The sequence below is a fragment of the Bacillus cereus group sp. BfR-BA-01441 genome, from assembly GCF_022663075.1.
GTDB lineage: Bacteria > Bacillota > Bacilli > Bacillales > Bacillaceae_G > Bacillus_A > Bacillus_A cereus.
This window is the reverse complement of the sequence record NZ_JAKUEU010000007.1, coordinates 1-115,343: the sequence shown is the minus strand read 5'-3', so window position 1 is coordinate 115,343 and position 115,343 is coordinate 1. Positions and strand designations below refer to the sequence as shown.

Below are 115,343 nucleotides of genomic sequence, written 5' to 3'. Positions count from 1 at the left end.
AAAAGTAAAAGGATTTCACCTTGGGACAGATGATTATCTTGTAAAACCATTTGACCCTATAGAATTAGTAGTGAGAGTAAAGGCATTATTGAAACGTTACCAAATTACAGTTTCCCAATCGATTCAAGTTGGAAATGTATTATTAAATCGTAAAACATTCGAAGTTACATCTGGAGAACAAACGGTTACGTTACCGTTAAAAGAATTTGAGCTGCTCTTTACTTTAGGGGCTAAATCGGGAAGAACTTGTTCGAGAGAGCAATTAATTGAAGAAATATGGGGATATGATTTTGAAGGGAATGAACGTACACTAGACGTTCATATTAATCGGTTACGTGAGAAGTTTCAAGAAGAGCAGTCGAAATTTAGTATTAAAACAATAAGAGGATTAGGGTATCGCTTAGAGGTAAGTAAATGAGAAAAAGAAAACGAATGAGTAAGTTGAAGATGCTGAAAGTATTTGGAGCGGTATTAGCGCTCTTTTCTTTTCTTACTATAATTTGGTCTATCGCATTTTATGTAGCAACTAGTATATTGAATGCTTTTGACGTAAACGTATCGCCGTTTGTTGCTTTTCTAATTAGTGATATGGTCGGTTTTGTCTTTATTATTCTTATTTGGACATTGATTGGAATATTAATGAGACCAAAACGAGAGGCGATGATTTGGACTATTATTGAACCGATACAAAAAATTGCAAAAGGAGACTTCTCCGTAAAAATAAGAAATGAAGAAAAGTATGATGGTGAAATTGGCGTGCTCGTAAAAAGTATAAATGATATGACAGATGAACTGAATACGATGGAGAAAATGAGACAAGAGTTTGTATCGAATGTTTCTCATGAAATACAGTCACCGTTAACTTCTATAAAAGGATTTGCTAGAGCACTACAAGACGATAATCTTTCTGAGGAAAAAAGAAAGCATTATCTTACCATTATTGAAACTGAAACAACGAGATTATCTAAACTAAGTCAAAATTTACTAAAGCTAACTCTTTTAGAATCAGAAGAGTATACACCAGAAAGAGTGAGCTATCGATTAGATCAACAATTAAAGCAAATTGTGTTAAATAGTGAACCACTCTGGGCTGAAAAAGAAATTGAGTTAGAACTAGATTTAGAAAAAGTATATGTTATTGCTGACCAAGAAAGTATGAGTCAAGTGTGGATTAATTTAATTCATAATAGTATTAAATTTACTCCAAGCGGTGGTACGATTACTATTCAGTTAAAGGAACATGAGACAGTAGTGGAAGTGCGTATCCGTGATTCAGGAATTGGTATATCAGAAGAACAGAAACAACATATTTTTGAGCGTTTTTATAAAGCGGATTCTTCACGAAATCGTGCCTATGGAGGAAGTGGCTTAGGTTTAGCTATTGTAAAGAAAGTACTCGACCTTCATCAAGGAGAGATAAAAGTGGAGAGTGAGGAAGGAAAAGGTACTGAATTTATTGTGCGTATGCCGAATCATGAAGAGAAATAGTGTTAGAAGGAGAACCTTCTAACACTATTTCTCTTTAAAAATGCATTTACCGTTACTGCAATTATATTGAAAAGCTTTTCCTTCGCTTTTCATACTCATACACTCCCCTATGCTGGATTTGTTTTTATTTTACATGAATAATGGTAAAAAAATGAAACTTATAAATAAAAACTTTCTATAGTTACCTACAAGTAACCTACGCACATGAAAGTGCATCATTGCCTTTTTACATAAACATAGATACAATTTTAATATAATACATAACTGAGATGATTAAGGAGTGTTATACTTGGCAGAATTATTACAAGGTAAAAATGCTTTAATTACAGGAGCAGGTAGAGGGATTGGTCGCGCTGTAGCAATCGCATTAGCGAAAGAAGGCGTAAATGTAGGCTTATTAGCTCGTTCAGAAGAAAACTTAAAAGCTGTAGCAAAAGAAGTAGAAGCAGAAGGTGTAAAAGCTGTTATTGCAACTGCTGATGTTTCTTCATATGAAGAAGTAACAACTGCGATTGAAACGTTAAAAAATGGTTTAGGATCTATCGATATTTTAATTAATAACGCTGGTATTTCTAAATTCGGTAAGTTTTTAGAACTAGACGTTGCTGATTGGGAAAAAATCATTCAAGTAAACTTAATGGGTGTATACTATGCAACTCGTGCAGCTTTACCGAGCATGATTGAACAACAATCTGGTGATATCATTAACATTTCATCTACAGCAGGACAAAAAGGTGCACCTGTAACAAGTGCATATAGTGCTTCTAAATTTGGTGTCCTTGGCTTAACAGAATCGTTAGCGATGGAAGTTCGCAAACATAACATTCGTGTAACAGCTTTAACTCCAAGTACAGTAGCAACTGATATGGCTGTAGATTTAGGATTAACTGATGGAAACCCTGATAAAGTAATGCAAGCAGAAGATATTGCAGAATTTATCGTAGCGCAGCTGAAATTAAATAAACGTACATTTATTAAATCTGCTGGGCTTTGGTCTACTAATCCATAGGAATTAAATTTAACTTTAAAAGAAGGGATATCTATTCTGTAAGGGGTAGATGTCCTTTCTTTATTTTTTGTATTCGAGACAGAATTTTCGGTATAATTAAAAGTGAATGGTAGAAAGCATTGGGAAATTGAAAGGGATGGCAGTTGTAAAAGAGTGATGTAAGGAGGAACAAGGGATGAAAAAGAAGTTTCAAAAATTATAACATGTATCGTGTATAAAGAGATTAGCTCGTGGACCTCCAATATACATAACACTATATTATATATTAAAAAATTGGAGGATATAAATAGATGAGAACTGAAAAAGAAATGTTAGACGTAATTATAAATATAGCAAAAGAGGATGAAAGAATTCGAGCAGTTATCATGAATGGATCGCGTGTAAATCCAAATGTGAAAAGAGATTGTTTTCAAGACTATGATATTATGTATGTTGTAAATGATATACAATCTTTTACGTCTAATCATAATTGGGTTCATAGATTTGGAGAAATAATGATAGTACAAATGCCAGAAGAAATGTCGTTAGTTCAACCAGATGAAGATGGGAAGTTTCCATATTTAATGCAGTTCATGGATGGGAATCGGATTGATTTAACGCTAGTTCCAGTTGAGTTAATAAAAAAGTTCGTTGGACAAGATAGTTTAAGTAAACTGCTTCTTGATAAAGATAATTGTATGGAAGGATTCCCGCCAGCAAGCGATAAGGATTACTTAATAAAAAAGCCTACAGAAAAAGAGTTTTTGGATTGCTGTAATGAATTTTGGTGGTGTAGTACAAATGTGGCAAAAGGGTTATGGAGAGAGGAACTTTCTTATGCAAAAGGAATGCTTGAAGGACCAGTGCGAGATATGTTCATCGTAATGCTAGAATGGCATATTGGTATGAAAACAGACTTTACAGTTAATACAGGGAAGTTTGGAAAGCATTTCGAGCAATATATTGAAGAAGATATGTGGGAGCAATTTAAAAGGACATTTTCTAATGCTGAATATGAAAACATATGGGAGTCATTCTTTGTCATGAGTGATTTATTTAGGGAAGTGGCGAACGAAATCGCTAACACGTATGAATATCAATATCCGCAAGAAGATGATGATAAAGTGACGAACTATTTAAAACATGTGAAAGCTTTGCCAAAAGATAGTACATCAATTTATTAATAATATAAAGTAGTAAGGCTGTCCTAATTAAGGACAGTCTTATTTTTGTTTATGAATAACAATTTCTCTAACAAAGTGCAGATGAATCACATATGAAAATTTAGGGAGGTTTTTTATCATGTATTATTTTTATTCGCCAGAAATGTTTGCTCCATATCAATGGGGACTAGAACGAGATGTTTCGTATGCTTATATGCCATATAACTCATTTTATTATGGAGATTATATAAGCGCATTGCCATACGCATATATCCCTCAAAGCTATGAAGTACAAATGAAAGCAGATGATCGTGGATCGTGGACACCATTTACATGGGTTGAAAAATATGCGTACGCATTTTCAGGACCGTATAATAAAGCGGAAGTAGCTCTTACATTTGATGATGGACCAGATTCAGAATTCACGCCAAAAATATTAGATAAGTTAAAACAACATAATGTAAAAGCTACTTTTTTCTTACTTGGTGAAAACGCAGAAAAATTTCCGAATGTAGTAAAGCGTATTGCAAATGAAGGGCATGTAATTGGTAATCATACGTACAGTCATCCGAATTTAGCGAAAGTAAATGACGCTGAGTACCGTAATCAAATTATAAAAACGGAAGAAATATTAAAACGTTTAGCCGGCTATGCCCCTAAATTTATACGTCCACCGTATGGTGAAATACTTGAAAATCAATTGAATTGGGCAACTGAGCAAAATTTTATGATTGTACAGTGGAGTGTTGATACAGTTGATTGGAAAGGTGTAAGTGCCGATACGATTACAAATAATGTGTTAGGGAATTCATTTCCAGGTAGTGTCATACTGCAGCATTCTACTCCAGGTGGGCATTTACAAGGATCTGTTGATGCACTAGACAAAATCATTCCGCAGTTAAAAACGAAAGGGGCACGTTTTGTAACACTTCCAAGTATGTTCCAGACATCAAAAGAAAGAAAGTGAATGTGTTATAAATTGGAAAAATAAGGGTTGTGTCGTATAATGAAAGTGTAAGTTAGGGGGGGATATAATTGATTGATGCACTAGTAAACATAGGAATAAGCATATTGATTGGTATTATTTTTATACTTGCGGCAATTATTCTTCAAAAAAATCCACCGACCGATATTAATGCGGCATATGGTTATCGTACGAAACGATCTATGAAAAATAAGGAATTATGGGATGCGGGTAACAGGTATAGTGCAGAAGTGATGAAGCAAAACGGATTTATCATGATGTTAATTGGAAGTGTTATTAGTATACTGTTTAGATATCCACATACAATAATAGTGATTATAGTGGTTATGCTGTTATTAATGATTCGTTTATTTATACAAGTAGAGAGTAGATTAAAAATCCTTGAACAATAATAAAAAATAGGACTCTACGCAATATTATGCTAGGAGTCCTATTTTATTTATAAACTATTATTTTTTAATAATTCTTTTCCTTGCTCTATAACAAATTCATAGTATGCAAGATCATACGGATAAATATCTTCAAATGTTATCGTAATCGGTGTATTGTTTAAGACTGAAATAGTCGTTAAAGATGAAATCTCTCCTTTTAATAGTTGTAGAAAAGAAGTTGCATGTACTTTCATCACATCGTCTACTTCTTCACCTGGTGCGAATGGAAGTGGATTGATGACGTTGTGAAAATACATATGACAAAACTCGCGATCAGTAAGATTTGAAATTTCATAATCTATTTTAAAGATTCCCTTGTATGTTAAATCATTAGTTTGAAAGGAAAGCCCTAATTCTTCCTCAATTTCACGAAGACCACCAATTTGTACATCTTCATCATGCATAATATGTCCAGCTGAAGTAATATCCCATATACATGGAGCTTCTTTTTTATTTTTAGAGCGTAATTGGAAATATAAAAACATATCTTCATTATCTTTTTCTACAAACCAGCAATGAAATGTTTCGTGCCAATCGCCGTCACGATGCACTTCATCACGTAATTTCTTCCCAAGTGTATTTCTTTCAGGATCAAATATTGTTAACCACTCTGTCATTTTAATTCCCCTTTCCTCAAATTTTATTATACAATATTTGTATTGAATTTTGGGAAAATAAAGAAAAAGGAGTGGTTATAAGTGGGGATAGAGCGTACGGAAATAAAATCGATTATTTCAACAGAGGAAGAGTTACGGAAAATATTGGGGCAACCAAGTGAGCGAGCGTTGAAAAAAGTCATTTCATCATTAGACCACCATTGCGTAGATTTTCTTTCTAAATCTCCTTTTCTAGTATTATCCACTGGAAATAAGTTGGGGGAGTGTGACGCCTCGCCGCGAGGAGATGCACCTGGATTTGTATACGTACTCAATAATAATAAAATTATCATTCCAGAAAGACCAGGAAATCGTCGTATAGACTCCATTTTGAATATTATTTCAAATCCACGTGTAGGACTAATCTTTTTTATTCCAGGTCTTGGGGAGACACTCAGAATAAATGGCCGAGCGTATATTACAAACGACGAAGAAATTTTGAAAGAAATGCAGGCGAATGGACGCAATCCGTTGCTTGGAATTGTTGTTGAAATAGAAGAGTGTTATATTCATTGTGCAAAAGCGTTTATTCGTTCTAAGATGTGGGATCCAGAATCTTGGTTAAATAAAAAAGAGTTACCATCAGCAGCAAAAATGTTGCTGGAGCATGCGAAAGTGAATACTTCAGAAGAAGATGTTGCACGTTCTTTAGAAGAAAGTTATACAAAAAGATTGTATTAAAAATTTTATTAATATAGTTTTGTAGAGCGGATATGTACGGTTTTTAGAATGGGGAATTTATATATGAACCGTTGATTTATAAACTGGAGAAATAACAAAATAGGTAAATTGAGTGGCGGTTGCATAATGATATTGTGAAATATAATAAAAAAAATTCTTGAAAATAGTTAGTAAAAATAGGCTTGCTTTTTAAAAAGTTGATAACTATAATGAATTAACAAATAGACATGAACGAAAAAGTAACGATAAGGACAAGAAATCATTTTTACGGTTTACAGAGAGGGAAGCCAAGGGTGTGAGCTTCCTAACACGAGAAATGATTTTACCACCTTTGAACTTCAATAGTGAACGAGTAATCTAGTAATTATTGACGGTATCAGCCGTTATCTGAACTTGAGCAATCTAGGGAGAAATACGTCTAGATTGGAACAAGGGTGGAACCACGAAAACACATTCGTCCCTTTCCTAGGGATGAGTGTGTTTTTTTACGGATTTAGAGATTGAAAATTTAAAATAATTTAAAAATAGTATTGATTTTGTTTTTTATGCGAGTATAATGAGTTAACAAATAAACATGAACGAAAAAGTAACGATAAGGACAAGAAATCATTTTTACGGTTTACAGAGAGGGAAGCCAAGGGTGTGAGCTTCCTAACACGAGAAATGATTTTACCACCTTTGAACTTCAATAGTGAACGAGTAATCTAGTAATTATTGACGGTATCAGCCGTTATCTGAACTTGAGCAATCTAGGGAGAAATACGTCTAGATTGGAACAAGGGTGGAACCACGAAAACACATTCGTCCCTTTCCTAGGGATGGGTGTGTTTTTTTATTACTTTGAAGGGAGGTGCGGTAACATGAAACGATTTATAAGTACGGAAATAACCACCACCTGCATGACAAAAAAGCAGAATAAGGTGATTTATAGGTGTAACAATTAAACTTTTAGGAGGAGATTAGAAGATGAATAACGTTATAAATGTTGGAGTATTAGGTTTAGGTACGGTCGGAAGTGGTGTTGTTCATATTTTGAAAGAACATTATAAAAAAATCGCTCTTGATACAGGATACGAAGTGAAAGTGAAAACAGTCGTTGTACGTGATTTGGAAAAAGAACGCGATGTTTGTATTGACGGGATTGCAGTAACAAGTCATGCAGATGAAGTTCTAAATGATTCGAATATTGATATTGTAGTAGAGGTAATGGGCGGAATTGAAGAAGCGAAGCAGCATATTGTTAAGGCTTTACGAAATAAGAAACATGTCGTGACAGCAAATAAAGATTTAATGGCTGTATACGGTGCAGAGCTTCTTCAACTGGCGAACGATAATGATTGTGATTTATGTTATGAAGCGAGCGTAGCAGGCGGTATTCCAGTGTTAAGAGGACTAACTGACGGGCTAGCATCAGATCAAATTGAAAAAATAATGGGAATTGTAAATGGTACAACAAATTATATGTTAACAAAAATGAGTCAAAATGGGTGGTCTTATGAAGAGGCTTTACAGGAAGCGCAAAAATTAGGTTTTGCAGAATCGGATCCGACAGCAGATGTAGATGGACTAGATGCGGCGAGAAAGGTAGCAATTCTTGCAAACTTAGGTTTTTCGATGAATGTTTCATTAGATGATGTGCAAGTAAGAGGGATTCGAAAGGTCGAAAAAGAAGATTTACAAATGGCTGAAAAGTTAGGATTTACTATGAAGTTAATTGGTAAAGCTGAAAAACAAGGACCAGCCATTCATTTAAGTGTAGAACCGACGCTTTTACCGAGCCAGCATCCATTATCAAATGTGAATAATGAATTTAATGCGGTGTATGTCCATGGCCAAGCGGTAGGAGAAGTGATGTTTTATGGACCCGGAGCTGGGAAGTTACCGACTGGTTCTGCTGTAGTAAGTGATATTATTTCAATCGTTAAAAATATGAATCAAGTTCCGAAAAATAAAAGTGCGTTAAAAGAACCAGTTCCTTATGAATTACAAGGTGATGAAGAAGTAGTTTCGAAATATTTCTTACGCATTTCATTACAAGATGAGCCTGGGATGTTACAAAAAATAACAGAATGTTTCGTTAATTATTCTGTAAGTTTAAAAGAGGTTATTCAATTACCTTTAAACCGTGAACTGGCAGAAGTCGTTGTTGTGACACATCGAACTTCCAAGTATCAATTTGAACGAGTTTTAGAAGCGATAGAAGCTGTCGCAAGTGAAATAAACAGTTACTACATTATTGAGGAGGAAAAACAATATGTATAAAGGACTATTAAAACAATATGCGTCTTATTTACCGGTGAATGAAAATACACCTGATGTCAGCTTAATGGAAGGAAACACACCACTTATTCCATTATTAAATATATCAAAACAATTAGGGATTCAGCTATATGGTAAGTACGAAGGAGCGAATCCGACAGGTTCTTTTAAAGATCGTGGTATGGTCATGGCAGTTGCTAAGGCGAAAGAAGAAGGTTCAGAAGCAATCATTTGTGCATCAACAGGTAATACATCAGCATCAGCTGCAGCATATGCGGCACGTCTTGGGATGAAATGCATTATCGTAATACCAGAAGGAAAGATTGCACATGGAAAATTAGCGCAAGCGGTCGCTTATGGAGCTGAAATTATTTCAATAGAAGGGAATTTCGATGATGCACTTAAGGCTGTAAGAAATATTGCTGCAGAAGAGCCGATTACGTTAGTAAATTCAGTGAATCCTTATCGAATTGAAGGGCAAAAAACGGCAGCATTTGAAATTTGTGACCAATTGCAAAATGCACCAGATGTTCTAGCTATCCCTGTTGGGAACGCAGGAAATATTACAGCATATTGGAAAGGTTTCTGTGAATATGAGAAAGAAAAAGGTTATAAGAAGCCAAGAATCCATGGTTTTGAAGCGGAAGGAGCAGCGGCAATTGTAAAAGGGCATGTAATTGAAGAACCTGAAACAATTGCAACAGCGATTCGCATCGGTAACCCAGCAAGTTGGTCATATGCAGTAGAGGCTGCCGAGCAGTCTCGTGGTGAAATAGATATGGTATCAGATGAAGAAATTTTACATGCGTATAGGTTATTAGCAAAAACTGAAGGAGTTTTCGCTGAACCAGGATCAAATGCTTCATTAGCCGGCGTAATTAAACATGTTGAATCTGGAAAAATCAAAAAGGGAGAAACAGTTGTTGCAGTATTAACTGGAAATGGTTTGAAGGATCCTGATATCGCTATTTCTTCAAATCAACTAGACATCGCAAGTGTGTCAAATGATATAGAACAAATTAAAGATCATATTAAAGGGGTGATTATGTCGTGATACCATTTAGCGTTCGTGTCCCTGCTAGTACGGCGAATGTTGGTCCTGGATTTGATTCAGTTGGAATAGCTTTGTCATTGTATTTAGATGTGGTGGTTAAAGAAAAAGCTGATAAATGGCAAGTAATCCATTCCTTTGAAGAATCAATTCCAGCAGACGATAAAAATTTAATCGTTAGCACGGCATGTAATGTATGTCCTTCTATATCACCCCATATAATAGAAGTTACTAGTAATATCCCATTAACGAGAGGGCTAGGAAGTAGTGCATCAGCGATTGTAGCTGGGATAGAGCTTGCGAATCAACTAGGCAATTTGAACTTAACTGCTGATCAAAAAGTTCAAATTGCTACAAATTTTGAAGGACATCCTGATAATGTTGCTGCTTCTATATTAGGTGGAACTGTAATTGGAGCACTTGATGGAAAGGATGTTTCCGTCGTAAGAATTGAGAGCAAGGAATTGGGTGTAATTTCTCTCATTCCGAATGCAGAATTAAATACAGATGAAAGTCGATCTGTATTACCAAAGATGTTTCCGTTTCATGAGGCAGTTAAAGCTAGTGCGATAAGTAACGTATTAGTAGCTGCATTATGTCAAAAGCGGTGGGAAGTTGTAGGTGAAATGATGGAGAGAGACCATTTTCACGAACCATATCGTTTAGAACTCGTACCGTTATTACCATCTATTCGTAAATGCGCAAAAGAATTTGGTGCGTACGGTACAGCACTTAGCGGTGCGGGACCATCTATTTTTATATTAACGCCATATGAGAAACGTCAAGAAATCGCTGAGCAATTAGCGAGAGTATTTACAGATATGAAAGTATGTGAGCTTGAAATCGACCATAAAGGTATTATTGTAAATAAGGAAGAGCATATTGGATCGTAAAGAAAGCTGGCATGGCTAGCTTTCTTTACGTTGCAAACCTATTTTAAATTAGGTTTTTTTCGGAAAAAAATATAAAACAAATGTTGATTTTGAATAATGTAAGTAAAGAGTGCATTCATTTTGGAGGTGATTAAATGAATAAAGAGTCACCAGAAGAAAAAAGAGAGCGTATGAGACAAAGTGAATTAAAAAGTAATCCTACGGGTTCTTTACATGACGGACTCAATAGAGCGGAAACAGGTAGTCCAGTTGATATAGCAGGCGGTATGAATTGGAAAGGCACAGGAATAATCATTTTAGTACTATTTTTAGGATACATTGTATACACTTATTTTTTCAGTTGAAGAATGCTTGTTAAAATTTTGATTTGTTTAGTTTCATAATTATTGAGAAAAAAACGCAGTTACTGTATTACATATCTTCTAAGCAAGTTATAGTTGTTCATATCAACTTTTAATACTCCAAATAGAGCTAGCAAAATGCTAGCTCTATTATTTTTTGCCACATTCCTGTAACAAACCACCTGTATATTCATTGGTGGAGGTGCAGAGGATGAAAAAAATGATAGCGATATGTCTTCTAACAACTATGCCATTTTCGACTTTAGTCGGTTGTGACGTAAAAGGTAGTAATGCTGTACAAGAGTCTAAAATAAAGAAATCGACGTATAAAGATTTTACTTATGATGTAAATCCAGAAACATTCACATTAACTGTAGAACATGAGGGGGTAAAGGAACAGGCATCACGACCCCTACCGAAAATGAAGGTATCGAATGTAAAAAAAGAAAAGGATCGTACATCGTGGGAATATCCAGATCAAAAAGTAAAAATAAAATTAGAAAAGAAAAAAGACCACTTAAACATTGAAGTGGAATCGACTGGTGCAGAAAGCTTTACATGGCCGAAAGTAGAAGCTGAAAATTATACACTTCCGTTATGGGAGGGTAAGCAAATTCCGAGCAATGATGAGAATTGGAAGAAGTTTTTAAAGGATGATGCATATTCATTTGCTGAATCATTTTCTATGAAGTTTTTCGCATTAAATGGTTCGAAATATTCAATTGTATATATTGCAAACAATATGTTTAATAATGAATTGAAGTTTCATTCGGATCCGAAAATAGGATTTGATTTTACACATGAATTTCCGAGCATAAATAAAAATAAAACATATGGATTTCAATTATATGTGACAAATAATGATGCGGTAAGCATTGCTAAACTGTATAAGGATGATATTGTTCGAAAAGGTGAATTTAAAACATTACAAGAAAAGGCTAGAAAAAATAAAGAAATCGAAAAGTTATATGGAGCGGCGCATTTTTATTTTTGGAATCAAAATGGTCTATCAGAAAATAATATAAATTGGCCAAAACTAAGGGAGCAAATAAATAGCCCGCTGTTTAGTCATATAAAAGAACTTATTCAAAAGAATAGTTCAGAGCCTGGGGAACTGAATGTATTAGATCAAGTAAGTAAACAAGATTTCATTGATAAGTATCAAAAAAATGTTATTTTACGTTATATAAACGAAGTATTATCCATGAAGGAATTTTATAAAGAGGATATTTTTCAAAACGTTGATCAGGAAGCTAGTGTGCTATTAAAGAAAGGTGTAGGTCACTTAACGAACACAGAATTGTATAGCTTAAATAAGCATTTATTAAAGTCGCTACTTGGTGATGCGGTTGAAGAGGTAAGTAAATGGGGTAATGCAGATGGAACGGACATACTAAAGGAAATGAAAGAGGTAGGAATAGAAAAAGCGTGGATTGGTCTGCCGAACTGGGAACAAGGATTTATGCAACCTAATTTCGTGACAAAAGCGAAGGAAATGGGGTATTTAGTTGGTCCGTATGATTCATATCATTCCATTCACGAAAAAAGTGATAAAAATTGGAACACAGCATCCTTTAATGACCCATCATTATATGAAGAGGCTACTGTAACGAAGAAAAACGGAGAAAAGGTGCAAGGCTTTTTAGGCAGAGGTCGCAAGTTAAACCCGACTTTATCGCTGCCTAGTGTAAAGGAACGCATGAATGATATATTACAAAATGGTCCTAAATATAATTCATGGTTTATTGATTGTGATGCGACAGGTGAAATTTACGATGACTATTCAGCGAAACATATAACGACACAAGAGCAAGATTTAAAAGCACGTTTAAAACGAATGGACTACATTGCGCAAGAAAAGGGTATGGTCGTTGGTTCTGAAGGTGGAAATGATTTTGCTAGTAGTACGATTGCATTTGCACACGGAATTGAAACACCTGTTATTAAATGGGACGATGAAGATATGCGGAAAAATAAAACAAGTCCGTATTATGTCGGTGGATATTGGTCACCAAATCAAAATGTTCCCGAAAAATATGCAAAACAAGTACCATTGAAAGAAGAATATAAACAAGTGTATTTAAACCCAGTATATTCGGTACCATTATATAAATTAGTATACAATGATTCCGTTATTACAACGCACCATTGGGAATGGGGAAGTTTAAAGGTAAAAGATGAAGTTGGAAATCGAATGCTGTCTGAATTATTGTATAATGTTCCTCCGTTGTACCATTTAGATGAAGTAGAGTGGAATAAGCATAAAAAAGAAATTACAGAGCATCTAAAAGTTTGGAATGAAGTTCATGAAAAAGCAGTAAAAGAAGAGATGACGAATTTTGCGTATTTGTCAGAAGATAAGCTAGTACAATCTGTTTCTTATGGAAAAAATATTAAAATCATTGTGAACTTCTCAAATGAAGACATGGAAGTAGAAAAAACGAAAATAAAAGCAAAGTCGGCTTTTATTGATAATCAGGGGAAGAAAAGCATGTATACGCCGTTTGAGAAATAATAACGTCAAATATACTGTATTCATAGAGATTTTATAATTAGCTGGATTCTTTATTCATATCGTTTGTTAGGAAAAAGACATTCTAATTTAAAAAGAAAGAGTTAATAAATTTGTAAATCCGCATGTTGCGAAGTGCTAAATTTTTGAAATTGGTAAATAGTGACTTGCCAAAAATAAGTACGAGAGTATAATGTGAAATGGAATACGTATTGGGTTTAAGTAGTAACCTTACAAAATTGTAAGGTTAGTGAAAGGAAATTCAATATGAAGATAAATAGACTTACATTATACTTGGTAAAGAGAAAGAGAGGCGAATGGGTATGAGCTCTGAATTAGAACAAAATACGAGAAGTAATAAAAAGCGTTCTAAAAGAAAGTCAATAAAATGGTTCATATTAATTCCATTTTTCCTACTTATTTTTGGAGGAGTAGGATATGGTTCGTTTATATATAATAAAGCAAAAGCTGTTGTAAATGATGCGTATGCAAAAATTGATAAGTCATCAAAGCGTGATAAAGAAGTCGAACCTTTAAAGGATAATATTTCAATATTAATCATGGGTGTAGATGGAAGTGAAATGAGAAAAAGCCAATATGGCGAAGCAGTTCGAACAGATGCACTTTTATTAGCAACAATTAATAAAGATGATAAGTCTGTTAAGCTAGTAAGTATTCCACGTGATTCACGTGTTTACATTCCAACTAGAAAAAAATTAGATAAAATTACTCATGCTCACGTATTTGGTGGCGTAGAAAGCACACGCGATACAGTGGAAAGATTCTTAAATGTCCCTGTTGATTATTATGTGAAGTTTAACTTTGAATCATTCGTACAAATTGTCGATTCAATTGGTGGTATTGATATTGATGTACCAGTTACTTTCACTGAACAAGATAGTAAAGACCAAGCTGGTATGATTCATTTAGAAAAAGGTTACCAACATTTAAATGGAGAACAAGCACTTGCACTTGCAAGAACGCGTAAAATTGATAGTGACGCAATGCGTGGACAGAGACAGCAACTTGTAATAGAAGCAATTGCCAAAAAAGCGATGTCTGTTCAATCAATTAGCAAAATGGGCTCTTTACTAGATGCGGTTGATAAAAATATGAAAACGAACTTAACATTTGACGATATGCTTGCCATTACAAAAAATATGGCAGGATCTAGTTTGGAAATGGAAAAATTGCAAATAGAAGGTACAGATAAACGTATCGGTGGTATTTATTATTACATTCCAAATGAAAAAAATGTAAAAGATATTTCAAAAAAATTAAATGATCATTTAGGTGTAACGCCAAAATCAGTCCGAAACGAATAATAAAAAAAGATTGGCTTTTGCCAATCTTTTTTTTTGGAATGTATTTGTAACTTTTCTGTAACGATTTTTTAGTTTAGAAAAATTATACTCATATGTATGAGTATAATGGATAGGTAAAAAAGTAAAAGGACATATTCAAAATTTGTGGTAAGGAAAGATATCATATGCAGAAATGGTTAAGCATGATGGGAATTATCTTTATATTGACTGGATGTAAAATGTCTGAAGCTCCAACAAGTCTAATGGAAGCTCCTACAAATGAAAAATGGATTAATGAATTAAAGGAACAAATTGATAAAGATTTACCTGTTAATTATCGCTTACTTACTCCAATGTCTAACAAAGATAAACAGATGATTTGGTCAATGAATTTTAAACAAGATAATAAGAAAGAAGCCATCTTATTTTATAAATTGCCGAATGAAGATCATAGCGTATATTTAGCCGTATATGAAGAAATCGGAAATGGCTGGAGAATAAAGTCCACACATAAATTTGATGGTGGAGATGTAGATATCGTTGAAGTCGGTGATTTTACAGGGAACGGGAAGAGAGAGTTGTTAATCGGAATCTCTGTAAATCGTGAATCGTTAGAACATGTTATGTATGTTTTTTCGGAAGAAAATGAAGAGATGAAGGAAATATATAATCGAAGTTATACGAAGTTATTCATAGAGGATCTAAATGAAAATGGACTGAAAGATATAAGCCTTGTTACATTTGAAAAAGATGAGAAGCTGACAGTTGAGTTCATGGAACAATTTAAGACTTTATCTGAAGTGTCATACGATCCATTTATAAATAGTATTCAAAGAATACAAATGGGTCGTATATCTAAATCACTAAAGGCGGTAGTAATTGATGCAGGAGTTGGCGCTCATTCAGGTATAACTTATGTAGCAAAATTTGATCAGGATCATTATGAAGTATTACCTATAGGTGGGAAAGAAGATTTATTTAATGAATATGTTGTAGAAAGTAAAGATGTTAATGAAGACGGCATTATTGAATTTGTTCGTACTGTACGTCCAAAAGGTTGGGAGGATAAATCACATGGTGATAGCCCGCTTTTTGAACGTTACATACAGTGGAGTGAATCTGGAATTAAACCAATTGAAGAACGATATATAGATATAGAAAAAGGGTATTATGTGAAAATTCCTAAAGAGTTAATAGGGAAAATTACAATACCAGATCAGCAAAAAGAATCAAATTCTCAAAAGTTTTTGGATACAAGAACAAATAAAATATGGCTTGAAGTTCATATTTTTAAGCGGAAAGAATGGTTCAATATAAAAGGCTACAGCGCAGCAATTAAAACGGCTTCTCACGTATATGCAGTACCGAAGCAATCGGAATTTGAAAAAGTGAAAGCATATATAAAACCGCTAGCGGATTATCAACAAGAGTAGGAGGTGGGAATTATGTCAAAAATTTTAGTTTTAGAAGATGAATTAACGATCCGTAGCTTTATTGTTTTAAATTTAAAACGTGCTGGATTTTATGTAATAGAAGCTACTACTGGAGAAGAAGCGTTACAGATTTTGAGTGAACAAACTGTTGATATAGCACTGCTGGATGTAATGTTACCGGGGATTGATGGTTTAGAAGTTTGTAAGGCTATCAGGAAAGAAAATAAAAAAATGGGTATTATTATGTTAACCGCACGTGTACAAGATGAAGATAAGGTGCAAGGACTAGGAATAGGTGCAGATGATTATATTGCAAAACCGTTTAGTCCAGTAGTATTAACTGCACGTATACAGTCTTTATTAAGAAGAATAGAAGTACATGAAGAAAAAACGAATATTGTTACGTCAGGTCCATTTTCGTTAAATATTATAGAAGAAAGATTGTATAAAGATGGACAATTAGTCGATTTAACACCTACAGAGTATATGATATTACAGTATTTAATGAATCAGGCTTCAAAGCCAGTTTCGCGTGATGAAATTTTAAATATGATTTGGGGAACCAATTACGTAGGTGAGACGAAAGTAGTAGATGTAAATATGAGACGGTTACGTCAAAAGATAGAATGTAATCCATCAGAACCTGAATTTATTCTTACGGTGTGGGGAAAAGGATATGTGTGGAAGGAAAGTATGAGATGAAACGGAAAGTGACTTTATATTTTATGACGGTCATTACACTTATGCTTGTATTATTTGAAGTTGTATTTTCAGTCTCAATTTATCGATACTATTATAATGGTATTGTGCAATATATAGAGTCTCATGCGAAAACGAGTACACGTTTTTTTTCAGAATACAATTCACTATACTTTATTCGATTACAAGAATATAGTGGTGACATAATTAGTAGCTTTCAATTAGAAGGAACAGAATTACAGTTAATTGATCGTCACGGCTCGGTTATACAATCTTCAAGTGGTGAAAAGGTAAAAGGTAAAGTGAATATTCCACAATCATTATTAGAAGGTGAAATGTATAATCAAGTTACTACGAAAGGTAATAAAAAACAACTAGAGGTGCTAAGCCCACTTATACATCAAGGACAAACTATTGGTGTTTTAAAATATACGACTGTTTTAACAAATGTAAATAAAAAGATTATTGAAATTATTACGTTTACTATTTCTGTAGGTATTGTTATTTCGGGAGTCGCCTTCTTAATTAGTAGACGTTTGGCAAATTCATTTGTTGAGCCAATTGAATCCATTATTCAAGCCTCTTCACAAATTGCAGAAGGCACATTAAAGCAAAAAATTAAAGAAGATTATCCTGGAGAATTAGGTGAATTGGCACATAGTTTAAATTATATGGCTTATAAAATAGATAAGGCTGAGCAGATGAAAAATGAATTCATTGCTTCTATTTCGCACGAAATACGAACGCCTTTAACAGGAATTAAAGGTTGGAGTGAGACGTTAAAAACAGTAGATCATTTAACAGAAGAAGAAATAAAGCAAGGTATGGGCATTATTTCAGGTGAGACAGATAGATTGATTCATTTAGTAGAAGAATTGCTAGATTTTTCAAGATTACAATCAAATCATTTTAATTTATATAAACAAAAGGTGCAGTTGTACGATATACTAGAGGAGACGATTTGGCAATTAACTCCTAAATCGGAAGAGAAGGAAATTCAATTTATTACTACTATAGACCGAATTGAATTGATGGGAGATCGAAATAGGTTAAAGCAAGTTTTCTTGAATATTGTTCAAAATGCAATTAAGTATTCACATAAAAAAAGCACAATACACATTGAAGCGACTAAAATAGAAGGACAAGCAGTGATTAAGGTAAGAGACGAAGGGATTGGAATTGCTAAAGAACATTTACCATATATTGAGCAATCATTTTACCAAATTAATAATCATGCTGCAGGTGCAGGTATTGGTTTAGCTATCGTTAAAAAAATGGTAGAGCTTCATGGCGGTGTGCTTAGTGTTACAAGCAAAGAAGGAATAGGAACAACAATTTTGATAAAACTCCCATTATAATACAAATAAAATCTATTTATATGGTGAAATAAAAATAAATAGATGTATAATTATATTGGGCGATTTATATATAAGATTAATAGGGAGAGGAATTCGATAGAATGGAAAAAGCTTTAAAAATTAAACAAATAGTAGTCGTTTTAATAGCGATTGCCGCAGTAGCTATTGGGTATTACATGTTTCAATCAATTACTTCACCAGCAAAAGCTGTTGCGAAACAAGAAAATGTAGTGCAGCTTGCAAGTGAACAGCCGAAAGTTGAAATGAATAAAACGGCACCAAGTCGTTTTAATGGAAAAGAAAGAAAAGTTGCTTATCTTACATTTGACGATGGGCCAGGGAAATATACGGCTGAATTATTAAATACGCTAAAACAACATGATGCGAAGGCGACGTTCTTTTTAATTGGAGCGAATGTAAAAGAATTTCCTGATTTAGTGAAACGTGAAAATGCTGAGGGTCATTATGTAGGCATGCATAGTATGACACATAATTTCGCAAAGTTATATAAAAATGGCGAGTATGTAAATGAGATGAAAGAAGATCAAGGTTTAATCGCTAATATTATTGGGAAATCACCTAAATTAACACGTCCTCCATATGGTTCGATGCCTGGATTGAATGAAGGTCTTCGAAATAAAGTGGTAGAAGGCGGATTTAAAGTATGGGATTGGACAATTGATTCATTAGATTGGAGATACAATAAAATGCCAGTTGATGCAGCTGCAGCACAAATTGCTCAAAACGTATTAACAAACGCAACAAAACCACAAGAAGTAATTTTAATGCATGATATTCACCCGCAATCAGTTGCTGCTGTGCCAGCAATTTTAAAGGGGCTAAAAGAAAAAGGTTATGAGTTTGAAGCTTATCATGAAGAGAGTCACTTCCCAGTGAACTTCTGGCATGATAACCGTATGTAATGGAGGAATGAACGTTGAAGTATGGAAAAGTAGCAGTAGTTGGAGCATTATCAGTAGGACTTTTAACAGGTTGTTTCGGTGAAAAGCCAGAAGAAAATCTATATACAGCTTTTGAAACAGCAGCAACACAAGAAAAATCTTTAGTGGATGAAGCAAAAAAATTAGAGCAGTTAGAGAAACAAGGGCAAGAATTATATGCTCAAATTTTGCAAGAAGGTAAAGATCATAATGAAGCAGTTGTGAAGAAAATAGAGCAAGCTACTGCAAATGTAGACGATCGTGAAAAAGTATTGAAAAGTGAGAAAGAAATGCTAGAAAAAGCACAGAAGGAAACGAAGTCTGTTCAAAGTAATATAGAGAAGATTGAAGATAAGAAGTTACAAAAACAAGCAAAAGCAGTAGAAGAGTCGTATAAGAATCGTTATGATGCATTCCAAAAGATGAATGAAAATTACACGAAAGTGTTAGCGACTGAAAAAGAACTGTATGAAAAATTAAAAGTAAAAGAAACGAAATTAAAAGAAATCGGTGAAAAAGTTAAAACTGTTAATGAATTAAATGTGGAAGCACAAAAGTCGAAAGAGCAGTTTAACAAATTTACAAAAGAGTATAATGACAGTAAATTAGCATTCTACAAAGATGCAGAAATTAAGATTAAAGATCAGAAATAAAGAAGAATCTAAAGTGTAATAAAAAGCCGGAGAAACATCGTTATAAATGTTTTTTCGGTTTTTTACGTTAAATGAATAGAAAAGACTGGAATTGATATCATAAAAGAGTTATAGTGAGTTATTCTAAGGGAAACATTGTAAAGTAAGGAGAATGGGAATATGTCATATGAATTTTTACTCAAATTAGGTTTAGCACTCTTTTTAGGATTATTCATCGGGATAGATAGGCAGCTAAAGAATAAACCACTTGGTGTGAAAACAAGTATGGTTATTTCTGTAGCAAGTTGTTTAATTACGATGGTTTCAATTGAATCTGTACATGTATATTCTGTTCCAGGACATACAAATATGGATCCGATGCGACTGGCCGCTCAAATTGTTAGTGGAATTGGTTTTCTTGGCGCGGGTGTCATTTTACGAAGAAGTAATGACGTTATTTCTGGATTAACAACAGCTTCTATGGTGTGGGCTGCTTCAGCTTTAGGGATCGCAATTGGTGCGGGATTTTATTTACAAGCGACAGTTGCGATGGTTTTAATTATTTTAGCGATTAATGTACTTCCGCAACTTGTGAAAATTGCAGGACCGTATTCATTAAGACAAAAGGATTTATCTATAAAAATTACTGTTAAAGAGCATCATGAGTTAGATGGTATATTTAAGCAAATTAAAAATTTAGGCATGCATGTGAAACGCGTGAAAATTAAAGATATAGATAGTGGAGCATTTCAGCAACTAGAGATGGTTATTTTAGCTCCAGAAGATTTATATACAACAGAGTTATATAGTTCCCTGAAAGAGATAGATCGAGTAGTTTCAGTTGAAGTGGAAAGTAGATAATTGTGATAAAAAAGAGTGAAGTGAATTCACTCTTTTTTATTTGGATTCTTAAGGAATGAAATTGATATAATGATGAGTAACAAGGAGGGAGAAATGATGGGAATACATATTAGAAGAGCAATAAAGGATGATATACAAGGTATAGCAAAGGTGCATGTTGATAGTTGGAAAACAACGTATAAAGGGATATTTGCTGACGAAATTCTAGATAATATAGCATATGAGAAACGAGAAAAACAATGGGAAGATATTTTTCAAAAAGAGGGTAATCATCAATTTAGATTTGTAGCAGAGAATTTAAATGGAGAAATAGTTGGATTCATCGATGGGGGAGTAGAAAGAACTGGTACATATAATTGTGATGGAGAATTATATGCAATCTACCTTTTACAAGAGTATCAAGGAATGAAAATAGGACAAAAGTTATTTCAAGCTTTATTATCGGATTGTATAAATAATGATATGCAATCACTTTTAGTTTGGGTTGTTACGAATAATCCTTCTAAAAAGTTTTATGAAAAATTCAACCCTGAAAAAATTGATACGAAATTTTTAGAGAGAGTAAGGGTAGAAGAAACAGCGTATTGTTGGAGAGATTTGAATTTGTTACAAAAACAAACAGCTATATAGATTGATGCATATAATAATATTATGTAAACATATCGTATAGAAAGGTATACCTCATTTGGTGTACCTTTTTATTAATCCATCAAAAGGTGGATTAATAAAAAATAGTAGGTAATTAGTTTGAAAGCAAGAATTTTTCTAGTGTACTTTTAACTAGATTAAAGAAAAGAAAGAAAAAAAGAAAAATTTAATTTGATAAAAAAATTCTGAAATATACTATTGAATTGAATATCATTATCAATTAGAATCATAGTTGATAACGATATTCAATTATCAATTGTAATATGAAATTCTCATAGCGTTAATATAAAGAGGAGGACCAACATGCAGCATGCGAAACAAATCGCAGAACATGCAACATTACAAAGCTTTTTAAACTGTTATTTAAGAGAAACAGGGAGTGGAGAATGGATTACAGAGGATGAAAGAATGAAGAGTATCTTCAGTAATACGTTGAATAGAGATACAGTCCCCACATATTTATGTTGTCGGCTATCGGCACAGAACGTTACTTTGTATGGAGAAGTTATATATAAATCATCAACAGATCGCCATTTGTTTGGAGAACAATTTTATTATCAAATTGGAGATAGTCATTCTGTTATTACAGCAGATTATGTTACAGTTATTACATTTTTAATAAAAGAGATGTCTATCAACTACGGAGAAGGAACGAATCCTGCGGAACTTATGCTTCGAGTCATCCGTAGTTGTCAAAATATTGAGGAATTTACAAAAGAGAGAATAGAAGATACATCCGCATTATACGGTTTTCATACAACTTTTATAGAAGCGGAGCAGTCTTTATTATTTGGGCATTTAACTCATCCTACACCAAAGAGTAGACAGGGGATATTGGATTGGAAAAGTGCAATGTATTCTCCAGAATTAAAAGGAGAATGTCAGCTTCATTATTTTCGGGCACATAAAAGTATAGTAAATGAAAAATCATTATTATCAGATTCTACAACAATGATTATAAAAGAAGAATTAAGTAATGATGAGATGGTTAGTAAGGAATTTATAGCGAAGTACTGTAAGGAAGATCAATATGCATTAATTCCAATTCATCCGCTTCAGGCAGAATGGCTCTTGCATCAAGCTTACGTACAAGATTGGATAGTTCAAGAATTGCTTGAGTATATTGGTCCTGTAGGTAAGTATTATATGGCAACATCATCACTAAGGACGCTATATCATCCCAATTCGAAGTATATGCTTAAGTTTTCATTTCCGGTGAAAGTAACGAATTCAATGCGTATTAATAAACTGAAAGAACTTGAGAGTGGTCTTGAAGGGAAGGAAATGTTAAATACGGCTATTGGTGAAGTACGAGAAAGATTTCCAGGATTTGATTTTATTTGTGATCCAGCCTTTATTACATTAAATTATGGAACACAAGAATCTGGATTTGAAGTGATTATTCGTGAGAATCCTTTTTATAGTGAACATGCAAACGACGCAACATTAATTGCTGGGCTAGTTCAAGACGCTATACCTGGGGAGCGTACGCGGTTATCGAATATTATTCATCGCCTAGCAGATTTAGAAAGTAAAAGCTGTGAAGAAGTAAGCTTAGAGTGGTTTAGACGATATATGAATATTTCTTTAAAGCCAATGGTATGGATGTATTTACAGTATGGTGTTGCATTAGAAGCTCATCAGCAAAATAGCGTTGTTCAGCTAAAAGATGGTTATCCGATCAAATATTATTTCCGTGATAATCAAGGATTTTATTTCTGTAACTCAATGAAAGAGATGCTTAATAATGAATTAGCTGGTATTGGAGAACGTACTGGAAATTTATATGACGACTATATTGTGGATGAGAGATTTCGTTACTACTTAATTTTCAATCATATGTTTGGCCTCATTAATGGTTTTGGCACAGCAGGATTAATTAAGGAGGAAATTCTTCTCTCGGAATTAAGGTCTGTACTTGAATCATTTCTTCCATATAACCGGGAACCTTCTACATTTTTAAGAGAATTATTGGACGAAGATAAGTTAGCGTGTAAAGCAAATTTACTAACGAGATTTTTCGATGTCGATGAGTTAAGTAATCCATTGGAGCAAGCTATTTATGTGCAAGTACATAATCCACTCGTTAGAGAAGTGGCTGTTCGTTCATAAATAACGTTAAAATTTCACGTAATACAAATAATGGTATTTTGTCATAAGGTGGAGGGTTTTATGAGAGTGGACATGTATCATACGAAAGTATTGAAGGCGCTCGAATCAGAAGATTACATTTCAGTACGAAGAAGAGTGCTACGTCAATTAGTAGAATCGTTAATTTATGAGGGGATTATTACACCGGTTCGCATAGAAAAAGAAGAACAACTTCTTTTTCTAATACAAGGACTTGATGAAGAAGACAAAAGTGTCACGTACAAATGCTATGGCAGGGAACGGATGACATTTGGACGTATTTCGTTAGACTCATTAATAGTAAGAGTTCAAGATGAACAGCAAGAAATACAGTCTGTCTCGCAATTTCTAGAAGAAGTTTTTCGGGTTACTAGTGTAGAACAAGCTAAATTAGATTCTTTTATGCACGAATTAGAACAAACAATATTTAAAGACACGATTGCACAATATGAAAGAAATAATAAGAGAGAATATACTCAAAAATCTTACGATGAGTTTGAAAGCCAATTAATAGATGGCCATCCATACCATCCTAGTTATAAAGCACGTGTTGGATTTCAATATCGTGACAATTTTCAATATGGTTATGAATTTATGCAGCCAATAAAACTCATATGGATTGCAGCACATAAGAATTATGCGACTGTAGGTTATGAGAATGAAGTGATGTATAACAATCTTTTAAAAGAGGAGATTGGCGATCGTAAATTAGAAGAGTTTATGGAACGAATTCGTAATAAGGGATGTAATCCAAAACAGTACGTGTTTATACCTGTTCACCCATGGCAGTGGGAGAATTTCATCATTTCAAATTATGCGGATCATATACAGGGTAAATTTATTATTTATTTAGGAACATCAGAGGACGATTATTGCGCGCAACAGTCAATGAGAACGTTAAGAAATATTACGAGTCCAAAGAAACCGTACGTTAAATTATCGATGAATTTACTCAACACTTCAACACTTCGTACGCTGAAACCATACTCTGTTGTGAGTGCACCAGTAATATCAAATTGGTTAAATGATGTTGTAAGTAATGACGCCTATTTAATGGATGAAGCACGTTTAATCTTGTTAAGTGAGTTTTCAAGTGTAACGTATGACACGAATAAGAAAGCTATATATGGTTCATTAGGATGTATTTGGCGCGAAAGCGTTCATAAGTATTTAGATGCACAAGAGGATGCAATTCCTTTTAATGGTTTATACGCTAAAGAGAAAGATGGTACACCAATTATTGATGTGTGGTTGAATAAATATGGAATGAAGGATTGGCTACAATTACTTATTCAAAAAGCGATAATACCAGTTATACATCTTGTTGTAGAGCATGGCATCGCACTGGAATCACATGGACAAAATATGATTCTAGTCCATAAAGAAGGGGTGCCTGTTCGTATTGCGTTAAAGGATTTTCATGAAGGGCTTGAGTTTTATCGTCCATATTTGAAAGAAGTTGACAAATGTCCCGACTTTACTAAAATGCATAAAACATATGCGAATGGAAAAATGAATGATTTCTTTGAAATGGATGGCATTGAATGTTTGCAAGAGATGGTGTTAGATGCACTATTCCTGTTTAATTTAGGAGAATTAGCATTCGTACTTGCGGATGAATATGGATTGAAAGAAGAACATTTTTGGATGATGGTTGTTGAAGAAATTGAAGATCATTTAAGAATATATCCACATTTGAAAGGTAGATTTGAAAATATTCAATTATATGCACCTACATTCTATGCTGAACAATTAACGAAACGTCGATTATATATGGATGTGGAATCGCTTGTTCATGAAGTTCCAAATCCATTGTATAGAGTAAGAAAACTTATGAAACAAAAATCAATTGTTACAGGGGGAAATTATGCTAATCGTTAATAAACAAGAGTATAGCAAAAGTAATTTTAATTTGAGATTACAAGTTTATGAGGAAATGGAACAATTTCAAGAAGCAGAAGGAAATAGATTTGCACTTTGTCTGAAAGATCCATTCGATATTATTACGCTTGTGTTTTTCTTAAAAGAAAAGAAATCATCAGTATTACTTATACATGAAGATACGCCAAAAGAAACGGCTATTGAAATGGCAAAGCGTGCAAATTGTGTAGGAGTTTTATATGGAGAATATGGCGATTTTACAAAATTAGAAGTAGGGAACTTTTTACTAGAAGAGCCTTCTTTATTGCAATATAGTTCGGGAACTACGGGAGAACCGAAACTGATTCGTAGAGCATGGACGGAAGTTGATACAGAAATTACTGCCTATAATGAAGCTTTAAACTGTGAAGTAGATGAAGTGCCAATCGTTATGGCTCCTGTTTCACATTCATACGGACTAATATGTGGTACGTTATCAGCAATTACGAGGGGGAGCAAACCTGTAATCATTACGAACAAAAATCCTAAATTCGCATTAAATATAGTTCGCAATACAGAAAAACATATCATATATGCAGTACCACTTATGTTACACATTATGGGGAGTTTTCCATTAGGAACGTTCCAGTTTCATAAAATTATGACATCAGGATCGCCTTTGCCAGAAGCACTATTTTATAAACTAAAAGAAATGACAACATATATGATGCAGCAATACGGTTGTTCTGAAGCAGGTTGTATTAGTATATGTCATGATATGAAGAGCCATTTAGATTTAGGAAACCCTCTACCTCATGCGAGTATAAGCATAGGTTCAGATGAAAATGCACCGGAAGAAATCGTCGTGAAAATGAATGATAAGGAAATTTTCACGAAAGATTTAGGTTATAAATCTGAGCGTGGCATTCATTTTATGGGGCGTATGGACGATGTAATTAATGTTTCAGGATTAAAAGTCTTTCCTATAGAGGTAGAAGAAACGATGCTTCGATTGGAAGGTGTGCAAGAGGCAATTGTATATCGAGGGAAACATCCTGTGATGGGCGAAATAGTTAAAGCGAAAGTGATCTCTCATGTTGATCCAGTGAAAATAAGAGAATGGTGTATTCAGCACTTACCTTCTTATAAAGTTCCGTATGAAATTGAAAGTGTAAATGAAATTCCTAAAAATAAAACCGGAAAAGTAAGTAGAAAGTTACTAGAGATGGGAGAGGTTACAACATGAGACGGGAAGCGTTAAAGAATGCCGTGTTAAAAATTATGATAGAAAAAATGGAAATGAAAAATGTAACGCATTTAGAAGAAACGATGCGCTTAAATCAAGATTTATATATAGATTCGGTAATGATGTTACAGCTTATTGTATACATAGAAATGGATGTAAAGCTATGCGTTCCAGAGGATGAGGTAGATCCAAAGGCATTTCTTACTGTAGGATCTTTGCTTGATTTTATGGAGGAGTTAGAGCCGTTACAGGAAGTAAATGTGAATAACTAACCTTTAGGAAAGTGGATGAGAGTATGACTTCAATTAAAGTGCACTGTTTAGTGAGTTGTTTTTGTGAAATTATAAAAAGGCGTAGCGACATTGATTTTCGTCCATTTTATTTTGGACTATGGGATGGAGATTTTGATATAACAGAAGGCGGAATTATTTCATATCACTCTGAAAACATTAACCATGATCATTATTTACTTTGGTTTGAAAAATTGTACGGTATTAAAGTAAACGAATGGTATGATCATGCAAAAGATAAAGATAGCAATGTAGAAACGTTTTTAGAATTAGTAGAAAACAAGCCGGAAAATCGTTATGTCATTGTAATGGTTGATATGTCTCTATTACCAGAGAGGGAAAATAAATTTCATCAAAAACCGTTTCCACATTATTTAATGATATCAAAAACAGAGAAAGAAGAAGAGTGGTTCATGCTAGATCCTGATTTTCGTTGGGAAGGAAATATGGAAAGAGAAAAAGTACTTCACTCTATTCAAGATAACCCATTTGGTGGAGGTTATTTCATTGATATAGAAGGAATTGGGGAGCCAACGCAAGAAACAGTAGCTAGTTATTTCACAGAAACATTCAAAAAGAACGACAATGAACTGACTATGGAACTGAAAAATTTAATTGTAAAAATGGCAAATGAGGAAGAAGGATATGCGCTTTCTGGACTTGTAGCAGCAGTAAAACAAATACCAGTACTTGCAATTCGTAAATATAGTTATGAGCATGCCTTTGCATACTTCCGTGAAACGTTGCAATATTCGGAGCAAGAATTTGATTATTGGTGTGATCGGGTAGAGGATATTGTACAAGGATTTACAAATGTACAGTATCGTGCAATTAAAATGGCAATGACGAATAATAAAGGTATGCTAGTATCGATTATTGAAAAACTGGATGAAATGAATGCAATTGAACTGCAAATTAAGAAGGAATTAGAGAGACAGTTTCTATCATGGAAAGGTATGAAAACAAATCAATCTGTCGCAACTCTTTAATAAGCTAACTGAATTTAAGATAGGGGAGTTTAATGCTATGAAATATTCGCTATGTACCATTTCATTTCGTCATCAATTAATTTCATTTACTGATATTGTTCAATTTGCATATGAAAACGGTTTTGAAGGAATTGAATTATGGGGGACGCATGCACAAAATTTGTACATGCAAGAACGTGAAACGACAGAACGAGAATTGAATTTTCTAAAGGATAAAAACTTAGAAATTACGATGATAAGTGATTACTTAGATATATCATTATCAGCAGATTTTGAAAAAACGATAGAGAAAAGTGAACAACTTGTAGTACTAGCTAATTGGTTTAATACGAATAAAATTCGCACGTTTGCTGGGCAAAAAGGGAGCAAGGACTTCTCGGAACAAGAGAGAAAAGAGTATGTAAAGCGAATACGTAAGATTTGTGATGTATTTGCTCAGCACAATATGTATGTGCTGTTAGAAACACATCCCAATACACTAACGGACACATTGCCTTCTACTATAGAACTATTAGAAGAAGTAAACCATCCGAATTTAAAAATAAATCTTGATTTTCTTCATATATGGGAGTCTGGCGCAGATCCAATAGACAGTTTCCATCGATTAAAGCCGTGGACACTACATTACCATTTTAAGAATATATCTTCAGCGGATTATTTGCATGTGTTTGAACCTAATAATGTATATGCTGCAGCAGGAAGTCGTATTGGTATGGTTCCGTTATTTGAAGGTATTGTAAATTATGATGAGATTATTCAGGAAGTGAGAGGCACGGATCTTTTTGCTTCCTTAGAATGGTTTGGACATAATTCAAAAGAGATATTAAAAGAAGAAATGAAAGTATTAATAAATAGAAAATTAGAAGTAGTAAGTTCGTAATGTGAAATGATGTGAGAGTCTCGTTTTAGAGGCTCTTTTTTTATGGTAAAAAATAACCAAAAATTTCCATGTATTTTAATTTGAATTTAACACAATTTATATATAAATAAGGAGGTGATTGGTAATGGCTAGAAATCGTAATTCTAATCAATTAGCATCACATGGAGCACAAGCAGCTTTAGATCAAATGAAGTATGAAATTGCACAAGAGTTCGGTGTACAACTTGGAGCTGATACTTCTTCACGTGCAAACGGTTCTGTAGGCGGTGAAATCACAAAACGCCTAGTAGCGATGGCAGAACAACAGCTTGGTGGCGGATATACTCGCTAAATGTAGAAGGTTATAGGAGAAAGGAAGGATTCTTCCTTTCTTTTTTTTTTCAATTAATTGGTATGAATATATTGCGAACAGAATTCAAAGAATAAAAGTAATACTATATTTTACCCAATTTCTTTTGTTGTGAATGGGAAGTATTAAAGATGTAATAGCCCTGGTGGAATGAAAATTATGTTCCAGCAGGGCTATTATATGGTAAGAAATATATGATGAAAGGTTCCGAAATCAACATGTTAAAAAAAGAAAACTGTTGTTTAATTGCGCTTGCATCAGTTCCACTTGTCATGACATTAGGGAATTCAATGCTCATTCCAATCTTGCCGACAATTGAAAAGAAATTACATATTTCATCGTTTCAAGTATCCATGATTATTACAATTTACTCTATCGTAGCCATTTTACTTATACCGATTGCTGGTTATTTATCAGATAGATGGGGACGAAAGATGGTAATGGTTCCGAGTTTGCTGATTGCGGCTATAGGAGGAGCTATAACTGGTTGGGTATCTTGGAAAGTTGATAATCCCTACACTTGGATATTAATCGGTAGAGCGATTCAAGGTATTGGTGCTGCTGGGGCAATGCCGGTTGTTATACCGTGTGTTGGTGATTTATACAAAGACGAAAAACAAGTTAGTACAGGCCTGGGAATTATTGAGACATCCAATACATTTGGAAAAGTGCTGAGCCCTATTTTAGGATCTGCTCTTGCTGCCATTGTATGGTTCTTACCATTTTGGGCGATTCCAGTTTTATGTGTCATATCAATTGTTTTGTTGCTTGTTCTAGTAAAGGCAAAGAAACAAGAAGGAGAAGTACCACCACTTAAAGAGTTTATAAAATCTATTCTGTCTACGTTTCGAGAAAAAGGAAGATGGTTAATTGCCATTTTTGCATTAGGTGCAATTATTATGCTTATTTTATTCGGAATTCTCTTTTATTTGTCGACTATACTGGAATCAAAGTATGACATTCATGGTATATGGAAAGGGTGTGTGCTTGCTATCCCGTTACTTGTACTGTCACTTAGTTCATATATGGCCGGTAAAAAAATTGGAGATAATCAAAATGTTATGAAGAAGTGTATTTATATTGGTTTTTTAATGGCAGCTGCATCAGTCATCATTCCTTTATTTATAAAAGGGATTTATTTACTACTTCTTTGTCTCGTTATTATGGGGATAGGGATTGGTATGGCACTCCCATGTTTAGATGCCCTCATTACACAAGGAATTGAAAAGGAGCAAAGGGGAACGGTTACGTCATTTTATAGTTCAATGCGATTTATCGGTGTAGCAGCTGGACCACCTTTATATTCTTTTTTCATGAAAGGGGCGGACCATGAAGTGTTTTATTTGACAAGTATTTTCGCTGCCATTGGTGCTATCATAGCAATCATTTGGATTAAACCAGCAAAGGATGCAAAGACGGTAAAACAGAAACCAGAGCCTACTTCATAATTTGTAAGAGAATTGCATGATGTTTTGAGTAACATGCAATTCTCTTTCGTTCATTAAGAATAAATAACTTGTTTTAACATATAAAGCGCGACACCCCATATGATGAGACCAGAAAATTTATTTAATAATAAAATTGTCTTTCCGGTTGAGTCTAGTCTTTTTAGAAATTTCCCCGCTAACGCTAAGCTTATAAACCAAATCCAAGAAACGATAATAGTTGCAAGTGTGAAAGCCCATTTTTCACTTCCTATGTATTGAATAGAATTTGTTCCAATTACACCGATTGTGTCTAAAATAGCATGTGGATTTAATAACGAAACGGATGCTGCGAAAAGGATTTGCTTTTTTAAGGGCATACTTTTTTCTTGTTTTACATCGTTGGAAGGGTTACTTCTCCAAATAACAAAGCCCATGTATAGGAGAAAGAAAAATCCAATTATATATAACGAGTTAGTTAGCCAAGAAAAAGTAAGGAGTACAAGGGAGACACCTTGCACTGCAATCAATATGAGTAACGTATCACATATAGAGGCAGTTAATACTACAGGGGCTGCCCTCCAAATGTTTGGTTGGCTCGCACCTTGGTTAAAGACAAAAACATTTTGTACACCTAATGGAATGATAAGTCCAAATGCAAGAATGATACCATGAATAATTGCTTCACTCATCATATTACCTCCTATTTTAATTCATTATGATAGTGTATATTGTATAGAAGAAATGAAAATTTGTATCCATCCATATGGTTGGGGAGGTTACCAACCAAAAAGAATATAAGGTGATATAATGGAAAGATTCGTTTGGAAACCGAATATGTCTCTAGCGACTCCTCTGTATAAACAAATAGAAACGTATATAAAAGAAAGGATCGTTAATGGAGAATGGACCGTTGGAACGAAATTACCTTCACAAAGAGATTTGGCACATACATTTGGTGTGAATCGAAGCACAATTGTAATGGCTTTCGGTGAACTAGTTGCAAAGGGATACATAGAAGGGAATGGCAGGAAAGGAACAATTGTTGTAAATAATAATGAGAATGCTTCAACTTACGCACCCCCGCCTAATTGGCAGTCTTATGTAGAAACAGGACTTCATTATCCGAATCTCCCAGCTATTCAGGAGATTAATCAAGCTGAATTTTATCCACATGTAATTCGATTAGGAACAGGTGAGCTCGCGCCGAGTCTCTTACCTGAGAAAAAGATGAAAGAAATTATGAATAAGCTTTTAAAGTCAAATGTGACGCTTGGGTATGAAGAGCCGAAAGGAAATTTTTATTTAAGGGAAAAGATTTCCGAATACTTAAAGGGGCATGGTATATGTGTATCTCCTGACTCTATATTAATTGTTTCAGGAGCAATTCAAGCGCTGCAACTTATCTCTATGGGGCTTCTTCCAAAAGGGGCATCCATCTTATTAGAAAAACCATCCTATTTATATTCGCTTAATGTTTTTCAATCCGCAGGAATGCGTTTCATTGGAATACCAATGGATGAGAACGGTTTAAATACATCATATATTACAAAATATAAGAAGCAATTTAATGCATCTATTTTATATACAATCCCGTCTTTTCATAATCCAACGAACTTTAGTATGAATGCGAAGAGACGAATAGAAGTGATGGAAATATGTAATGAAATTGGATTACCTATTATAGAGGACGCAGTGTATCAAGACTTATGGTTTGATGCACCTTGTTCGAAACCTTTAAAAGCCTATGATAAAAATGGAATCGTACTACATATTGGAAGCATGTCCAAAGTAATTAGTCCAGGGTTAAGAATTGGATGGATTGTTGGACCTGAGCCAGTAATTCAAAGATTGTCAGACATAAAAATGCAAACAGATTATGGTTCAAGCACTATATCCCAGCAAATTGCAGCAGAGTGGTTTACAAATGGTCTATATGATGAGCATTTGCGCTTTGTAAGAAGTGAATTGAAAAAACGAAGAGATTTTATGTTACTAATGTTAGATAAATATCTTCGTGAAATAGCAACTTGGCATGAACCAACAGGGGGATTTTATATATGGGTACATATAAAAGTAACCATTTCATATCGCAGTTTATTTGATAAAGCTCTGCAAGAAAAGGTTTTATTAAACCCAGGTACTTTATATGATAGAAGTGCAAATCAATTTTTGCGCCTATCGTATTCATACGCAACGTTAGAAGAAATTGAAATAGGTATAAAAAAACTTGCACAACTAATGAAAAAGTAAGAGGAGAAAGTAATGAAACAATATGTAATTTGCCAAATGATCAATGGAGAAAAATATTTAGCTGCTTATGCGGAGACGAAGCAAGAAGCGATTGAAAAAGCAGAACTGTTAGGATTAAGAACGGGAAATCGTTACATAGTTATTACTGCAGAGGAAGCCGAAGGGTTAACGTATCCTTAAACAATGTACGAGATTATATAATAATAAATAAGTCTAGTAATATAAGAAATTACTAGACTTATTTATTATTAAGTTGTTAAACGTTCTCGTATTTATACGCAAAGTAATAATATTATGAGTCAAGTTGACGAAAAAATCGATTTGTCTTTCGGTCTTGCTTTCCTTTTCTATATTCATCGATATATTGCCTAAAGTTCCAAGCTTGTAAAAATTTATTAGCAGAGTTATAACCAGAATTGTAAAGCCATTCTTTTTCTTCCTTTGTCAGTTCAAAATTAGTACTTGTAATCGTTCCTGTTGGAATTGTAATCGTTCTTGCTTTTGATTCCTTATCTAAATGACGTAAATCATGAGCTTGCATCATTGTTTTAAATAGTCCTTTGAACATGGAAATAGGCTCGTTATAGTGAGCAGGATCAGCTTGAATCTCATCTTTTACAAAATGAAATCCGAAAGTCGGCCAGCGAGGAGTGGTAGGTGAATCGAAGATCCAAATTGGATAATTACTTAGAATTCCTCCATCAACCATATAACAAGGCTGCTTCCATTTTGGAGTTCTCCATTTTACGGGTTCAAAGAAGAAGGGGATTGTACTACTCATTCTTACCGCTTTAGCGATAGAGAAGCGATAATTTAAAAATCCGTAGTTTGGTAAGTCGTCAGGAAAGACAACCATTTTACCATTACTAATATCAGAAGCGATGATTTTGAGTTTGTTTAGATCCGGTAAATCAGTAAATAAATGAACACCTTTTTTTCGAAGTAATTTTTCAATCCATTCTTCTATAAATACATTAGAGTATATACCTAGAGTAGTCCATGCACTTAGTCCTTTTCCGATAAAGGGGATTTTGTCAATAAAGGTTTTCTTCGTAAATTTGTTATAATCGATATCAGTTATAATCGTTTTTAGCTCTGAACAAGAATATCCTGCCGCTACAAGTGCCGCGATAATTGCACCAGCTGATGTTCCAGCTACACGTTCCCATTCATAACCTTTTTCGGCTAATGCGCAAATTGCTCCAACATGTGCAATACCGCGTACACCGCCTCCTTCAAAAACACCATCGATCTTCATTAAACATACTTCCTTTCAAATGAAAGATTTGGAAATGGCAAAAAAGCACGTATTGTACGTGCTTTTTTACAATGGTTTTTAAGTTTACTAGCAGCCTACAAAGCCGCCCCAACAGCTAGCTCCGATGATGATTAGAAGGATGAATAAAACGATTAATAAAGCGAAACCTCCGTAACCACAACCACCACAGCTACCGCCGTAACCGTAACCGCCGCAACTATATCCGTAACCCATGTGGAATTCCTCCTTATATTAAAAATAAAAATGAACGAGGGGAAAATGTACTGGAAGAACTAAAGAACTATCGTGTTTGTAGGAACAATGTATAGTATGCTTTTTTAAACTTGTTCGCGTACGAAGGATAAGCCCGTTTTTGGGAGGCTTGTTGATTTTGTAAAGAATGAAGTATAATCTTTGTACTATGATATAAATAAGTATGTAAATGTAAGGAGAATTTATGAATAAAAAAATTGAAGTATTAATTGATAAATATGAACTAACACACTTGAAAGAAGAACTTATTAATACTGTATTTCCTTGTATAAAAGTTGTGCCAAAGCAGCAGGGAACTGTTGCGATAGGTAGTTCGAAAATGGGAGGAGTTCCTGATCTACCAGCTTTATTTGAATATCCAAAGCATAAAGGAAATCCACTACAATTTATCGCGCAATTTAACTTAAGTGATTTACAAAACGTTGGTATGAATCACAATCTTCCTAAGACGGGGATGCTGTATTTCTTTTGCATTGAAAATTATTTTGAAGAAAATGTGAATCTAACAGAAGCTGGGCGTGTACTTTATTATGATGTTCCTGTAGAGCAATTACGAAGAGAAAATGAAATACAAGCGAAATATAACCAGTGTGCAATTACTTTTGAACTGACATACAAATTACCAGAACTTTTTATTGAAGATGAGGCTGATTCAGATCGTTTCTTGCAATTACTTGAAGAGCTAATTCCAGATAACTACGATAACCATCAAATGTTTGGTGAGCCATTCTCTGTACAAGAAGAAGTGTTATATGAGACAGGAGAATATATGGGAGTAGACCCGCAGCAAATGACTCTTTTATTCCAAATTGATTCAGATCATAAAAATTGTAATATGGTTTGGGGAGAACTAGGGATGCTATATTTCTGTATTAGTAATGAAGATTTGAAAAATCAACGTTTTGAAAATACATGCTGTGTATTACAAACATGCTAATGAAAAAAGGTTGTTCTTTTAAAAAGAACAACCTTTTTATGTGAATTAGTTAATATGCATAATCTCATATGACCTATACGAAAAAGTATTGTATACTCTGAAACTATACGATACTTTTTCGTATAGTTATAGAATATAAGGAGTGACAAGATGGGAAAGACAAGTAAGTATGTGACAGCTGCCGCACTTTGTTCAACTATAGTAATGGGAGGCTTGCAAGCGTCATCTGTATCTTATGCAGCTACAAATCCGACTACAGTGACAGCACAATCAGATGTAAAGTTATTAGATGATTTCAGAAAAGAATTAAAAAAACAGATTGATAATCGAGAAGAAAATATTACAATCACATATAAAACAAAAGATAGAAATGCTAGAAATATTATGGATCAATTGTATGGTGAGTTTAATAAAATTGTAGATGCTGATGAGTATGTAAAATATAATGTAGCGTCTACTAGATATTCTATTAAAGGAATGCCAGGGGACTATACGTTTACACTGCAAGTAAAATACCGTGAATCAAAAGAACAAACTCAATATGTAAAAGCTCAGGCGAAATCAATTGTTGGATCAATTGTAAAACCAGGGATGGATGAGCATGAGAAAGTAAAAGCTATTCACGATTACGTTGTTAAGCATGTGTCTTATGATACGTCTTATCAAGCGTATACAGCATATGAAGCATTAGCGAATCGTTCTGCCGTTTGCCAAGGATATACATTATTAACGTATGAGTTGTTAAAAGAGGCAGGTATTCAAAACCATATTGTAACAGGCACAGGAAACGGACAAGCTCACGCGTGGAATTTAGTGAACATTGAAAACAAATGGTATCACCTAGATACTACATTTGATGATCCAGTACCAGATAAAGCAGGGCGTGTAACTTACTCATATTTTAACATGTCTGACGAACAGTTAAGTAAAGATCACGACTGGGATCGTAGTAAATATCCAGCAGCAACTACAAGTTATTTTGGTGAATTAACAAACAAAATAAAAGCTGGTAGCTCAAAAACTGTCGTATATGAGCAGATGTTAAAAGAAACAAATTTACAATACTTATCTGCAGAATACGGAGCAGAAAATTATAATGAATTTAAGCAAAAGTTGCAGCAACAGTTTGCAGCCAAACCAGAAAAAGTAGAAGTGCGATATAAGCAGTCCATGGATGGGACGATGCAAGATATAAAGAAAGTATTAAATGAAATAAATTGGCCAAAAGGTGCAAAGCGTGTGTCTTATCAAGTAGCGCCTTATAGTGCATTGGCGGGTTATTCATTAGCGACAATTACATTTACGTATTAAGCAATGGGAAAAAGCACCTGTAAAAGGTGCTTTTTTTATTTATTGATTGATTACTTTTGAATATTAAGAATTATGTGATAAAATAAAGTGATAAGGATGTGAATGTGGAATGAACTTGTTCGAAAGCGATATTTTTACATTGATATATACTTGTTTAGTAATCGGACTTATCGTTTTGTTTTTCATATCATTTACTTTGTTTATTAGAAGAGTATTACAAAGCAGTGCTGCAAAGAAACACCACGTGATTAATATGAACCAGAAGCTAGATCGAATCATTGAATTGCTTGAAAAAGATAAGAAATAGCGATAGAAGAGGTATGAAAAGGGGAATGAGAATGGCGAATTATATAAAAGAATTACGTGAAAAAGTAGGACATGATTATGTTTTCTTAAACTTTGCCGGTGGTTGTGTATTTAATAAAGAAGGAGAAGTATTACTGCAAAAAAGAGGAGACTTTAACGCTTGGGGCTTTCCAGGTGGTGCAATGGAGATAGGAGAATCAGCTGCGGAAACTGCAATCCGGGAAATAAAAGAAGAAACCGGGTATGATGTAGAAATAAATGAGCTTATTGGAGTGTATACAAAATATTTTCAATCATATCCAAATGGAGACAAGGCCCAGTCAATTGTGATGTTCTTTTCATTCTCAATAGTTGGAGGTGACAAAAAAGTAGATGGTGATGAAACGTTGGATTTGAAGTTTTTCCCGTTAGACGACATGCCACCGTTATTTTGTAAACAACATGAAGATTGCCTGCAAGATTTATTGGAGAAAAGAGTAGGGGTATATCGTTAACATATAAAAAAGAAGCTAAATGAAGATTAGCTTCTTTTTTATGTTTAATTTATTTCCACCAATCATCAAACATTGACGCTGGTACTTGTCTTTTATGCTCACTCACTGTGTAACGTTTTTCAATTTTCTCTGCAACGTCAGCTGGAACTGCTTTACCTTCTAAATAATCATCTAATTGATCATAAGTAATACCTAACTCTGTTTCATCAGCTTGACCTGGTTTTTCATCTAATAAATCAGCTGTTGGCATTTTTAAGTACAGTCGCTCGTCTGCGCCTAACTCTTGTAATAATGCACGTCCTTGGCGCTTCGTTAATCCCGTTAATGGTAATAAATCTGCACCACCATCTCCGAATTTTGTAAAGAACCCTGTTACAGCTTCTGCAGCGTGATCTGTTCCGATAACAAGTAGCCCTTTTTGTCCACCAATTGCATATTGAGTAACCATACGGATACGTGCTTTCACGTTACCTTTATTGAAATCTGTTAGTGATTCACCCAATAAGTTTTCATATTGATTTGAAAAAGCATCAACAGTTGAAGCAATATCAAATGCAACAGATTGATCTGCTTGAATGAATTGTAATGCTAATTGTGCATCATCTTCATCTTTTTGTACTTTATAAGGAAGACGCACGGCGATAAACGTTGCATTACCACCTTCGTTACGAATTTCTTCAACTGCAAGTTGTGCTAAGCGTCCTGCTAATGTAGAGTCTTGTCCGCCGCTAATACCAAGTACAAATCCTTTTGCACCTGTTTTTTTTACATAATCCTTTAAGAAATCAACTCGTTTACGAATTTCAACTTTTGGATCAATTACAGGCTGAACATGTAATGCTTTCATAATCTGTTCTTGTAATGTCATTATGTTTTCCTCCTATTCATATTAAAGCGGTAAATAAGTTTATATGTATAATGGTACATACTTCTATCCTTTATTATTTCGCAAAACTAACGAATATACAATAGGATGTGTGTATGAATATGAATGTAGTCATTATAAATAAAGTACTACGTATAAGCAATTTTTTTAAACCTTTCAAAAATGTAAGGTTTTTGTCATTTGAATCGATGGAAGGTATTTCCGCACTTTACTAATATAAAAACATAGATAGTAGAAGGGCGGAGAAGTAATATGAACATTAGAGAACTAGCATATCGGAATGTAACCCGAAATAGACGGACATACTCAGCCTATTTTTTGAGTAGTGCATTTGCAATTATGGCCTTTTTTGTGTATTCATTTTTTGCGTTTCATCCGGCATTAAGTGCAGGAGAATTAGGTCAGTACGTATTCGTAAGTATGTCTTTTGCACAGTCTATTATTTACTTATTTACATTCTTCTTTATTTTATATTCGATGGGAATGTTTTTAAAAACGAGAAAGCGTGAACTAGGAATTTTAATGATGCTAGGTATGACGAAATATCAATTAAAGCGTCTGATCTTTTTTGAAAATATTATGATTGGAATAGGGGCAATTATTTTTGGTATTCTTTCAGGTATGTTATTTTCAGGGGTATTACTATTTGTCGCTCCGATGATATTGAAACTAGATATCTCCTTATCCTATTACATACCGATGAAAGCAATTGTTGTAACGGGTATTATGTTTTTTATTTTATTTATGATCATATCATTGTTTAGTGCAGGAATGATTCGTAAAAATAAGATTATGAAGTTGTTTAGAGGATCAGCAGAGGCGAAACCGGAACCGAAAGCATCAATCATTTCTTCAATATTAGCAGTAGTATTGCTTAGTGCTGGCTATGTAGGAGCTCTTCTATCACATGGAGCAATGGTATTTATTATGATGATTCCTGTTACAACGGTAGTTATTATCGGGACGTATTTGTTGTACAAGCAGCTGAGTGTCTTTATTATTCGATTATGTAAAAAAAGTAAACGTTTCTATTGGACACAGACTAATATTATTACGTTATCAGATTTAGCGTATCGTATGAGAGATAACGCAAGAATGTTCTTTATTGTAACCATTATTTCTACTGTAGCATTTTCCGCAATAGGGACATTAGTAGGCTTCGCATCCATGACGAAAGGTATAATGGAGAGACCAATTGCGTTTCATTACCATTCTAAGCAAGGGAATAGTAACGAATCACAACATATACAAATGATTGACAAAGGATTAAAGAAACATAATATAGCAGCTTCAAAAACTAATATTTCGACAAAGAAAACGGAGGAACAGTCGTTAAGAAGCGCCACTTTTATAAAAGAATCAGACTATAAGGAATATGCAAAGTTAACGGGAGAACCATTTAATACTGTAGCAAATAAAGAGGTTGTATTTTTGTCAGCTGATATACCAGGGCCAGCGATGAAAGAAAGAAAAGAAATTACTTTACCTAATATGAATGAAAGTTTAAAGGTGAAAAAAGTTACTTCATCTTCATTGGGGAAAATATTAAGAGGAAATGTTTATGTAATCTCTAATGATCAATATGATTCATTACAAGATGGATTTATAGAGACAAAAGATTATATGTATAAAACTGAAAGAACGAAAGATGAGATTGAAATTGGTAAAGAGCTTACGCATCAAATTAAACCGTATCAAGAATATTCAACGTTTAGTGCGGAAGAGTACGAGCAAAACCAAAGTTTACAAATTGCAGGACCGATTTTATTTGTAGGTTTCTTTATTGGTATAGTATTTTTCGTTTGCGCAGGAAGTTTCCTTTACTTCCGTTTATTCTCCGATTTGGAGGATGATGTTCGCTTGTTCGAAATGATTCGAAAAGTTGGATTGACAAGCAGGGAATTATCGAAGGTAGTTACAATTCGATTGGCGCTTTTATTCTTCGTTCCAATTGGTGTTGCAACATTACATGGGGCAGTAGCCTTAACGGCGTTAGGGCAAATGTTTGAGTACTCATTGTTTAAAGAAAATACAGTTGTATTAAGTATTTTCATAGGTATTCAAGTTGTATACTTCTTACTTATAAGATCCCGTTATGTAAAACAATTGAAAGAGAGATTACGTATGCATTAAATGTGTTTTTTTAACTCGAGTACAAAATTTTCTAAAAAGAGGCAAGTATTGCCAAAAAGTGATAAAATGGAAAAAGCGAGGTGAAAAAAATTAATAGAGAGAAAGGGGGGAGAAATATGAAAGCAACAGGAGTTATTCGAAAAGTAGACGAATTAGGACGAATTGTTATCCCTAAAGAATTACGCGATGTATTGGGAATACAAATCAAATCACCGCTTGAAATTTTTGTAGAAGCAGATAAAATCATTTTACAAAAATATCAACCTTACAATGCTTGCCAAATCACAGGTGATGTTTCAGAACAGAACATATCATTAGCAAATGGAAATATTACTGTTGGGATAGAGGGAGCGGAATATTTAGTAAAAGAAATAGAAAAGTTTTTAAACAAGAGTGAGGTTTAGTCTTAATTTATATTATTTTTCAAATTACATATCATTCTTTTAAAAGACTGTAAGAGGACCATTAATTGGTCCTTTTATTTTGGTTATTAGTTGAATGACCCAGGCTGTTATTTCCTATAAATCATAGGGGAAATACAAAAGTAGTATAGAGTTAGTAAATGATGTTGAGAAATATTTGAAAAGAAGGAAAACAAAAAGAATAAAACGAATGTTACATTTACACGTATTCAAAAGTGGTCTGAAATGAAAATAATACATTTTCAGGAGGGATTACGATGAGTAGTACAGTGAATAAACAAAAAGGTATACAATTGATTCCATTTACCGTAAATAAGGTTGTAGAACAAGTAAATGAAATTCCACCAGGTGTACAACTGATTCACGCTCCGCAAGTATGGGGAAAGAGTGTGAAGGGGCAAGATGTAGTCGTTGCCGTATTAGATACAGGGTGTGATACTAATCATATAGATTTAAAAGATCGTATTATCGGCGGAAGAAATTTCACAAAAGATTATGAAGCTGATCCAAATGTGTATCTTGATAATAACGGACATGGTACTCATGTCGCGGGGACGATTGCAGCAACTGAAAATGGTGTCGGTGTATTAGGAGTTGCACCGCTTGCTAAAATGTTAGTATTAAAAGTTTTAGCGGGAGATGGTTCTGGAAGTTACGAGCAAATTATTGAGGCAATTCATTATGCTGTAAATTGGAGAGGGCCGAATCAAGAGAAAGTGAGAATTATTTCAATGTCACTTGGTGGTCCGCAAGATGTTCCAGAATTACATGAAGCAATTCAAAAGGCGGTAAAGCAGGATGTTCTCGTCGTATGTGCTGCTGGGAATAATGGAGATTGTAATGATAATACAGAGGAACTAGATTACCCAGGTGCTTACTCGGAAGTAATTGAAGTCGGCGCTGTCAATTTAGAACGGAAAATCACATGTTTTAGTAATTCAAATCAAGAAATTGATCTAGTAGCGCCAGGTGATGAAATATTATCTACGTATCCAGATGGGAAATATGCAGTGTTAAGTGGAACTTCCATGGCGACGCCGCATGTTGCTGGAGCGCTTGCCTTGCTCATTAAACAGTGTGAGAAAGAATACGGTCGAAAGTTATCAGAGCCGGAAATATATGCACAACTTATTAAAAGAACTGTACCTTTAGGGTATGAACGTACATCCGAAGGTAATGGATTATTAGATTTATTAAAAGAATAGCCATATTAAAAAAACATCTCATATGAATATGAGATGTTTTTTTAATATGGCTCTGTCGCATGTAATACAACTTGTAATAAACCTGGGAATCTAGCATTTAAATCTTCTTCACGAATTGAAATGAAACGTTGTGTTCCTTCAAGGCGCGTGTACATAACACCTGACTCACGTAAAACTTTGAAATGGTGAGATAAAGTTGATTTTGCAACAGGGATGTTTAAAGCACCACAAGATTGTTCATTTTTCTCTAGTAACATATTTACAATTTGTAAACGAATTTGATCGCTAAGTGCATATAAGACAGAAGAAAATTGAATTTCTTCTCGATTTGGATGATAGAGTGTACGCATATTTCACCTACTTGTATAAGTTAAGATATTTGCACTATAACATATAAAGTGGTATATTTCTATTGTTCGAATATGTTCGAACAATAGAAATATAGGGGGAGAAAAAATGAAGTATACAAAATTGCAAAAGGCAGGATTAAATATTTCAAAGTTGGGTTTAGGTACAAATGCAGTAGGGGGACATAATTTATATGCTGATGTGAATGAAGAAGAAGGAAAGCGATTAGTAGAAGAAGCTATTCAGCAAGGGATTACATTTTTTGATACAGCAGATTCATATGGTTTCGGTAGATCAGAGGAATTAGTAGGAGAAGTATTAAAGGGAAAACGTCATGAGTTTATACTTGCTACAAAAGGTGGAATTCAACCGTTGTTAAATGGAGAAACTTATATTAACAATGAACCAAGTTATTTAAGGAATGCTGTGGAAAATAGCTTAAGAAGATTACAGACTGAATATATTGATTTATATTATTTACACTTTACAAATCCTGAAACAAGTTACATAGATTCAATCGGAGAGCTTACTCATTTAAAAGAAGAAGGGAAAATTCGTTCAATTGGAATATCGAACGTAAACATAGAACAATTAAAAGAGGCGAATCAACATGGTCATATAGATGTTGTACAATCTCCATACAATATGTTAGAACGTACAGCTGAGGAAGAACTGTTGCCGTATTGTATAGAAGCGGGTATTTCATTTATTCCATATGGGCCTCTTGCTTTTGGAATATTAGGTGGAAAATATACAGAAGATTTTAAATTAAATGAAGTCGATTGGCGTCAAAATGTAAATCTATTTGAAGAAAATACATATAAGAGTAATTTTAAGAAAGTGAATAAGTTAAAAGGGCTAGCTAAAGAAAATGATATTGAAGTGTCTCATTTAGCGTTAGCATGGTTATTAAATAAAGAAGGAATTGATACTGTTATACCTGGTGGAAAGCGGGCAGAGCAGGTAAGAGAAAGTGTGAAAGCGGTAGACGTTGCATTGAATGAAAGAGTCATGAAAGAAATCCAATCTATTTTAGAAGATTAGTTAAACAGAGGGAGAGTACCCTCTGTTTATATAAGGAGAAGGTCTAAATGAACAGAGTACTAGCTGTATTTTTTATGATAATGTTTATGATCGGTACAGATACTTTCTTAATTTCACCACTGTTGCCGACATTGCAACAGGTGTATCATGTTTCAACTGAGTTGTCAGGATGGATGGTGAGTTCGTATGCTTTAGGGTATGCTGGATTTGCGCTTATTGCTGGTCCTATATCAGATGGATTAAACAGAAAAAAAGTGATGGTACTAGGTATGAGTTTTTTTGCAATAAGTACGTTTTTGTGTGGAATTGCACCGAGTTTTTTATGGATGCTAACATTTAGATTATTAGCAGGTGTAAGTGCAGCTTTTGTATCTCCACAAGTGTGGGCATCTATTCCGCTCCTTATAGAGAAGAAGCAAATTGTGAAAGCAATTGGGGTTGCAACAGCAGGGTTATCAATCTCTCAAATTTTAGGGCTGCCACTGGGAGCTTATTTAGCAACGATACATTATACAATCCCATTCTATTTCATTGGTATATTATCAGCACTACTTGTCATTCTTATTTATGTTGTATTACCAGAAATACAGTCGGTTCATATAGGTGGAAATAAAAAAGCGATTTTACAGCGTTATAAACAATTACTTACAGATTCAAAGGTTTCACTTTCTTATTTTGCATACTTTGTTTTTCAAACCGGAAATTTTGCTGCATTTTCATTTTTTGGTGTATGGCTTTCCATTCAATTTGGCTTACAAGTTCATGAAGTAGGTACAGCTATGCTCGTATTAGGGTTAGGAAATTTAACTGGTAATATTTTTGGTCCTAGAATCGTAAATAAAATTGGTTATAACCTTTCTTTCTATGGTGGAATTATATTTACAGCAGTGCTATATGTATTACTTCCACATGTAAAGAACATTGTATTGGTGGAGTTATCGTTCTTTGCTTTGTTTTTTTGGACAGGAATTTTGTTTGTATTAATGATGAGGCACTTACAAAACATATCTAGTGCAGCAAGAGGAACAGGAGCCGCGCTTGCAAATACTTCTATGTATATTGGTCAAATGATTGGTGCGGCAATAGCAGGAATGTTATTTGCAGTATCTCACAATTTTATACTTATAGGTAGTTTTACTGCTTTACTATATATAGGAGCTTTATTTTTGTTTAGAAAAAGTGAAAAACTTACTGAAAGTAGTGAAACAGGAATTGCATCATAAAGCTTGTATAAATATTTCGCAAATCAGAATTAATAAGAGTGTGAATACATGAATGTGCTTTTAATTAAAGTAGTTACTAAAAGTATAGAAATAGTAGAAGAAATGTATTGTAACAAAGTTATGAGGAATCAAAAAATAAAAATCCCTATAAAGATAGGGATTTATATATCGGCATATAGTTCCTTGGAAAAGGATATACTTAGTTTAGCATATCGGACTACTTATATTTGTGAAATAGATGTGAAAGTAATGTGAAAAATGCCGAAGGAAAAAACTATTTAAATAGAGGGCAATTTAGATGGGGATATGGATTTTACATAAATGTTGTATTATATTTCTACTTATCTGTTAATAATTACATATTTTAATTTTATTGGGGATAAAAGGGAGAGGTTTAAATGCAATGGTATTTGAAAGCTCTAAAGAATTATGGGAATTTTAGTGGTAGAGCTACGCGAAAAGAGTACTGGATTTTTAGTTTATCCAATATCGTAATTTTTTGGCTACTGTTATTTTTATCATCATTTTCAGAGGTGTTAGTTGCTATTATTGCGTTGCTATTTATGTTAGTAATGATTATACCAAGTTTTTCGGTTGGTGCACGACGATTACATGATATTGGGAAAACGGGATGGTGGCAACTATTAAATTTTGTACCGTTTGGTAGCGTTGTTTTACTTGTATTTTTTATCATTGAAAGTGAAGAAAATGACAATCAATACGGACCAAATCCGCATTCAGATTTAAAAGAAGCGATTTAATAAACTTATTTAGTTTGTAGCATTACTAGTTCAATTATTTTATCTATTATTAAAATGGTTTGCGTGGGCTAATATTATTAGGTTGATCTTTAGGTCTAGATGACTTTTGAAACTGTAAAAATGGAAAGATAAAGGCGGAGAGAATATAGCATGGAAAGAAAAAAATTCTAAATAAAAAGCACTGTTTTAGCTAATGTAGCTAAAACAGTGCTTTTCTCTTTGATTGAACAGTTGCAGCATTTTCATCATGTATACCTGCATCTTTAATAATTCGTTGTTTTGCTTTATTTAATAGATGGTTTACTGCTTCACCAAAATAGTTAGCTTCGCTTTTTGTGCGGGCTTCTCGTAAACATTTATAGTTTTCTAGCAGTTCCTCTTTTTCGGAGTTTGTTAAGAAATCTTCTATTTTCTTTTTTGTCATACGAAACACCCTTTCTCCTGACAAACGACGCAATAGAAAATATTTATTTCTCATTATAACAATAATTTTAAAAGAAAGTATACACTAACGTCGCAATAATTTGTCAATTTCTTGAATCTTCTCATCAGCTTTCCCAATTTGCGTATTTTTAGCCTGTTCGCCACCAAGAGCTTGATGTAGTAAGAAAGTTTGGCCAGAAATAGCAGTTACAATGGATACTTTTATAATTTCTTTTATCGCGGTGACATCGAATAAAACGAGCCCAAGAAGTGCGGCTAGGCTACCAGTAAAAATATCAGTTAAAAATCCAAAATGAAAAAATGTTTTCAAACGGCGTGGAAGCAATAACTTACCTTGGTTATTGATTAGATGGGAAACGAAGCCGGTAATGCCACCAACGAGAACAGCGGTTAGCCATTGATACATTTCCATCGAATCCACTCCTTTTAGTGAATAAGATTCGATTATTTTATATTGATTCCTTTTAATATTTCATATAAGCATATTGAGAAAGTTTGTTTGGGTATATTTTGTATTCAATTTAATTATAACAGAAAATTTCGAAAGGTTTCAGTCTATTATATGAATCATTTTTACAATAATATGAATGCAGAAAGGGGTGCGTGATATGAAGATAGATTATCGAATAAGAAGTGTAGATGGTTATACAAAAAATATAGGGGAATTAGTAAGCATGCTGGAGCATACGAGGGCTGTAACATTAGGCGAAGTAAAAAATTTATCAGTTGAGCAATTAGATTTAATTATGCAGAGCAGCGGAAATTCAATTGGCGCCTTATTAAAGCATATAGCAGCTATTGAAAAAGTTCATCAGCTTATTTCATTTCAAAATCGTGACTTTACAAAAGAAGAATTAGAAATATGGGAAGATGCACTGTATTTAGGGGAAGCAGGTAGAGCGATCCGTGGTCATGAAATACAGTATTATGTACAACTTCTACAAAGTGTTCGAGAAGAATCTCTGAAGTATTTAAGTGAACAAAGTGATGAGTGGCTCATGTCAGAAAGAAAGTGGCCTAACGGTGTAATATATAACCAGCACTATCTTTGGTATCATGTGCTAGAAGATGAAATTAGTCACCGAGGACAAATTAGAATGCTCAAAAGAAAGTTGTTTGAAAATTACGTTAAATAATGTGGCTTTTTATAGGAGAATTCCATATAATGAGAGTAATTAAAAGAAGAACGGGGTGATGTATTATGGCGAAAATAACTTATATGAATAATAAACCAAATACAAAGGTGGATGGAAAGGGCGAGACTATATAAGTGAGCGCACGATCCTTCCGCTTAGCTTACACTAGGGAGGATATCAATTTGAATCAAAATATTTTAGAATCGTTCGGCTGGGATTCTTTTTTTGAGGAACAAGCTGTTGAGAACTTTGAAGTAGGACGAATTTTACTCGAGCATAAGCATATATATCGAATTATTTGTAATGATGGTGAGTATATGGCAGAACTGTCTGGGAAGTTTCGGCATGAAGCAGTTACGAAAGGCGATTATCCAGCAGTTGGTGATTGGGTGTATATAAAGAAAATAGAAGATGAAAAGAAAGCGATTATTCATCGTATTTTCCAGCGAAGAAGCTCTTTCTCAAGACAAGAGGCTGGAACAAGAACAGAAGAACAGATTATAGCAGCAAATGTAGATTATTTATTTTTAGTGAATGCACTTAATCATGATTTTAATGTTAGAAGGATGGAACGTTATTTATTATTAGCGTATGAAAGTGGCGCTATGCCAGTTATTGTTTTAACAAAGAGTAGTATATGTAATGATATAGAACAAAAAATTGTAGAAACGGAAGCTATAGCAATTGGTGTTCCTATTTTTGTTGTTGATAGTTTAGAGCATACAGGTATTGATTCGTTGAAACAATTCGTTTCTTCAGGGAGAACAATTGCTTTAGTTGGGTCATCAGGGGTAGGAAAGTCAACTTTGTTAAATGCGCTAATAGGAATTGAGGTAGCAAAAACGGGAGATATACGTGAGGAGGATAGTAGGGGAAGGCATACGACAACGCATCGAGAGTTATTCCAATTGCCAAGTGGCGCTCTCGTAATTGATACTCCCGGTATGAGGGAATTGCAACTTTGGGAAGGAAGCGAAGCGATTCAAACAACATTCTCTGATATTGAAGAACTTGCGACAACATGCCGTTTCCGTGATTGTAAGCATGAGAATGAACCAGGGTGCGCGGTGTATAGTGCAATTGAAAACGGACTTATTACGATAGATCGTTTGAAAAGTTATAAAAAATTACAAAGAGAACTGGCGTATTTTATAAGAAAACAAGATGCAATCCTTGCCAGAGCAGAGCGTGATAAGTGGAAAAAGCTTTCTAAACAACATAAAAAAATGTAAAAACCAAAGGGGCACCCTTTGGTTTTTTCTATTTGTAAATTTTATAATAATATTATTTATATATATAGACAAAGGGAAGTTAATTGTTTAAACTTTACAAAGTATTCATCATAATAGGTTATGAAAATAATAATTAGGGATTGGGAAATATTCATAATTAACTCAATTTAACTTTTAAATTTGAAAATTAGGAGGTTCATAATGGGTAAACTATTAAATTTGTTTCGTGATATGAAAGTAGCAAAAAAGCTATTAATTTCATTCTTTGTAATTTTAATTGCGGCTGTGTCTATTATCGGAGGCATGTCTTATCAAACAGCCAAAAAGAATTTTGAATCGCAAATTAAGAGTAGTGCCAACGACAATATAAAAATACTGGATAATTTAATCAATCAAATGATTGATGCAAAATTTAATGATGTGAATAATTTTGCACGGGTGATTCAGGGGAATATGTATCAAGGAGATAATCAGGATGAATTAAGAAAAATGTTATCTCAATATATAAATTTAAATAAAGATATTGAACAAGTATATGTTGCCGGAAATGATAAAAAATTTGTACAAGAACCAAATATACAAATGGCAGCAGACTATGATCCAACAGAGCGTTCTTGGTATAAAGATGCGGTTGCAAAACAAGGTGGTATTGTTGTTACTGAGCCATATAAGGCAAAAGGAAATGGACATATTGTCGTAACAATCGCAAAACAAACAGAAGATAAAAATGGAGTTGTTGCGCTAGATTTAAGTTTAGATAATTTATTAAAAACATCAAAGTTAATTAATATTGGTAAAAAAGGATATGCCTTCATTTTAGATGGAAAGCAAAAAATAATTGCTCATCCACAAGAAAAATCAGGGGAAAAAGCGGCTGATTCTTGGGCAAAGAAAATTTATGAAGATAATCACGGTGCTTTTTCATATTCTTATGGCGGTAGTGAAAAGAATATGGTATTTGCTACAAATGTAAAAACAGGTTGGAAAATTGGTGGGACGATGTACTCAAGTGAAGTAATTGAAGCTGCTCAACCTGTATTTTATAATATGTTAATTGTTATGCTTATCTCATTAGTAGTAGGCGGGGCACTTATTTATTTTGTAACACTTTCAATTACGAAGCCTTTAAAGAGATTAGTTGTTACCTCTAAAGAAATAAGCGAAGGGGATTTAACGCAAACAATTGAAATTCATTCTAATGATGAAATCGGCCAACTTGCTAAAGGTTTTAATGAGATGACGAATTCGTTACGGACGTTAATTGGAAGAATTAACGATTCAGCTGGGCATGTTGCAGCGGCATCAGAAGAGTTAACTGCAAGTGTAAGGCAAGCAAGTGAAGCGACTGAGCAAATCACAATCGCAATGGATGAAATATCAAGTGGGGCAACGACGCAAACAACAAGCGTAGAAAATGGCGCTATGTTACTGTTTGATGTAACGGAAGGAATTCAACATGTAGCAAATAGTTCATCATCTATTAATACGGCTTCTGCACATACTCGTGAAAAAGCAGAAGATGGTGGGAAACTAGTAGGAAGAACAGTAAACCAGATGCAGTCTATTGCAGAATCGGTTTCACAATCAGATGCAGTTATACAATTACTAAATAATAAATCAAAACAAATTGGTGATATTTTAGAAGTAATTCAAAATATTGCAGATCAAACAAACCTTCTAGCTCTAAATGCGGCGATTGAAGCCGCAAGAGCCGGTGAGCATGGAAGAGGTTTCGCAATTGTTGCAGATGAAGTGCGTAAATTGGCAGAGCAGTCTAGCGTATCTTCTAGTGAAATTAGTAAATTAATATGTGAAATACAAGATGATATGGGTAAGACAGTCAAATCTATGAATCATGTAAATGAGGAAGTTCAATCTGGACTTGTTATCGCAAATGAAACGAAGCAAAACTTTGCTGAAATCTTACAATCTACAAATGAAATAGCTAATCAAATTAAGACGATGGTTGAAACGGCTAATGGAATGTCAAAAGGGGCAAATGAAGTATCTATTTCGGTAGGACAAATTGCAATGACAGCACAAAATAATGCGACAAGCACACAAAATGTTGCGGCTTCAGCTGAAGAACAGCTAGCTTCGATGGAGGAAATTGGATCTGCAGCAGGCACGTTATCTCAAATGGCTGAAGAGTTGCAAGGACTAATTGACAGATTTAAAGTCTAATAGAGAACAGACTATCCCCTAGTAGGGTAGTCTGTTTTATTGTGTAAAATCAAATGGAGATGTAAACTTCCTTTATGACGTTTAAAATGGTATTTTGCATAATGTTTGTCGAAAAATAGAGGTATTTGTTAGCTTTGTGTATAATTATTAACGTATAGAATACAAATAAAAGGAGAGTATTATGGGAGTGTATTGGGGGACAAAAAGACATTCTTGGCTTAGTTACGTCTCATTTTGGCTAAGTATTTCATTTTTTATTGTTTTTCTAATTGAAGTGTTTATATTAAAAACACTTTCGAATAGCTCGGTGCAAATTGTTAAATATTTTTATTTTATATTTGTACCAGTAAATATTTTTCTTAGTTTAAAGTTACTATTTAAGAAGAATGAAAAGAAAGCGTTACCTATTTTTAGTTTCATTGTCTCATTATTATTTGCAATTTTAATAATCGTATTAGTTTTAGCAGCTATAGGGAAGGTCTTTTGAGGGGAGTGGTATAAGTCACTCTCCTTTTTTATTTGTGGTAGTCTTACTATATATAAAAGTGTGAATGCTGTGAGCTAATAAAAGCAGAGAGTAGACAATATTTGCATGGATTAAAGTCTGTCGTTATTTGAACTTGTAAGAGTGTATGGAGTAATGAGGTAATATACATAATAATGGAGATAGAATTAGTTATTTTATAAGTATGTATGAAGCAAATGAATACGGTAAGAACGTTGATATATGGTACAATAGCTATGGATAGTGATAGAGATAAAGGGTATATAAAATACTCATCGTTTTTTAGTAAGAGAGGGGTTATCTTATGCTATACGAGGATTTGGAGACATTATTTCAAACAGCTCCGAAAGAAGATAGAGGCGGATGGAAATATATAATCCAAGAACAAAATAATACATTTAAAATTGTTGATGAAATACTGAAAAATCAAATGAGTGTCGAATTATATTTTAATGAATACGATGAGGTGAAAATCACTTTATATAAAGATGGAATTCCCATTACAACTATGCAAAGAATTGCGATTTCAAAAGTTGAATTAGACGAAGATGAAGAAGGTATTCAATTTGTTTTAGAGCGCATGCCTAGTCGAATGATTCGGTTGCAGTTAAAGCCATATTTAGCATTAGAAATGGGACCGTACTGGGAAGTATGTGATGATTGTGAATGAGCATAAAAAAGCATCCAATAACATGGATGCTTTTTTATGTTTTTTGAAGTTGTTTAAACGCAATGATTGGCAGTATAACAATACTTACCCATCCGATGATAGGATATAGAATGTGAAGTAAGTCACTGTAACCGATGTAGCTAAAGCAATAACTAATTAGTAAAATGAAGAAAATAATATTGTTATTTTTCCACCCAGTAATAGATTGCATCTGTTTTGTCATTCCGAACACATTACCAACTAAAGTTGTGAAAACTTCACCGAAAATAATGAGAACGAAAAAGAAGTGAAAAGTTGCATTAAATCTTCTTATGACTTCAGCCATTGGGATGTTATATTGGTAAAATTGATCGACTGATAAGATTGCTAAATGGCTGCATAATAAAATTAAAGAAAGTCCAGCACCACCCAAAATCCCACCCCAAAAAATAGCTTTTCGATCTCTTACTTCACTGGCTAATGGGACGAGAACACTTTGGGCGAGAGAAAGATTTAAGGCGACATATGTAATAGGGCTAGTAATCCATTTCATATTCCAGTTCTCTGCAGGAATAGTGTTATTAATGGAAGGTGTACCGTGAAAAAAGGTTGTAATAGCAAGTCCGATAATAAAAATCATCATAATAGGTACGACAAGTGTATTTACTTCAAAAACACCTTGTAATCCGCGGCTACTTATAATAAGACAAGCGATAACTGTAATAAGAATACCGAGTTGTCTTGGTAAGCGAAGTTGCTCTTCAAATACTGCACCAGCCCCTGATAACATAACGCTCGTTACGCCGAATAAAACGAGTAATAATAATGTGTTTACAACATTCCCAAATACATCCCCAAATAAATATTTGTTAAATTCTTGCGCTGAAAATGCCCCGATTTGTGATGAAAGTAACATCATCTTTGTGCCAAGCCAAATAAAAAAAAATCCACTTACACATATGCCAATTGTCCCGTATAATCCATTCACTGTGAAAAATTCAACAATTTCTCGTCCAGTAGCAAATCCAGCTCCAACGACAGTTCCGATATAAGTAGCGGCTACTTTCTTTGCTACTTGCCATTGTTGATTGTCCATGTTATCCCTCTTTCTACTATGATGAGCTTGATGTACTATTATGCATATGTATGAGCTTGGACAATTAGACGTATGAAGTGTTTGAAAAAATACATGAATTTAATGATATTAGGGAAGCATTAAAGGTGTTAAAACTTTGTTACATATAAGCCAATTGTTCGAAAGGAAAGGGAATGTATGGTAAAATGTAATTAGGTTATTAAAAGATAAACATTACAAAATGATAAGAGGAGTGATTGTATGAGTACGAAAACAAATGTTGTTGAAGTATTAAACAAGCAGGTAGCAAACTGGAATGTGTTATATGTTAAACTACATAATTATCACTGGTATGTGACAGGGCCACACTTCTTTACATTACATGAGAAATTTGAAGAGTTTTATAATGAGGCTGGAACGTATATTGATGAGTTAGCAGAACGTATTTTAGCTTTAGAAGGTAAACCATTAGCGACAATGAAAGAATATCTCGCAACATCTAGTGTCAGCGAAGGGACAAGCAAAGAATCTGCAGAAGAAATGGTGCAAACATTAGTGAATGATTATTCTGCACTTATTCAAGAATTAAAAGAAGGTATGGAAGTTGCAGGTGAAGCTGGTGATGAAACATCAGCTGACATGCTGTTAGCAATTCATACAACATTAGAACAGCATGTATGGATGCTAAGTGCATTCTTAAAATAACGATAAATATAATAGAAACCCATTGAAAAATTATTTCAATGGGTTTTTTTATGATTTTTCAGTTTTCTTTTATGCTATAATATAGTAAAAAGGAGGCGATGCGATGTTTCGCTTTTTCAGAACTGGAAAAGAAGAGCGGGAAATTACGAAAGATGAATTAGAACAAGCGATGGCTCAGTTTTTAGAAACGAATGCTAATATCGTTTATACAGTATTAGTAAATGAAGATTATACAGTAAATTATGATTTGTTAAAACCGTATTTACCTGCATTTCCAACAAATGATTTTCTCATAACGAAGGAAACGCTTGAGGTATTTGAACATACAGCAGAAAATTTAAGCCTAGTGAAAGAAATTGATGTCGTACAAAAAGCAGTAGACCAATACGTAACAGAAAAAGAAATGTTCCCAATTGTTGAAGGTAGCGAAGATCGCCTCATATGCGGAATGAAGCTAGGACCTTACTTAAATCGTAGCTTAAAAAGAGACTTATATATTTCAGAAAAACATTATTTAGTTTCAAGTAAACCAGATAGAAAAAAACAAAAGAGCGGGTAGATGTAATGAAAACAACAATACATATATTGTTGTCTTTTTTTGTTTGTTAAAATATTGATTTTTCAGTCTATTATTATTTATACTAAATGTATTGGACAGGGAAGAGTAACTATTAAGCATCATTTTGAGAATAAGGTATTGTTAGCGTGGGTTATACAAAGTGGTATAAAGATTCGCAAAAAATATTATAAAAGGTTTCGGGGGAATTGGTACATGAAAAATAGCATGACTTACATTCAATTATTAAATGAAACGTTACGTTGTTATGCAAATAAAGGAAGTTTTGAAGCGTACAATTATATAATGGAAAACGCTACAGGTGTAATAGGGAATGAGGCGCAAATATATAATTTTAAGTATGCACTCGCAAGTGCATCGGGACTTGAAAAAGAAGCATTACATTTAATGAGAGAGGCCATTATAGAAAAGGGATTCTGGTATGGAAATGAGTATTTAATTTCCGACGAAGATTTAAAATCACTACATAAATTTGAAGAATTTCATACAATGGTGCAATTATGTAAAGAAAGAGAAGAATTAGCACATAAAAAGGAAAGACCAGATGTGAAATATATATACAGCAAGAAAGAAGGAAATCTACTACTTACATTGCACGGTGACCAAGAAAATATTCAAATAGTAGAGCCATATTGGAAATCAGTTTTGACACAAGATTACACGTTAGCTTTACCACAGTCTTCACAAATTCAGTTTTCAGATGGATTTGTTTGGGATGATATAGAGAGAGGGAAAGAAGAATTAAAAGGGCATTACAATAAGTTTATAGAAAACCATACAGTAGAAAATGTAATCATTGGTGGTTTTTCTGCAGGGGCAAGAGTAGCTTTATATACGATTTTGCAAAAAGATATAGAGGTTGATGGTTTTGTTTTTATGGCACCATGGCTTCCCGAGATTGAAGAATGGGATGAGTTGCTAAGAGTGCTGCAGGATAAACATATAAAAGGATATATAGTATGCGGGGATCAAGATGAAGATTGTTTCGAATCCACGCAGCAATTTGTACAACTATTAAGAGAGAAGAATATAGAACATAAGTATAAAGTTGTGCCTGACTTAGATCATGATTATCCTATTAACTTTGAAGAGCTATTAAAAGAAGCTATTGAATATATAGGAAATGAAAACAATAAGTAGTAAGAAAAAGAGATGCATCATATGTGATGCATCTCTTTTTAGAATTATAAATTAAAAGCATTTGCTAATAAGCGATAAGACTTTAATTTATGTTCAAATTGATGAGTAATCGTGACAATCATAAATTCGTCAGTATTGTATGCTTTGCTTAAGTTTATTATTTTTTCTTTTACAGAAGACGGATCACCAACAATCATACGTTGACGATTTTCTTTTATACGGAATAAATCATAAGCGCTGTATGAATAATTTTGAGCAGTTTCAATAGAAGGTGTACCAGTAGTTCGTTTTCCTTGCTCTAATAATAAGATTGATAAATCTAAACTAGAAGCAATTTTTTTCGCTTCTTCATTTGTTTCTCCGCATATAACAAAAATGGCAACGATTGAATTAGGCTTATCTCCTAAAAATGAAGGCTGATATTGTTCTTGGTAAGCCCTCATAACTTCAGGGCCTCCGAAGCCATTAATAAATTGCGCAAATGCGAAAGAAGCTCCGTTGTTTGCAGCAATTTTAGCGCTCTCTCCGCTAGAACCGAGCATCCACATTTCAGGAGACGTTGGGATAAATGGAGTGGCTTTTAAGTTTGCATAGTGATGGTTTTCTGGTACTTGATCATGTAAGTACATTGCAACATCTGCAATTTGTTCTGGATATTGATCAAGTGAGACCATTTTCCATTCTTGAAGTGCGCGAGTTGCTATTGGCATACCACCAGGAGCTCTACCAACACCGAGATCGATACGATTTGGATACAGTGCTTCTAAAACGCGGAAATTCTCAGCGACTTTATATGGGCTATAATGCGGTAACATAACACCACCTGAACCGACTCTAATACGGTCCGTTTTCGCGGCAATATGAGAAATAAGTATTTCTGGACTTGAACCAGCTAAGCTTACGGAATTATGATGTTCGGATACCCAAAAACGTGTGAATCCGAGTTTTTCAACTTCTTGTGCAAGCGTAACTGTATGTGAAAAAGCTTGGGCTGCTGTGCTACCATCTGAAATAGGTGATTGGTCTAATACACTTAACTTGATCATAGAATATACCTCTCAATCTTAATGTACATCCTATTATATATTTACTTATGAAAAATGCGTAGTGAAATGCTCAAAATGAAAAGTGGATAATCCTATTTCCGCTTTTAACGAGAAAATCCGCGTTCATAATGATTCATTTCGACCAGATTTAAAATATATTCATAGTTGTCAATTTCACATTTTAGCTGTTCACGTTCTTTTTCAGATAGTGTCATATTGCTAAGTTTTTTACATAAGTTTTGTTTCTTTAATTCTAAATGCTTTTTTGTAGCGTGGTAATCATAAGTATGTTTCATTTTTTAGTCACTCCTTCGTTGCGGTTGTTATATTATACGAGGCATAAAGAAATATGAAATCTGTCTCTTATGTACTTTTAGTGAATATTCAAATTGCAATGGTGTTATGTTTATGGGGATCTATGAATAAAATGCACTAAACCACTAACGTCTATTTGATGAAGTAAGGGGTGGAATTGTGCAGAAAGATATAATGTATAACACTGAAATGGATGAAGCGTTAAAAGTTATAGATAAAGGATTGAAGAAGACGATAAGTCCAAAACAAATTATTATTGTGGGAGCTGGTATGGCTGGATTAGTTTCAGCATCTTTATTAAAGGCTGCAGGACATGATGTGAAAATTTTTGAAGCAAACAACCGGGTAGGTGGCCGTATAGAGACAGTTAGAATGGAAGATACCGGATTATATTTAGATGTTGGAGCAATGAGAATTCCGTATACACATACATTAACGATGGCATATATAAGAAAGTTTGGGCTACAGGTGAGTCCTTTTATTAATAGGAATGAGACGGATATTATCTATGTAAATGGACGGAAAACGACGTTGAAACAATATGAAAAGGATCCGAGTATTTTAAGGTATCCTGTGGAAATGAACGAAGTGGGAAAAACGTCTGAAGAACTATTGTTACTAGCAGTACAGCCGATAATAAATTTTATTAAAAGAAATCCAGAGAAAAATTGGGATGTTGTAGTGAAGGATTTTGGGAGATATTCCACAGGACAATTTTTGAAGTATCATCCTTATCAGTATAATACTTACTTTTCGCCAGTAACAATTGAGATGATCGGTGTTCTATTAGATCTAGAAGGTTTTTTAGAACGGTCGTTTGTAGAGACTTTACGCTTTCTATACATTATGCAAGAGGAGAGCGGATTTTGTGAAATTGTGGGCGGGAATGATAGATTACCAAAGTCATTTTTACCGCAATTAGAAGAAAATATTATATATAATCAAAAATTAATGAAGTTACATCAACACGATAATGGTGTGACAGCTTTCTATCGGAACGAGGAAACTTTTGAATATAGCAGTATTACAGGAGATTTAGTTATTGTTACCATTCCGTTTTCGACAATGCGTTTTGTAGAAGTAGATCCGTTTGATTCTATATCTCATGAAAAATGGAAAGCAATTCGTGAATTACATTATATGCCTGCGACGAAAATAGGAATTCAATTTAAAAGCCGATTTTGGGAAGAACAAGGACAATTAGGTGGCAGAATTATAACAGATTTGCCAATTCGTTATGCCTATTATCCAAGTTATGGAATTGGTGAGAAAGGACCGGCTATGATGTTAGGTAGCTATACATGGTCTTATGACGCGTTGTTATGGGATGGTTTATCAAAAGGTGATCGTATTTATTACGCATTACACAACTTAGCAACAATATTAGGTGGTCAAGTGTATGATGAGTTTATATCTGGAATATCAAAAAGCTGGACATTGGATCCGTATGCGCTTGGAGGATTTGCACTTTTTCAAGCAGGTCAAGAATCTGAGCTGCAACCAGCGATTGTCAAACCAGAGGGGAGAATATTCTTCGCTGGAGATCATACAACGCTATATCACGGATGGATTCAAGGTGCGATTGAATCTGGAATTCGTGTAGCGGCGGAAGTGAATGAGTAAAAGGTTTTTAATTCAGAAAATTCTTTACTATATAACTTGAGATGGATATTATTATATATAAAAGAATTATGGGGAGTGTTTACAGTGAATCCGTTATTATTCGATTTTTCTTCTGAATTTTATACTGACAGGCTTTTTATTCGAATGCCGAAACCAGGAGATGGTAAAGTTGTATATGATGCAATTCAGGCTTCAATACAAGAACTGAAACCTTGGATGGTGTTTGCACAAAAAGAGCAAACAGAGCAAGAAATAGAAGAAAGTATTAGAAAATCACATATTCAATTTTTGCAACGTGAGGATTTAAGATTACTAGTATTTTCGAAAGAAACAGGTGAATTTATTGCTTCAGCCGGATTACATCGTATTAATTGGGATATACCTCAATTTGAAATCGGATATTGGATTGATACAAGGTTTAGCGGAAAAGGCTATATGGTAGAGGCTGCGAAAGGTATAACGGATTACGCTTTTTCTGAATTGAAAGCAAACCGTGTAGAAATTCGTTGTGATTCTTTAAATAAGAAGAGTAGAGCGATACCTGAGAAATTAGGCTTTAAGTTAGAAGGTACGTTAGAAAGTGCGAGTGTTGCGGTAGATGGAAATGGATTAAGGGATATGTGTGTATTTGCAATGACGAGAAATACATATAAAAAAGAAGAGCTGTAAAGAAACAGCTCTTCTTTTTGTGTATTATGGTACAGGATGTCCATTAGAGCTTTCGAAAATTGTAAACCATTGTTGACGATCTAAGTTAACGTTTGTAGCAAGAGCGGCCGTTTTTACGCGATCTAATTTACCAGAGCCAACGATTGGCATCATATTAGCTGGATGAGCAAGTAACCAAGCATACATAACCGTATCGATACTAGAAACACCTAGCTCAGTAGCAACTTTTTGCATAGTTTCGCGTACACGTACGGCACGTTCGGATTGACCAGTAAAAATTTCCCCACCAGCAAGAGGTGACCAAATCATTGGATTGATTCGTTTTTCTTGGCATAAATCAATTGTCCCTTTTTCAAAATGCTCAAGCTGCAATGCAGAAACTTCAATTTGGTTCGTAATAAGCGGGAAATCTAAGTACGAACTTAACATATTAAATTGTGAAGGTAAGAAGTTAGATACACCGAAGTGACGAACTTTTCCTTCTTGTTTTAATTGTGAAAATGCCTTTGCCACTTCATTTGGATCCATAAAAGGATCGGGACGATGAATAAGTAATACGTCAATATAATCTGTATGTAAATTTTTTAGTGATGCTTCTGCACTTTGAATAATGTGCTCTGCACTAGTATTGTAGTGAGCAACATATCGCTCTGGAAATTTCGGTGATGGGGGAGCGATTCCACACTTTGTAATAATTTGCATGTTTTCTCGTAAGGAAGGCTTTAATTGTAAAGCTTCTCCAAACAATCCTTCACACGTATATCCGCCGTAAATGTCAGCGTGATCAAAAGTAGTAATTCCCATATCCATACAATCTTCAATGAAAGAAAGTAATTCTTGTTTCGTCATATTCCATTCTGCTAAACGCCAAAATCCTTGAATAATACGAGAGAATTCTAGCGTTTCATTCATTTGAACTCGTTCCATTATAAGTACCCCCTTGATGAATAATTATTATTTTGAAAAGGCTTTCTTACTACGTATTATTATATAGTTTGGGGGGTGTACATACAATAAATATGTTTTGCTAAAAAAATGATTTTCTCTATATGCTATAATGTAGAAACATATAGCTATAAGGAGATGTAAGGAATGATTCCAGTAACAATATTAACTGGTTTTCTTGGATCAGGGAAAACGACTTTATTAAATCGTATTTTATCAGAAAATCACGGTAAGAAATTAGCAGTGATTGTAAATGAAATAGGGCAAATTGGCATTGATAATCAGTTGATTATGAATGTAGAAGAAGAAATTATGGAAATGACAAATGGCTGTTTATGCTGTACTGTACGTGAAGATTTACTTGTTGCTTTAAAACAGTTACTGGACGTAAAAGCAGAAGGGAAAATGGATTTTGATGGTTTAGTAATTGAAACGACTGGCCTTGCAAATCCAGGGCCGATTATTCAAACATTCTTTTTAGATCCAGTCATTCAATCTGCATACCAAATTAATGGTGTTGTAACGGTGGTAGATAGTTATCATATACATAAACATTTTGAAAAAGGATTAGAAGCAAAAGAGCAAATTGCGTTTGCTGATGTCGTTTTAGTAAATAAATTAGACTTAATTGAAGAGAGTGAGAAAGAAAATCTTTTGCATAAACTTCAAGGAATTAACCCGACTGCAAAGTTAATCGAGGCGACTAACTGTGAGGTAGATATACCATCTTTATTACAAATTCAAACGTTTAAAACGAAAGATACGTTGCAAATTTACCCTCATAAAGAACATAACCACTTAGAAGGTGTGAAATCATTTGTATTACGTGAAGAACGTCCGCTGGATTTACAAAAGCTTAATGAGTGGATGTCAGCTGTCGTTCAAGAGCTAGGGGAATATTTATATCGTTACAAAGGAATTTTATCGATAGACGGAGTAGATAAACGTATCGTTTTCCAAGGTGTACATACGTTATTTGCCGCTTCGTACGATAGAGAGTGGCAAGAGGGTGAAGAGCGAGTAAGTGAAGTAGTTTTTATCGGAAAAGATATTAATAAAGAGTGGTTCCAAGAACATTTCGAGGAGTGTGTGAAATAAGTCTGCGTAAATTGCAGGCTTATTTTTTATGAGCATTCTATTAGATTACAAAACAGAATTAAATAAGGGAAAGAAACTAAAAATTGATAACTGTATAATAAAAAGCCTGTTTTCACAGGCTTGTATTTTCGTCTATTAGTAACTCCATTACAACACCTACAACTGGACCTTCATCATCAATATCCCCATTTAAGCGGAAACCAAATGATTCATACAGTCCCATTGCAAGTTTGTTGTCTGGATGTAAACTTAAGTAAATTATTTTACATTCAAATTTTTCTTGTAAGAATTGAATGAGTAAGCGAAGGAAACGTTTTGCGTATCCTTTTCCTTGATATTGTTGGTCAATCATAAAGCGATCGAGCCATACACTTTTATGTTTTACTGAATACCATCCATACATTGCGTATCCTACAAGTGTTTCGCCATCATATAAACCTACTGACGTTCCGTTTCCTTCATATAATGATTCTGCTAAAGAAAACGCGTTACTTTCAATAAATTGTTGCTGATCTTTTGCGACGTCTAAAGCAACTACTGAACGCCAATTTTTTGCTGTTACTTCACAAATGTGAAGATTCATAATTCCAACTCACCTTCTAAATTAATATAGCTTTCAAGCTAATATGGATAATTTTACTTGTTATTTTGGTCAAGTCAAGGATAAATACATAAAAAGGCAGCTGAATAACAGATTCAGCTGCCTAGAAAATATAATGGATTAGTTTGTTGCTTCTTTCAATGTATTTACGTTTTCTTCCATTAAAGTGAAGTAATCTTTATTATTTTTTGCATCATCTTCAGAAATAGTAGCTAAGTGATTTAAGCGTAAAACTTTTGTACCAGTTTCTTTTTGAATTACGGATGCTACTTTTGGAGTAGAGAACGTTTCGAATAAAATATATTTTAGATTATGTTCTTTTACTGTTTTTGTAATGTCAGCAAGCTGCTTTTGAGATGGTTCATCAGAAGCTGAAATTCCAGCGATAGGAATTTGTTTTAGGCCGTATCGTTGTTCCCAGTAACCATAGGCAGCATGAGAAACTAAAATTTCTTTCGTTTTTGCGTTCGTTACAGCTGCCTTAAATCCATCGTCTAAATCAGTAAATTTAGTTTGAAGTGCTGCAAAGTTTTTTTCGAATTCTTTTTTATGTTCAGGTTGTAATTCTACAAGTGCATTTTTAATTTTTTCTGCTTGTTTCATTGCTAGAGTAGGATCTAACCAAACATGTGGGTCTTTATCGTGATGATGTTCATCTTCTTTATGGCCATCTCCATGATCATGATGCTCTTCTTCAGTAGAAGCACGAAGCTCAATACCTTTAGATGCATTTACAATTTTAACATTTTCTTTTTGTAATGTTTTTTCCATTTTTTCAGCAAATGGTTCTAATTCAGCGCCGTTATAAACAAATAAATCGGCTTTTGCAACTTGTACTGTTTGTTTTTGACTTGGTTCAAATGTATGTGAATCTGCACCAGGTGGGTAAATTGCTTCAACATTTACATAGTCGCCACCAATTTTCTTTGCGAAATCAGCGAGTGGGAAAATCGTTGTATAAACTGTTAGCTTTCCATCTTTCTTGGCATTACTTTCTTTTTTATTTGAGCAGCCAGCGAAAATTAAGGTAAAAATAAGTAAGAATGAAAATATAGTCAATCTTTTAGGCATGAAGTTCTCCTCTTTTCTTTTTTACGGATATATTTTCCCCAATTATAGAAGAAAAATATCATTTTAATACAAAACGGAATAATTACGTTTTAGTTTGCGAACTTAGTATAATACATCTTTAATAAAGTTGCAATAAATAATAATCATTCCGATTTGTTTTTGTTATAAAGTTGTCAAATATAGGTGTATTATTTTTGCAAATGCATGCATATGTGACAACGCTGTTTTCATATATTGAAAAGGAGGTAAAGAGGGGGATGAGCGCTTGGGTTACTTAATGGAAGCTATTTTATTAATATTAGCGGTAGTATTGCCATTATCTTTCGTATTAATTTTTTTAAGAAGATTAATAAGTAATTTAGGGGACGCTACAACAATAACGAAATTACAAGAGAGAGATGAGAAAAAAGAGTGAGTAAAGCACTATGCGTACGCATAGTGTTTTACTTGTGGTAAAATAAGAGCAGGAAACTCCTAAAGGTTGTATTTTACTGAAGGAGAGAAAAGTAAAATAAGAGGTATATGCATATATGAATAAGCGAACGGCGTTAATACTTGGTGCAAGTGGTTTAGTTGGACAAGAGATAACGCGTCTATTACTTGAATCAGATTACTACGATTCGGTTACTATTTTTGTAAGAGAGCCAATGCAATTGCAACATGAGAAGTTACAGCAGAAACAAGTTGATTTTTCGGTATTAGAGGAATATAAAGAGTTCTTTGCTGTGGATGATGTTTTTAGTTGCTTAGGAACAACAATAAAAAAAGCAAAAACAAAAGCAAATTTTAAAAAAGTAGATTATGAATATACGTTACGAGCTGCTTGTTTAGCTGAAAAACAAGGGGTACAAAATTTCCTTGTCGTGTCTTCTATGGGAGCGAATCCTAAATCATTTTTCTTTTATTCACAAGTGAAAGGGAAAATGGAAGAAGAATTGCAAAAGTTAGTAATCGGTGGTATTCACATTTTTAGACCATCATTATTAGTAGGAAATCGACAAGAATTTCGTTTCGGCGAACAAATGGCTGAAAAGTTATCTCGTATTATTCCTTTTATCTTTAAAGGGGCTTTCAAAAAGTATAAACCAATTTCAGCTAAAGATGTGGCGAAAGGGATGTATATAACCGCGCTGCGAGAAGAATCGGGTATCCATACTTATAATTCAAATGAAATTACAACGATAGAATAAATAAAACCGAGAAGAATGACTTCTCGGTTTTATTTATTCGTATGAATTTTCCCTGGCGCTCGCTTGTATTGATATGGTTCTTGCAATTCAAAGCCAAGTTCATTGGCCGCTATTCTCGGGAAGTACGGATTGCGAAGTAACTCACGTCCGATGAAAATTAAATCAGCTTCGTTATTATTTAAAATTTGCTCTGCTTGTGACCCAGTCGTAATCAATCCAACTGCACCAGTTGCAATCTTAGTATGCTCTTTAATATGTTTGGCGTATTGTACTTGATAACCGGGATACACATCAATATGTGCTGGTACAACTGCGCCAGAACTACAATCTATTAAATCTATTCCCTGTTCTTTCATCCACTGTGTATACTGAACATAATCTTGAACCGTTAGCCCGTCAGGGTGATAATCATTTGCTGAAATACGAACGAATATTGGTCCGTCCCAAACTTCATTTACAGAGTCGATAATTTCGCGTAAGAAACGATAGCGGTTTTCAGGTGAGCCGCCGTATTTATCCGTTCGTTTATTAGTAAGTGGTGATAGGAATTCATTGATAAGGTAACCGTGAGCGCCATGTAATTCGATAACATCAAATCCGGCTTGTTTTGAACGTAACGCGGCCCTCTGAAAAGCTAATATAGTCTCTTTGATTTGCTGTATATTCATTTCTACTGGTATCTTCATCTTATCATTAAAAGGAATTGCAGAAGGAGCGAAAGCATTCGTATCTAATTCAGCTTTTCTTCCGGCGTGAGCGAGTTGAATGGCAGCTTTTGCGCCGTTATCATGTATAAAAGTAGTCGTTTTATGTAAGCCTTCAATTAGGTTGTCATCCCAAATACCTAAGTCTTTGTTAGAAATTCGTCCTTCAGCTAACACCGCAGTTGCTTCAACCATAACTAAACCTACTTGGCCAGCAGCGCGAGTTCCATAATGAATGAGATGAAAATTCGTAACGCTGCCATCCTCATTCCCCGATGAATACATACACATAGGCGACATAACGATACGATTTTTTAGTGTAACGTTCTTAATTGTATAAGGTGAAAAAAGCTTGGAATTCATCAAATAGCCTCCTTGATTGAATTTTCTTATATTTTATCATTCTCTTTTTTGTTTCTCTAATAAAACGCTTATACGAAAAATTTTGTATATTCGTGTTACAATGACTAATATGAACTGAATTGGAGGATGGCATATGTACCAGGCTTATTATGAAAGCGAAGTAGGTTTGCTTGAAATTACAGCGAATCAAGAAGGAATTACGTCTGTTATATTTGTTGATGAACGACAAGAAGAAAATAAAAATGAAATGATAGAACAATGTATAAATGAGTTAGATGAATATTTTAAAGGGAAAAGAAAAGAGTTTACGGTCCCGCTGTCTGCGGAGGGAACAGCATTTCAAAAAAATGTATGGGATGCACTTTATACTATTCCATACGGCGTAAGTGCTTCATATTTAGATATTGCAGAGAAAGTTGGAAATATAAAAGCTGTACGGGCAATAGGAGGGGCAAATAGTCGGAATCCAATTTCAATAATTGTTCCATGTCACCGTGTAATAGGAAAGAGTGGAAAGCTTGTTGGATATGCTGGTGGTTTATGGAGGAAAGAGTGGTTATTAAAACACGAAGGTATTTTGAAATGACGTATGGATGGGAAGAGGGATTGTTTTGAAATGTATAAATTGTGGGCAACCTTGCGAGGAGGAACAGTTAAATTGTGCAAGTTGTCAGCGAAACTTGGATAATGAACAAGAGGAAGGTAGCTCGTTAATAGATAAAGAACTGGAAGTATATGTAGGGAGACAATATCCGTATTACAAAAGGAAATGGGATCTTGAGAATAAGCGGATTGCTAGGTGGAGCTGGAATGGTTGGGCTGCTATTTTCAATATAGGCTGGCTAGGATATCGTAAGTATTATGTACCAGCTGCTTTATTTATGTTGTTATTAGTAGCGTGTGATGCATTTTCGTATTATATGGGATTTAATGTAGCGTTGCCAATCATTAATATGGTGCCTCTTACGTTTTTATTACTCATTTTTATTCTGTTTGGAATGGGGATTTTTGCAAATGGATTATACTATCAATTTGTGGAAAGACGTATATACCGAATAAAAGCAAGAGAAATAAAAGATAAATCAGTTGAAAACTATCTAATCAATGATAGCGGCGGAACGAGCAAAATGGGAGCGACAATTGTTACTATTTTAGCAGTTGCTAGCATATTTTTTAGCCATTTCTTTTTTCCGACTGATCGAGACGTTATTCAAAAGGTTCGTACAAGCTCGCTTTATGAATATCCTTTCTTTTCAATAGGTGAATCTTTCGAAAATTATTTTCAAAATTCAGGTTGGATATATTATCGTGGAACGGAAGGGTTAGAATTAGTAGAATTCCAAGGGTATAACACCGGAACGCCAAGACAAAAGGTGAAGATTCAATTTGTTGTCGATTATAAATTAGGTGAAGTGGAACCATACTCACTTATGGTTAATGGTGAATCTAAAACTGAAGAAGAGTTTTTGAAGCTGATGGAAGAAATATTTAAAGTTCAAAATCCATTTGATATAGAGGATGGATTACAAGTAAATGCTATTCAAGAAAGCGGCTGGAAAGAAATTTCCGATCGCTTTTTTCTATGTTTGTTAAAATAAATATTTAAAATAATCAGAATCTTTTGTATAATGAAATATATTATATAGGATTTAACTTATACATATAGATTGGGGGAAGTAAGAATGAAGAGAAAGACAACAACAATTGCTGCACTTGCGTTAACGACGAGTGTATTGGTTGCAGGATGTGGGAATGGTGAGAAGGCTTCGACAACGAAGAAAGAATCGAATAAGGGAATGGCCGATAAACAAGTTTTAAATTTGCTAGAAACAGCTGAAATTCCTTCAATGGATACATCTAAATCAACAGATTCTGTATCTTTCCGTGTATTTGTAAATGCAATGGAAGGTTTATATCGTCTAGATAAAAATAATAAACCAACACCAGGTATGGCAAAAGATGTGAAGATTAGTGAAGATAAAAAGACATATACATTTGAATTACGTGATGCGAAATGGTCAAATGGTGATCCAGTTCGAGCACAAGATTTTGTATATGCATGGCAACGTACATTAGATAAAGCATTAGCGGCAGAATATGCATTCATTTTATTTGATGTGAAAAATGCACAGAAAGTAAATAAAGGTGAATTACCAGCAGATCAATTGGGTGTTAAAGCGAAGGATGATAAAACGTTGGTAGTAGAATTAGAGCAACCAGCACCTTATTTTCTTGAGCTTACGTCGTTCCCTACATTTTTCCCATTAAATGAAAAATATGTGAAAGAGCAAGGAGATAAATACGGATTAGAAGCAGATAAATTATTATATAATGGACCATTTACAATGAGTCAATGGAAACATGAACAAAATTATCAGTTGAAGAAAAATCCTAATTATTGGGATAAAGATACTGTAAAATTAGACGAAATTAATGTAAGTATTGTGAAGGAAACAAGCACGGGAGTAAATTTATATGATAGTGATCAAGCAGATCGAGTTATTTTAACTTCTGAATTTGTTGATAAATATAAAAAGAATAAGCCAGATGAATTTAAAACGAAGTTAGATCCACGCATATATTTCTTACGTTTTAACCAAAAAAATGCAACATTTAAAAACCAAAAAGTACGTGAAGCGATTGATTTAGCATACGATAAAAAAGGAATTGCTGATGTCATTCTAAATGACGGTTCATTGCCAGCATATTTCTTAGTACCTGAAAAATTTACGACAGGTCCGGATGGAAAAGATTTCCGCTCTGTAAATAAAAACTTCCGTGATAGTAAAGATAATGCAGAGAAAGCAAAAAAATTATGGGAAGAAGCGAAGAAAGAGCTTGGTCAAGATACAATTACGGTTGAATTACTAAACGATGATAACGGTAGCCGTAAAAAAGTGGGCGACTTTATTAAGGAAGAACTAGAGAAAAACTTGCCTGGTATTAAAGTGAATTTGAAACAGCAACCATACAAGCAGAAGCTAGATTTAGAAAAGAAATTCCAATATGAATTCTCATTATCTGCATGGAGTCCTGATTATCCGGATCCAATGACTTATATTGATATGTTTGTTACTGGAAGCTCATTTAATGAAATGGATTATTCTAATCCGAAGTATGATGATTTAGTAGCGAAATCAAAAGGAGAGCTATTAAAAGATGATAAAGCACGCTGGAATGCACTTGCGGAAGCTGAAAAAATCTTAATTGGTCAAGACGCAGCAATTTCTCCTACGTACCAACAAAGTACAGCTTATTTAGAGAAGCCGTTTGTAAAAGGCATTGCTAACCATACGTTTGGCGGGGACTTCAGTTATAAATGGGCATATATTACAAAAAAATAGTATAATAAAAGATGAGTGAATTTTCGCTCATCTTTTATTTGTATAAGGAGGAATTATAGTTGTTAAGGGGAATCAATCATATTTGTTTTTCGGTATCTAATTTAGAAAACTCTATTATGTTTTATGAAAAAGTATTAGAAGGAGAATTATTAGTTAAAGGAAGAAAATTGGCTTATTTTAACATATGTGGAGTATGGATAGCGCTTAATGAAGAGACGCATATTTCGAGAAATGAGATTCATCAATCTTATACGCACATTGCATTTTCTGTTGAACAAGAAGACTTTAAATGTCTAATACAGCGATTAGAAGAAAATGATGTTCATATTTTACAAGGAAGAGAACGTGATGTAAGAGATTACGAATCTATATACTTTGTTGATCCTGACGGTCATAAATTTGAGTTTCACTCAGGGACACTGCAAGACCGTTTAAATTATTATAGAGATGAGAAACCTCATATGACATTTTATTAGGGAGGGATAGCATTTGCATGCACTTGTAATTGGTGGAACAGGAATGCTAAAGAAAGTTTCTATGTGGTTTTGTGAGAAAGGATTTTATGTTTCTATTATCGGGCGAGATGAAGTGAAATTAGAAAATGTTAAGCGAATGAGTTCTGCACCAGAAAATATTACATGCCTTTCGTTAGATTATCATAATGATGAAGATGTAAAGCTAGCTATTAAAAGTACAATTAAGAAAAATGGCCCAATCACATTAGTTGTTGCATGGGTACACACAAGTGCAAAGCATGCACTATCAAATATTTGTAAAGAACTAGATTTGTCGTCTAAAACATATAGTTTATTTCATATTTTAGGTAGTAAAGCATCACGTATGCCTGCACAAAAAATAGGGAGTACGCGATGTATTTATCATAGAATTATTTTAGGTTTTATTTTAGAAGATACATATGGAAGATGGCTTACTCATGAAGAGATAGCTGATGGAGTTATAAAAGGGATTGAAAGTAAACGAGCGGAGTGGATTGTAGGGAGAGTTGAACCGTGGGAATTACGACCAACATGGTGAGGGGGAGTAAGAAATGAAAACAACTATATATGTAACAAGGCATGGTGAAACAGAGTGGAATGTAGCGAAGCGAATGCAGGGACGGAAAAATTCTGCTTTAACTGAAAATGGTATAGTTCAGGCGAAACAATTAGGGAATCGAATGAAAGATTTACCAATCCATGCGATCTATAGTAGTCCGAGCGAAAGAACACTTCATACGGCAGAGTTAATAAAAGGGGAACGTGATATACCCATTATAGCGGATGAGCATTTCTATGAAATTAACATGGGTATATGGGAAGGACAAACAATCGCGGATATAGAAAAGCAATTTCCAGAAGAAGTACATCTGTTTTGGAATGAGCCACATCTTTTTCAGTCAACATCAGGCGAAAATTTTGAGGCCGTTTATGAAAGAGTAATTGAAGGGATGCAGCTTCTTTTAGAGAAGCATAAAGGACAAAACATATTGATTGTTTCTCATGCGGCAGCAGCAAAATTACTTATAGGGTATTTCGCGGGAATGGAAATAGAAAATGTGTGGGATGATCCATTTATGCATAGTGCCAGTTTGAGCATAATAGAATTTGAAGAGGGTATTGGTAAAGTGAAACAATTTGCAGATATAAGTCACTTTCAATAAATGTAAAAAAGGCCGCAAAACGGCCTTTTTTGGGTGGTATAAAAACTAGCAGTTACGTTTTTTATACCAGAAGTGATCGAATTTCTTATTTTTGCAAGATGGGAATTTATGTCCGCCTTTGCAATCATTCCATTTGTGTCCGCTATCGTGACAGTCTTTACCATGATCACATGAATCATCGCAAGAGTGACCGTGTCTGTTAGGGAAGAATTCGCATTTTTTACAGAAACTTCGTTTTGTCCAGAAAAATTTCTTTTCAAAGCGTATGCATTTTGTAATGAATGTACAATGTTTTCTGCGAGTACGTTTTGTAACTAATACGCATTCTTTTCTACGCGTTACTTTCGTAACGAACGTCCATTTTTGAACACGTACACGTGTACATTTCGTAACAAATGTCCATTTTTTTACGTGCGTACATTTTGTAACGAACGTACAATGTTTCACGCGAGTACATCTTGTTCTTGGACATTTACCCCCAGTTGTACATTTACATCCAGTTGTACAATGATGATGAGTGAATTTATCATCATCGCATTCAAAAGTACTTGGATCTTGGTGTAAGAAATCCTCCATCCCAGCACTTTTGATTTCTTCGACAGCTTTTCTAATATCACGTTTCATAGAAATCCTCCTTATCATGTATTAAAGTGAAAAGGTATTCTTTTTCCTTAACATGATATGTATGTAGGCATCTTTCTGAACAGGACAAGAGTGTAATTTTATATAAATAGATGATTGCGGATGTATGGACAAGAAAAGGCGCATACATTGAAGGAAGAGAACTGAGAAGGGATGAGAAAACATGCTGCCTTCATATGATTTTTTTGTTCATCCAATGTACTTAGTGGAATTGAAAAAGGACATTTGGTCAGATAGTCCAGTGCCAGCAAAATTAACTTATGGAAAAAAGAAGTATGATATTGATATCGTATACCGAGGAGCTCATATTCGCGAATTTGAGAAAAAGTCTTATCATGTTATGTTTTATAAGCCTAAAAAATTTCAAGGTGCGAAAGAGTTTCATTTGAATTCGGAGTTTATGGATCCGTCTCTCATACGAAATAAATTATCTTTAGATTTTTTTCATGATATTGGTGTACTTTCGCCAAAATCACAACATGTATTTATAAAAATTAATGGTCAAATTCAAGGTGTGTACTTACAGTTAGAATCGGTTGATGAAAATTTTTTAAAAAATAGAGGATTACCGAGTGGTTCTATTTATTATGCAATAGATGATGATGCGAATTTTTCATTAATGAGTGAACGAGATAAAGATGTTAAGACAGAGCTCTTTGCGGGTTATGAATTTAAATATTCGAATAAAAATAGTGAAGAACAACTGAGTGAATTTGTATTTCAAGCGAATACTTTGACGAGGGAAGCCTATGAAAAAGAAATTGGGAAGTTTCTACATGTAGATAAATATTTACGATGGTTAGCAGGAGTTATTTTTACGCAAAACTTTGATGGTTTCGTTCATAACTATGCACTATATCATAACGATGAAACAAATTTATTTGAAGTTATACCGTGGGATTATGATGCGACTTGGGGGCGAGATGTACAAGGGAGACCACTTAATCATGAATATATTCGCATTCAAGGGTATAATACGTTAAGTGCAAGATTGCTAGACATACCTGTATTTAGAAAGCAGTATCGAAGTATTTTGGAAGAAATATTAGAAAATCAATTCACAGTTTCGTTTATGAGGCCGAAAGTAGAAGGGTTGTGTGAATTGATTCGCCCATATTTACTACAAGATCCATACATGAAAGAAAAATTAGAAACATTTGATCAAGAGGCTGATATGATTTATGAATATATAAATAAAAGAAGAAAGTATATACAAGACCACTTACATGAATTGGATTAATTTTGAAAGAGATTGAAACGTTATCAATCTCTTTTTTTTGTATAATAAAGATGTATCAATAAAAATGAAGTAATATATTTGATAGAGAATGGGGATGCGGATATATGACGATTAAATGGATTGATTGGGTAAAACAAATACAATCTATAGCTCAAGCGGGTTTAACGTATTCTAAGGATGTGTATGATATTGAGCGTTTCCAGCAATTACGAGATATTTCTATTTCAATGATGTCACATTATACGAAAACAGATTGGGAAGTCGTAGAGAAATTATTTGCAAGTGAGACAGGCTATCAAACACCTAAAGTTGATATAAGAGCGGTTGTTTTTCAAAATGAAAAGTTATTATTTGTGAAAGAAAAAAGCGATGGGAAATGGGCATTGCCAGGTGGATGGGCTGATGTCGGTTATACGCCAACCGAAGTTGTAGCAAAAGAAGTTTTCGAAGAGACAGGTTATGAGGTAGATCATTTTAAGTTACTAGCTATATTTGATAAAGAAAAACATCAACCATCTCCATCGGCGACGCATGTATATAAGATTTTCATTGGATGCGAGATTATTGGTGGAGAAAAGAAAACTAGCATTGAAACAGAAGAGGTGGAGTTTTTTGGTGAAAATGAATTGCCTAATTTATCAATTGCTAGAAATACAGAAAACCAAATTAAAGAGATGTTTGCCTACATGAAAGACCCGCAGAAAGAGAAATTAATAGATTAATCCTGCTTGAATTGTACATATTGTTAAAATGAAGATATTGGCAGATTGCAGCCTTTATGTAATAATGGGATGGTATGTGAAGAAAAAAGGAGATAAAAAAGAACATGTTAGCAAACATAATAGATCAGTTATTGCAATTTTTTGCAAGCTTAGGTTACTTTGGAGTAGCTCTTGCTTTAATGATTGAAGTAATCCCGAGTGAAATTGTACTTTCGTATGCTGGCTTTTTAGTAGCGAATGGTAAAATTAGTTTTGTGGGTGCAGTTATCGCCGGAACGATTGGTGGTACTTTAGCGCAAATCTTTTTATACTGGCTTGGATACTACGGAGGGCGTCCGGTTGTAGAGAAATATGGGAAATATCTACTTATTAATAAACATCATTTAGACATAGCGGAAGGTTGGTTTAAGCGTTATGGAGCAGGCGTAATATTTTCTGCGCGCTTTATCCCAGTAGTACGTCATGCGATCTCTATTCCAGCAGGGCTAGCTAAGATGCCATTAAAACTATTTACACTTTATACGGTTGTAGCGATCATTCCATGGTCAATTCTATTTATATACTTAGGTGAAAAACTTGGTGGGAATTGGCGACAAATTAAAGAGTATGCATCTGATTACACACATTACATAATTATAGGAGCTGTTCTTTTTATTGCTCTATACTTTGGTTTAAAGTATTTCAAAAAGAAAAAAGCAGCGCGTTAAAGTCAATGATTTTTCATTGGCTTTTTTTGTTTGTTTCGGTTCTAAAGAAAAGGAGTTGTCCATAATGTGTAATAATAAAGCGTAGCGGAGGAATGTGATGAAAGGGTCACCGTTTATACGTGGAACGATATTTTTAACGATGGCAACGATGATATCAAAAATGTTAGGGTTTATATATGTTATACCATTTACAGCGATGGTCGGTACGAGTGGTTACGTTCTATACACATATGCATATCGTCCTTATACCATCATGCTCAGTATAGCAACAATGGGATTACCGCTAGCTGTTTCAAAGATGGTATCAAAATATGATCAACTGAATGATTATCATACGGTTAAGAGAGTGTTGAAAAGTGGAATCGTGTTTATGTTTATAATGGGAGTCATTTCGTGTTTTACGTTATATATGCTAGCTCCGCATTTAGCTAAACTTGTCATCGATGGGAATGATCAAACGGGGAATAGTGTAGGAGCGGTTACTACTAATATTCGAATTGTAAGTTTTGCGTTAATACTTGTGCCAGTAATGAGTTTATTAAGGGGCTTCTTTCAAGGATTCCAATCGATGGGGCCTTCTGCATTAAGTGTAGTTGTAGAGCAATTTTTTCGGGTTTTAACCATTTTAATAGGAAGCTTTGTCGTTTTATATGTTTTAAAAGCTTCTGTTTCGCTAGCGGTTGGTATTTCAACGTTCGGTGCATTTATGGGAGCTGTAGGTGGATTAACTGTTTTAAGTGCGTATTATATAAGAAGGAGAAGGCACTTAAAGAAAAAAGAGATGGAAAGTATACCACAAACAACGAAATCTTTTTTCTCATTGTATAAGGAGCTCTTTACATATTCTATTCCTTTTGTTGTGGTGGGCTTAGCAATTCCGTTGTATCAGACGATTGATACATTTACAATTAATAAACTACTTATACAAATAGGGTATATGCAAGGAGAAGCGGAAAAAATTAATGCGATAATTGGTCTTGTTCAAATGGTTGTGCTTATCCCGGTATCCGTTGCGACAGCTTTTAGTATGTCTCTCGTACCAGAGATGACGAAAGCTTACACAGCAGGAAATACGAAGCTATTGTACAAACATTTTACGAGAACAAATGTATTAGTAGTAGCAATTACGGTACCGGCGGCAATTGGAATGATGGTGTTAGCCAAACCTGTATATACTCTTTTATTCGGTGCTGGAAATGATCCAGAGATGGGGAGAATCATTTTACAGTATTATGCTCCTGCTTGCATACTATTTTCTCTTTTTACAGTAACGGCTGCTATGCTACAAGGAATCAATCAACAGCAGAAGACGGTGCTAGGACTAGTGATTGGAATTATTGTGAAGATAGTTTTAAATATTGTATTGCTTCCGTATTTCGATTATGTAAGTTTTATCATTTCAACATACGCGGGCTATACGATTTCAGTCGGGTTTAACTTGTGGATGCTTTCTAAATATGTTATAAAGGCAACATAAGCTTTTAAGGCAGAGAGCACTCTGTCTTTTTCTATGTTTATCCCGCTTTAACGGGCAGTGAGACCCTCACCTCAAAATTCAGCGAAAAAAAGAAGTTTGGTTGGGGGCGGATAACCCGTAAAAGCCCGATTTGTAAGGGCTAATAATTGGTGAGGATGAAGCCCCCCACTGATTAAAGTTTCACTTTATAATATTTTTCTTATAAAAACGTTTTCAAAATAATTTTTCTATTGAAATTTAAACGTATGTTTCATATGCTGAGAATGGCGGTTTAAAAACTGTGATTTAAGAGAGGTAGATTCCTACATGTAAAAAGAATCGGGGTGATAGTATGTTAAATATATATTTAACAGACCGAAACGGAAAACTACAAGAGATTGAGGAAATGCAAAAGGGGTGCTGGATTAATGTACTTCATCCAACAGAAGAAGAAATTCAATATCTAGTACAAACTTTAAATGTAGACTTAGATTTCATTAAAGACCCTTTGGATGATGAAGAACGCTCTCGTATTGAAAAGGAAGACAATAATACTTTAATTATCGTGGATATTCCGACAGTTAGACATGACGAAGAAGGAAATTCGATTTATGACACGATTCCAATAGGTATGATTGTGATGCCGGATTGTTTTGTTACAATCTGCTTAGAAGAGAATCCAATTTTTGAACGTTTTATTAATCAACGTATTAAAGAATTTTATACGTTTAAGAAGACGCGCTTTGCACTTCAGCTCTTATATACGATTTCTACTTATTATTTAAGATACTTAAAGCAAATAAATCGAAAAACAATTGATTTAGAGCATCAATTAAATCAGTCAATGAAAAATAAAGAGATTTTCACATTGTTAGGCCTTGAGAAAAGTTTAGTATACTTTACAACGTCATTAAAGGCTAATAAAATTGTAATTCAAAAGTTAATGCGTAATAGTACATTTTTAAAAATGTATGAAGACGATCAAGATTTATTAGAAGATGTATTAATTGAAAATAAACAGGCTATTGAAATGGCGGAAATATATAGTCACATTTTAAGTGGAATGATGAATACTTTTAGCTCCGTTATATCAAATAATTTAAATAGTGTTATGAAACTGTTAACGTCAATTACGATCATTTTATCTTTACCGACGATGGTTTCTAGTTTCTTTGGAATGAACGTAAAGGTTCCGTTTGAAGGGGAAGCCCACGGTTTTGTAATTGTACTCATCATATGTGTAACACTATCTTTCACGTTAGCTTTTGTTTTTTGGAAGAAACGTTACTTTTAACGATAAGAAAGCTGCTCTAGCATAGTTATATAACTACGCTAGAGCAGCTTTTTTGCTATGAAATCTCAAATTTTGAATAGAATATAACTTGTACAATGTAATGTATATAAAGGGTATGTATGCCATATAAACCTTGTTCAATTAATGAAATGGGGTTAAAATTACATATTGTTAATGAAAAGTTGGAGGAAATACATCATGGAATTGTTTCAATTACCGAAAGCATTCCTGCAAATGAATACAATTTTTATCTCCATATTGATCGAAGCACTTCCTTTCGTGCTCATTGGTGTATTTATTTCAGGATTCATTCAAATGTTCGTGACAGAAGATATGGTGGCAAAATGGATGCCGAAGAACCGATTTCTGTCTGTTTTATTAGCTACTTTTTTAGGTATGTTGTTTCCAGGTTGTGAATGTGGAATTGTTCCGATTGTAAGACGATTAATTGGAAAAGGCGTTCCACCATACGCAGGGATTGCATTTATGTTAACTGGACCTATTATTAATCCAGTTGTATTATTTGCTACTTATGTCGCCTTTGGGAGTAGTATGCACATGGTATGGTATCGTTCTATTGTAGCGATTATCGTAGCCATTATCGTTGGAATTATATTATCCTTTATGTTTAAAGAACATCAATTAAGAGATGATCACTTCCCAGAAGTGAATAATAAGCGTCCACTGCGTAAAAAAATGTGGGATGTATGTACACACGCTGTTGAGGAATTCTTCTCAATGGGAAAATATTTAGTACTAGGTGCATTAATTGCAGCAGCGGTACAAACGTTTGTACAAACTTCAACACTTCTTGCTATTGGACAAGGTCCGTTTTCTTCATCAGCTGTTATGATGGGACTTGCTTATATATTATCACTTTGTTCAGAGGCAGATGCATTTATCGCTTCTTCGTTCCAAAGTACGTTTTCAACAGCTTCACTTGTCGCGTTCCTCGTTTACGGACCGATGGTGGATATTAAAAATATGTTTATGATGCTTGCGACATTTAAAACTAAATTTGTAATTGTTGTTATAGTTACAGTTACTCTTGTTGTTTATGCAAGCTCACTACTCATTTATGCGATGGGGTGGTAGGTTATGTTTCGAGCATATATATTATTAGGTTTTACAATATTAATTGCGCAGCTTCATATTTCCGGTAACATTACGAAGTATATCAATATGAAGTATGCCTATTTATCAACAACAGCAGCAATTATTTTAGGTTTCTTAACGATTATACAAATTATCGTCGTTTTCCAAAAAGAGCACCAAAAGGAAAAAGAGAAAAATGATTGCAGTTGTGACCATAGCCATTGCGGGCATGATCATTCAAAAGATGAGAATACATGGTGGAAAAAAGCATTTTCGTACTCCTTGTTTTGTTTTCCAATTATCTCAGGGTTATTTTTCCCAATTGCGACGTTAGATTCGGATATTGTTAAAGCGAAAGGATTTCACTTTCCTGTTGCACAAGCAGAAAGTAAGGATCCATTTATGACAAGACAATTTCTAAGACCTGATACGAGCATTTATTACGGGAAAGAAGGATACCGTGGTGTAATGGAAAAAGGGAAGAAAGAGTTTGTTACGAAAGACAATATTAATTTGAAAGATGAAGACTTCCTAAAGGGTATGGAAACAATTTATAATTATCCTGGCGAGTTTACTGGGAAAAAATTATCTTTTAAAGGGTTTGTTTTTAGGGATGATTCTTCTAAAAAAGAACAATACTTCTTATTCCGTTTCGGTATTATACATTGCGTAGCAGATTCTGGTGTGTATGGTATGTTAGTGAAAAAGCCAGAAGGCGTAGAGTGGAATAATGATGACTGGATTCAAGTAGAAGGAGAGATAACTACTGAGTTTTATCAGCCGTTTCATGCGAATATTCCTGTATTAGAAGTAACAAAATGGAATAAAGTTGAACAGCCGAAAGAACAATATGTATTTAGAGGAGCCGATTGATAAAATCGGTTCTTTTTTGTGGGCTAAAAGTTCTGAATGTTGTTAATATTAAACGTGTAGTTCATTTAGTATAGTGATTATTGAAATATTAGGGATAAATCATTAAAGGGGTGATAACAATGACAGAAGTAAAGGGGAAAACAGCCAATGAGTCAAGGGTGTTCAAAACGAGCCGAGTATTCCCAACAGATTTAAATGATCATAACACGCTATTTGGTGGGAAGATATTAGCGGAGATGGATATGGTTGCTTCTATTTCAGCATCCAGACATTCGAGAAAGGAATGTGTCACAGCATCTATGGACTGGGTCGATTTCTTACATCCTGTTCGTTCTTCAGATTGTGTTAGTTATGAATCTTTCGTAATTTGGACGGGAAGAACTTCGATGGAAGTGTTTGTGAAGGTAGTAGCTGAAGATTTAATTTCAGGTGAGAAGCGTATAGCGGCAACGTCATTCGTTACTTTTGTGGCACTTAGTAAGGAAAATAATCCAGTTCCAGTACCGCGTGTTATCCCTGAAACAGAAGAAGAGAAAGAATTACATCGTATTGCTGTGTTACGTGCAGAACAGCGTCATATACGTAAGGCAGAGAGTAAGAAAGTAGCCACATTGTTAACCTTTTGAGATGAATATTTAGCCATTTAAGTTACTATAGCAGTCGGAAATGGTTTTAAAATGAAAAGCGGACACCTAAAAATAGGTGTCCGCTTTTATAGTTTTTTCATCCACATATCATATGACAGTAGCTACTTAGCAGAAGCAAGCAGCACCGACGATGATTAAGAGGATAAATAATACGACTAATAGCGCAAATCCATTACCATGTGCGAAGCCCATTGTTATTTCCTCCTTTTATTTTAAGATACAACATACAATATGCAAATGAGCTATTGTTTGATATGGACATATATCATGCAATGACATATTTTCTTGAATGATAATGTAATAAAAAAGGGAAGATATAGAAATAACAGTAAGTGGAGAAAGGAATTTATCCATGAAGCACTTTTTCGCTATAATCCTTTGTTTAATAGGTGTATTCATTTGGATGAACATCGATGTGGAAATGGGGAAGGAAATGGCTAGTGAATATGAATTAGGACAAGTTCGATTAGGTGAATTTCAATTATATACGAACGGTGAAGAGTTATATAGAAAATTATTTGAGGATATAAACGATGCAGAAAAGTATATATATATCCATTTTTATATTGTAGGAAAAGATGAAATAAGCCAAGAGTTTTTACAGTTATTAGAGAAAAAAGCATCTAGCGGAGTAGAAGTAAAATTGTCAGTCGATCGGATAGGTGGATATAAGCTGAAGAAAAAGGTAATTAGCCGATTAAAGGAAAACGGTGTGAAGTTTACATTTAGTAAAAAAACGAAACTGAAAAATGTGTTCTATTCTTTTCATCAACGGAATCATAGACGTATTGTTACGATAGATGGAAAGGTATCATACGTCGGTGGTTTTAATATCGGAAAGGAGTACCTTGGACAAAATCCAAAGTTTGGGCCATGGCGTGATTATCACGTGCGCATCCATGGTGAGGGTGCAGCGGATATGGAAAGAAAGTTCGCCGAAGATTGGAAAGAAGATACAGGAGAAAAAATGCCTATACATGAAAGTATACCTACATTAGGGAATGTGAAATATCAATATTTATTTTCAAATGGAAAAGGCTTATGGGAAAAGTATGGGGCACTTTTAAAAAAGGCTAAAAAGTCTTTAATTATCGCTACACCATATTTTGTACCAAGTAAAGAAATGGTGAAAGAGTTAAAAGCTGCATTAAATCGTGGTGTTAATGTGAAAATTCTCGTGCCATTTAAAAGTGATGCCATATTGTTAAAACAAGCTGCCTATCCATATTTGAAAGATATGTTACATGCTGGAGCGGAGATTTATCAATATCGAAATGGATTTTTTCATGGGAAAGTAACAATTATTGATGGAGAAATTGTTGATATTGGGACAGCGAATTTTGATAATAGAAGTTTTTATTTAAATTGTGAGTCTAACTGTATCATATATGATAAAACAGTTGTTGATGAAGTATGGAGTCGATTACAGGTAGACTTTCATAAATCAAAACGATTTTCTGAAGAAGATTTTGAGAAAATTAGTAGATGGGATTGGTTTTTAGCGAGAATAGCGAATGTTTTAGCATCATATTTATAGTATATGGACAAAAGAGAAGGGAGGCGCTTTAATGGACTGTATGAAAGAATTAATGAAATATAGTTATATGCTAATATACAAGGTTGGAGAGTATGCTGGAAAGGTCAGAGACGAAGAATTAAAAAATCTATTACAGCACCATTTACCATATATGTTACAAGCATATAATGAACAAGTAAATTTTCAAGAAGGAGAGAATGTGCAGCATATAACCTGTGAAACAACGGAGTTTGATTTGCATGAAATGGAAAAGGAAACAGTTAGTAAATATACAGGGGATATTCATATTGCGACCAGTTATATTGCGCATTTGAAACGATTAGCTTTAAAGTTTGCTCAAGTTGCAGTGGAAGTTGCTAACCCAGAGTTTCGCTCATTTTTGGAAAATTGTTTCCTGAAAATGAACCGTTACGCTTATAGTGTGTGGCAATATGTTATGAAGAAGGAATATAAGATTACACATCTATATGAAAATGAAAAGTTTGCATGAGAAACTAAGGCGAAATGGTATGCGCCTTAGTTTTTTTACGTCCATTGAGAGAAAAAAACTAATTTTATTGTGTATCGATTGGAAATGAAATATATAAATTAAAATTAGGTTTTGTTATCGGAAAATTTACAAAAATTTACCGTATATTTACTGTTTTTCAATCTCTCCTTTAAAAATAGAGAGTAATATGAGGTTGTACATATTCTATCACAAGGAGGAAACGCAAATGAACAAATGGGTTAAATCATTAACTGCTATGGCACTTGCAAGTTCTTTATTAATGGTAGGTTGTAGTAAAGGTGAGGACAAGAAGAAAGAAGACGACACAACAACACAACAAGAGGACAAAAAGGATAAAGAAACAAGCGGAACCGAGAAGTCTACTGATTCTAAAGAAAAGAAATAAAGTAATAATAAAGCTTCCTCTTATATATGAGGAAGCTTTTTTGTTGTAAATTGACTGAGATTATTGAAAAATAGAAAGAGAATGAAAGAGGGGGAAAACAAATGAAAGTATGTATATTGGGAGCAACAGGACGAGTAGGTTCAAACATAATTAATTTAGCATTAAAGGATTCAGCTGAAGTGACTGCATTAGCGCGTGATTTAAATAGAATAGAAATACAACATGAAAGGTTAAGAGTGATAGAAGGGAATGTATTGAACGAAAATGATATAAAGAAAGCGATAGAAGGAAGCGATATAGTAATTAGTGCACTTGGAACGGATCAAAATGGAACATTAGCGAAGAGTATGCCACAAATTATAAAGAAAATGGAAGAAGAAGGGATTCGTAGAATCATAACAATAGGAACAGCTGGTATTTTACAAGCAAGAACAGATCTAAATTTATATCGTTTTCAATCACCGGAATCAAAAAGGAAAACGACAACGGCAGCGGAAGATCATTTGGCTGCATATAAGGTACTAAGTAATAGTAATAATTTATGTTGGACAGTTGTTTGTCCGACACATTTAATAGATGGTGAGGCGACAGAGGTATATCGAACTGAAAAAGATATATTGCCAGAGGGTGGATCAAAAATTACAGTGGGTGATACAGCACACTTTGCATGGGATCTATGTAAGAAAAATATATATGAAAATAGTCGAGTAGGTATTGCATATTAAAAAACCATCCCGAAGTCGGGATGGTTAAAAGATGATATAACACAAGAAGATGATAATCATAATGATTTGGAGAATTGCTTTCGCTACTGTACTGCTTAAAAAACCAACTACAGTAGCGACTCCAACTAGAAAAGCATCTTTTGGCGATTTTTTATGTACTAGTTCTGTTATAAATACTGATAAGAACGGTATGATAATAAGTCCGAATGGTGGGAAGAAGAACGAGCCGACAATGATAGAAATCATTCCGACACGTTCGCCCCATTTAGAACTACCGTATTTTTTTAAGAAATATCCATTTGCAATAAAATCAGCAACGAAAATGAAAAGAGTGAAAATGACTTGAATAATCCAAAAAGAAGTTGTTAATTCGCCTCCATTTATACCGAAATGGTAAATCAAATATCCAGCCCAGACAGCTAGTATGCCAGGGATAATTGGATAAATAAAGGCGAGAAATGAAACAACGAAACAGGCAATGATACAAATTGTTAATAAAACAGTCACTTTATAGCTCCTTTTTAATATCTAGTTTATGTACAGCAACTTTTTTGATTTGATGTCCATCAAGTTCTAATACTTTAAATTGAAAACCAGCATATTCAATGGAATAGCCAGCTTCAATATTTAAGTCAACTGCTTGAGAGAGAAGCCATCCTCCGATTGTATCTAAATCACTATCATCAATATGTAGGCCAAACATATCATTTACTTCAGAAATAAGCACCTTTCCATCTAAAACAGTAAGCTTAGGTGTACGCTTTTCAATCATAGGTGATTCATCAGCATCGAATTCATCTTGAATTTCTCCAATGATTTCTTCAAGAATATCTTCCATCGTTAAAAGTCCGGCAGTACCACCATATTCATCCATAACGATTGCCATCTGAACGCGATTTTTTTGAAGGTGGACTAACGTTTTACGAATTGGAACTGTTTCAAATACAGTTAGAACAGGATGTATATAAGATTCAAGTGGTTTATAAATACCTTTCGTTTGATCATGGAATACTTCTTTCGTATTGATCATTCCAATGATATCATCTTTATCTTTTTCAATGATTGGATAGCGTGTATATTTTTCAGTAGCGACGATATCCATATTTTCTTCTAACGTATTTTCAGTAGACAAGCAAATCATTTCGGTACGAGGAACCATAATTTCTTTCGCAACTCGATCATCAAATTCAAAAATGTTATTTACATATTTATATTCGGTTTGGTTTATTTCACCGCTTTTAAAACTTTCACCTAAAATGAGTCGCAATTCCTCTTCAGAATGAGCAAGTTCACTTTCCTTCGCAGGTTCTAATCCGAGTAGTTTTGTGAAAAATATAGCTGTACTATTGAGTAGCCAAATGAATGGATACATAATTTTATCAAATAAAATAAGCGGTCTTGCAAATTTGAGTGTGATTGCTTCTGCTTTTTGAATTGCGAAAGACTTTGGAACTAATTCACCTAATACAACGTGGAAAAATGTAATAACACTAAAAGCAATAACAAAAGATAAAGTGTTAGCCATTGTTCCAGTAATATTAATTTTTTCAAAGAGCGGTCGTAGTATATGTTCCACAGTCGGTTCACCAAGCCAACCAAGCCCTAAAGAAGTGATTGTAATTCCGAGCTGACAAGCTGATAAATAAACATCTAAATTAGATAGGACGCTTCTTGCAGCTAAAGCTTGTTTATTACCTTCATTTGCAAGTTGGTCAATTCGACTTTTTCGTACTTTTACAACAGCGAATTCTGATGCAACGAAAAAGCCAGAAATAAGAATAAGTACAAAGATGAGAAAAATATTTAATATGTCCAAGCGTGTTCTCCATTCCAAGGTTTGGAATAAAGATGTCACCTCCTGCAATTATGTTATACTTTTATAATAAATCCAAATGAAAAGAATAGTCAAAGGAAAAGGGTAAATATTGGTATGTTTCTGTAATAGTTTTTGAATTTGCTGTTATTTTGTCCGCTATACAAAAGGAATAACCCCCTACTTTTAGATTATAGAGGGTTATTTTAAATTAAGGTTTTGGAACACTTCTCGTTAAAGTGTATGACTGTTGCTTGGAGTAGTTTGTGGTCCATAGTGTTTGAAGGAAAGAAAGTATGCTATATGGGATATAGAGTAGTAATAAGCCGATTGTAACAATTATGGGTGAATTTCCGCCAAATTGAACGATAAATTGTAACAGTCCATTTGCATGAAAAACGCATTCCATAAAAACGAATGAAAGAATAATGGAACCTAAAATTGATTTATGATTCGAAGTAAGCGCCAAAAACAATGTATCCACAAGAAAAGAATCATGTTTTATTTCATATTCATTTGTGTTTTTTAAGAAAGGAATCCATTTTTTTACTGCTTGCATAACGATAATCATGGAAGTACTACATACGATGATAAATGATGAGTAGTAAGGAAGGTTTATAAATTGTGCGATGTATAGAAGTAGTAATAAGACTGAACATTGTAATACTACAGTGCAAAAAGAGTAAGGTATCCATTTCAATACAGTAGTAAACTTTTTAAACGAGTTAGGTACTTTGAAAAATAAATGGCCGATACCCAAACTTATGAAAAATCCGATCGCAAGGGTAAAAGTAAAACGAACAATCGATATAAAATATATTTCCCATATGTAAGGGAATAATGGTGTTGAATGATTAGAAGTATGTATCATTTGGTTTGCTGAGAAAAAGATAGATTCATGCATCCAATCAACCTTTGGAATTGATATAGAAGAAAGCTGTGCGAAGTTTTGAAAAATGCTAATAAATCCATTTTGATAAGAGTAATTGTGTGTAATAAAAAGAGCTGGAATAGGACTTATGGCAAAAATAACAATAACACCAATTATAAATTTACATATATGTGAGCGTAATAAGGACATATAACCACCTACTCTTAGAATATTCAGAAAATTATTATTCTTATTTTAGCTTTTTTTGAAAGAAGTTACAATATATTTTTCATTTAGTAATTCAGAGAGAAGATTTGATAGCAAAAATATACAAGTGAAGGATTCATGAATAAATTATGACAAGAAAATGAATAATTTTCAGAAAAATAAAATAAATCGTTTATTTTTTTCTGAAAATATAATATAGTTATGGCACAGAAAGTATTTTAACATAAGGAGGCTTTTTATGAGGATTAAAGGGAATTACGTGCCGAAAAGGGAAGTTTTACTGTGCTCAAGTTCGATTACGATTGGGGAAGCGTTAGAGCATTTAAATAAAACGGGGTATCGTTGTGTACCAGTTTTAGATGAAAAAAAAGAGAAATTTTTAGGGAATATATATAAAGTAGATATTTTAGAATATAAAGGATCACTTGATGAGAGTGTAATACAATTATTAAACGATAAAGAAGGATTTGTGAGAGAAGATTCATCTTTCTTTAAAGTATTTTTTACAATAAAAAAATTGCCTTATTTATCAGTAGTTGATGAAAAAGGGGTTTTCCTTGGAATTTTAACGCATAAAAAAGTTTTTGAGTTATTAGAGGATGCATGGGGCGTTCACTCTAGTAAATACTCTGTCATGATTGGAACGCAAGACTATAATGGAGCAATCCAAAAATTATCGACAGTTTTAAAGAAATACACTGGTATTCAAAGTTTGATGACTTTTGATAATGATGCCTTATTAGTTCGTAGAATTATGTTTACATTAGGAGAAGAGTTTAACGACGGTGAATTAGAGACATTATTGAAAGATTTAGAAGATCACGGATTTAGAGTTGTGTATGTGGAAGAGATGAAAAATCCACGTGAAGTTGAAACGATAGAGTAACATAACAAAAGCCATCTAATTATATATTAGATGGCTTTTGTATGTTACGTGTATAAAGTTATTTGAAAATAACAATTGAATAATAGGTGAGATTGTAACAATATTTGTGTAAGAGAATAAAAAATGTAGATAATTTCGATTTTCAAAAAAATCAATTTGAAAATATGTTTTTATTTTGTAACTAAATATGTTACTATATGTGTGATAAAAACAAAGAGGTCTGACATCTACACTCCACGTAATAACACTCTAATGATTTAAAAATTCGAAAAAATCAAAATTCAAAATAATAATTGTATTAATGATTAGAGTAAAAATAAGGGGAATGGAGAAATTATGGAGAAAGACACTGCTTTGTAAGGGGCATATTTTATCATCTTGAGCAGAGAGGAGGATGCATAGCATATTGTAAAATATAGAGATAAACAATGAAAAAGTGCTATGCAAATGAAGAGCATGAAGGGACGTTTAAGGCCAGGTGATACGGTAGCAATTGGTTTAATGCTATTTGCATTATTTTTAGGAGCAGGAAATTTAATTTTTCCGCCAGTTTTAGGTCAACAAGCAGGAGAGAATGTTTGGATTGCTACAATAGGATTCCTTGTAACGGGAGTCGGATTACCCCTACTAGCTGTAACAGCTGTCGCGTTTGTAGAGGGGGACTTGAAAGCGCTGTCTTCTAGAGTCCACCCTATATTTGCGTTTATTTTCCCATTGATTAGTTATTTAGCAATTGGACCATTTTTCGCGATTCCTCGTACTGGAGCTGTTTCGTTTGAAATGGGTATGAAGCCGTTTTTATCAGAGGCAATGGTTTCAGAGTGGTACATGCTATTTCTTTTCACGATAGTTTTCTTCGGAATAACGTGGTATTTATCATTAAATCCATCTAAATTAGTGGATTGGTTCGGAAAGTTTCTTACACCATTATTAGTATTAATTGTCGCTGTTATTGTCGGAAAGGCAATTATTGATCCAATTGGAGAGCCAGCTGCGCCGTTAGCTGCTTACAAAGAAAATGCTTTCTTTGGTGGATTTATTCAAGGATATTTAACGATGGATGCAATTAGCGCGCTTGTATTCGGAATTGTCGTTGTACAAGTTATCCGCTCTAAAGGGATAAAAGAGAGTAGTCAAATTGCAAAAATAACAGTAGTATCAGGTATTATTGCTGTACTTGGTTTAACGTTAATTTATTTATCACTTGCTTATCTTGGTTCAACAAGTACATCACTTGGTATCTCAGAAAACGGTGGCCTTATTTTAACGAATGTTGTAAATGAGCTATATGGGACGAGTGGTAAAATTTTATTAGGGCTTGTTATTATACTCGCTTGTTTAACAACTTCTGTTGGGTTAACATCTGCGTGTGCAGGTTTCTTTACAAACTTATTCCCAAAACTTTCGCATAAAACGATTGTAACAATGGTATGTGTATTTAGTTTAATTGTATCTAACCTAGGTTTAACACAATTAATCGCAGTAACATTACCTGTGTTAATGATCATTTATCCAGTTGCAATTGTATTAATCGTACTTTCGTATTTCCATAAGTGGATTGGGAAGCGTAATACAATTTATATTGGAGCTATTTTAGGTGCATTGTTAATTAGTTTCTTTAACGGTTTAGAAAGTGCGAAAATTAAAATTGACGCGATTTCTAATGTACTACAAATGTTACCGTTATATAACGAAGGAATCGGATGGTTAATTCCATCATGTATTGGCGGGATTCTCGGTTTCTTCTTCTATAAATCAAATGAATCAAGTGAATTACAAAAGAAAGGTGCTTAGGCACCTTTCTTTTTTTGAAGGGGATTTTTGTATTTTGTCTAAGTAATAATTGGGGGGAATGATAAATGGCTAATTTTGAAGATTTTTTAAATTTGGATTTGAGAATTGGAACTGTAATACATGCAGAGGAATTTAAAGAAGCGAGAGTACCAGCGATTAAACTAGCAATAGATTTTGGAGAAATCGGGATAAAGCAGTCAAGTGCTCAAATTACGAAAAGGTATATTCCAGAAGATTTAATCGGTCAACAAATCGTTGCTGTTGTAAACTTTCCACCAAAGCGTGTAGCTGGATTCAAATCAGAAGTGCTTGTGCTTGGTGGTGTTCCTGAAGCTGATGATGTTGTGTTACTTCAGCCTAATATGGAATTGCCAAATGGAACAAAAATTAGCTAGGGTGAAGGTAGGGGCTAATATGGATATCGGACGAGAATATTTGCAATGTGCGATTTCGAACTTTAAAGCAACAAAGAAACAAGGGGAACGGGCACTTTCTCAATTATCATATGAACAAATACAATGGTCTTCTCATGAAGAAACAAATAGTATAGCGATTATTATTAAGCATCTGCACGGTAATATGCGTTCTAGATGGACGGATTTTTTAACGTCTGATGGTGAAAAAACAGATCGTAATCGAGATGGTGAATTTGAAGGATGCTATCATTCAAAAGAAGAAACCCTTATAGCTTGGCAAGAAGGATGGAAATATGTTTTTAATACGATGAATACTTTAACGCCGGAACACTTATTGAAGACGGTATACATTCGCGGTGAAGCACATACTGTCATGCAAGCAATTGAAAGGCAAATTTCTCATTATGCATTGCATATTGGTCAGATTATTTACATTGGGAAGATGTTAAAAGAAAATGAGTGGGAATGTTTAAGTATTCCGAGAGGTCAGTCTGCGCGTTATGTAGAGAAAAAACGTTCAACATAATAATAAGAAAGAAACCGATAAAAAATAGGAAAAAAGAAAGTCAGCCAAATAATAGATGGTTCTGTAATCATAAGAATACTGCCAAAAATAAGTCCATATATAATAAGAAAGAAATTGAAAAGTGTATTCACAGGGAGAAATCGTGAGATAAACACTTGCTGTCGTTTAAAACAATCACTGTGAAATAAATAAAAGCGGAAGTACCATGTGGCTGTAATAAGGTCTTTCTTTCTCACAATTCTTTTTTTGCATGTATGACAGATAAATGGTGGTTGCATTTCATTACGCTCCATTTTTTATTTTCATAATAATGTGAGACAAAAGTAGGTACAAAGTGTATGTTCCTATATACGCTCCTGCAATAAGGAAAAATGGATTCAGTAAAATTCCATGAATGCTCGTCATGAAAACTAAATCTTGTATTAAAACATCGTATATATTAATGGAAATAATTGTACCAAGTACATATAGTGCCAAGTACGCAGAAATATGTAGCACAATAGAGATTTTTGGTTGCTTAGCGGACAAATAAAAAATGAATGATAGAGCGATTGGTAATATTCCTATTAATAGCTTCAATTCATTTCACCTCATTAACAATATAGCCGAAATTTTAACGGTCTATTCTCTAGGGCTTGTACATAACTTGAAATAGAGAGGTGATAGTATGAATCGGGGCTTTTTTTTTATGAAGTTTACAAATATGCGTAAGTTAGTTTTATTTGTTATTACTACAGTGCTAGCGACTTTTTTTCTTATTAGTCTGATGGTAACCTCTATGAAAGAGACAAAGTCAACGTATTTATATAATTGGTTAAATGAGTTATCGATGAATGGTTACATGTATGTACTTGGAAAAGAGAATCATTATTTTACACAGGAGTATCGAAATTTGAATCAAGATTTTTCAATTTCTTCTTTTCTCTTTTCTATGGCTACAAATATTCGCTTTAATGATGTACGCAGTTTTGTCGGGAAAGAGCTCCCGGGATTTGGTAAGTACGATACAGAAATTGTTATTGCGGGTGAGGGTACAAATTATTCTAACTTACCGATAGAGTCGAGTGTTCCTCTTGAAGAAGTAGTGAAGGAACGGACTAGTGGAACTGGACAAGCACCTAAACAAGATACGAATAAAGAGAAAAAACAGCCGTCCCAAACGACTGGGAAGAGACAAGTTGCGTTTATTTATCATACACATAGCTGGGAATCTTATTTACCTTTACTTAACTTAACGAATGACCCGAATCCGAATAAAGCAACGAGTTCTGTGTCGAATATTTCTATATTAGGAGATCGTTTCCGTGAACAACTAGAAGGTGAAGGGATTGGGGCTACTAACGATAAGAGTGATGTTGGTCAAAAGTTAATAAGTAAAGGTTTAAACAGTAATAGTTCGTATAAAATGTCACGAGAAATTGTGCAGCAAGCTATGGCTGGAAATAAAGATCTTCAATACTTTTTTGATTTGCATCGTGATAGTGCCCGAAAGAATGTAACGACAAAAACAATTGGAGATAAATCATATGCAAAGCTTGCATTTGTAGTAGGGAAAGGAAATAAAAACTATGAAAAAAACTTACAATTAGCGACAGCTTTACATGAGGCGATTAATAAGAAATATCCAGGAGTGAGCCGTGGGGTCATTCAAAAAGGGTTTCAGACAGGAAATGGAATCTATAATCAAGACCTATCAGGACAAGCGATATTAATAGAAGTTGGCGGTGTAGATAATACAGAGGAAGAATTGAATCGATCAATTGATGCACTTGCTAAAGCATTTGGTGAATATTTTTGGCAGGCAGAAAAAGTGAATGGATAAAGTGAAATTTAAATTGGTGAGAGACCTCACATGATGAGGAGGAATTCACAGTATTTTTGAAAAAACGTAAGTGTAATGCTTGCGTTTTTTCTTTGTAATGATGAGACGTCACAGAATAGACATAATTTGTCGTTGTTATAGTAATATCGAAATTTGTCAATTTATAGCAGGAGATTTACAAAGGGATTTTCAGGAAAGTAGAGAAAATCTTTTTATAAGGAAAACTTTTTATTATGAAACTGGTAGGGTGATTGAAGTGATTAGGGAGATCGAAATAGAAGATGCATCATCATTTTTGCAATTAAGTAAGCAATTAGATGAAGAAACGAAGTTTATGTTATATGAACCAGGAGAAAGAAAAACTACAGCTGAGCAACAAGAAAAAATGATCCATCGCTTTATAGAAAATGAATATGCAACAATATTTGTAGCAGTTGAAGATGAGAGGATAGTAGGTTTTATATTAGTGAATGGAAATAACATTCAAAGAAAGAGGCATGTGGCAACCATTGTAATTGGTATTTTGCAAGAGTATAACGGGCGAGGTATTGGGACGAGATTGTTTAAAGAGGTTGAGAAGTGGGCAAAATTACATGATGTATGGCGTTTAGAATTAACAGTAATGGCCCACAATACAAGAGCTCAGGCACTATATAAAAAAGCTGGATTTGAGAAAGAAGGTGTCAAAAAAGCTGCTCTTATTATCGATGGAAAGGGCATCGATGAGTATGAAATGGCCAAATTATTAAAATAAGAGGTCGTTATATGAAAAAAAGATGGGCACTACTTGGTATTGTAGCTGCAATAATTATTATTGGAGTAGCAGGAATCAATTATAAAATGTATAAGGATAAGCAGGCGCGGGAAGTAAGTGTAAATAGCATATTTCCGAAAGCGAAAGAAACGATTGCTAATATGGATGGGGATATTGCGGTAATTAATAATCCGAATTCAATGCTTGTACTTGTAAATAAAAGTAGGCGTTTACCAGATGGGTATAGACCGCCAGATTTAGTTATTCCGAAAGTGCGCTACTCTAGTGAAGGTGATCAAGAAAAGAAAAAGATGAGAAAAGAGGCAGCGAGGGCGCTTGAGGATATGTTTCAGCAGGCTGACAACGAGCGTATTTTTCTTTTTGCAGTTTCTGGATTTAGATCTTTTGATCGACAAAAAGCATTAAATACGATGTATAAAAAACAAGACGGGGAAGCAAAAACAGCAATGTCTAGCGCGGTTCCTGGCACAAGTGAGCATCAAACTGGACTAGCTATGGATATTACGTCTCAATCTGCTAAATTTCAGTTAGAGACAGTTTTTGGGGAAACGAAAGAAGGTCAGTGGCTTTCTGAAAATGCCCATAAATTTGGTTTTGTGGTTCGATACACAAAAGCGAAAGAAACGATTACGGGCTATCGGTATGAACCATGGCACGTAAGGTATGTGGGAAATCCACAAGCTACATATTTGTATGATAATCAACTGACGCTTGAAGAAGTAACAGAGTGAACAATTGAGGGGAGAGATGTACAATGACGATGTTATATAAGAAAAAAGTACATGCATATATTACAAGAGAACAAGAGGGGGTTATGCAATTACTTGTTTTTAAACATCGTGATATACATGAAGCTGGTATTCAAGTGCCAGGGGGAACGGTTGATGAAGGTGAAACGTTAGAAGCTGCTATATTGCGTGAAGTACAGGAAGAATCCGGATTGCGTCATTTATGCATAGAGCGGTTTTTAGCAGATTACATTATACATATGAAAGAAAAACAGGAGTATGAAAAACGCCACTTTTTCCATGTAACTTTACTAACAGATGTAAAGGATACTTGGGAACATATTGTAAGTGCTGGTGAGGAAGATAAAGGATTAGTATTTTGCTATGAATGGGTTGATATTGCAAAATGCCCTGAATTAGCTGGGAAACAAGGTGAGTTTTTACATTTATTAGATGAAGTATACGCACAGTAATGTAAGAGTCTGAAGCGAAGGTTAATCCGTTTCAGACTTTTTTTATTTTTCGGGAAATTAAAGGTGTTTAAATAAGAGTATTGAATTTCTTTAAAGGGATATTAATTTAGGATGTGTTGAGATGAAAAATTGAAAAAGTAAGGGGTATATGTTAAAAAAGTTCATATAAGGGAGAATATAAATGGAAATTCAGTTTAATTCAATCTTAAAAAAGGAATTAACAATTCAAGATATTCAAAATGAAATGGAATCTGGAAAGCTAACTTCAAAAGAGCTAGTGATGTATTATCTCTATAGAATCGCAAAGTATGATCAAGACGGGCCGAAAATTAATTCAATTTTAGAAATCAATCCAGATGCTATTTTTATTGCAGAAGCGTTAGATTATGAAAGAAAGACAAACGGCGTAAGGGGACCATTGCATGGAATACCTGTTTTGCTTAAGGATAATATTGAAACGAATGACTTCATGCATACAAGTGCAGGTACAATAGCTCTAGAACAAAATATAAGCAGTGAAGATGCATTTCTCGTTACTAAACTGCGAGAAGCAGGGGCAGTGATAATAGGAAAAACGAATATGACAGAATTAGCAAATGCAATGTCTTTTGAAATGTGGGCTGGATATAGTGCAAGAGGTGGTCAAACAATCAATCCATATGGAACGGGCAAGGATCATATGTTTGTTGGCGGATCTAGTACAGGATCTGCAATAGCAGTTGCTGCTAACTTTACAGTAGTATCTGTTGGGACAGAAACCGATGCTTCTATTTTGAGCCCCGCTGTTCAAAATTCTGTAGTAGGTATTAAACCGACTGTCGGTTTAATTAGTCGTAGAGGAATTATTCCATTTACTTATTCGCAAGATACAGCTGGACCATTTGCTAGAACGGTAACCGATGCTACTATTTTGCTAGGGAGTTTAACTGGAGTGGATGAGAAAGATGTAGTTACTCACAAAAGTGACGGTAGGGCATATCGGGATTATACATCTTACCTTGATGCAAATGGTTTAAATGGAGCGAAGATTGGTGTGTTTAACGATGCACCAAAAGATTATTACGAAAATGGTGAGTATGATGAAATCTTGTTTAAGGAAACGATACAAGTATTACGTAATGAAGGAGCGACAGTAGTAGAAAATATTGATATTCCTTCTTTTCATAGAGAATGGAGCTGGGGAGTTCCGCTTTATGAGCTGAAGCATAGTTTAGATAACTATCTTTCTAAATTACCTTCTACTATCCCGGTACATTCTATTTCGGAGTTAATGGAGTTTAATAAAAACATAGCAGAAAGAGCTTTAAAATATGGACAAACTAAGTTAGAGGGAAGAAAAGATTTTCCTAATACGTTACGAAATCCAGAATATTTAAATGCGAGATTAGAAGATATATATTTTTCTCAAGAACAAGGCATTGATTTTGCATTGGAAAAATATAATCTTGATGCGATACTGTTTCCTTCCTATATAGGTTCTACTATATGTGCGAAAGCGGGTTATCCGTCTATAGCAATACCGGCAGGGTATATGGAAAGCGGGAGGCCTTTTGGAATTACCATTGCAAGCACTGCATTTAGTGAAGGGATATTAATTAAATTAGCTTATGCTTTTGAACAAGCGACAAAGCATAGAAAAATCCCCAACTTATCATGAATAGAATAAACAAAGAGGACAGGAATCCCTGTCCTCTTTGTTTTAGTGATTAAAGTGAAATATCGTTCTGCTCTGTCTTATGATATTTTAATAAACTAAAAGATAAACAAGCGGAACATAAAATAAGAATAGAAGCGATGATATAAATTGTACGAACACCGAACATATCAGTAATAATGCCAATGCTAAGCATAGATAGTCCAGAGGCTGTTGAAAGAAGTGCGCCATGTGCTGTATACATTTTGGATAATAAAGAAGGGGCGACACTTGATTGTAAAACAGTCGTTTGAGAAATATCTCTAATTTGATAACATGGTCCCATTAGAACACATAGAAAAAGCGCAATAAATCCACTGCTCGTCGTACCATATAAAAATGTAAGAATGCTAAATATAAGAGAGCTAATCGACATAGATCGTATTAAATTGTTTTGAATATAGGAACTCATTTTCCATGCTAATAGACCACCGATTAACGTGCCAACATAATAACTTGTATTAATATATCCCCACCATTCTTCGCCCTTATGAAGGATAGTCGTAACGTATGCCATCGTAATAGCACCAATCCATATTGTTCCTGCGAAAGTTTCGATTAAGTCCATATATGTAACGGTACGGAGAGATGGATTTTGAAATAGGAGTTTCCAACCTTCCAATAAAACAGTACTTTTGGAAGAGGGAGAATCTGCTATTCTTTCAGTATGTATGGAACGTAATGAAAAATGTAATGCAATGCATCCGAAAATCATTAAAATGTTATTAATCATGAGTGTAGAAGTAGCGCCAATGAGAAGAACGACAATACTCGTAAATGAATAAGCAACGGCTTGCACAATTTGTGTTGAAAAGGAAAAGATACTATTTACTTTTACTAATTTTTCTTTCGGTGTAAGGCGCGGAAGAATACCGTATAATAATGGAGCACTCCACCCGCTACATAATGAAATGACAAAAATAAAAGTTAATAGAGCTATAATGTTTGTGGATAAGACCGGGAACAAAATCATTAATAATAGTAAAAAGACTGTTTTCAACCATTGGAGCGTATATAACAGCGTATAAGATGGAAAACGATTTATCATAAGTGGTGCAGAGATGTTAGCAATTAGATTTGTGATAACTTGTAATAATGGAAAAAGAGCAGTAATAGTAGCTGATTTAGTTGCTATATAAATATGAGTTGTAATAATCATTACATATACGATGTCAGCGAGAGTAATGCATATTTTGGAACCTAAATAGTAGATTAGTGACAGGTTTCTCAATAAGAATATCACCTCTATAAAAAAAAGTATTTAGTAATTGTAATAATTGTAATTTAAAAATTAAAATTTTTAAAGAATTTAATTTTTTGTCACTTTTTGAAAGGGATTTTCATGTATAATGAGGAATATATTGATATAGTATTATATTAATGATCCATTGTAACAGTGAATATGTACAATAGCTTGTAGCAAACGCCCAAGTGTAAGAAAGGGCGGATAAACCATTCTTTTCTTCATATACATATAGAAAATGAGAAAGAAAGTGAGGGTTGCATATGGCTGCTTGGGTAATTTGGTTTATAATAGCTGGTATTTTATTTATCGCGGAAATGTTGTCGATTACATTTTACATGCTTTGGCTTGGAATTGGAGCTGTTGTCGGAGGTCTTATTGCTTTGTTTGCTCCTGATGCACTACTGTTACAAGTTACTGTTGGTGCAATTGTAAGTTTAACTTTGACATTCTTTACGAAAAGAATTTCAAAAAACTTTCGAGAAGCAAAAGGTTTTACTGATACAGTAGATATGCTTGTTGGTAAAAGAGGGATTGTTATGCAAGCGATTACAAATGAAGCGAATGGTATTGTGAAGGTGGATGGAGATACTTGGACAGCTATTGCAGATTCTTCAATTGATGCTGGAGAAAAAGTCGTTGTTATAAAGAGGCATAGTACTATATTACAAGTGAAAAAGGAGAGTGAATAAATATGGTAGCATTAACGTTAACGATTATATTCGCACTAATTGTAGTTACATTTATCGCATTAACAATTAAAATTATTCCTCAGCAAAAAGTTGGGGTTGTTGAAAGATTTGGTAAGTTTCAACGTATAATGCACCCAGGGTTAAATATTTTAATACCAATTGTAGATCGTGTTCGTGTATATCATGACTTACGCATTCAACAAACGAATGTACCACCGCAAAAGGTAATTACGAAAGATAATGTTCAAGTAGAAATTGATACAATTATTTTCTATCAAATTGTTGAACCAGAACTTGCGACATATGGTATTTCAAACTATGAATATGGTGTTCGTAATATTACTTCAGCAACGATGCGTCAAATCATCGGTAAAATGGAACTGGATGAAACGTTATCTGGTCGTGAAAAGATTTCAACAGAAATCCGCTTAGCGCTTGATGAAGCAACAGAAAAATGGGGCGTACGTATTGAACGTGTCGAAGTTGTTGATATTAACCCGCCAAAAGATGTGCAAGCATCAATGGAAAAACAAATGAAGGCTGAGCGTAATAAACGTGCGATTATTTTAGAAGCTGAAGCAGCAAAACAAGATAAAGTCCTTCGCGCTGAAGGAGAAAAGCAAAGTAAAATCTTGATGGCTGAAGGGGATAAAGAAGCGCGTATTCGCGAAGCTGAAGGTATAAAAGAAGCAAAAGAATTAGAAGCACAAGGGGAAGCACGAGCAATTGAAGAAATTGCAAAAGCAGAACAAAATCGTATTGAATTGCTTCGTGAAGCGAATTTGGATGAGCGTATACTTGCTTACAAATCATTTGAGTCATTAGCTGAAGTTGCAAAAGGACCAGCAAATAAAGTCTTTATTCCGTCTAATGCAATTGAAACACTTGGTACTCTTGGGGCAATTGGAGAAATATTTAAAGAAAAACAAGCGAAGAAACTACCTTCAAATGATACAGGAAAAGAACAATAAAAGTGAGGAAGAGAAATGGTATACCATTTCTCTTTTTTTTGTGCGTATATTCTGAAAAGCTTGTACATATCCATGTATAAAGAAGGTGATGCAGTGAAAAAGTATGCAACTCGAATACATGGGAAGAAGCTGATTTCGTTACTCCTTTTATATGCGCTAATAGTAATTATGATAGCGTCGATTTTGACGTCATTTTTACATACAATGAAATCGAATTATGCAAATCAATGGTTTGGAAAAGTATCGATGCAAGGTTTTGTTCAAATGATAGAAAGTGAGAATCGCTATTACGGATTTGATTATTTTAAGAAGAATAAAAGAGAGTCAGTTGGGAATTTAATGTTCTCTATCGCAACAGATTTGAAAATTAAAGATTTAAGAACATTCGTCGGTAAAGAAGTACCTGGTATGTCAAAGTATTATTCTAATATTATCGTAGCTGGGGAAGGGACAAACTTGACGAATATCCCAAATGAATCTAGTGTACCGATTGAAGAAGTAACGAAAGAACGGGAAATAGCAAAAGATAAAGTTACAGAAGCGGAAAAGAATAATCCGGTTCAGAAAAAGAACGGAGCGAAAAAAGGTGAAAGTGCAGTATATATTTATCATACACATAGCTGGGAATCCTTCTTTCCATTATTACCAGGGGCAACTGATCCATCTAGCCCAGATGTAAATGTGTCTTTACTAGGGAAACGTATGAAAGAGCAACTTGAAGGACAAGGAATTCCGGTAGTTCATGATAAAACGAATATGGGTGATTTATTAGCGAGTAAAAAGTGGGTATGGTATCAGTCATATAAAGCGTCTCATGAATATGTAAAAGAAGCATTAGCACAAAATAATAAAATTGCGTTTCCGATTGATATACACCGTGACGATCAGCGTAAGAAAGTAACAACAAAAGTAATTAACGGAAAATCGTATGCAAGATTATATTTTATAATTGGGATGGAAAATGAAGGCCGTGCTGAAAATGAAAAAATTGCAAGAGCGATCAATAGTTATTTAGATGAAAACTATTACGGATTAAGTAGAGGGATTTTTCCAAAGTATAAAAAAGATGGAAATGGCGTTTATAATCAAGATTTATCGAAAAATGCGATGTTAATTGAAGTTGGTGGTGTTGATAATACGTTAGATGAATTATATAACACAATTGATGTGTTAACAGAAGCGTTTAGTAAATATTATTGGAATGATGCGGAAAAAGTGAATGGATGAGGGACGGGAGACCGTTCCTTTTTTATTTTGGAATCTTAAAATGTGATATAATTGAATTTTATGAATATTAAATAAAGGGAGAGAGAAACATGCAAATACTACTAATACGCCACGGAGAATCAGAAGCTGATATTTTACATGTGTATGAAGGTCGAGCTGATTTTGAGTTAACTGACAAAGGGAGACAACAAGTACAAAGACTTGTACAGAAAGTAAAAAAAGATTTTGCACCAGATTTCATTTGGGCAAGTACATTAAAACGCGCTCGTGAAACGGGTGAAACATTAGCAGAAGCAATTGGTTGTCCAATTCAATTAGAAGAGGAATTAATGGAGTTTAATAATGGAGTACAAGCAGGCTTATCATTTGAAGAAGCAAAGAAATATCCAGAGCCAAAGTTTCTTCATGATCGTTTTGAAAACGGGGAAACGTTTATTGAGTTTCGAATGAGAATAGAAGGAATCTTTTCTAAAATCGTGACAGAGAATACATATGACCGAATTGCAATTGTTGCCCATGGAGGCGTAATTAATAGTCTATTACGTGCATTTTTCAAAATGCCAATTTCAATGGACTACTATTTCAAAATGGGAGATACGGGAATAAGTTTAATTGAAATTGAGGGTGAACAAAAAACGGTGCATTTCATTAATGATACGAATCATTTGGACGGGATGTAAAGACTTATGTACAAAGTTGTATTTTTCGATGTTGACGGTACGTTATTAAGTGAGATTGATAGAAGCATGCACGAAAGTACAAAAGAAGCGGTACAAAGATTAATAGATAAAGGAGTTCACGTAGTTGTTACAACTGGAAGACCATATAGTTTATGCTCACAATTTAAGGAACTAGGTATAAATACGTTTATTTCAGCAAATGGTGCACATATAAAATGTGGGAAAGAAGTTATACATAAATCAGTACTTTCAAGCGAAATCGTTCATGATATTTCAAATTTTGCTGAATTACATGGTCACAGTGTTTCTTACTTTACAGAAGAATTTGCAATGAATAATATTGCTTCCAAAGATGAACGTGTCATGCGAGCGTTAAATGAAACCTTAAATTTAGAGCAGTATCCTGACAAAGTTAGAAACTTATCAGATGAGATGTATTGCATATGTCTGTATGCTGATGATACAGAAGCTCAAAAATTCATTGAAAGATATCCAGCACTTACGTTTGAGCGTTTTCATGGTTACGTTATAAATGTATTGGAAGATAGTAAAGTATCGAAGCTAACTGCAATTCAAAAAGTATTGGAACATTTAAACATTAGTAAATTAGAAGCCATTGCTTTTGGCGATGGTGGAAATGATATTGAGATGTTGCAGTATGTAGGATTAGGAGTTGCGATGGGAAATGGTGGAGAGGAGTTGAAGAGAAGGGCTGATTTCGTTACAACGAAGGCGAGTGAAGGCGGAATTTCTTATGCCTTAAAGAAGTTGCGCATTATTTAAAACTGATAGCTAGTCAGTGTGAAAAATCCTGTTTTAATAATGGCTTTTGTTAATATGTATACTGTTTTAGGGAATTATTTGAGCTCTCCTACTTACAATTTAACTGCAGAACAAATCCTTTATTTTCGCTTAGCAGGGCTGTTTGGTATGTTGCTGTCACCACTTGCAGGTTGTTTAACAAAGAGGTTTGAAGTAAGGAAAGTTCTTCAAGGAGGATTGTTGATTGCTATTTTTAGTCTAAGTTCAATGGGCTTTGTTTCGTATCTATCTCTACTTGTAATGATGAGTGTCTGTTTTGTAATAGGTATTGCTATATCCGTTCCGTCTTTAGTTTCTCTTGTAGGTCAATTAGGAGGGGAAATTAGGAATGATACTTTTTATTGGTTTTGTAGCTTCTCTATTTATAATTAATGAATGAGTGGAAAATCACTCAAATAAAGGAATGCGAGGATCTTTCATATGCTCGCATAATAAAATATGAATTTGTCCACGATGATGATAAAAGTGTGCAACGATTTCAAGTAACCATTCAAAGCGCGAATAAGAAATACCCCAATAGGCAGTCATAACTTCTGCTAATTCTATTTGGGAGTAGGAAAGAAATGTTTTAGAGAGAAGGTTGTATCCTTCAATCATCGTTTGTTGCATGTGAGCAACTGTTACGGGCGTATGTTCTATATAAAAGGTATGTAATTCTTTTTCTGAAATACCATTTAAAATGAGTAAATCAGCATGACAAATAAGAGAAAGATGTGCACACATTTCAAATAATGATCGTTTTGAGTGAATCGGTTGTATTTTTAAATCGTTTTCACTATATTGGTTAAGCATATAAATAGAAGTATCAATAGCAACTTTTAGTTGATGCAATGCAGATTGAACAAACATTGTAATTCTCCTCGTCTCCGTATATAATAGTTTCTTGAGGATATTATATCATACTCAAAATTCCGAAAATTCTAGTAGTTTGACTAGCATAATGAAAAGTATTATATTGTAAAAGGTCATATGAAACGTGAAATAGAATGGAATGCAATTATTGAGTTAGGAGTTAGACCAATGAGTTTGAAATATGGAAGAGATACAATTGTAGAAATTGACTTAAATGCTGTAAAACATAATGTAAAAGAATTTAAAAAACATGTAAATGATGAAGAAATTAAGATGATGGCTGCTGTAAAAGCGAATGGGTATGGCCATGGGGCAGTTGAAGTTGCCAAAGCTGCAATTGAAGCTGGGATACATCAACTTGCAGTTGCATTTGTAGATGAAGCAATAGAATTAAGAGAAGCAGGAATTACTGTGCCGATTTTAATTTTAGGATACACACCAGTAGCGGCTGTAGAAGATGTAATTCAATATGACGTTATGATGACTGTTTATAGAGTAGAAGATTTACATGGTATAAATGAAATTGCAAACCGTCTTCAAAAGAAAGTACAAATTCAAGTGAAAATTGATACAGGAATGAGTCGTATCGGTTTACAAGAAGAAGAAGTTAAACCATTTTTAGAAGAATTAAACCGTATGGAGTATGTAGAGGTAGTAGGGATATTTACGCATTACTCTACGGCAGATGAAATCGATAAATCATATACGAATATGCAAACAAGTTTATTTGAAAAGGCTGTTAATACAGCGAAAGAATTAGGGATTCAAATACCATATATTCATAGTTCAAATAGTGCGGGATCAATGGAATTAAGTAACACATTTCAAAATATGGTACGCGTTGGAATAGGTGTGTACGGTATGTATCCGTCAAAAGAAGTGGATCATTCAGTCGTTTCTTTACAGCCTGCGTTGTCGTTAAAATCAAAAGTAGCTCATATTAAACATGCGAAGAAGAATCGTGGTGTAAGTTATGGGAATACGTATGTAACAACTGGTGAAGAATGGATTGCGACTGTACCAATTGGTTATGCTGATGGTTATAATCGTCAATTATCTAATAAAGGCTATGCGTTAATTAACGGGGTTCGAGTACCTGTTATTGGCCGTGTTTGTATGGATCAGTTAATGTTGGATGTTTCAAAAGCGATGCCAGTACAAGTAGGAGACGAAGTAGTATTCTACGGTAAACAAGGTGAAGAAAATATCGCAGTAGAAGAAATAGCGGATATGTTAGGTACAATAAACTATGAAGTTACATGTATGCTAGATAGAAGAATTCCGCGTGTCTATAAAGAAAATGACGAAACAACTGCAGTTGTAAATATATTAAGAAAAAACTGAATCATTTCGATTCAGTTTTTTTATTCATATCAAATGCGAATATACCCTCGTTATGTAATACGGAGTAAACTTTGTGAAACACACTTTTTAGTTCATCTAAATTAAACTATCACCGGCAGAGATGACCAGTCCCGCAACAAAGATCTAATATACGAGAGTAGGGAAGAGCATCTTGTAAAACGAGGCTGGGTAGGAGTGTTAAACAAAATGTCTCCAATGTTTATTATAGATGTTTGCTAAAATATCATAATTAGAATAAATTGTTTTTTTAACATATGTATTCACCTAAAAATTCATTAAATTATAATAGTCATGCCTCGTTTTAATTTCAAAACCACATTGTGTATATAGTTTTAAAGCGTGGATATTTTTCGTTTCGACGTCTAACTCAATTGTTGAAACTCCTTCTGTAATAAGGGTATGTACTATATTACAAAGAATATCTTTTCCGTATCCTTTACCTTGATAAGAAGGATGAACGGCGAATCCTGATAGTGTAGTAGATTGCTCTTGTTTAGAAACTGTAATTGTTCCTATCACTTTTTCAGCAATAAGGGCACTGTAAACTTGATGGGAAGATGAATTCATCATTTTTTGTAACCATGTAGCCGTATTTTCTACTGAATCACCAAAAGCTTTACTAGAAATTTTAATAAGGTCAAGAAGTGATTCTGAAGGTGCAAGAGTAAGCTGTATATTATTATCTGTTGTTTTTTGAATTTCGTTTGTTTTGAACGCCATACTATATTCACTATATAAATATGGTAACTTCATATGTTTTACAAATTCATTCCCAGAAATAGAATCCCCATTAATAATAAGAAGAGCTTCATCTGTCTCTCTATTTTGTATTTCTTTCATTGCAGTTTGTAAAAGGATAGTTCCGAAACGTTGTTTTCTAAAATGAGGATGTACAAAGCCTATTAGTTCAAGCTTTGTTGGTCTTTCGAAATCATACATATTTAAAGCGCCAATTAATTGAGTACCGTTATAAAGAAGAAAATCGTTTATATAATCTTCATTTCGATTTTTTAAAAAGTTGATATGTAAATCTGAAGAGTAATCAAGGTTATCTTGTTGCCCGCAAATATAAGCCAAATCCTTCATTTGCTGTATTTCACTTTCTGTTACAGAACGCTTTTTCTGAATATCCATTTCATACTCCCTCTCATTCGTATTTAAAAATAGGATGGGTGACTTAACCATTTTTTTAATTCCACATTACCTTGCACAGATAACAGTCGGTATAAATAACGATAAGGTTGTCTATATTCTTCTAAGTGAGGAATAGACATAATTGTTTCGTAACCACTTTTAAAGGCATGTGCTTCTTTTTCGGTAAGTACATATTCTAGTCCGATAAAATCAAGTTCTCGCGGAGCAACAGCGTAAGCTTCAGTATCTACTAAACCCGTAATAGTTGTACCGTCAGATAAAAATTGAGTAGGATCCATATCAATTAAGACGAGTGTAGATTCCTTTGGTACGGACAGGGAAGAAAGTTGTGATTCAAAGGTAGGGAATGCATTTTTTATGCTTTCATCATCGGAATAAAACATATTCACAAGCTCTTTACTCACGTTTAAAATATGTGATTGGAATTCATCTAGTGGAACTTGGAACGTGCCTGACGGATTTCCTATGAAATCGGCTTTAAATTTATGTATTTCTGCAAGTCCTTTTCCTAGGCTGAATAAAATAGAATCTGGTTGCTCGATAAAAGATTGAACTGTGTTACCTACTAACTTTTCGACCACCACAAATTCACGGCTATTTAAAACATGTTTTTCTAATATTGTTGGGATAGGAAGATTCGTATGTTCTTGCAGCAATGTATGTACAGTTTCTAAATGATGGACGTTCCTTGGATCAATTCCAAATAGATTTTTACATCCCCACCAAAAATCATTATTTGGTTCTTCATTCATTTTAGAAGCACGAACGATAACTTCTGTATCTTCTGTTTGAACGAGAAAAACATCACTTGCATGATCTTCATAACCTGGGTGCAAGGCTTGAACGGATAGAATAGGTGAATTGAATAGTTGTTGTAACATGAAAAGACTCCTTTTTTTGTAAATTCCATAAATTTATTATATAACAGATGATGTGTTATGAGGATAAAGATAAAAAGATAGACAGCATACTTACATTTATAGTGAAAACTCATTAAAAATATTATATTTCTCTATTTTTGTATGAATTGTCTAAAAATAATAGTGGTAATACTTGAATGTAAGACTCGTATCTTTAAATCTATGAAGAGTAAAAGTAAGCATTCATTTATAAGATTGTGAATCACAATAATGTAGACTATAGAAAATATTTCTCAATAATAAAATGAAGAGAAAAGCATGAAGAAGTAGAATGCATTCATTTATAATAGACTTAAATTAATTAATATAATTAATTGTTAATTTTATTATATTAATTGGATAGGAGAGAATGTTATGGCAAATGTACTCGTAATAAATTTTCCTGGGGAAGGTCATATTAATCCGACTTTAGCTGTTGTAAGTGAGTTAATTCAGCGAGGGGAAACAGTTGTTTCTTATTGTATTGAAGATTATAGAAAGAAGGTTGAAGCAACAGGTGCGGAATTCCGAGTGTTTGAGAATTTTCTCTCTCAAATTAATATTATGGAACGAGTAAATGAAGGTGGGAGCCCTTTGACGATGCTATCTCATATGATTGAAGCATCAGAGCGTATTGTTACTCAAATTGTAGAAGAAACAAAAGAGGAAAAATATGATTATTTGATATATGATAATCATTTTCCAGTAGGACGTATTATAGCGAATATTTTACAATTACCAAGCGTTTCATCCTGTACAACGTTTGCTGTTAATCAGTACATTAATTTTCATGATGGGCAAGAATCGAGACAAGTAGATGAAATGGATCCATTATATCAATCTTGTTTAGCGGGAATGGAAAGATGGAATAAGCAGTATGGAATGAAATGTAATAGTATGTATGATATTATGAACCATCCTGGTGATATTACGATTGTATATACTTCAGAAAAATATCAGCCACGTTCAGAGGTATTTGATGAATCGTATAAATTTGTAGGTCCATCAATTGCTACTCGAAAAGAAGTGGGGAGTTTTCCTACAGAAGATTTAAAAAATGAAAAAGTGATTTTCATTTCTATGGGAACAGTTTTTAATGAACAACCTGCTTTGTATGAAAAATGTTTTGAAGCGTTTAAAGATGTAGATGCGACAGTCGTATTAGTCGTTGGCAAGAAGATAAATATAAGTCAATTTGAAAATATCCCGAAAAATTTTAAATTGTATAATTATGTCCCGCAATTAGAAGTTTTACAGCATGCTGATGTATTCGTGACACATGGTGGTATGAATAGTTCGAGTGAAGCGTTATATTACGGTGTTCCATTAGTTGTAATTCCGGTAACAGGAGATCAGCCATTCGTTGCAAAACGATTGACTGAAGTAGGGGCAGGCATAACACTTAATCGTAACGAGTTAACTTCTGAATTGTTACGTGAGACTGTAAAGAAAGTAATGGATGATGTGACGTTTAAGGAAAATAGTCGTAAAGTGGGAGAGTCGCTTAGAAATGCTGGTGGATATCAAAGGGCAGTTGAGGAAATATTTAAATTAAAAATGAAGCCGTACGTAAAGATTAAATAGATGTTAAAAACACACTTACTTTTAATTTGTAAGTGTGTTTTTAGTATTACGCGTTACATGTATTACATAAAAATAGCGATAAAGGTGAAACTTTTCTGTATATAAATCGATACCTTTGAATTAGTAGTAAAATTACGTTAAAATAATACTAAGAAAATATATAAGTTTTGGGGGTAATGAATGAAGAAAGTATTTGAATACGTATTATTAACAATTGGCTCAATTATAGTAGCAGGTTCATTAGAGCTTATTTTAGCACCTAATGGATTAGTAGATGGCGGGGTAACGGCTATTGCTATTATGGCAAATAAAGTCGCAGGATTGCCGCTTTATGGTGTGTTCTTAGGAATTAATATCCCAATTTTATTATTTACTGCAAAAGTAATGGGAAAGAAGTTTTTTATCCGTACATCTTATGCGAATGTAGTTACAACACTCGGATTAATTTATTTAAAACCATTTCCAGCAATTACGACTTCTGAGTTATTAATTGTACTTTATGGTGGAGTACTGTTTGGAATTGGTGTTGGGATTGTTGTTAAAATGGGTGGAGCAATTGACGGTTCGGAAATGTTGGCAGTTTGGATGAATAAACACTTTAATGTACCGATTAGTACATTTTTACTTGCAGTAAATGCAGTTATTTTCATTTTTGTTGCCATTTTATTTTCAATCGAACAAGCGATGTTCTCGTTAGCAATTTTCTATATTGTTACGAAGATGATTGATTTTATACTAGATGGTATTAATCAAGGTAAGAGCGTTATGATTATTTCTGGTAAGAATAAAGAAATAGGCGATTTACTTATGAAAGAATTGCAACTATCTGTTACGTATCTACATGGAGAAGGTGGTTTTTTAGGGGAGCATAAGAGAATCATTTATTGCATTACAAACCGATTCATTTATCCGAAAATGAAAGATCTCGTTCTCTCTGTAGATCCAACGGCTATAATTGAAGCTTCCTATTCAACAGAAACGACTGGTGTGAAACGTCCGGGAAGGAAAGCTAGGTCAGGTGAATAACTAGAAGAAGGCTGTCCAAAAAGTTATTTTGGAACAGCCTTCTTTTTTATTTTGTTGAATTGTTAACATGTTACAAGTTAAACCCACTGTTAACAAGTTTCCTTGCAACTAGGAAACCAAGCATCTTTCAATAATATAGCCAACGTTTCAATTTTATTTTCCGGAATACTACCAAAGCCGAGTAATACGTATGATTCCTTACGTAAATCATTCACGAAATCATATGGAGAAAGTGGGTATAATTTAACGCTTTGTTTTTTAGCGGATTCAATCAGTTCATTTTCATTCATACTGTTATTTACACATAAAACAATATGAAGTCCGGACTGTTCGCCAAGAATTTGAACATTAGCCCCCATTTCTTTCATAATGGATTTTACTAATGCATGATGTTTTCTTTTATAAAGTGTACGACTTCGATTAAGGTGACGTTCCCAATTCCCATTTTGTATAAAGTTAGCAAAAGCAAGTTGTTGTATTGTAGCGACTGTTTGTTTGAAAATTCCATGCAGTTCTTGGTATATCTTTAAAAGGTGTGGTGGTAAAACAACATATCCCATTCGTAAAGAAGGTAAAAAAGATTTTGAGAAAGTTCCCATATAAATAACGCGTTCATTTGAATCAAGACTTTGTAAAGAAGGAATCGGCTTACCAGCGTAGCGAAACTCTCCGTCATAGTCATCTTCAATAATGTATCCATTGCAATCATTAGCCCACTTTAACAATTCTAATCTTCTAGATAAAGGCATAATAATCCCGAGTGGAAATTGGTGTGATGGTGTAACGTATGCGACATTGGAATTTGTATTGTATAAACTAGAAATATCAATCCCTTTTTCATCCAATGGTATGGGATGAATTTGTCTATCGCAGCTTTTAATAATTGCGTGTATACGGTGAAATCCAGGGTTTTCAATGCCGTATTCTTTTGTAGGGCCAAGCAGTTGAAGCAGTAGCCAGAGAAGTGGCTGTGTTCCGGCGCCGATCACAATTTGATCAGGTGAAGAATGTACACCGCGAGAATGATATAAATATGTTGATATATGCTCTCGAAGAGCGAATTCACCTTGAGGATCTTCTTTGGCAAATAGTGCATTTTCGTATGTAAGTATGGATTCTTGTAATGCTCGTTTCCAATTTGTAATCGGAAATGCATTTTGATCAATAAGCCCTTGGCTACAATCATATTCAAATTTTTCTTCTATCAAATTGTTCGTCTTCTTTGCTGCATTTCGTTTTTTATTTGGGATAACGTCAATATCGAAATTTGCTACAAAAATACCACGTTTCGGTTTACTTTCTGCATAACCTTCAGCTAATAACTGTTGATAAGCTGATTCAACAGTAATGCGGCTAATATTAAGTTGTGATGCTAAATTTCTGTGTGAGGGTAGACGTGTGCCAACAGAAATAGTCCCTTGTATAATTTCAGCTTTTATATATTCGTAAATTTGCAAGTAAATAGGTGTGTTACTTTGTAATTGCAATGGGATAGTAAAATCCATATAAAACTCTCCTTTAAAACTGGCCTTATAAAAAACACTTAAACTGCCACTTAAGTAAAGGGCAGTTACTTTCTATAATAATGATATAACATTTAGAAAATTATTTAAATAGTTAAGGGAGAGTTAAAAATGAATGTTAAAGAAGTAGTAACAGAAGAGCAATTATATGAAGTATTACCTGTTTTACAGCAATTAAGAACGAAACTTTCAAAAGAGGAAACAAGCTCTTTATTTCGAAATATGAAAGAAGAAAATTATAAACTATTTTCGCTGCGTAATGAGGATGATGAAGTTGTTAGCCTTGCAGGTGTAGCAATTTGTACGAACTTTTATAATAAGAAACACGTTTTCGTATATGACCTTGTAACAGCAGAAGCACATCGTTCAAAAAGACATGGGAAAGTATTACTTTCGTATATAGAGAACTGGGGAAAGGAAAACGAATGTGAGTCTATCGTCCTCACGTCAGCATTTTCAAGAATTGATGCTCATCGTTTTTATGAAAGAGAAGGGTATGATAAGGTGAGTTATTCTTTTCATAAAGAATTATAAAAAATAAGAAGAAGTTGTCCCGCAAAAATTGGGAACAGCTTCTTCTTATTTTTTAAGTTATTATTAAACCGTAAATAGGTTGTAAGTTATGGTATATGTATTTGAAAAGGTTATATAGTGTATTTTGTCGAATTGTTTTAATTTAATAAAGAGAATGATTGGAGCGCTTATACTTGAAAAAAATAAAGAAACTATCAATCCCTAATGATGCTAGAGTTATCGTCATATCTGATATTCATGGAGAATTAAATCTTTTAAAAGAAGCACTACATAAAGTTAACTTTAAAGATGAAGATTATTTAATTATTAATGGAGATCTTTGCGAGAAAGGACGAGATAGCGTAGGCGTAGTAAACTACGTTATGAATCTTGTAAAGAACAATTCAAAGGTTCACGTTGTTGAAGGGAATTGTGAAGTTTTAGTTGATGCTCTTCTAAATGAAAATCCTGATCTTATTAATTATTTATGTATGAGAAAGCACTCGATTTTTAATGAATGGCTAGAGCAATTAGGTTTTTCAGTTCATGAGGGCACTTCAATTCGTGAAGTGAAAGAAGCATTGTTAAGTGAATTTTCACAAGAACTATATTGGCTAACAGAGTTGCCAACAGCGATTGAAACAGAAGATTATATTTTTGTACATGCCGGTCTAGAAGATAGAGTAGATTGGAAAGAAACAGAGCGCAAAAATGCGATAGCAATGCCACAGTTTTTTAATAAATCACATAAAGCAAATAAGTATGTAATAGTTGGTCATTGGCCTGTCGTGAACTATTCTGAAGAAGCACCGTCTAACAATCCAGTTATTGATAAGGAGAAAAAAATTATTGCAATTGATGGAGGAAATGCAATTAAAGAAGCAGGGCAATTAAACGTATTTATTATTCAGAGGAAACAAACCGGCGATACGTTTTCTTATACATATGTAGACTATTTTCCAGAGTACGAAGTAATAGCGGATTTTAATGCGAATTCAGAAATGCAGGGCGGAGTGACATATCCGTATTATTACATAGAGCCTATCGAGAAGATGCAAGACTACACCGTATGTAAACAAAAGGAAACGAATAATTTACTCACTGTAAAAAATGAATATATGAAACAACTTGAGTCAGGTGAATATACAGTGAAAACCGATATTTCTTGTGCGCAAATAAGCGTTAGGAAGGGAGATATCGTTTCTCTCATTGATGATAGCTGTTCAGGATATGATTTAATTAAAAAAGATGGCGTAGAGGGTTGGATAGGGAAAGGGATTTTAGTTGAGATAGAAAAAGTGAAAAATAAAACATTAAGCTGAAATAGGAGGGGTATAACCTCCTATTTTTTTAAAGGAGTAGATTGCTTGCTGTCTTTAATAAGTAAATAAATCGTACTCGGCAGAATGATAAGCGTCATTCCTAAAAGAATTGCTAGTATGCCATAACCTCTATAGGGAGCAGAAACGATAAAAGGAAGTATCGCTAAAAAAATACCTGCTATCATCATTGAAATACTACTAATATTTGAAGCTCTTTTTTCAAGGTGCTTATCATTCCATTCTAATGAAACGGTTGATTTAGTCGTATCAATTTTGGAACTGAAATAACCTATTAATATAAATAAAAGCCCTAATGCTAAAAATATGAAATGATCAAGAGGAAGTGAAAAGCCAAGAGCAATGAGGGCGATGACAATATCGACAAAAAATAAGAATAGTAACATTGTGTTGCCGATCCAATGGAGAAATTTCTGGTTATTCGCTACTTTAGATAAAGCTAAAAATACAAAGAATAAGAAGGAACATATAATTATATTTACGATTACAAAAGTGCTTTTATCCATTGTTGATGTAGGCGTTCCATTAAAGTCCCATTTCGTAACAATACTTAATGGTAAGAAGAAATAGAGAATAATATTTGTCGTAACAATAGTAAGAAATAAAGCAATACTAAATCGTTTATTCATTGAATCACCAGCTTTCTACATGAATAATTCGTACCTTATAACAAAATTATACAATATAATAAATGATATTTGTTTTGATTTTTCAGAAAAAATATTATAATTATATATGAAATAAAGAGGAGTGTAGGAGGAAATTATGAATAGCGTAATAGTAAAAGGGGATAAAGTAACAATTCGTACAATTGAAGAATCAGATATAAAAACATTATGGAATCTCGTGTTTAAAGAAGAAAATCCAGAATGGAAAAAATGGGATGCACCGTATTTTCCGTTTTCAATGCAAGAATACTCATCCTATAAGGAAAAGATGCAAACTCGTTTGCAAGAAGAACCACTGTCAAATTTAATTATAGAAAATAACGGTCAAATTATAGGGACGGTCGGATTTTATTGGGAGCATAAACCGACGCGTTGGTTGGAGATGGGAATTGTTATTTATAATCCAACTTACTGGAATGGTGGCTACGGTACAGAAGCGTTAACGTTATATCGAGATTTATTATTTGAAAAGATGGAAATTGGTAGAGTAGGGCTCACGACTTGGTCTGGTAATGAACGAATGATGAAAGTAGCGGAGAAAATAGGAATGAGCTTAGAAGGTAGAATGCGAAAGTGTCGTTATTATAACGGAACATACTATGATTCTATTCGAATGGGCATGATTCGTGAAGAATGGGAAGCGCTATGTGTAACGAAGGGGTGAGAAAGATTGTACGCTATTATTGCTACATTTGATCGTGTGTTTACTCATAAAATTACAGAACTGCAAAATGAATTAACAAATGTAATTGGAACAAATCAATTAGCTGGAGTAGAACCTCATATAACGATTGCGGATTATAATGAGTTAGATGTTCATTTGTATACGGAGAAACTAGGGGAGTTTGTAGCTATTCAAGAAAATATAGACGCAGTAACTTTTCCTTCTGTTGGAATTTTTCCTACTAATGGAACGGTCTTTCTAGCGCCGACCGTTACCGATGAATTGTTAAAACTTCATTATTCTTATCATGATTATTTTAAAACTTTTCATGACAACCCAAATTCATATTACGTACCGGGAAAATGGGTTCCGCATTGTACAATTGCAAATAGATTACATACAAAGCAGTTTTTAAGTGTAATGGAATATATTTATGGAAAGTTTAATTTTGCAACAGCTTCAATTGAGAAATTAAAATTAATTAAGGTGAATTATGAAAATGGTTTTGCCGTTTCTTCTAGTATATTAGCAGAATATAATTTAAAGAGAATGGAGACATCGAGATGACATATATAATTAGAGAAATGAAGCAAGAAGACATTCACGCTGTACAATCAGTAGCAAAAATAGCTTGGCATGATACATATGAAGGCATTATTCCGAGAGAAATTCAAGATAGTTTTTTAGACGAGGCATACTCTGATGAAAAAATGAAATATCGTCTTAAAAATACACATTTATTCGTTGCGGAAGAAGAGGGTAAAGTAATAGGGTTTGCAAACTTTTCACCTGTTAGACTACAAAACGAAGCAGAATTAGGTGCGATTTATTTGTTACCAGATCAGCAAGGAAAAGGGATCGGAAGTGCTTTATTACAAAAAGGAATTAAAGCATTAAATGGGATACGGAAATTGTACATACATGTAGAAGCAGCAAATGAAAAAGGAAAACGCTTTTATGAAGCGAAAGGTTTTGCTGAATTAGAGCAATTTGAAGAAGACTTTGAAGGACATATGATGCAGACAGTAAGGATGGTTTTATACGTATAAGGAGAACTAGTAATGAAAATTTTTGATTTTAGTGAAAAAGTAGGAAAGCACCTATCAGTATTTCAATCTAATTTCATCATGTCGAAAATATTAAACCATCGAGGAAATATACATATCGGTGCTATGCATTTACACGAGAATGGAATCATCGGTAATCATGAAGCAGTTGTATCTCAACTGCTTCTTATTGTGGACGGGACAGGATATGTATGTGGAGTAAATAAAGAAAAGATAAAGATAGAGGCGGGACAAGCTGTGTTTTGGGAAAAGGGAGAGCTCCATGAAACAAGTACAGAACACGGATTAACGGCAATTGTTATGGAAGCGGAGAATCTTGAACAAGCGATAGTAATGCCTATTATTCAAGGGGAGTTGTGAAAAATGATAATTAAGGCGAATCAAGAAGATAGCAATGAAATATTAAAATATGCGGCTCAATCGCTTTTTGAAGGGACGAGAGGGAATTGTCAATTAAGTACCGAGAAAGCAATTGAGATTACAAAGCCGATTGTAGAAAAAGGAGCATACTATTTAATTATTAAAGAAGAAAATAAAGTAATGGGATGGATATTAATAGGGGAAAATACAGACTATTTTTCTCGTGAAAAACTTGGATTTATATATGAATTGTACGTTTTCCCAAAATATCGCGGGAGAGGATTATCGCGAGAACTGATGGAAGCTGGTATTAAGGAATTACAGGAGAAGTATTCAGAAATTCGGTTGAATGTATTTGCTGGGAATTTTGCAAAAGAGATGTACGAAGAGTTTGGGTTTGTTGAAAGGCAGGTAATTATGACTTTGAAGTGAGTATTATAGTCTGAATGGGAGAAAATAATGATTTAGTGGCTACTTTCTCGCTGGGATTTAAAGTGAATAAGTCCTTATAAATATATAAAATAGATGGTTTGCCTTTATTTTATAGTAGATTTATAGAGTGTGCTAAAAAAATAAATAAATTAGTATTATACAATATATCGTTATTATAGTAAAAGAGAAATTTTGGAAAAATATCATTTTTTTGTTTAGAAATTTTTAAATTATTGATATAATCAATTTGTAGAATTGATTATTGGTTAATTTTACTATTTTTTAATTTTAAGGGGGATTTAATAATGGCAGGACAAATTCGTATGTCACCAGAGGAGCTTAAATCGAAAGCGACTCGATATGGACAAGGTGCAAATCAAATTGAGGACATTTTACGTCAACTACAAAACTTACAAAATGAATTAAGAGGAGAATGGGAAGGTCGTGCTTTCGAAGGTTTTGACCAACAGTTCAATCAATTAAAGCCAAAAGTACAAAACTTCGCACAGCTATTACAAGAAATTAATATGCAGCTTAATAAAACTGCAGAAGCTGTTGCTAGACATGACGAAGATCTTTCTCGTAATTTCGGTCTACAATAAGACAGATAAAAAGAAATATATAATTTAGCCATGCAACCATACGTTGTATGGCTAAATTACTTTAAAACTAGAGTAAGATACGAAGTCTTTCATTAGATAGACTCGCAGTCGCAGGAGTGATAAGTAGTGAAAAAGTTCAAATGGAGCATCTTGTTGTTTATTATTTTAGCTCTTGTACTATCAACAGGGGTCTCCTATTTAGCATTAAATCAAAATGTTAAGAAAGCTAATGAGAATACTACACCAAAAATGACAGTTGCGTTGGTAAATGAAGATCAGGGCACTGTATTTGAGGGCAATAAAATAGCGTTTGGAGATCAATTTGTTAAAAATGTAAATAAAAATACGAAACAAGAATGGTACGTAGTTAGTCGCGGGGTAGCAGAAAATGGATTGAAAAATAATAATTACAATATGATGATTGTTATTCCAAATGATTTTTCTAGGAAAGCAGTTGCGATTGATTCAGAGATTCCGGAGAAATTAACTTTAAACTACAAAGTAAATGCAACTGGGAATAAGGATTTGAAAGCTGAGGCAGAAAATACAGCTTCCGTTATTTTAGAAGATTTCAATAAGCAAATAATCGACGTTTATTTTGCGAGTATTATCGGTAAGCTACAAGGTGCACAAGATAATATAGGTAAAATAATTGAAAAAGGAAACGTTCAAACAACTATGTATAAAAAAGATATACATAGTCCGTTAGCAAATTACACAAATCAATTTAAAACAGTACAGGATTATACAGGTGTTTCTGTTAATAGTTTCAAAGGATTTCAGGATGTTTTAAAAGGTTTCGGTCAAGCGTTAGATGAAGGGAATAAATCTAACAGTACGTATTTAGATGGTTTTAATAACTTTCAAAAAATGCAAACTGATAACAATTTGTTAGCGAATAATTTCACAAATCAATTCAATCAATATATGAATGATATGAATACAGGCGATGCTTTAAAGCAATTAAGTGCATTGGAATCCGCTAATAAAATTATTTCAAATCAATTTACGTTTTCAGAGAAAGAACCGAATATTTTAACTGATGCTGCAGCGATTCAAAAATATTTAGCAGATGTAAAAAAACAAGTGTCTGAATATGATACAGAACTTGCAGGAAAGTTAGAAAGTGATATTCAAGAGACGGTAATTAAGAAGTTAAAGCAATCTATGTCGAATGATGGAAAGCAAGAAATCTTCATAAATACATTAATGAAACAACCAGATGCTCGAATAAAGAAACAAATCGAGAATTTAATTGCGAAATTACCTAGTTTAAACATGGAAGAAATCGGTCAAAGTGATTTGCCAGATACAACGAAATTACAACTGCAAAATGTAATTCAATTTACAAAAAAATATAATAAAGAAAATAATTTTTATTATGATCCTGTAAATAAAATATCTTTAGGAAACGCAATTAAAGAAGTAAAGGATAGACTTTATACAGAGGGAATTACATTTAGTGATACTGCGAAAGTAATTAAAATGGAATCTCCGCAAATTTTGAAGATAAAGATTCCAGAAGAATTTAAACTAGATGGAAGTACAGGATTCTTACATATTGATGGTGAGGATCGTACAAGTGATTTTCTTCAAAGCGAAGCAGGAGAAATTACAATAGCTCCTCGTAATGAAGGGGATATAAAGATTAGCTTGGATGTGAAGTTAAAAGATCCAAACATCAATATAGATGTTTTCTCTCCTGTAATGTGGCAGTGGGAATTGAGTGGGACTCATAAAAAAGAAACTAGTCCTGAAAAAGAAAAACCTAACAAAGAAGATAAAGGAACACAAACGGAAAATAGCAAGGTGGAAAATGTGGTTCATAAATCACAGTATGGCATAATGCCGTTAGTACACAATGCTAAAACGCCTATTATTCAAAAAACAGAACAGAGTAATAATGGTGACAGTGTAAATCCTGATGCAGGAGGAAAACCTGATACGGGAGGGAATCCAGACACAGGAGGAAAACCTGATACGGGAGGGAATCCAGACACAGGAGGAAAACCTGATACGGGAGGAAAACCTGATACAGGAGGAAAACCTGATACAGGAGGAAAACCTGATACAGGAGGAAAACCTGATACAGGAGGAAATCCAGACACAGGAGGAAAACCTGATACAGGAGGAAATCCAGACACAGGAGGAAATCCAGACACAGGAGGGAAACCTGA

The 115,343-nt window shown here is 33.9% G+C and carries 127 protein-coding genes, 3 pseudogenes and 2 other annotated features (1 of these 132 running past the window's edge); of the genes and pseudogenes, 100 read left to right on the top strand and 30 right to left on the bottom strand.

What is annotated here, in order from left to right:
- Window positions 1-418: the 3' portion of an envelope stress response regulator transcription factor HitR gene (hitR, locus tag MR107_RS05560; RefSeq protein WP_000612413.1), read on the top strand. It extends 260 nt beyond the left edge of the window; the window shows 418 of its 678 coding nt (coding positions 261-678); its start codon lies beyond the left edge, outside the window; it ends in the stop codon at window positions 416-418.
- Window positions 415-1,488, top strand: coding sequence for an envelope stress sensor histidine kinase HitS (hitS, locus tag MR107_RS05555; protein ID WP_001231621.1), 1,074 nt, complete (start codon window positions 415-417; stop codon window positions 1,486-1,488). The genes hitR and hitS overlap by 4 nt, the downstream gene beginning before the upstream one ends.
- Before the next feature lie 24 nt (window positions 1,489-1,512).
- On the opposite strand, the pseudogene MR107_RS31915 reads toward hitS, so the two are convergent.
- Window positions 1,513-1,581, bottom strand: a pseudogene (locus MR107_RS31915) (DUF3139 domain-containing protein); the annotation flags it as partial.
- A gap of 196 nt (window positions 1,582-1,777) precedes the next feature.
- Here MR107_RS31915 and MR107_RS05550 point away from each other — a divergent pair.
- The 4 genes from MR107_RS05550 (at window position 1,778) to MR107_RS05535 (ending at window position 5,016) form a co-directional block, all read left to right on the top strand.
- Entirely contained in the window at window positions 1,778-2,497 is a 720-nt protein-coding gene (locus MR107_RS05550; RefSeq protein WP_000818985.1) for a 3-ketoacyl-ACP reductase, read from the top strand.
- Window positions 2,498-2,787: 290 nt separating this feature from the next.
- Complete coding sequence (locus MR107_RS05545; RefSeq protein WP_001258540.1) at window positions 2,788-3,660, top strand: aminoglycoside 6-adenylyltransferase; 873 nt, start codon at window positions 2,788-2,790, stop codon at window positions 3,658-3,660.
- A gap of 118 nt (window positions 3,661-3,778) precedes the next feature.
- A complete protein-coding gene (locus MR107_RS05540; protein WP_000291203.1) occupies window positions 3,779-4,606 on the top strand; it encodes a peptidoglycan-N-acetylglucosamine deacetylase in 828 nt (275 codons plus the stop codon).
- Window positions 4,607-4,677: 71 nt separating this feature from the next.
- Window positions 4,678-5,016, top strand: a complete 339-nt coding sequence (locus MR107_RS05535) for an SdpI family protein (protein ID WP_025687792.1) — start codon at window positions 4,678-4,680, stop codon at window positions 5,014-5,016.
- A gap of 47 nt (window positions 5,017-5,063) precedes the next feature.
- Here MR107_RS05535 and MR107_RS05530 read toward each other — a convergent pair whose 3' ends face one another.
- Complete coding sequence (locus MR107_RS05530; protein WP_000141352.1) at window positions 5,064-5,672, bottom strand: NUDIX hydrolase; 609 nt, start codon at window positions 5,670-5,672, stop codon at window positions 5,064-5,066.
- An 81-nt stretch (window positions 5,673-5,753) separates the two neighbouring features.
- Here MR107_RS05530 and MR107_RS05525 point away from each other — a divergent pair, with 81 nt between their 5' ends.
- The 22 genes from MR107_RS05525 to MR107_RS05420 all read left to right on the top strand — a co-directional run bounded on the left by MR107_RS05525 (window position 5,754) and on the right by MR107_RS05420 (window position 30,516).
- Window positions 5,754-6,392 (top strand): pyridoxamine 5'-phosphate oxidase family protein, encoded by a 639-nt coding sequence (locus MR107_RS05525; protein ID WP_000510728.1) that lies wholly within the window; start codon window positions 5,754-5,756, stop codon window positions 6,390-6,392.
- A 233-nt stretch (window positions 6,393-6,625) separates the two neighbouring features.
- Window positions 6,626-6,857 (top strand) — a binding site (T-box leader).
- Window positions 6,858-6,972: 115 nt separating this feature from the next.
- Window positions 6,973-7,204, top strand: a binding site (T-box leader).
- A 154-nt stretch (window positions 7,205-7,358) separates the two neighbouring features.
- Complete coding sequence (locus MR107_RS05520; protein WP_001066899.1) at window positions 7,359-8,654, top strand: homoserine dehydrogenase; 1,296 nt, start codon at window positions 7,359-7,361, stop codon at window positions 8,652-8,654.
- Window positions 8,647-9,705, top strand: coding sequence for a threonine synthase (gene thrC / locus MR107_RS05515; protein ID WP_000276438.1), 1,059 nt, complete (start codon window positions 8,647-8,649; stop codon window positions 9,703-9,705). Before MR107_RS05520 ends, thrC begins: the two co-directional genes overlap by 8 nt.
- Window positions 9,702-10,595, top strand: coding sequence for a homoserine kinase (thrB, locus tag MR107_RS05510; protein ID WP_242292117.1), 894 nt, complete (start codon window positions 9,702-9,704; stop codon window positions 10,593-10,595). Before thrC ends, thrB begins: the two co-directional genes overlap by 4 nt.
- Before the next feature lie 134 nt (window positions 10,596-10,729).
- Window positions 10,730-10,939, top strand: a complete 210-nt coding sequence (locus MR107_RS05505; RefSeq protein WP_001031478.1) for a DUF6366 family protein — start codon at window positions 10,730-10,732, stop codon at window positions 10,937-10,939.
- Between the two features lie 208 nt (window positions 10,940-11,147).
- Window positions 11,148-13,451 carry a glycoside hydrolase gene (locus MR107_RS05500; protein WP_000738105.1) on the top strand — a complete coding sequence of 768 codons (2,304 nt, stop codon included), beginning with the start codon at window positions 11,148-11,150 and terminating at the stop codon, window positions 13,449-13,451.
- 320 nt (window positions 13,452-13,771) lie between these two features.
- On the top strand, window positions 13,772-14,773 hold the full coding sequence (locus MR107_RS05495; RefSeq protein ID WP_025690273.1) for an LCP family protein: 1,002 nt from the start codon (window positions 13,772-13,774) through the stop codon (window positions 14,771-14,773).
- 164 nt (window positions 14,774-14,937) lie between these two features.
- Entirely contained in the window at window positions 14,938-16,185 is a 1,248-nt protein-coding gene (locus MR107_RS05490; protein WP_001174867.1) for a hypothetical protein, read from the top strand.
- A gap of 12 nt (window positions 16,186-16,197) precedes the next feature.
- Window positions 16,198-16,887: a response regulator transcription factor gene (locus tag MR107_RS05485; RefSeq protein ID WP_000036071.1), complete on the top strand. Its 690-nt coding sequence runs from the start codon at window positions 16,198-16,200 to the stop codon at window positions 16,885-16,887.
- On the top strand, window positions 16,884-18,242 hold the full coding sequence (locus tag MR107_RS05480; RefSeq protein WP_000824536.1) for a sensor histidine kinase: 1,359 nt from the start codon (window positions 16,884-16,886) through the stop codon (window positions 18,240-18,242). Before MR107_RS05485 ends, MR107_RS05480 begins: the two co-directional genes overlap by 4 nt.
- A gap of 101 nt (window positions 18,243-18,343) precedes the next feature.
- A complete protein-coding gene (locus tag MR107_RS05475) occupies window positions 18,344-19,165 on the top strand; it encodes a peptidoglycan-N-acetylglucosamine deacetylase (RefSeq protein WP_000409484.1) in 822 nt (273 codons plus the stop codon).
- A gap of 14 nt (window positions 19,166-19,179) precedes the next feature.
- On the top strand, window positions 19,180-19,836 hold the full coding sequence (locus tag MR107_RS05470; protein WP_000873565.1) for a YkyA family protein: 657 nt from the start codon (window positions 19,180-19,182) through the stop codon (window positions 19,834-19,836).
- Between the two features lie 159 nt (window positions 19,837-19,995).
- Window positions 19,996-20,676: an MgtC/SapB family protein gene (locus MR107_RS05465; RefSeq protein WP_000119510.1), complete on the top strand. Its 681-nt coding sequence runs from the start codon at window positions 19,996-19,998 to the stop codon at window positions 20,674-20,676.
- A gap of 93 nt (window positions 20,677-20,769) precedes the next feature.
- The gene (locus MR107_RS05460) at window positions 20,770-21,306 is read left to right on the top strand and encodes a GNAT family N-acetyltransferase (RefSeq protein WP_033666136.1); all 537 of its coding nucleotides are present in this window, start codon (window positions 20,770-20,772) and stop codon (window positions 21,304-21,306) included.
- A 321-nt stretch (window positions 21,307-21,627) separates the two neighbouring features.
- Window positions 21,628-23,436 carry an IucA/IucC family protein gene (locus tag MR107_RS05455; RefSeq protein WP_001163345.1) on the top strand — a complete coding sequence of 603 codons (1,809 nt, stop codon included), beginning with the start codon at window positions 21,628-21,630 and terminating at the stop codon, window positions 23,434-23,436.
- A gap of 60 nt (window positions 23,437-23,496) precedes the next feature.
- Complete coding sequence (locus MR107_RS05450) at window positions 23,497-25,335, top strand: IucA/IucC family protein (RefSeq protein ID WP_048656275.1); 1,839 nt, start codon at window positions 23,497-23,499, stop codon at window positions 25,333-25,335.
- Entirely contained in the window at window positions 25,322-26,560 is a 1,239-nt protein-coding gene (locus MR107_RS05445; protein WP_000909585.1) for an AMP-binding protein, read from the top strand. Before MR107_RS05450 ends, MR107_RS05445 begins: the two co-directional genes overlap by 14 nt.
- Window positions 26,557-26,832, top strand: a complete 276-nt coding sequence (gene asbD, locus MR107_RS05440) for a petrobactin biosynthesis protein AsbD (RefSeq protein WP_048656276.1) — start codon at window positions 26,557-26,559, stop codon at window positions 26,830-26,832. Before MR107_RS05445 ends, asbD begins: the two co-directional genes overlap by 4 nt.
- A 23-nt stretch (window positions 26,833-26,855) precedes the next feature.
- Window positions 26,856-27,839, top strand: a complete 984-nt coding sequence (locus MR107_RS05435) for a DUF6005 family protein (RefSeq protein WP_000200705.1) — start codon at window positions 26,856-26,858, stop codon at window positions 27,837-27,839.
- A gap of 37 nt (window positions 27,840-27,876) precedes the next feature.
- Complete coding sequence (locus tag MR107_RS05430; RefSeq protein ID WP_000877681.1) at window positions 27,877-28,719, top strand: sugar phosphate isomerase/epimerase family protein; 843 nt, start codon at window positions 27,877-27,879, stop codon at window positions 28,717-28,719.
- 124 nt (window positions 28,720-28,843) lie between these two features.
- Window positions 28,844-29,050 carry an alpha/beta-type small acid-soluble spore protein gene (locus MR107_RS05425; protein ID WP_000113545.1) on the top strand — a complete coding sequence of 69 codons (207 nt, stop codon included), beginning with the start codon at window positions 28,844-28,846 and terminating at the stop codon, window positions 29,048-29,050.
- A 236-nt stretch (window positions 29,051-29,286) separates the two neighbouring features.
- On the top strand, window positions 29,287-30,516 hold the full coding sequence (locus MR107_RS05420; RefSeq protein WP_002197672.1) for a bacillibactin exporter BcbE: 1,230 nt from the start codon (window positions 29,287-29,289) through the stop codon (window positions 30,514-30,516).
- A gap of 53 nt (window positions 30,517-30,569) precedes the next feature.
- Here MR107_RS05420 and MR107_RS05415 read toward each other — a convergent pair whose 3' ends face one another.
- Window positions 30,570-31,184 (bottom strand): LysE/ArgO family amino acid transporter, encoded by a 615-nt coding sequence (locus MR107_RS05415; RefSeq protein ID WP_001287303.1) that lies wholly within the window; start codon window positions 31,182-31,184, stop codon window positions 30,570-30,572.
- Window positions 31,185-31,302: 118 nt separating this feature from the next.
- Between MR107_RS05415 and MR107_RS05410 the strand changes: the two genes are divergently transcribed.
- On the top strand, window positions 31,303-32,745 hold the full coding sequence (locus MR107_RS05410) for an aminotransferase-like domain-containing protein (protein ID WP_000439422.1): 1,443 nt from the start codon (window positions 31,303-31,305) through the stop codon (window positions 32,743-32,745).
- A gap of 12 nt (window positions 32,746-32,757) precedes the next feature.
- A complete protein-coding gene (locus MR107_RS05405; protein ID WP_000816389.1) occupies window positions 32,758-32,925 on the top strand; it encodes a DUF3933 family protein in 168 nt (55 codons plus the stop codon).
- A gap of 112 nt (window positions 32,926-33,037) precedes the next feature.
- Here MR107_RS05405 and MR107_RS05400 read toward each other — a convergent pair whose 3' ends face one another.
- A complete protein-coding gene (locus MR107_RS05400) occupies window positions 33,038-34,003 on the bottom strand; it encodes a patatin-like phospholipase family protein (RefSeq protein ID WP_242292116.1) in 966 nt (321 codons plus the stop codon).
- A gap of 87 nt (window positions 34,004-34,090) precedes the next feature.
- Entirely contained in the window at window positions 34,091-34,237 is a 147-nt protein-coding gene (locus tag MR107_RS05395) for a YjcZ family sporulation protein (protein WP_000540425.1), read from the bottom strand.
- Between the two features lie 223 nt (window positions 34,238-34,460).
- Between MR107_RS05395 and MR107_RS05390 the strand changes: the two genes are divergently transcribed.
- From MR107_RS05390 to MR107_RS05375, 4 genes are all read left to right on the top strand, one after another.
- Window positions 34,461-35,213, top strand: a complete 753-nt coding sequence (locus tag MR107_RS05390; protein ID WP_001034846.1) for a YwqG family protein — start codon at window positions 34,461-34,463, stop codon at window positions 35,211-35,213.
- A gap of 150 nt (window positions 35,214-35,363) precedes the next feature.
- Complete coding sequence (locus MR107_RS05385) at window positions 35,364-36,524, top strand: transglutaminase domain-containing protein (protein WP_000520862.1); 1,161 nt, start codon at window positions 35,364-35,366, stop codon at window positions 36,522-36,524.
- Window positions 36,525-36,633: 109 nt separating this feature from the next.
- Entirely contained in the window at window positions 36,634-36,831 is a 198-nt protein-coding gene (locus tag MR107_RS05380; RefSeq protein WP_001048091.1) for a DUF4083 domain-containing protein, read from the top strand.
- A gap of 31 nt (window positions 36,832-36,862) precedes the next feature.
- Window positions 36,863-37,324 carry an NUDIX hydrolase gene (locus MR107_RS05375; protein WP_000024999.1) on the top strand — a complete coding sequence of 154 codons (462 nt, stop codon included), beginning with the start codon at window positions 36,863-36,865 and terminating at the stop codon, window positions 37,322-37,324.
- 49 nt (window positions 37,325-37,373) lie between these two features.
- On the opposite strand, the gene nadE is transcribed toward MR107_RS05375, so the two are convergent.
- The gene (gene nadE / locus MR107_RS05370) at window positions 37,374-38,192 is read right to left on the bottom strand and encodes an ammonia-dependent NAD(+) synthetase (protein WP_000174901.1); all 819 of its coding nucleotides are present in this window, start codon (window positions 38,190-38,192) and stop codon (window positions 37,374-37,376) included.
- 270 nt (window positions 38,193-38,462) lie between these two features.
- Here nadE and MR107_RS05365 point away from each other — a divergent pair, with 270 nt between their 5' ends.
- The 3 genes from MR107_RS05365 (at window position 38,463) to MR107_RS05355 (ending at window position 41,970) form a co-directional block, all read left to right on the top strand.
- On the top strand, window positions 38,463-40,343 hold the full coding sequence (locus MR107_RS05365; protein ID WP_001025988.1) for an FtsX-like permease family protein: 1,881 nt from the start codon (window positions 38,463-38,465) through the stop codon (window positions 40,341-40,343).
- A gap of 116 nt (window positions 40,344-40,459) precedes the next feature.
- A complete protein-coding gene (locus MR107_RS05360; protein WP_000648324.1) occupies window positions 40,460-40,747 on the top strand; it encodes an AbrB/MazE/SpoVT family DNA-binding domain-containing protein in 288 nt (95 codons plus the stop codon).
- Between the two features lie 275 nt (window positions 40,748-41,022).
- Complete coding sequence (locus MR107_RS05355; RefSeq protein WP_000099760.1) at window positions 41,023-41,970, top strand: serine protease; 948 nt, start codon at window positions 41,023-41,025, stop codon at window positions 41,968-41,970.
- A gap of 41 nt (window positions 41,971-42,011) precedes the next feature.
- Here MR107_RS05355 and MR107_RS05350 read toward each other — a convergent pair whose 3' ends face one another.
- Entirely contained in the window at window positions 42,012-42,320 is a 309-nt protein-coding gene (locus MR107_RS05350; protein ID WP_001259906.1) for an ArsR/SmtB family transcription factor, read from the bottom strand.
- Window positions 42,321-42,426: 106 nt separating this feature from the next.
- Here MR107_RS05350 and MR107_RS05345 point away from each other — a divergent pair, with 106 nt between their 5' ends.
- The 4 genes from MR107_RS05345 (at window position 42,427) to MR107_RS05335 (ending at window position 45,346) form a co-directional block, all read left to right on the top strand.
- On the top strand, window positions 42,427-43,362 hold the full coding sequence (locus MR107_RS05345; RefSeq protein WP_000877965.1) for an aldo/keto reductase: 936 nt from the start codon (window positions 42,427-42,429) through the stop codon (window positions 43,360-43,362).
- 47 nt (window positions 43,363-43,409) lie between these two features.
- On the top strand, window positions 43,410-44,585 hold the full coding sequence (locus tag MR107_RS05340; protein WP_242292115.1) for an MFS transporter: 1,176 nt from the start codon (window positions 43,410-43,412) through the stop codon (window positions 44,583-44,585).
- 48 nt (window positions 44,586-44,633) lie between these two features.
- Window positions 44,634-44,840, top strand: a complete 207-nt coding sequence (locus MR107_RS31660) for a hypothetical protein (protein WP_001101741.1) — start codon at window positions 44,634-44,636, stop codon at window positions 44,838-44,840.
- 143 nt (window positions 44,841-44,983) lie between these two features.
- Complete coding sequence (locus tag MR107_RS05335; protein WP_001198796.1) at window positions 44,984-45,346, top strand: DUF805 domain-containing protein; 363 nt, start codon at window positions 44,984-44,986, stop codon at window positions 45,344-45,346.
- A 199-nt stretch (window positions 45,347-45,545) separates the two neighbouring features.
- On the opposite strand, the gene MR107_RS05330 is transcribed toward MR107_RS05335, so the two are convergent.
- Entirely contained in the window at window positions 45,546-45,770 is a 225-nt protein-coding gene (locus tag MR107_RS05330) for a hypothetical protein (protein WP_000162602.1), read from the bottom strand.
- 84 nt (window positions 45,771-45,854) lie between these two features.
- Window positions 45,855-46,202, bottom strand: a complete 348-nt coding sequence (locus tag MR107_RS05325; RefSeq protein WP_000426317.1) for a DUF4257 domain-containing protein — start codon at window positions 46,200-46,202, stop codon at window positions 45,855-45,857.
- Window positions 46,203-46,398: 196 nt separating this feature from the next.
- Between MR107_RS05325 and MR107_RS05320 the strand changes: the two genes are divergently transcribed.
- The 6 genes and pseudogenes from MR107_RS05320 (at window position 46,399) to MR107_RS05300 (ending at window position 51,517) form a co-directional block, all read left to right on the top strand.
- Window positions 46,399-46,926 carry a DinB family protein gene (locus MR107_RS05320; protein ID WP_000687338.1) on the top strand — a complete coding sequence of 176 codons (528 nt, stop codon included), beginning with the start codon at window positions 46,399-46,401 and terminating at the stop codon, window positions 46,924-46,926.
- A gap of 182 nt (window positions 46,927-47,108) precedes the next feature.
- Window positions 47,109-48,158, top strand: a complete 1,050-nt coding sequence (rsgA, locus tag MR107_RS05315) for a ribosome small subunit-dependent GTPase A (protein WP_226368368.1) — start codon at window positions 47,109-47,111, stop codon at window positions 48,156-48,158.
- A 201-nt stretch (window positions 48,159-48,359) separates the two neighbouring features.
- Window positions 48,360-49,400, top strand: a pseudogene (locus MR107_RS31910) (HAMP domain-containing protein); the annotation flags it as partial.
- On the top strand, window positions 49,395-50,342 hold the full coding sequence (locus tag MR107_RS31905) for a methyl-accepting chemotaxis protein (protein WP_406566133.1): 948 nt from the start codon (window positions 49,395-49,397) through the stop codon (window positions 50,340-50,342). The pseudogene MR107_RS31910 and the gene MR107_RS31905, both read left to right, overlap by 6 nt.
- Window positions 50,343-50,523: 181 nt before the next feature.
- Window positions 50,524-50,829 (top strand): hypothetical protein, encoded by a 306-nt coding sequence (locus MR107_RS05305; protein WP_000539569.1) that lies wholly within the window; start codon window positions 50,524-50,526, stop codon window positions 50,827-50,829.
- A 322-nt stretch (window positions 50,830-51,151) separates the two neighbouring features.
- Window positions 51,152-51,517: a DUF3979 family protein gene (locus MR107_RS05300; protein ID WP_000965068.1), complete on the top strand. Its 366-nt coding sequence runs from the start codon at window positions 51,152-51,154 to the stop codon at window positions 51,515-51,517.
- Window positions 51,518-51,551: 34 nt separating this feature from the next.
- On the opposite strand, the gene MR107_RS05295 is transcribed toward MR107_RS05300, so the two are convergent.
- Window positions 51,552-52,592 carry a YkvI family membrane protein gene (locus MR107_RS05295; RefSeq protein WP_000370205.1) on the bottom strand — a complete coding sequence of 347 codons (1,041 nt, stop codon included), beginning with the start codon at window positions 52,590-52,592 and terminating at the stop codon, window positions 51,552-51,554.
- A gap of 240 nt (window positions 52,593-52,832) precedes the next feature.
- On the opposite strand from MR107_RS05295, the gene MR107_RS05290 reads away from it, so the two are divergent.
- From MR107_RS05290 to MR107_RS05280, 3 genes are all read left to right on the top strand, one after another.
- On the top strand, window positions 52,833-53,276 hold the full coding sequence (locus MR107_RS05290; protein WP_000105199.1) for a Dps family protein: 444 nt from the start codon (window positions 52,833-52,835) through the stop codon (window positions 53,274-53,276).
- A gap of 103 nt (window positions 53,277-53,379) precedes the next feature.
- A complete protein-coding gene (locus MR107_RS05285; protein WP_000488210.1) occupies window positions 53,380-53,835 on the top strand; it encodes a DUF3939 domain-containing protein in 456 nt (151 codons plus the stop codon).
- 213 nt (window positions 53,836-54,048) lie between these two features.
- Window positions 54,049-54,993, top strand: coding sequence for an alpha/beta hydrolase (locus MR107_RS05280; protein WP_000798317.1), 945 nt, complete (start codon window positions 54,049-54,051; stop codon window positions 54,991-54,993).
- Window positions 54,994-55,037: 44 nt separating this feature from the next.
- On the opposite strand, the gene MR107_RS05275 is transcribed toward MR107_RS05280, so the two are convergent.
- Together MR107_RS05275 and MR107_RS05270 are read right to left on the bottom strand one after the other, a co-directional pair.
- Window positions 55,038-56,039, bottom strand: coding sequence for an LLM class flavin-dependent oxidoreductase (locus MR107_RS05275; protein ID WP_242292114.1), 1,002 nt, complete (start codon window positions 56,037-56,039; stop codon window positions 55,038-55,040).
- 104 nt (window positions 56,040-56,143) lie between these two features.
- Complete coding sequence (locus tag MR107_RS05270) at window positions 56,144-56,335, bottom strand: DUF3896 domain-containing protein (RefSeq protein WP_000683366.1); 192 nt, start codon at window positions 56,333-56,335, stop codon at window positions 56,144-56,146.
- 178 nt (window positions 56,336-56,513) lie between these two features.
- Here MR107_RS05270 and MR107_RS05265 point away from each other — a divergent pair, with 178 nt between their 5' ends.
- Window positions 56,514-57,977, top strand: coding sequence for a flavin monoamine oxidase family protein (locus tag MR107_RS05265; RefSeq protein WP_025687611.1), 1,464 nt, complete (start codon window positions 56,514-56,516; stop codon window positions 57,975-57,977).
- A gap of 84 nt (window positions 57,978-58,061) precedes the next feature.
- A complete protein-coding gene (locus tag MR107_RS05260) occupies window positions 58,062-58,646 on the top strand; it encodes a GNAT family N-acetyltransferase (RefSeq protein WP_226368370.1) in 585 nt (194 codons plus the stop codon).
- A 24-nt stretch (window positions 58,647-58,670) separates the two neighbouring features.
- On the opposite strand, the gene MR107_RS05255 is transcribed toward MR107_RS05260, so the two are convergent.
- Window positions 58,671-59,573, bottom strand: coding sequence for an aldo/keto reductase (locus tag MR107_RS05255; protein ID WP_000442820.1), 903 nt, complete (start codon window positions 59,571-59,573; stop codon window positions 58,671-58,673).
- A gap of 165 nt (window positions 59,574-59,738) precedes the next feature.
- On the opposite strand from MR107_RS05255, the gene MR107_RS05250 reads away from it, so the two are divergent.
- A complete protein-coding gene (locus tag MR107_RS05250) occupies window positions 59,739-60,689 on the top strand; it encodes a CobW family GTP-binding protein (protein ID WP_242292113.1) in 951 nt (316 codons plus the stop codon).
- Between the two features lie 112 nt (window positions 60,690-60,801).
- On the opposite strand, the gene MR107_RS05245 is transcribed toward MR107_RS05250, so the two are convergent.
- Together MR107_RS05245 and MR107_RS05240 are read right to left on the bottom strand one after the other, a co-directional pair.
- Window positions 60,802-61,272, bottom strand: a complete 471-nt coding sequence (locus MR107_RS05245; protein ID WP_001048677.1) for a GNAT family N-acetyltransferase — start codon at window positions 61,270-61,272, stop codon at window positions 60,802-60,804.
- A gap of 138 nt (window positions 61,273-61,410) precedes the next feature.
- Complete coding sequence (locus MR107_RS05240) at window positions 61,411-62,361, bottom strand: metal ABC transporter substrate-binding protein (protein WP_242292112.1); 951 nt, start codon at window positions 62,359-62,361, stop codon at window positions 61,411-61,413.
- A 265-nt stretch (window positions 62,362-62,626) separates the two neighbouring features.
- Here MR107_RS05240 and MR107_RS05235 point away from each other — a divergent pair, with 265 nt between their 5' ends.
- Window positions 62,627-62,776, top strand: coding sequence for a hypothetical protein (locus tag MR107_RS05235; RefSeq protein ID WP_000540932.1), 150 nt, complete (start codon window positions 62,627-62,629; stop codon window positions 62,774-62,776).
- Window positions 62,777-62,891: 115 nt separating this feature from the next.
- Window positions 62,892-63,551 carry an oxidoreductase gene (locus tag MR107_RS05230; RefSeq protein ID WP_001042735.1) on the top strand — a complete coding sequence of 220 codons (660 nt, stop codon included), beginning with the start codon at window positions 62,892-62,894 and terminating at the stop codon, window positions 63,549-63,551.
- A gap of 29 nt (window positions 63,552-63,580) precedes the next feature.
- On the opposite strand, the gene namA is transcribed toward MR107_RS05230, so the two are convergent.
- A complete protein-coding gene (gene namA, locus MR107_RS05225) occupies window positions 63,581-64,618 on the bottom strand; it encodes an NADPH dehydrogenase NamA (RefSeq protein WP_242292111.1) in 1,038 nt (345 codons plus the stop codon).
- A gap of 133 nt (window positions 64,619-64,751) precedes the next feature.
- On the opposite strand from namA, the gene MR107_RS05220 reads away from it, so the two are divergent.
- The 6 genes from MR107_RS05220 to MR107_RS05195 all read left to right on the top strand — a co-directional run bounded on the left by MR107_RS05220 (window position 64,752) and on the right by MR107_RS05195 (window position 69,622).
- A complete protein-coding gene (locus MR107_RS05220; protein WP_000283912.1) occupies window positions 64,752-65,204 on the top strand; it encodes a methylated-DNA--[protein]-cysteine S-methyltransferase in 453 nt (150 codons plus the stop codon).
- A 7-nt stretch (window positions 65,205-65,211) separates the two neighbouring features.
- Complete coding sequence (locus tag MR107_RS05215; protein WP_002195426.1) at window positions 65,212-66,216, top strand: DUF2628 domain-containing protein; 1,005 nt, start codon at window positions 65,212-65,214, stop codon at window positions 66,214-66,216.
- A gap of 84 nt (window positions 66,217-66,300) precedes the next feature.
- The gene (locus MR107_RS05210) at window positions 66,301-67,962 is read left to right on the top strand and encodes a peptide ABC transporter substrate-binding protein (protein WP_226368373.1); all 1,662 of its coding nucleotides are present in this window, start codon (window positions 66,301-66,303) and stop codon (window positions 67,960-67,962) included.
- Between the two features lie 59 nt (window positions 67,963-68,021).
- Window positions 68,022-68,438, top strand: coding sequence for a FosBx1 family fosfomycin resistance bacillithiol transferase (fosB, locus tag MR107_RS05205; protein WP_000943775.1), 417 nt, complete (start codon window positions 68,022-68,024; stop codon window positions 68,436-68,438).
- A gap of 13 nt (window positions 68,439-68,451) precedes the next feature.
- Complete coding sequence (locus tag MR107_RS05200; protein ID WP_000543107.1) at window positions 68,452-68,997, top strand: short-chain dehydrogenase; 546 nt, start codon at window positions 68,452-68,454, stop codon at window positions 68,995-68,997.
- A 13-nt stretch (window positions 68,998-69,010) separates the two neighbouring features.
- Window positions 69,011-69,622, top strand: a complete 612-nt coding sequence (locus MR107_RS05195) for a phosphoserine phosphatase 1 (RefSeq protein ID WP_000858826.1) — start codon at window positions 69,011-69,013, stop codon at window positions 69,620-69,622.
- Window positions 69,623-69,667: 45 nt separating this feature from the next.
- On the opposite strand, the gene exsB is transcribed toward MR107_RS05195, so the two are convergent.
- Window positions 69,668-70,246 (bottom strand): exosporium protein ExsB, encoded by a 579-nt coding sequence (gene exsB / locus MR107_RS05190; protein ID WP_000817498.1) that lies wholly within the window; start codon window positions 70,244-70,246, stop codon window positions 69,668-69,670.
- Window positions 70,247-70,427: 181 nt separating this feature from the next.
- On the opposite strand from exsB, the gene cotH reads away from it, so the two are divergent.
- The 8 genes from cotH (at window position 70,428) to MR107_RS05150 (ending at window position 78,277) form a co-directional block, all read left to right on the top strand.
- Window positions 70,428-71,504 carry a spore coat protein CotH gene (gene cotH / locus MR107_RS05185; protein ID WP_000938001.1) on the top strand — a complete coding sequence of 359 codons (1,077 nt, stop codon included), beginning with the start codon at window positions 70,428-70,430 and terminating at the stop codon, window positions 71,502-71,504.
- Between the two features lie 104 nt (window positions 71,505-71,608).
- Entirely contained in the window at window positions 71,609-72,226 is a 618-nt protein-coding gene (locus tag MR107_RS05180; RefSeq protein WP_139849597.1) for an NUDIX hydrolase N-terminal domain-containing protein, read from the top strand.
- Window positions 72,227-72,330: 104 nt separating this feature from the next.
- Window positions 72,331-72,933 (top strand): undecaprenyl phosphate transporter UptA, encoded by a 603-nt coding sequence (uptA, locus tag MR107_RS05175; protein ID WP_000880691.1) that lies wholly within the window; start codon window positions 72,331-72,333, stop codon window positions 72,931-72,933.
- A gap of 97 nt (window positions 72,934-73,030) precedes the next feature.
- Complete coding sequence (locus MR107_RS05170) at window positions 73,031-74,410, top strand: putative polysaccharide biosynthesis protein (RefSeq protein ID WP_000678845.1); 1,380 nt, start codon at window positions 73,031-73,033, stop codon at window positions 74,408-74,410.
- Between the two features lie 331 nt (window positions 74,411-74,741).
- Entirely contained in the window at window positions 74,742-75,683 is a 942-nt protein-coding gene (locus tag MR107_RS05165) for a magnesium transporter CorA family protein (protein WP_000932389.1), read from the top strand.
- Window positions 75,684-75,881: 198 nt separating this feature from the next.
- Complete coding sequence (locus MR107_RS05160; RefSeq protein ID WP_000418716.1) at window positions 75,882-76,778, top strand: permease; 897 nt, start codon at window positions 75,882-75,884, stop codon at window positions 76,776-76,778.
- Between the two features lie 3 nt (window positions 76,779-76,781).
- Window positions 76,782-77,651, top strand: coding sequence for a TIGR03943 family putative permease subunit (locus MR107_RS05155; protein WP_000488043.1), 870 nt, complete (start codon window positions 76,782-76,784; stop codon window positions 77,649-77,651).
- Between the two features lie 119 nt (window positions 77,652-77,770).
- On the top strand, window positions 77,771-78,277 hold the full coding sequence (locus MR107_RS05150) for an acyl-CoA thioesterase (protein ID WP_000141164.1): 507 nt from the start codon (window positions 77,771-77,773) through the stop codon (window positions 78,275-78,277).
- A gap of 126 nt (window positions 78,278-78,403) precedes the next feature.
- Here the strand turns inward: MR107_RS05150 and MR107_RS05145 are convergent, their stop codons facing one another.
- A complete protein-coding gene (locus MR107_RS05145) occupies window positions 78,404-78,490 on the bottom strand; it encodes a YjcZ family sporulation protein (protein WP_000505094.1) in 87 nt (28 codons plus the stop codon).
- 160 nt (window positions 78,491-78,650) lie between these two features.
- On the opposite strand from MR107_RS05145, the gene cls reads away from it, so the two are divergent.
- The 4 genes from cls to MR107_RS05125 all read left to right on the top strand — a co-directional run bounded on the left by cls (window position 78,651) and on the right by MR107_RS05125 (window position 81,456).
- Window positions 78,651-79,835, top strand: a complete 1,185-nt coding sequence (cls, locus tag MR107_RS05140; RefSeq protein ID WP_242292110.1) for a cardiolipin synthase — start codon at window positions 78,651-78,653, stop codon at window positions 79,833-79,835.
- 31 nt (window positions 79,836-79,866) lie between these two features.
- Window positions 79,867-80,325, top strand: coding sequence for a spore coat protein (locus tag MR107_RS05135; RefSeq protein ID WP_000340528.1), 459 nt, complete (start codon window positions 79,867-79,869; stop codon window positions 80,323-80,325).
- A 226-nt stretch (window positions 80,326-80,551) separates the two neighbouring features.
- Window positions 80,552-80,731 (top strand): hypothetical protein, encoded by a 180-nt coding sequence (locus MR107_RS05130; RefSeq protein ID WP_001045960.1) that lies wholly within the window; start codon window positions 80,552-80,554, stop codon window positions 80,729-80,731.
- Between the two features lie 101 nt (window positions 80,732-80,832).
- Window positions 80,833-81,456, top strand: a complete 624-nt coding sequence (locus MR107_RS05125) for an NAD(P)-dependent oxidoreductase (protein ID WP_000861647.1) — start codon at window positions 80,833-80,835, stop codon at window positions 81,454-81,456.
- A gap of 24 nt (window positions 81,457-81,480) precedes the next feature.
- On the opposite strand, the gene MR107_RS05120 is transcribed toward MR107_RS05125, so the two are convergent.
- From MR107_RS05120 to MR107_RS05110, 3 genes are all read right to left on the bottom strand, one after another.
- Window positions 81,481-81,963, bottom strand: coding sequence for a DUF456 domain-containing protein (locus tag MR107_RS05120; protein WP_000217339.1), 483 nt, complete (start codon window positions 81,961-81,963; stop codon window positions 81,481-81,483).
- A 1-nt stretch (window position 81,964) separates the two neighbouring features.
- A complete protein-coding gene (locus MR107_RS05115; protein WP_242292109.1) occupies window positions 81,965-83,272 on the bottom strand; it encodes a hemolysin family protein in 1,308 nt (435 codons plus the stop codon).
- 208 nt (window positions 83,273-83,480) lie between these two features.
- Window positions 83,481-84,350, bottom strand: a complete 870-nt coding sequence (locus MR107_RS05110) for a hypothetical protein (RefSeq protein ID WP_000055268.1) — start codon at window positions 84,348-84,350, stop codon at window positions 83,481-83,483.
- A gap of 256 nt (window positions 84,351-84,606) precedes the next feature.
- On the opposite strand from MR107_RS05110, the gene cbpA reads away from it, so the two are divergent.
- From cbpA to MR107_RS05090, 4 genes are all read left to right on the top strand, one after another.
- Window positions 84,607-85,254, top strand: a complete 648-nt coding sequence (gene cbpA, locus MR107_RS05105; RefSeq protein WP_001220526.1) for a cyclic di-AMP binding protein CbpA — start codon at window positions 84,607-84,609, stop codon at window positions 85,252-85,254.
- A 456-nt stretch (window positions 85,255-85,710) separates the two neighbouring features.
- Window positions 85,711-87,048 (top strand): branched-chain amino acid transport system II carrier protein BrnQ4, encoded by a 1,338-nt coding sequence (gene brnQ4, locus MR107_RS05100; protein ID WP_011110049.1) that lies wholly within the window; start codon window positions 85,711-85,713, stop codon window positions 87,046-87,048.
- A gap of 65 nt (window positions 87,049-87,113) precedes the next feature.
- A complete protein-coding gene (gene csaA, locus MR107_RS05095; RefSeq protein WP_001263013.1) occupies window positions 87,114-87,443 on the top strand; it encodes a chaperone CsaA in 330 nt (109 codons plus the stop codon).
- Complete coding sequence (locus MR107_RS05090; RefSeq protein WP_000435830.1) at window positions 87,424-87,990, top strand: DUF1572 domain-containing protein; 567 nt, start codon at window positions 87,424-87,426, stop codon at window positions 87,988-87,990. Before csaA ends, MR107_RS05090 begins: the two co-directional genes overlap by 20 nt.
- On the opposite strand, the gene MR107_RS05085 is transcribed toward MR107_RS05090, so the two are convergent.
- Window positions 87,963-88,268 carry a hypothetical protein gene (locus tag MR107_RS05085; RefSeq protein ID WP_002164560.1) on the bottom strand — a complete coding sequence of 102 codons (306 nt, stop codon included), beginning with the start codon at window positions 88,266-88,268 and terminating at the stop codon, window positions 87,963-87,965. The two genes, MR107_RS05090 and MR107_RS05085, sit on opposite strands and share 28 nt — an antisense overlap.
- A gap of 4 nt (window positions 88,269-88,272) precedes the next feature.
- The gene (locus MR107_RS05080) at window positions 88,273-88,569 is read right to left on the bottom strand and encodes a hypothetical protein (RefSeq protein ID WP_000770738.1); all 297 of its coding nucleotides are present in this window, start codon (window positions 88,567-88,569) and stop codon (window positions 88,273-88,275) included.
- A gap of 88 nt (window positions 88,570-88,657) precedes the next feature.
- Here MR107_RS05080 and spoIIP (MR107_RS05075) point away from each other — a divergent pair, with 88 nt between their 5' ends.
- From spoIIP (MR107_RS05075) to MR107_RS05055, 5 genes are all read left to right on the top strand, one after another.
- Complete coding sequence (gene spoIIP / locus MR107_RS05075) at window positions 88,658-89,812, top strand: stage II sporulation protein P (RefSeq protein ID WP_001079278.1); 1,155 nt, start codon at window positions 88,658-88,660, stop codon at window positions 89,810-89,812.
- 256 nt (window positions 89,813-90,068) lie between these two features.
- Entirely contained in the window at window positions 90,069-90,566 is a 498-nt protein-coding gene (locus MR107_RS05070) for a GNAT family N-acetyltransferase (RefSeq protein WP_000617576.1), read from the top strand.
- Window positions 90,567-90,577: 11 nt separating this feature from the next.
- Complete coding sequence (locus tag MR107_RS05065) at window positions 90,578-91,318, top strand: M15 family metallopeptidase (protein WP_000747647.1); 741 nt, start codon at window positions 90,578-90,580, stop codon at window positions 91,316-91,318.
- Between the two features lie 23 nt (window positions 91,319-91,341).
- A complete protein-coding gene (locus tag MR107_RS05060; protein WP_000178293.1) occupies window positions 91,342-91,788 on the top strand; it encodes an NUDIX hydrolase in 447 nt (148 codons plus the stop codon).
- Window positions 91,789-91,969: 181 nt separating this feature from the next.
- Window positions 91,970-93,445: an amidase family protein gene (locus MR107_RS05055; protein ID WP_000405417.1), complete on the top strand. Its 1,476-nt coding sequence runs from the start codon at window positions 91,970-91,972 to the stop codon at window positions 93,443-93,445.
- A 49-nt stretch (window positions 93,446-93,494) separates the two neighbouring features.
- On the opposite strand, the gene MR107_RS05050 is transcribed toward MR107_RS05055, so the two are convergent.
- Entirely contained in the window at window positions 93,495-94,712 is a 1,218-nt protein-coding gene (locus MR107_RS05050) for an MFS transporter (RefSeq protein WP_242292108.1), read from the bottom strand.
- 275 nt (window positions 94,713-94,987) lie between these two features.
- Between MR107_RS05050 and MR107_RS05045 the strand changes: the two genes are divergently transcribed.
- The 6 genes from MR107_RS05045 to MR107_RS05020 all read left to right on the top strand — a co-directional run bounded on the left by MR107_RS05045 (window position 94,988) and on the right by MR107_RS05020 (window position 99,488).
- Window positions 94,988-95,416, top strand: coding sequence for an NfeD family protein (locus MR107_RS05045; protein WP_000741976.1), 429 nt, complete (start codon window positions 94,988-94,990; stop codon window positions 95,414-95,416).
- A gap of 2 nt (window positions 95,417-95,418) precedes the next feature.
- The gene (locus MR107_RS05040) at window positions 95,419-96,387 is read left to right on the top strand and encodes an SPFH domain-containing protein (protein WP_000226252.1); all 969 of its coding nucleotides are present in this window, start codon (window positions 95,419-95,421) and stop codon (window positions 96,385-96,387) included.
- 15 nt (window positions 96,388-96,402) lie between these two features.
- Window positions 96,403-97,614 carry a stage II sporulation protein P gene (gene spoIIP, locus MR107_RS05035; RefSeq protein ID WP_319006068.1) on the top strand — a complete coding sequence of 404 codons (1,212 nt, stop codon included), beginning with the start codon at window positions 96,403-96,405 and terminating at the stop codon, window positions 97,612-97,614.
- 89 nt (window positions 97,615-97,703) lie between these two features.
- On the top strand, window positions 97,704-98,294 hold the full coding sequence (locus tag MR107_RS05030; protein WP_242292107.1) for a histidine phosphatase family protein: 591 nt from the start codon (window positions 97,704-97,706) through the stop codon (window positions 98,292-98,294).
- Window positions 98,295-98,300: 6 nt separating this feature from the next.
- Window positions 98,301-99,077: a Cof-type HAD-IIB family hydrolase gene (locus MR107_RS05025; RefSeq protein WP_242292106.1), complete on the top strand. Its 777-nt coding sequence runs from the start codon at window positions 98,301-98,303 to the stop codon at window positions 99,075-99,077.
- 39 nt (window positions 99,078-99,116) lie between these two features.
- On the top strand, window positions 99,117-99,488 hold the full coding sequence (locus MR107_RS05020; RefSeq protein ID WP_134207710.1) for an MFS transporter: 372 nt from the start codon (window positions 99,117-99,119) through the stop codon (window positions 99,486-99,488).
- A gap of 15 nt (window positions 99,489-99,503) precedes the next feature.
- Here the strand turns inward: MR107_RS05020 and MR107_RS05015 are convergent, their stop codons facing one another.
- On the bottom strand, window positions 99,504-99,965 hold the full coding sequence (locus tag MR107_RS05015) for a DinB family protein (RefSeq protein WP_000498002.1): 462 nt from the start codon (window positions 99,963-99,965) through the stop codon (window positions 99,504-99,506).
- Window positions 99,966-100,136: 171 nt separating this feature from the next.
- Between MR107_RS05015 and alr the strand changes: the two genes are divergently transcribed.
- A complete protein-coding gene (gene alr, locus MR107_RS05010) occupies window positions 100,137-101,312 on the top strand; it encodes an alanine racemase (RefSeq protein ID WP_002182683.1) in 1,176 nt (391 codons plus the stop codon).
- A gap of 22 nt (window positions 101,313-101,334) precedes the next feature.
- Here alr and MR107_RS05005 read toward each other — a convergent pair.
- The 3 genes and pseudogenes from MR107_RS05005 to MR107_RS04995 all read right to left on the bottom strand — a co-directional run.
- A pseudogene (locus tag MR107_RS05005) lies at window positions 101,335-101,597 on the bottom strand (class I SAM-dependent methyltransferase); the annotation flags it as partial.
- Window positions 101,598-102,467, bottom strand: coding sequence for a GNAT family N-acetyltransferase (locus MR107_RS05000; protein ID WP_134207679.1), 870 nt, complete (start codon window positions 102,465-102,467; stop codon window positions 101,598-101,600). It lies immediately after the preceding pseudogene.
- A 23-nt stretch (window positions 102,468-102,490) separates the two neighbouring features.
- A complete protein-coding gene (locus MR107_RS04995; protein ID WP_033695494.1) occupies window positions 102,491-103,369 on the bottom strand; it encodes a nitrate reductase in 879 nt (292 codons plus the stop codon).
- 393 nt (window positions 103,370-103,762) lie between these two features.
- Between MR107_RS04995 and MR107_RS04990 the strand changes: the two genes are divergently transcribed.
- Both MR107_RS04990 and MR107_RS04985 read left to right on the top strand, forming a co-directional pair.
- Complete coding sequence (locus MR107_RS04990; RefSeq protein ID WP_242292104.1) at window positions 103,763-104,971, top strand: macrolide family glycosyltransferase; 1,209 nt, start codon at window positions 103,763-103,765, stop codon at window positions 104,969-104,971.
- A gap of 180 nt (window positions 104,972-105,151) precedes the next feature.
- Window positions 105,152-105,997 (top strand): YitT family protein, encoded by an 846-nt coding sequence (locus tag MR107_RS04985; RefSeq protein ID WP_000755126.1) that lies wholly within the window; start codon window positions 105,152-105,154, stop codon window positions 105,995-105,997.
- Between the two features lie 89 nt (window positions 105,998-106,086).
- Here MR107_RS04985 and pdxR read toward each other — a convergent pair whose 3' ends face one another.
- The gene (gene pdxR, locus MR107_RS04980) at window positions 106,087-107,502 is read right to left on the bottom strand and encodes a MocR-like pyridoxine biosynthesis transcription factor PdxR (RefSeq protein ID WP_242292103.1); all 1,416 of its coding nucleotides are present in this window, start codon (window positions 107,500-107,502) and stop codon (window positions 106,087-106,089) included.
- Window positions 107,503-107,631: 129 nt separating this feature from the next.
- Here pdxR and MR107_RS04975 point away from each other — a divergent pair, with 129 nt between their 5' ends.
- Window positions 107,632-108,054, top strand: coding sequence for a GNAT family N-acetyltransferase (locus tag MR107_RS04975; protein WP_098212890.1), 423 nt, complete (start codon window positions 107,632-107,634; stop codon window positions 108,052-108,054).
- A gap of 173 nt (window positions 108,055-108,227) precedes the next feature.
- Entirely contained in the window at window positions 108,228-109,355 is a 1,128-nt protein-coding gene (locus tag MR107_RS04970; protein ID WP_048655643.1) for a metallophosphoesterase, read from the top strand.
- A gap of 20 nt (window positions 109,356-109,375) precedes the next feature.
- Here the strand turns inward: MR107_RS04970 and MR107_RS04965 are convergent, their stop codons facing one another.
- Window positions 109,376-110,002, bottom strand: a complete 627-nt coding sequence (locus tag MR107_RS04965) for a DUF1648 domain-containing protein (protein WP_242292102.1) — start codon at window positions 110,000-110,002, stop codon at window positions 109,376-109,378.
- Window positions 110,003-110,138: 136 nt separating this feature from the next.
- Between MR107_RS04965 and MR107_RS04960 the strand changes: the two genes are divergently transcribed.
- The 7 genes from MR107_RS04960 to esaA all read left to right on the top strand — a co-directional run.
- Window positions 110,139-110,705, top strand: a complete 567-nt coding sequence (locus MR107_RS04960; RefSeq protein ID WP_084064600.1) for a GNAT family N-acetyltransferase — start codon at window positions 110,139-110,141, stop codon at window positions 110,703-110,705.
- A 6-nt stretch (window positions 110,706-110,711) separates the two neighbouring features.
- Window positions 110,712-111,272 (top strand): 2'-5' RNA ligase family protein, encoded by a 561-nt coding sequence (locus MR107_RS04955; protein WP_000270858.1) that lies wholly within the window; start codon window positions 110,712-110,714, stop codon window positions 111,270-111,272.
- Window positions 111,269-111,754: a GNAT family N-acetyltransferase gene (locus tag MR107_RS04950; RefSeq protein ID WP_242292101.1), complete on the top strand. Its 486-nt coding sequence runs from the start codon at window positions 111,269-111,271 to the stop codon at window positions 111,752-111,754. The genes MR107_RS04955 and MR107_RS04950 overlap by 4 nt, the downstream gene beginning before the upstream one ends.
- 12 nt (window positions 111,755-111,766) lie before the next feature.
- Window positions 111,767-112,132 carry a cupin domain-containing protein gene (locus MR107_RS04945; RefSeq protein ID WP_000688074.1) on the top strand — a complete coding sequence of 122 codons (366 nt, stop codon included), beginning with the start codon at window positions 111,767-111,769 and terminating at the stop codon, window positions 112,130-112,132.
- A gap of 3 nt (window positions 112,133-112,135) precedes the next feature.
- Window positions 112,136-112,564 (top strand): GNAT family N-acetyltransferase, encoded by a 429-nt coding sequence (locus MR107_RS04940; protein WP_000584231.1) that lies wholly within the window; start codon window positions 112,136-112,138, stop codon window positions 112,562-112,564.
- Between the two features lie 305 nt (window positions 112,565-112,869).
- Window positions 112,870-113,166, top strand: coding sequence for a WXG100 family type VII secretion target (locus MR107_RS04935; protein WP_000918601.1), 297 nt, complete (start codon window positions 112,870-112,872; stop codon window positions 113,164-113,166).
- Window positions 113,167-113,292: 126 nt separating this feature from the next.
- Window positions 113,293-115,343: type VII secretion protein EsaA (gene esaA, locus MR107_RS04930; RefSeq protein ID WP_242292100.1), on the top strand; the 2,051-nt coding region annotated here is incomplete at its 3' end.

Excerpts from the sequence above, each read along its gene's own strand:
- hitS (WP_001231621.1), top strand. The coding sequence starts at position 415 with ATGAGAAAAAGAAAACGAATGAGTAAGTTGAAGATGCTGAAAGTATTT.
- MR107_RS05545 (WP_001258540.1), top strand. The coding sequence starts at position 2,788 with ATGAGAACTGAAAAAGAAATGTTAGACGTAATTATAAATATAGCAAAA.
- MR107_RS05540 (WP_000291203.1), top strand. The coding sequence starts at position 3,779 with ATGTATTATTTTTATTCGCCAGAAATGTTTGCTCCATATCAATGGGGA.
- MR107_RS05530 (WP_000141352.1), bottom strand. The coding sequence starts at position 5,672 with ATGACAGAGTGGTTAACAATATTTGATCCTGAAAGAAATACACTTGGG.
- MR107_RS05520 (WP_001066899.1), top strand. The coding sequence starts at position 7,359 with ATGAATAACGTTATAAATGTTGGAGTATTAGGTTTAGGTACGGTCGGA.
- thrC (WP_000276438.1), top strand. The coding sequence starts at position 8,647 with ATGTATAAAGGACTATTAAAACAATATGCGTCTTATTTACCGGTGAAT.
- MR107_RS05505 (WP_001031478.1), top strand. The coding sequence starts at position 10,730 with ATGAATAAAGAGTCACCAGAAGAAAAAAGAGAGCGTATGAGACAAAGT.
- MR107_RS05500 (WP_000738105.1), top strand. The coding sequence starts at position 11,148 with ATGAAAAAAATGATAGCGATATGTCTTCTAACAACTATGCCATTTTCG.
- MR107_RS05495 (WP_025690273.1), top strand. The coding sequence starts at position 13,772 with ATGAGCTCTGAATTAGAACAAAATACGAGAAGTAATAAAAAGCGTTCT.
- MR107_RS05490 (WP_001174867.1), top strand. The coding sequence starts at position 14,938 with ATGCAGAAATGGTTAAGCATGATGGGAATTATCTTTATATTGACTGGA.
- MR107_RS05485 (WP_000036071.1), top strand. The coding sequence starts at position 16,198 with ATGTCAAAAATTTTAGTTTTAGAAGATGAATTAACGATCCGTAGCTTT.
- MR107_RS05480 (WP_000824536.1), top strand. The coding sequence starts at position 16,884 with ATGAAACGGAAAGTGACTTTATATTTTATGACGGTCATTACACTTATG.
- MR107_RS05475 (WP_000409484.1), top strand. The coding sequence starts at position 18,344 with ATGGAAAAAGCTTTAAAAATTAAACAAATAGTAGTCGTTTTAATAGCG.
- MR107_RS05465 (WP_000119510.1), top strand. The coding sequence starts at position 19,996 with ATGTCATATGAATTTTTACTCAAATTAGGTTTAGCACTCTTTTTAGGA.
- MR107_RS05460 (WP_033666136.1), top strand. The coding sequence starts at position 20,770 with ATGATGGGAATACATATTAGAAGAGCAATAAAGGATGATATACAAGGT.
- MR107_RS05455 (WP_001163345.1), top strand. The coding sequence starts at position 21,628 with ATGCAGCATGCGAAACAAATCGCAGAACATGCAACATTACAAAGCTTT.
- MR107_RS05450 (WP_048656275.1), top strand. The coding sequence starts at position 23,497 with ATGAGAGTGGACATGTATCATACGAAAGTATTGAAGGCGCTCGAATCA.
- MR107_RS05445 (WP_000909585.1), top strand. The coding sequence starts at position 25,322 with ATGCTAATCGTTAATAAACAAGAGTATAGCAAAAGTAATTTTAATTTG.
- asbD (WP_048656276.1), top strand. The coding sequence starts at position 26,557 with ATGAGACGGGAAGCGTTAAAGAATGCCGTGTTAAAAATTATGATAGAA.
- MR107_RS05435 (WP_000200705.1), top strand. The coding sequence starts at position 26,856 with ATGACTTCAATTAAAGTGCACTGTTTAGTGAGTTGTTTTTGTGAAATT.
- MR107_RS05430 (WP_000877681.1), top strand. The coding sequence starts at position 27,877 with ATGAAATATTCGCTATGTACCATTTCATTTCGTCATCAATTAATTTCA.
- MR107_RS05425 (WP_000113545.1), top strand. The coding sequence starts at position 28,844 with ATGGCTAGAAATCGTAATTCTAATCAATTAGCATCACATGGAGCACAA.
- MR107_RS05420 (WP_002197672.1), top strand. The coding sequence starts at position 29,287 with ATGTTAAAAAAAGAAAACTGTTGTTTAATTGCGCTTGCATCAGTTCCA.
- MR107_RS05415 (WP_001287303.1), bottom strand. The coding sequence starts at position 31,184 with ATGAGTGAAGCAATTATTCATGGTATCATTCTTGCATTTGGACTTATC.
- MR107_RS05410 (WP_000439422.1), top strand. The coding sequence starts at position 31,303 with ATGGAAAGATTCGTTTGGAAACCGAATATGTCTCTAGCGACTCCTCTG.
- MR107_RS05405 (WP_000816389.1), top strand. The coding sequence starts at position 32,758 with ATGAAACAATATGTAATTTGCCAAATGATCAATGGAGAAAAATATTTA.
- MR107_RS05400 (WP_242292116.1), bottom strand. The coding sequence starts at position 34,003 with ATGAAGATCGATGGTGTTTTTGAAGGAGGCGGTGTACGCGGTATTGCA.
- MR107_RS05395 (WP_000540425.1), bottom strand. The coding sequence starts at position 34,237 with ATGGGTTACGGATATAGTTGCGGCGGTTACGGTTACGGCGGTAGCTGT.
- MR107_RS05390 (WP_001034846.1), top strand. The coding sequence starts at position 34,461 with ATGAATAAAAAAATTGAAGTATTAATTGATAAATATGAACTAACACAC.
- MR107_RS05385 (WP_000520862.1), top strand. The coding sequence starts at position 35,364 with ATGGGAAAGACAAGTAAGTATGTGACAGCTGCCGCACTTTGTTCAACT.
- MR107_RS05380 (WP_001048091.1), top strand. The coding sequence starts at position 36,634 with ATGAACTTGTTCGAAAGCGATATTTTTACATTGATATATACTTGTTTA.
- MR107_RS05375 (WP_000024999.1), top strand. The coding sequence starts at position 36,863 with ATGGCGAATTATATAAAAGAATTACGTGAAAAAGTAGGACATGATTAT.
- nadE (WP_000174901.1), bottom strand. The coding sequence starts at position 38,192 with ATGACATTACAAGAACAGATTATGAAAGCATTACATGTTCAGCCTGTA.
- MR107_RS05365 (WP_001025988.1), top strand. The coding sequence starts at position 38,463 with ATGAACATTAGAGAACTAGCATATCGGAATGTAACCCGAAATAGACGG.
- MR107_RS05360 (WP_000648324.1), top strand. The coding sequence starts at position 40,460 with ATGAAAGCAACAGGAGTTATTCGAAAAGTAGACGAATTAGGACGAATT.
- MR107_RS05355 (WP_000099760.1), top strand. The coding sequence starts at position 41,023 with ATGAGTAGTACAGTGAATAAACAAAAAGGTATACAATTGATTCCATTT.
- MR107_RS05350 (WP_001259906.1), bottom strand. The coding sequence starts at position 42,320 with ATGCGTACACTCTATCATCCAAATCGAGAAGAAATTCAATTTTCTTCT.
- MR107_RS05345 (WP_000877965.1), top strand. The coding sequence starts at position 42,427 with ATGAAGTATACAAAATTGCAAAAGGCAGGATTAAATATTTCAAAGTTG.
- MR107_RS05340 (WP_242292115.1), top strand. The coding sequence starts at position 43,410 with ATGAACAGAGTACTAGCTGTATTTTTTATGATAATGTTTATGATCGGT.
- MR107_RS31660 (WP_001101741.1), top strand. The coding sequence starts at position 44,634 with ATGAATGTGCTTTTAATTAAAGTAGTTACTAAAAGTATAGAAATAGTA.
- MR107_RS05335 (WP_001198796.1), top strand. The coding sequence starts at position 44,984 with ATGCAATGGTATTTGAAAGCTCTAAAGAATTATGGGAATTTTAGTGGT.
- MR107_RS05330 (WP_000162602.1), bottom strand. The coding sequence starts at position 45,770 with ATGACAAAAAAGAAAATAGAAGATTTCTTAACAAACTCCGAAAAAGAG.
- MR107_RS05325 (WP_000426317.1), bottom strand. The coding sequence starts at position 46,202 with ATGGAAATGTATCAATGGCTAACCGCTGTTCTCGTTGGTGGCATTACC.
- MR107_RS05320 (WP_000687338.1), top strand. The coding sequence starts at position 46,399 with ATGAAGATAGATTATCGAATAAGAAGTGTAGATGGTTATACAAAAAAT.
- MR107_RS31905 (WP_406566133.1), top strand. The coding sequence starts at position 49,395 with ATGACGAATTCGTTACGGACGTTAATTGGAAGAATTAACGATTCAGCT.
- MR107_RS05305 (WP_000539569.1), top strand. The coding sequence starts at position 50,524 with ATGGGAGTGTATTGGGGGACAAAAAGACATTCTTGGCTTAGTTACGTC.
- MR107_RS05300 (WP_000965068.1), top strand. The coding sequence starts at position 51,152 with ATGCTATACGAGGATTTGGAGACATTATTTCAAACAGCTCCGAAAGAA.
- MR107_RS05295 (WP_000370205.1), bottom strand. The coding sequence starts at position 52,592 with ATGGACAATCAACAATGGCAAGTAGCAAAGAAAGTAGCCGCTACTTAT.
- MR107_RS05290 (WP_000105199.1), top strand. The coding sequence starts at position 52,833 with ATGAGTACGAAAACAAATGTTGTTGAAGTATTAAACAAGCAGGTAGCA.
- MR107_RS05285 (WP_000488210.1), top strand. The coding sequence starts at position 53,380 with ATGTTTCGCTTTTTCAGAACTGGAAAAGAAGAGCGGGAAATTACGAAA.
- MR107_RS05280 (WP_000798317.1), top strand. The coding sequence starts at position 54,049 with ATGAAAAATAGCATGACTTACATTCAATTATTAAATGAAACGTTACGT.
- MR107_RS05275 (WP_242292114.1), bottom strand. The coding sequence starts at position 56,039 with ATGATCAAGTTAAGTGTATTAGACCAATCACCTATTTCAGATGGTAGC.
- MR107_RS05270 (WP_000683366.1), bottom strand. The coding sequence starts at position 56,335 with ATGAAACATACTTATGATTACCACGCTACAAAAAAGCATTTAGAATTA.
- MR107_RS05255 (WP_000442820.1), bottom strand. The coding sequence starts at position 59,573 with ATGGAACGAGTTCAAATGAATGAAACGCTAGAATTCTCTCGTATTATT.
- MR107_RS05250 (WP_242292113.1), top strand. The coding sequence starts at position 59,739 with ATGATTCCAGTAACAATATTAACTGGTTTTCTTGGATCAGGGAAAACG.
- MR107_RS05245 (WP_001048677.1), bottom strand. The coding sequence starts at position 61,272 with ATGAATCTTCACATTTGTGAAGTAACAGCAAAAAATTGGCGTTCAGTA.
- MR107_RS05240 (WP_242292112.1), bottom strand. The coding sequence starts at position 62,361 with ATGCCTAAAAGATTGACTATATTTTCATTCTTACTTATTTTTACCTTA.
- MR107_RS05230 (WP_001042735.1), top strand. The coding sequence starts at position 62,892 with ATGAATAAGCGAACGGCGTTAATACTTGGTGCAAGTGGTTTAGTTGGA.
- namA (WP_242292111.1), bottom strand. The coding sequence starts at position 64,618 with ATGAATTCCAAGCTTTTTTCACCTTATACAATTAAGAACGTTACACTA.
- MR107_RS05220 (WP_000283912.1), top strand. The coding sequence starts at position 64,752 with ATGTACCAGGCTTATTATGAAAGCGAAGTAGGTTTGCTTGAAATTACA.
- MR107_RS05215 (WP_002195426.1), top strand. The coding sequence starts at position 65,212 with ATGGGAAGAGGGATTGTTTTGAAATGTATAAATTGTGGGCAACCTTGC.
- MR107_RS05210 (WP_226368373.1), top strand. The coding sequence starts at position 66,301 with ATGAAGAGAAAGACAACAACAATTGCTGCACTTGCGTTAACGACGAGT.
- MR107_RS05195 (WP_000858826.1), top strand. The coding sequence starts at position 69,011 with ATGAAAACAACTATATATGTAACAAGGCATGGTGAAACAGAGTGGAAT.
- exsB (WP_000817498.1), bottom strand. The coding sequence starts at position 70,246 with ATGAAACGTGATATTAGAAAAGCTGTCGAAGAAATCAAAAGTGCTGGG.
- cotH (WP_000938001.1), top strand. The coding sequence starts at position 70,428 with ATGCTGCCTTCATATGATTTTTTTGTTCATCCAATGTACTTAGTGGAA.
- MR107_RS05180 (WP_139849597.1), top strand. The coding sequence starts at position 71,609 with ATGACGATTAAATGGATTGATTGGGTAAAACAAATACAATCTATAGCT.
- uptA (WP_000880691.1), top strand. The coding sequence starts at position 72,331 with ATGTTAGCAAACATAATAGATCAGTTATTGCAATTTTTTGCAAGCTTA.
- MR107_RS05170 (WP_000678845.1), top strand. The coding sequence starts at position 73,031 with ATGAAAGGGTCACCGTTTATACGTGGAACGATATTTTTAACGATGGCA.
- MR107_RS05165 (WP_000932389.1), top strand. The coding sequence starts at position 74,742 with ATGTTAAATATATATTTAACAGACCGAAACGGAAAACTACAAGAGATT.
- MR107_RS05160 (WP_000418716.1), top strand. The coding sequence starts at position 75,882 with ATGGAATTGTTTCAATTACCGAAAGCATTCCTGCAAATGAATACAATT.
- MR107_RS05155 (WP_000488043.1), top strand. The coding sequence starts at position 76,782 with ATGTTTCGAGCATATATATTATTAGGTTTTACAATATTAATTGCGCAG.
- MR107_RS05150 (WP_000141164.1), top strand. The coding sequence starts at position 77,771 with ATGACAGAAGTAAAGGGGAAAACAGCCAATGAGTCAAGGGTGTTCAAA.
- MR107_RS05145 (WP_000505094.1), bottom strand. The coding sequence starts at position 78,490 with ATGGGCTTCGCACATGGTAATGGATTTGCGCTATTAGTCGTATTATTT.
- cls (WP_242292110.1), top strand. The coding sequence starts at position 78,651 with ATGAAGCACTTTTTCGCTATAATCCTTTGTTTAATAGGTGTATTCATT.
- MR107_RS05135 (WP_000340528.1), top strand. The coding sequence starts at position 79,867 with ATGGACTGTATGAAAGAATTAATGAAATATAGTTATATGCTAATATAC.
- MR107_RS05130 (WP_001045960.1), top strand. The coding sequence starts at position 80,552 with ATGAACAAATGGGTTAAATCATTAACTGCTATGGCACTTGCAAGTTCT.
- MR107_RS05125 (WP_000861647.1), top strand. The coding sequence starts at position 80,833 with ATGAAAGTATGTATATTGGGAGCAACAGGACGAGTAGGTTCAAACATA.
- MR107_RS05110 (WP_000055268.1), bottom strand. The coding sequence starts at position 84,350 with ATGTCCTTATTACGCTCACATATATGTAAATTTATAATTGGTGTTATT.
- cbpA (WP_001220526.1), top strand. The coding sequence starts at position 84,607 with ATGAGGATTAAAGGGAATTACGTGCCGAAAAGGGAAGTTTTACTGTGC.
- brnQ4 (WP_011110049.1), top strand. The coding sequence starts at position 85,711 with ATGAAGGGACGTTTAAGGCCAGGTGATACGGTAGCAATTGGTTTAATG.
- csaA (WP_001263013.1), top strand. The coding sequence starts at position 87,114 with ATGGCTAATTTTGAAGATTTTTTAAATTTGGATTTGAGAATTGGAACT.
- MR107_RS05090 (WP_000435830.1), top strand. The coding sequence starts at position 87,424 with ATGGAACAAAAATTAGCTAGGGTGAAGGTAGGGGCTAATATGGATATC.
- MR107_RS05085 (WP_002164560.1), bottom strand. The coding sequence starts at position 88,268 with ATGCAACCACCATTTATCTGTCATACATGCAAAAAAAGAATTGTGAGA.
- spoIIP (WP_001079278.1), top strand. The coding sequence starts at position 88,658 with ATGAATCGGGGCTTTTTTTTTATGAAGTTTACAAATATGCGTAAGTTA.
- MR107_RS05065 (WP_000747647.1), top strand. The coding sequence starts at position 90,578 with ATGAAAAAAAGATGGGCACTACTTGGTATTGTAGCTGCAATAATTATT.
- MR107_RS05060 (WP_000178293.1), top strand. The coding sequence starts at position 91,342 with ATGACGATGTTATATAAGAAAAAAGTACATGCATATATTACAAGAGAA.
- MR107_RS05055 (WP_000405417.1), top strand. The coding sequence starts at position 91,970 with ATGGAAATTCAGTTTAATTCAATCTTAAAAAAGGAATTAACAATTCAA.
- MR107_RS05045 (WP_000741976.1), top strand. The coding sequence starts at position 94,988 with ATGGCTGCTTGGGTAATTTGGTTTATAATAGCTGGTATTTTATTTATC.
- MR107_RS05040 (WP_000226252.1), top strand. The coding sequence starts at position 95,419 with ATGGTAGCATTAACGTTAACGATTATATTCGCACTAATTGTAGTTACA.
- spoIIP (WP_319006068.1), top strand. The coding sequence starts at position 96,403 with ATGGTATACCATTTCTCTTTTTTTTGTGCGTATATTCTGAAAAGCTTG.
- MR107_RS05030 (WP_242292107.1), top strand. The coding sequence starts at position 97,704 with ATGCAAATACTACTAATACGCCACGGAGAATCAGAAGCTGATATTTTA.
- MR107_RS05025 (WP_242292106.1), top strand. The coding sequence starts at position 98,301 with ATGTACAAAGTTGTATTTTTCGATGTTGACGGTACGTTATTAAGTGAG.
- MR107_RS05020 (WP_134207710.1), top strand. The coding sequence starts at position 99,117 with ATGGCTTTTGTTAATATGTATACTGTTTTAGGGAATTATTTGAGCTCT.
- MR107_RS05015 (WP_000498002.1), bottom strand. The coding sequence starts at position 99,965 with ATGTTTGTTCAATCTGCATTGCATCAACTAAAAGTTGCTATTGATACT.
- alr (WP_002182683.1), top strand. The coding sequence starts at position 100,137 with ATGAGTTTGAAATATGGAAGAGATACAATTGTAGAAATTGACTTAAAT.
- MR107_RS05000 (WP_134207679.1), bottom strand. The coding sequence starts at position 102,467 with ATGGATATTCAGAAAAAGCGTTCTGTAACAGAAAGTGAAATACAGCAA.
- MR107_RS04995 (WP_033695494.1), bottom strand. The coding sequence starts at position 103,369 with ATGTTACAACAACTATTCAATTCACCTATTCTATCCGTTCAAGCCTTG.
- MR107_RS04990 (WP_242292104.1), top strand. The coding sequence starts at position 103,763 with ATGGCAAATGTACTCGTAATAAATTTTCCTGGGGAAGGTCATATTAAT.
- MR107_RS04985 (WP_000755126.1), top strand. The coding sequence starts at position 105,152 with ATGAAGAAAGTATTTGAATACGTATTATTAACAATTGGCTCAATTATA.
- pdxR (WP_242292103.1), bottom strand. The coding sequence starts at position 107,502 with ATGGATTTTACTATCCCATTGCAATTACAAAGTAACACACCTATTTAC.
- MR107_RS04975 (WP_098212890.1), top strand. The coding sequence starts at position 107,632 with ATGAATGTTAAAGAAGTAGTAACAGAAGAGCAATTATATGAAGTATTA.
- MR107_RS04965 (WP_242292102.1), bottom strand. The coding sequence starts at position 110,002 with ATGAATAAACGATTTAGTATTGCTTTATTTCTTACTATTGTTACGACA.
- MR107_RS04960 (WP_084064600.1), top strand. The coding sequence starts at position 110,139 with ATGAATAGCGTAATAGTAAAAGGGGATAAAGTAACAATTCGTACAATT.
- MR107_RS04950 (WP_242292101.1), top strand. The coding sequence starts at position 111,269 with ATGACATATATAATTAGAGAAATGAAGCAAGAAGACATTCACGCTGTA.
- MR107_RS04945 (WP_000688074.1), top strand. The coding sequence starts at position 111,767 with ATGAAAATTTTTGATTTTAGTGAAAAAGTAGGAAAGCACCTATCAGTA.
- MR107_RS04940 (WP_000584231.1), top strand. The coding sequence starts at position 112,136 with ATGATAATTAAGGCGAATCAAGAAGATAGCAATGAAATATTAAAATAT.
- MR107_RS04935 (WP_000918601.1), top strand. The coding sequence starts at position 112,870 with ATGGCAGGACAAATTCGTATGTCACCAGAGGAGCTTAAATCGAAAGCG.